General features: G+C 72.9%; 102 protein-coding genes, 1 pseudogene and 2 riboswitches (1 of these 105 only partly in view). Of the genes and pseudogenes, 46 read left to right on the top strand and 57 right to left on the bottom strand.

From position 1 onward, the window contains the following. Positions 1-184 precede the first annotated feature (184 nt). On the top strand, positions 185-1,066 hold the full coding sequence (locus EIO00_RS04425; RefSeq protein WP_140175605.1) for a TauD/TfdA dioxygenase family protein: 882 nt from the start codon (positions 185-187) through the stop codon (positions 1,064-1,066). 78 nt (positions 1,067-1,144) lie between these two features. Here the strand turns inward: EIO00_RS04425 and EIO00_RS04420 are convergent, their stop codons facing one another. Next, positions 1,145-13,216, bottom strand: coding sequence for a non-ribosomal peptide synthetase (locus tag EIO00_RS04420; protein ID WP_140175604.1), 12,072 nt, complete (start codon positions 13,214-13,216; stop codon positions 1,145-1,147). Between the two features lie 158 nt (positions 13,217-13,374). Between EIO00_RS04420 and EIO00_RS04415 the strand changes: the two genes are divergently transcribed. Together EIO00_RS04415 and EIO00_RS04410 are read left to right on the top strand one after the other, a co-directional pair. Further along, the gene (locus tag EIO00_RS04415) at positions 13,375-14,676 is read left to right on the top strand and encodes a salicylate synthase (protein WP_175596125.1); all 1,302 of its coding nucleotides are present in this window, start codon (positions 13,375-13,377) and stop codon (positions 14,674-14,676) included. A 255-nt stretch (positions 14,677-14,931) separates the two neighbouring features. Next, positions 14,932-15,225 (top strand): hypothetical protein, encoded by a 294-nt coding sequence (locus EIO00_RS04410; RefSeq protein WP_140175602.1) that lies wholly within the window; start codon positions 14,932-14,934, stop codon positions 15,223-15,225. 146 nt (positions 15,226-15,371) lie between these two features. Here EIO00_RS04410 and EIO00_RS04405 read toward each other — a convergent pair whose 3' ends face one another. Together EIO00_RS04405 and EIO00_RS04400 are read right to left on the bottom strand one after the other, a co-directional pair. Then, positions 15,372-16,112, bottom strand: a complete 741-nt coding sequence (locus EIO00_RS04405) for a YqeB family protein (protein ID WP_140175601.1) — start codon at positions 16,110-16,112, stop codon at positions 15,372-15,374. 420 nt (positions 16,113-16,532) lie between these two features. After that, complete coding sequence (locus tag EIO00_RS04400) at positions 16,533-17,426, bottom strand: aldo/keto reductase (protein ID WP_140175600.1); 894 nt, start codon at positions 17,424-17,426, stop codon at positions 16,533-16,535. 103 nt (positions 17,427-17,529) lie between these two features. On the opposite strand from EIO00_RS04400, the pseudogene EIO00_RS04395 reads away from it, so the two are divergent. Beyond that, a pseudogene (locus EIO00_RS04395) lies at positions 17,530-18,419 on the top strand (helix-turn-helix domain-containing protein). Between the two features lie 446 nt (positions 18,420-18,865). Here EIO00_RS04395 and EIO00_RS04390 read toward each other — a convergent pair. After that, positions 18,866-19,105 (bottom strand): hypothetical protein, encoded by a 240-nt coding sequence (locus tag EIO00_RS04390; RefSeq protein WP_140175599.1) that lies wholly within the window; start codon positions 19,103-19,105, stop codon positions 18,866-18,868. Further along, positions 19,102-19,524, bottom strand: coding sequence for a hypothetical protein (locus tag EIO00_RS04385; protein WP_140175598.1), 423 nt, complete (start codon positions 19,522-19,524; stop codon positions 19,102-19,104). Before EIO00_RS04385 ends, EIO00_RS04390 begins: the two co-directional genes overlap by 4 nt. Before the next feature lie 200 nt (positions 19,525-19,724). Here EIO00_RS04385 and EIO00_RS04380 point away from each other — a divergent pair, with 200 nt between their 5' ends. Next, entirely contained in the window at positions 19,725-20,720 is a 996-nt protein-coding gene (locus EIO00_RS04380) for a helix-turn-helix domain-containing protein (RefSeq protein WP_140175597.1), read from the top strand. Positions 20,721-20,951: 231 nt separating this feature from the next. Here EIO00_RS04380 and EIO00_RS04375 read toward each other — a convergent pair whose 3' ends face one another. Together EIO00_RS04375 and panD are read right to left on the bottom strand one after the other, a co-directional pair. Beyond that, a complete protein-coding gene (locus EIO00_RS04375; RefSeq protein ID WP_140175596.1) occupies positions 20,952-22,523 on the bottom strand; it encodes a (2,3-dihydroxybenzoyl)adenylate synthase in 1,572 nt (523 codons plus the stop codon). Positions 22,524-22,526: 3 nt separating this feature from the next. Then, entirely contained in the window at positions 22,527-22,934 is a 408-nt protein-coding gene (gene panD / locus EIO00_RS04370) for an aspartate 1-decarboxylase (RefSeq protein WP_140175595.1), read from the bottom strand. A 74-nt stretch (positions 22,935-23,008) separates the two neighbouring features. Between panD and entS the strand changes: the two genes are divergently transcribed. Then, a complete protein-coding gene (entS, locus tag EIO00_RS04365; protein WP_140175594.1) occupies positions 23,009-24,247 on the top strand; it encodes an enterobactin transporter EntS in 1,239 nt (412 codons plus the stop codon). Positions 24,248-24,368: 121 nt separating this feature from the next. Here the strand turns inward: entS and EIO00_RS04360 are convergent, their stop codons facing one another. From EIO00_RS04360 to EIO00_RS04340, 5 genes are all read right to left on the bottom strand, one after another. After that, on the bottom strand, positions 24,369-25,046 hold the full coding sequence (locus EIO00_RS04360) for a DNA alkylation repair protein (RefSeq protein ID WP_140175593.1): 678 nt from the start codon (positions 25,044-25,046) through the stop codon (positions 24,369-24,371). A gap of 106 nt (positions 25,047-25,152) precedes the next feature. Beyond that, the gene (locus EIO00_RS04355) at positions 25,153-28,539 is read right to left on the bottom strand and encodes a non-ribosomal peptide synthetase (RefSeq protein WP_140175592.1); all 3,387 of its coding nucleotides are present in this window, start codon (positions 28,537-28,539) and stop codon (positions 25,153-25,155) included. A gap of 38 nt (positions 28,540-28,577) precedes the next feature. Further along, positions 28,578-29,381, bottom strand: a complete 804-nt coding sequence (locus tag EIO00_RS04350; RefSeq protein WP_140175591.1) for an ABC transporter ATP-binding protein — start codon at positions 29,379-29,381, stop codon at positions 28,578-28,580. Further along, positions 29,378-30,403, bottom strand: a complete 1,026-nt coding sequence (locus tag EIO00_RS04345) for a FecCD family ABC transporter permease (protein ID WP_140175590.1) — start codon at positions 30,401-30,403, stop codon at positions 29,378-29,380. The genes EIO00_RS04350 and EIO00_RS04345 overlap by 4 nt, the downstream gene beginning before the upstream one ends. Next, on the bottom strand, positions 30,400-31,449 hold the full coding sequence (locus EIO00_RS04340; RefSeq protein WP_140175589.1) for a FecCD family ABC transporter permease: 1,050 nt from the start codon (positions 31,447-31,449) through the stop codon (positions 30,400-30,402). The genes EIO00_RS04345 and EIO00_RS04340 overlap by 4 nt, the downstream gene beginning before the upstream one ends. Before the next feature lie 162 nt (positions 31,450-31,611). Here EIO00_RS04340 and EIO00_RS04335 point away from each other — a divergent pair, with 162 nt between their 5' ends. Beyond that, on the top strand, positions 31,612-32,424 hold the full coding sequence (locus EIO00_RS04335) for a protein kinase family protein (RefSeq protein WP_140175588.1): 813 nt from the start codon (positions 31,612-31,614) through the stop codon (positions 32,422-32,424). Positions 32,425-32,455: 31 nt separating this feature from the next. Here the strand turns inward: EIO00_RS04335 and EIO00_RS04330 are convergent, their stop codons facing one another. Both EIO00_RS04330 and EIO00_RS04325 read right to left on the bottom strand, forming a co-directional pair. Continuing rightward, entirely contained in the window at positions 32,456-33,031 is a 576-nt protein-coding gene (locus EIO00_RS04330; protein ID WP_140175587.1) for a hypothetical protein, read from the bottom strand. A 1,345-nt stretch (positions 33,032-34,376) separates the two neighbouring features. After that, positions 34,377-34,805, bottom strand: a complete 429-nt coding sequence (locus tag EIO00_RS04325; RefSeq protein WP_140175586.1) for a DUF2000 domain-containing protein — start codon at positions 34,803-34,805, stop codon at positions 34,377-34,379. A 436-nt stretch (positions 34,806-35,241) separates the two neighbouring features. On the opposite strand from EIO00_RS04325, the gene EIO00_RS04320 reads away from it, so the two are divergent. Next, positions 35,242-36,081: a helix-turn-helix transcriptional regulator gene (locus EIO00_RS04320; protein ID WP_140175585.1), complete on the top strand. Its 840-nt coding sequence runs from the start codon at positions 35,242-35,244 to the stop codon at positions 36,079-36,081. A 161-nt stretch (positions 36,082-36,242) separates the two neighbouring features. Here the strand turns inward: EIO00_RS04320 and EIO00_RS25510 are convergent, their stop codons facing one another. Next, a complete protein-coding gene (locus tag EIO00_RS25510) occupies positions 36,243-36,539 on the bottom strand; it encodes a GNAT family N-acetyltransferase (RefSeq protein ID WP_277752847.1) in 297 nt (98 codons plus the stop codon). After that, positions 36,509-36,697, top strand: a riboswitch (cobalamin riboswitch). It overlaps the preceding gene by 31 nt. 134 nt (positions 36,698-36,831) lie before the next feature. Here EIO00_RS25510 and EIO00_RS04310 point away from each other — a divergent pair. The 3 genes from EIO00_RS04310 (at position 36,832) to EIO00_RS04300 (ending at position 40,210) form a co-directional block, all read left to right on the top strand. Further along, entirely contained in the window at positions 36,832-38,025 is a 1,194-nt protein-coding gene (locus EIO00_RS04310) for an ABC transporter substrate-binding protein (RefSeq protein WP_175596124.1), read from the top strand. Between the two features lie 158 nt (positions 38,026-38,183). After that, positions 38,184-39,206 (top strand): iron ABC transporter permease, encoded by a 1,023-nt coding sequence (locus EIO00_RS04305; RefSeq protein WP_140175582.1) that lies wholly within the window; start codon positions 38,184-38,186, stop codon positions 39,204-39,206. Continuing rightward, positions 39,203-40,210, top strand: coding sequence for an ABC transporter ATP-binding protein (locus tag EIO00_RS04300; RefSeq protein ID WP_175596122.1), 1,008 nt, complete (start codon positions 39,203-39,205; stop codon positions 40,208-40,210). The genes EIO00_RS04305 and EIO00_RS04300 overlap by 4 nt, the downstream gene beginning before the upstream one ends. 128 nt (positions 40,211-40,338) lie before the next feature. On the opposite strand, the gene EIO00_RS04295 is transcribed toward EIO00_RS04300, so the two are convergent. The 7 genes from EIO00_RS04295 to pdhA all read right to left on the bottom strand — a co-directional run bounded on the left by EIO00_RS04295 (position 40,339) and on the right by pdhA (position 47,864). Further along, positions 40,339-40,866, bottom strand: a complete 528-nt coding sequence (locus tag EIO00_RS04295; RefSeq protein WP_140175581.1) for a DinB family protein — start codon at positions 40,864-40,866, stop codon at positions 40,339-40,341. Positions 40,867-41,051: 185 nt separating this feature from the next. Then, a complete protein-coding gene (locus tag EIO00_RS04290; protein WP_140175580.1) occupies positions 41,052-41,543 on the bottom strand; it encodes a hypothetical protein in 492 nt (163 codons plus the stop codon). Between the two features lie 74 nt (positions 41,544-41,617). Continuing rightward, positions 41,618-41,830, bottom strand: coding sequence for a YbdD/YjiX family protein (locus EIO00_RS04285; RefSeq protein WP_241661103.1), 213 nt, complete (start codon positions 41,828-41,830; stop codon positions 41,618-41,620). Then, entirely contained in the window at positions 41,827-43,977 is a 2,151-nt protein-coding gene (locus EIO00_RS04280; RefSeq protein ID WP_140175579.1) for a carbon starvation CstA family protein, read from the bottom strand. Before EIO00_RS04280 ends, EIO00_RS04285 begins: the two co-directional genes overlap by 4 nt. Positions 43,978-44,326: 349 nt before the next feature. Continuing rightward, complete coding sequence (locus tag EIO00_RS04275; RefSeq protein WP_175596121.1) at positions 44,327-45,730, bottom strand: dihydrolipoamide acetyltransferase family protein; 1,404 nt, start codon at positions 45,728-45,730, stop codon at positions 44,327-44,329. Continuing rightward, the gene (locus tag EIO00_RS04270) at positions 45,730-46,710 is read right to left on the bottom strand and encodes an alpha-ketoacid dehydrogenase subunit beta (protein ID WP_140175577.1); all 981 of its coding nucleotides are present in this window, start codon (positions 46,708-46,710) and stop codon (positions 45,730-45,732) included. The genes EIO00_RS04275 and EIO00_RS04270 overlap by 1 nt, the downstream gene beginning before the upstream one ends. Beyond that, positions 46,707-47,864, bottom strand: a complete 1,158-nt coding sequence (gene pdhA / locus EIO00_RS04265; RefSeq protein ID WP_140175576.1) for a pyruvate dehydrogenase (acetyl-transferring) E1 component subunit alpha — start codon at positions 47,862-47,864, stop codon at positions 46,707-46,709. The genes EIO00_RS04270 and pdhA overlap by 4 nt, the downstream gene beginning before the upstream one ends. 259 nt (positions 47,865-48,123) lie before the next feature. Here pdhA and EIO00_RS04260 point away from each other — a divergent pair, with 259 nt between their 5' ends. After that, positions 48,124-49,572: an aldehyde dehydrogenase family protein gene (locus EIO00_RS04260; protein WP_140175575.1), complete on the top strand. Its 1,449-nt coding sequence runs from the start codon at positions 48,124-48,126 to the stop codon at positions 49,570-49,572. A 168-nt stretch (positions 49,573-49,740) separates the two neighbouring features. Here the strand turns inward: EIO00_RS04260 and EIO00_RS04255 are convergent, their stop codons facing one another. The 6 genes from EIO00_RS04255 to EIO00_RS04230 all read right to left on the bottom strand — a co-directional run bounded on the left by EIO00_RS04255 (position 49,741) and on the right by EIO00_RS04230 (position 56,148). Then, positions 49,741-50,937, bottom strand: coding sequence for a lipase family protein (locus EIO00_RS04255; protein ID WP_140175574.1), 1,197 nt, complete (start codon positions 50,935-50,937; stop codon positions 49,741-49,743). A gap of 223 nt (positions 50,938-51,160) precedes the next feature. Then, entirely contained in the window at positions 51,161-51,778 is a 618-nt protein-coding gene (locus EIO00_RS04250) for a TetR/AcrR family transcriptional regulator (RefSeq protein WP_161602644.1), read from the bottom strand. Next, positions 51,765-52,727: a hypothetical protein gene (locus EIO00_RS24085; RefSeq protein ID WP_161602643.1), complete on the bottom strand. Its 963-nt coding sequence runs from the start codon at positions 52,725-52,727 to the stop codon at positions 51,765-51,767. The genes EIO00_RS04250 and EIO00_RS24085 overlap by 14 nt, the downstream gene beginning before the upstream one ends. 377 nt (positions 52,728-53,104) lie before the next feature. Further along, positions 53,105-53,644: a carboxymuconolactone decarboxylase family protein gene (locus EIO00_RS04240; RefSeq protein ID WP_140175572.1), complete on the bottom strand. Its 540-nt coding sequence runs from the start codon at positions 53,642-53,644 to the stop codon at positions 53,105-53,107. Further along, positions 53,641-54,504: an SDR family NAD(P)-dependent oxidoreductase gene (locus EIO00_RS04235; protein ID WP_140175571.1), complete on the bottom strand. Its 864-nt coding sequence runs from the start codon at positions 54,502-54,504 to the stop codon at positions 53,641-53,643. The genes EIO00_RS04240 and EIO00_RS04235 overlap by 4 nt, the downstream gene beginning before the upstream one ends. 24 nt (positions 54,505-54,528) lie before the next feature. Beyond that, positions 54,529-56,148 carry a hypothetical protein gene (locus EIO00_RS04230; protein ID WP_140175570.1) on the bottom strand — a complete coding sequence of 540 codons (1,620 nt, stop codon included), beginning with the start codon at positions 56,146-56,148 and terminating at the stop codon, positions 54,529-54,531. A 158-nt stretch (positions 56,149-56,306) separates the two neighbouring features. Between EIO00_RS04230 and purS the strand changes: the two genes are divergently transcribed. The 12 genes from purS to EIO00_RS04170 all read left to right on the top strand — a co-directional run bounded on the left by purS (position 56,307) and on the right by EIO00_RS04170 (position 66,434). Then, complete coding sequence (purS, locus tag EIO00_RS04225) at positions 56,307-56,555, top strand: phosphoribosylformylglycinamidine synthase subunit PurS (RefSeq protein ID WP_140175569.1); 249 nt, start codon at positions 56,307-56,309, stop codon at positions 56,553-56,555. A 166-nt stretch (positions 56,556-56,721) separates the two neighbouring features. After that, positions 56,722-57,162, top strand: coding sequence for an ATP-binding protein (locus EIO00_RS04220; RefSeq protein ID WP_140175568.1), 441 nt, complete (start codon positions 56,722-56,724; stop codon positions 57,160-57,162). A gap of 84 nt (positions 57,163-57,246) precedes the next feature. Beyond that, positions 57,247-57,939 carry a phosphoribosylformylglycinamidine synthase subunit PurQ gene (gene purQ, locus EIO00_RS04215; protein ID WP_140175567.1) on the top strand — a complete coding sequence of 231 codons (693 nt, stop codon included), beginning with the start codon at positions 57,247-57,249 and terminating at the stop codon, positions 57,937-57,939. A gap of 895 nt (positions 57,940-58,834) precedes the next feature. Then, complete coding sequence (gene purL / locus EIO00_RS04210) at positions 58,835-61,087, top strand: phosphoribosylformylglycinamidine synthase subunit PurL (RefSeq protein WP_422100024.1); 2,253 nt, start codon at positions 58,835-58,837, stop codon at positions 61,085-61,087. A 214-nt stretch (positions 61,088-61,301) separates the two neighbouring features. After that, entirely contained in the window at positions 61,302-61,613 is a 312-nt protein-coding gene (locus EIO00_RS04205; protein WP_140175566.1) for a hypothetical protein, read from the top strand. Between the two features lie 29 nt (positions 61,614-61,642). Then, positions 61,643-62,533 (top strand): sigma-70 family RNA polymerase sigma factor, encoded by an 891-nt coding sequence (locus EIO00_RS04200; RefSeq protein WP_140175565.1) that lies wholly within the window; start codon positions 61,643-61,645, stop codon positions 62,531-62,533. Positions 62,534-62,540: 7 nt separating this feature from the next. Beyond that, positions 62,541-62,891, top strand: a complete 351-nt coding sequence (locus EIO00_RS04195) for a DoxX family protein (RefSeq protein ID WP_140175564.1) — start codon at positions 62,541-62,543, stop codon at positions 62,889-62,891. A 909-nt stretch (positions 62,892-63,800) separates the two neighbouring features. Then, a complete protein-coding gene (locus EIO00_RS04190) occupies positions 63,801-64,640 on the top strand; it encodes a hypothetical protein (RefSeq protein WP_140175563.1) in 840 nt (279 codons plus the stop codon). Between the two features lie 27 nt (positions 64,641-64,667). Further along, a complete protein-coding gene (locus EIO00_RS04185; protein WP_140175562.1) occupies positions 64,668-64,994 on the top strand; it encodes a hypothetical protein in 327 nt (108 codons plus the stop codon). Between the two features lie 3 nt (positions 64,995-64,997). Beyond that, the gene (locus tag EIO00_RS04180; protein ID WP_140175561.1) at positions 64,998-65,495 is read left to right on the top strand and encodes a WXG100-like domain-containing protein; all 498 of its coding nucleotides are present in this window, start codon (positions 64,998-65,000) and stop codon (positions 65,493-65,495) included. 37 nt (positions 65,496-65,532) lie between these two features. Further along, entirely contained in the window at positions 65,533-65,988 is a 456-nt protein-coding gene (locus EIO00_RS04175) for an EndoU domain-containing protein (protein ID WP_140175560.1), read from the top strand. 11 nt (positions 65,989-65,999) lie between these two features. Further along, entirely contained in the window at positions 66,000-66,434 is a 435-nt protein-coding gene (locus EIO00_RS04170) for a hypothetical protein (RefSeq protein WP_140175559.1), read from the top strand. A gap of 366 nt (positions 66,435-66,800) precedes the next feature. Here the strand turns inward: EIO00_RS04170 and EIO00_RS04165 are convergent, their stop codons facing one another. Both EIO00_RS04165 and EIO00_RS24725 read right to left on the bottom strand, forming a co-directional pair. Further along, positions 66,801-67,751 (bottom strand): VldE C-terminal domain-containing protein, encoded by a 951-nt coding sequence (locus EIO00_RS04165; RefSeq protein ID WP_140175558.1) that lies wholly within the window; start codon positions 67,749-67,751, stop codon positions 66,801-66,803. A gap of 3 nt (positions 67,752-67,754) precedes the next feature. Then, positions 67,755-67,911: riboswitch (cyclic di-AMP (ydaO/yuaA leader) on the bottom strand. Positions 67,912-68,118: 207 nt separating this feature from the next. Beyond that, positions 68,119-69,822, bottom strand: coding sequence for a serine/threonine-protein kinase (locus EIO00_RS24725; protein WP_206664026.1), 1,704 nt, complete (start codon positions 69,820-69,822; stop codon positions 68,119-68,121). Positions 69,823-69,974: 152 nt separating this feature from the next. On the opposite strand from EIO00_RS24725, the gene EIO00_RS04155 reads away from it, so the two are divergent. After that, complete coding sequence (locus EIO00_RS04155) at positions 69,975-70,418, top strand: sterol carrier family protein (RefSeq protein WP_140175557.1); 444 nt, start codon at positions 69,975-69,977, stop codon at positions 70,416-70,418. A 182-nt stretch (positions 70,419-70,600) separates the two neighbouring features. On the opposite strand, the gene EIO00_RS04150 is transcribed toward EIO00_RS04155, so the two are convergent. Then, positions 70,601-70,981 (bottom strand): DUF4190 domain-containing protein, encoded by a 381-nt coding sequence (locus EIO00_RS04150; RefSeq protein WP_140175556.1) that lies wholly within the window; start codon positions 70,979-70,981, stop codon positions 70,601-70,603. A 202-nt stretch (positions 70,982-71,183) separates the two neighbouring features. On the opposite strand from EIO00_RS04150, the gene purF reads away from it, so the two are divergent. The 3 genes from purF (at position 71,184) to EIO00_RS04135 (ending at position 74,487) form a co-directional block, all read left to right on the top strand. Next, complete coding sequence (gene purF, locus EIO00_RS04145) at positions 71,184-72,671, top strand: amidophosphoribosyltransferase (protein WP_140175555.1); 1,488 nt, start codon at positions 71,184-71,186, stop codon at positions 72,669-72,671. Beyond that, complete coding sequence (gene purM / locus EIO00_RS04140) at positions 72,668-73,690, top strand: phosphoribosylformylglycinamidine cyclo-ligase (RefSeq protein WP_140175554.1); 1,023 nt, start codon at positions 72,668-72,670, stop codon at positions 73,688-73,690. The genes purF and purM overlap by 4 nt, the downstream gene beginning before the upstream one ends. Before the next feature lie 122 nt (positions 73,691-73,812). Next, entirely contained in the window at positions 73,813-74,487 is a 675-nt protein-coding gene (locus tag EIO00_RS04135; RefSeq protein WP_140175553.1) for a SanA/YdcF family protein, read from the top strand. 84 nt (positions 74,488-74,571) lie between these two features. On the opposite strand, the gene EIO00_RS04130 is transcribed toward EIO00_RS04135, so the two are convergent. Next, positions 74,572-74,808 carry a DUF3073 domain-containing protein gene (locus EIO00_RS04130; protein WP_140175552.1) on the bottom strand — a complete coding sequence of 79 codons (237 nt, stop codon included), beginning with the start codon at positions 74,806-74,808 and terminating at the stop codon, positions 74,572-74,574. Between the two features lie 457 nt (positions 74,809-75,265). Next, positions 75,266-76,348 (bottom strand): Glu/Leu/Phe/Val family dehydrogenase, encoded by a 1,083-nt coding sequence (locus tag EIO00_RS04125; RefSeq protein WP_140175551.1) that lies wholly within the window; start codon positions 76,346-76,348, stop codon positions 75,266-75,268. 124 nt (positions 76,349-76,472) lie between these two features. Between EIO00_RS04125 and EIO00_RS04120 the strand changes: the two genes are divergently transcribed. Then, complete coding sequence (locus EIO00_RS04120) at positions 76,473-77,432, top strand: DUF8083 family protein (RefSeq protein ID WP_140175550.1); 960 nt, start codon at positions 76,473-76,475, stop codon at positions 77,430-77,432. Positions 77,433-77,669: 237 nt separating this feature from the next. Next, positions 77,670-77,873, top strand: coding sequence for a developmental transcriptional regulator BldC (bldC, locus tag EIO00_RS04115; RefSeq protein WP_012850682.1), 204 nt, complete (start codon positions 77,670-77,672; stop codon positions 77,871-77,873). 358 nt (positions 77,874-78,231) lie between these two features. Here bldC and EIO00_RS04110 read toward each other — a convergent pair whose 3' ends face one another. Beyond that, on the bottom strand, positions 78,232-78,924 hold the full coding sequence (locus EIO00_RS04110) for a TetR/AcrR family transcriptional regulator (protein ID WP_241661102.1): 693 nt from the start codon (positions 78,922-78,924) through the stop codon (positions 78,232-78,234). A 345-nt stretch (positions 78,925-79,269) separates the two neighbouring features. On the opposite strand from EIO00_RS04110, the gene EIO00_RS04105 reads away from it, so the two are divergent. The 4 genes from EIO00_RS04105 (at position 79,270) to EIO00_RS04090 (ending at position 83,315) form a co-directional block, all read left to right on the top strand. Next, positions 79,270-80,340, top strand: coding sequence for a LacI family DNA-binding transcriptional regulator (locus EIO00_RS04105; RefSeq protein WP_241661101.1), 1,071 nt, complete (start codon positions 79,270-79,272; stop codon positions 80,338-80,340). 185 nt (positions 80,341-80,525) lie between these two features. Next, entirely contained in the window at positions 80,526-80,771 is a 246-nt protein-coding gene (locus EIO00_RS04100; RefSeq protein WP_140175549.1) for a hypothetical protein, read from the top strand. Between the two features lie 135 nt (positions 80,772-80,906). After that, positions 80,907-81,746, top strand: coding sequence for an N-acetylmuramoyl-L-alanine amidase (locus tag EIO00_RS04095; RefSeq protein WP_338325904.1), 840 nt, complete (start codon positions 80,907-80,909; stop codon positions 81,744-81,746). An 87-nt stretch (positions 81,747-81,833) separates the two neighbouring features. Beyond that, positions 81,834-83,315 (top strand): DUF7059 domain-containing protein, encoded by a 1,482-nt coding sequence (locus tag EIO00_RS04090; RefSeq protein WP_140175547.1) that lies wholly within the window; start codon positions 81,834-81,836, stop codon positions 83,313-83,315. On the opposite strand, the gene EIO00_RS04085 is transcribed toward EIO00_RS04090, so the two are convergent. Then, entirely contained in the window at positions 83,312-84,394 is a 1,083-nt protein-coding gene (locus EIO00_RS04085; protein ID WP_140175546.1) for a quinone-dependent dihydroorotate dehydrogenase, read from the bottom strand. The genes EIO00_RS04090 and EIO00_RS04085 overlap by 4 nt on opposite strands. A gap of 163 nt (positions 84,395-84,557) precedes the next feature. Here EIO00_RS04085 and EIO00_RS04080 point away from each other — a divergent pair, with 163 nt between their 5' ends. Together EIO00_RS04080 and EIO00_RS04075 are read left to right on the top strand one after the other, a co-directional pair. After that, entirely contained in the window at positions 84,558-85,718 is a 1,161-nt protein-coding gene (locus EIO00_RS04080) for a hypothetical protein (RefSeq protein WP_140175545.1), read from the top strand. A 101-nt stretch (positions 85,719-85,819) separates the two neighbouring features. Further along, positions 85,820-86,701 carry a DMT family transporter gene (locus EIO00_RS04075; RefSeq protein ID WP_140175544.1) on the top strand — a complete coding sequence of 294 codons (882 nt, stop codon included), beginning with the start codon at positions 85,820-85,822 and terminating at the stop codon, positions 86,699-86,701. 165 nt (positions 86,702-86,866) lie between these two features. On the opposite strand, the gene EIO00_RS04070 is transcribed toward EIO00_RS04075, so the two are convergent. The 3 genes from EIO00_RS04070 to EIO00_RS04060 form a co-directional block, all read right to left on the bottom strand. After that, entirely contained in the window at positions 86,867-87,976 is a 1,110-nt protein-coding gene (locus tag EIO00_RS04070; protein ID WP_175596119.1) for an NAD(P)/FAD-dependent oxidoreductase, read from the bottom strand. Positions 87,977-88,071: 95 nt separating this feature from the next. Beyond that, positions 88,072-88,761 carry an IclR family transcriptional regulator gene (locus tag EIO00_RS04065; RefSeq protein ID WP_140175543.1) on the bottom strand — a complete coding sequence of 230 codons (690 nt, stop codon included), beginning with the start codon at positions 88,759-88,761 and terminating at the stop codon, positions 88,072-88,074. 76 nt (positions 88,762-88,837) lie between these two features. Further along, complete coding sequence (locus tag EIO00_RS04060) at positions 88,838-90,088, bottom strand: alpha/beta fold hydrolase (protein WP_338325903.1); 1,251 nt, start codon at positions 90,086-90,088, stop codon at positions 88,838-88,840. A 690-nt stretch (positions 90,089-90,778) separates the two neighbouring features. On the opposite strand from EIO00_RS04060, the gene EIO00_RS04055 reads away from it, so the two are divergent. The 6 genes from EIO00_RS04055 (at position 90,779) to EIO00_RS04030 (ending at position 96,413) form a co-directional block, all read left to right on the top strand. Further along, complete coding sequence (locus EIO00_RS04055; RefSeq protein WP_140175542.1) at positions 90,779-91,129, top strand: YciI family protein; 351 nt, start codon at positions 90,779-90,781, stop codon at positions 91,127-91,129. 115 nt (positions 91,130-91,244) lie between these two features. Next, positions 91,245-92,528 (top strand): RNA polymerase sigma factor, encoded by a 1,284-nt coding sequence (locus EIO00_RS04050; RefSeq protein WP_241661099.1) that lies wholly within the window; start codon positions 91,245-91,247, stop codon positions 92,526-92,528. Between the two features lie 99 nt (positions 92,529-92,627). After that, a complete protein-coding gene (locus EIO00_RS04045) occupies positions 92,628-93,041 on the top strand; it encodes a DoxX family protein (RefSeq protein WP_140175540.1) in 414 nt (137 codons plus the stop codon). Positions 93,042-93,169: 128 nt separating this feature from the next. Continuing rightward, complete coding sequence (locus tag EIO00_RS04040; protein ID WP_140175539.1) at positions 93,170-94,582, top strand: MFS transporter; 1,413 nt, start codon at positions 93,170-93,172, stop codon at positions 94,580-94,582. A 78-nt stretch (positions 94,583-94,660) separates the two neighbouring features. Further along, positions 94,661-95,110: a winged helix-turn-helix transcriptional regulator gene (locus tag EIO00_RS04035; RefSeq protein ID WP_140175538.1), complete on the top strand. Its 450-nt coding sequence runs from the start codon at positions 94,661-94,663 to the stop codon at positions 95,108-95,110. A gap of 334 nt (positions 95,111-95,444) precedes the next feature. Further along, positions 95,445-96,413 carry a trypsin-like serine peptidase gene (locus tag EIO00_RS04030; protein WP_140175537.1) on the top strand — a complete coding sequence of 323 codons (969 nt, stop codon included), beginning with the start codon at positions 95,445-95,447 and terminating at the stop codon, positions 96,411-96,413. A 92-nt stretch (positions 96,414-96,505) separates the two neighbouring features. Here EIO00_RS04030 and EIO00_RS04025 read toward each other — a convergent pair whose 3' ends face one another. Both EIO00_RS04025 and EIO00_RS04020 read right to left on the bottom strand, forming a co-directional pair. After that, positions 96,506-96,694, bottom strand: a complete 189-nt coding sequence (locus tag EIO00_RS04025) for a DUF397 domain-containing protein (RefSeq protein WP_140175536.1) — start codon at positions 96,692-96,694, stop codon at positions 96,506-96,508. Further along, the gene (locus EIO00_RS04020; RefSeq protein ID WP_140175535.1) at positions 96,695-97,540 is read right to left on the bottom strand and encodes a helix-turn-helix domain-containing protein; all 846 of its coding nucleotides are present in this window, start codon (positions 97,538-97,540) and stop codon (positions 96,695-96,697) included. It lies immediately after the preceding gene. A 250-nt stretch (positions 97,541-97,790) separates the two neighbouring features. Between EIO00_RS04020 and EIO00_RS04015 the strand changes: the two genes are divergently transcribed. Both EIO00_RS04015 and EIO00_RS04010 read left to right on the top strand, forming a co-directional pair. Then, the gene (locus EIO00_RS04015) at positions 97,791-98,339 is read left to right on the top strand and encodes a hypothetical protein (protein WP_161602642.1); all 549 of its coding nucleotides are present in this window, start codon (positions 97,791-97,793) and stop codon (positions 98,337-98,339) included. Beyond that, positions 98,336-98,599, top strand: coding sequence for a hypothetical protein (locus EIO00_RS04010; RefSeq protein ID WP_140175533.1), 264 nt, complete (start codon positions 98,336-98,338; stop codon positions 98,597-98,599). Before EIO00_RS04015 ends, EIO00_RS04010 begins: the two co-directional genes overlap by 4 nt. 211 nt (positions 98,600-98,810) lie before the next feature. Here the strand turns inward: EIO00_RS04010 and EIO00_RS04005 are convergent, their stop codons facing one another. From EIO00_RS04005 to EIO00_RS03955, 11 genes are all read right to left on the bottom strand, one after another. Beyond that, positions 98,811-100,643 carry an acyl-CoA dehydrogenase gene (locus EIO00_RS04005; RefSeq protein WP_140175532.1) on the bottom strand — a complete coding sequence of 611 codons (1,833 nt, stop codon included), beginning with the start codon at positions 100,641-100,643 and terminating at the stop codon, positions 98,811-98,813. Positions 100,644-100,824: 181 nt separating this feature from the next. Further along, positions 100,825-101,196, bottom strand: coding sequence for a gas vesicle protein K (locus EIO00_RS04000; RefSeq protein WP_241661098.1), 372 nt, complete (start codon positions 101,194-101,196; stop codon positions 100,825-100,827). Further along, the gene (locus EIO00_RS24990; protein ID WP_241661097.1) at positions 101,189-101,512 is read right to left on the bottom strand and encodes a gas vesicle protein; all 324 of its coding nucleotides are present in this window, start codon (positions 101,510-101,512) and stop codon (positions 101,189-101,191) included. Before EIO00_RS24990 ends, EIO00_RS04000 begins: the two co-directional genes overlap by 8 nt. Before the next feature lie 64 nt (positions 101,513-101,576). After that, the gene (locus EIO00_RS03990) at positions 101,577-102,386 is read right to left on the bottom strand and encodes a GvpL/GvpF family gas vesicle protein (protein ID WP_140175531.1); all 810 of its coding nucleotides are present in this window, start codon (positions 102,384-102,386) and stop codon (positions 101,577-101,579) included. Further along, the gene (locus EIO00_RS03985) at positions 102,379-102,807 is read right to left on the bottom strand and encodes a gas vesicle protein (RefSeq protein WP_140175530.1); all 429 of its coding nucleotides are present in this window, start codon (positions 102,805-102,807) and stop codon (positions 102,379-102,381) included. The genes EIO00_RS03990 and EIO00_RS03985 overlap by 8 nt, the downstream gene beginning before the upstream one ends. Then, entirely contained in the window at positions 102,804-103,133 is a 330-nt protein-coding gene (gene gvpO, locus EIO00_RS03980; RefSeq protein WP_140175529.1) for a gas vesicle protein GvpO, read from the bottom strand. Before gvpO ends, EIO00_RS03985 begins: the two co-directional genes overlap by 4 nt. A 28-nt stretch (positions 103,134-103,161) precedes the next feature. Beyond that, entirely contained in the window at positions 103,162-103,404 is a 243-nt protein-coding gene (locus tag EIO00_RS03975) for a gas vesicle protein GvpG (RefSeq protein ID WP_140175528.1), read from the bottom strand. A gap of 13 nt (positions 103,405-103,417) precedes the next feature. After that, the gene (locus EIO00_RS03970) at positions 103,418-104,185 is read right to left on the bottom strand and encodes a GvpL/GvpF family gas vesicle protein (protein WP_140175527.1); all 768 of its coding nucleotides are present in this window, start codon (positions 104,183-104,185) and stop codon (positions 103,418-103,420) included. Position 104,186: 1 nt separating this feature from the next. After that, positions 104,187-104,663: a gas vesicle protein GvpJ gene (gene gvpJ / locus EIO00_RS25980; RefSeq protein WP_140175526.1), complete on the bottom strand. Its 477-nt coding sequence runs from the start codon at positions 104,661-104,663 to the stop codon at positions 104,187-104,189. Beyond that, positions 104,660-106,114, bottom strand: a complete 1,455-nt coding sequence (locus EIO00_RS03960) for an SRPBCC family protein (protein WP_206664025.1) — start codon at positions 106,112-106,114, stop codon at positions 104,660-104,662. The genes gvpJ and EIO00_RS03960 overlap by 4 nt, the downstream gene beginning before the upstream one ends. After that, positions 106,111-106,734, bottom strand: coding sequence for a hypothetical protein (locus EIO00_RS03955; protein ID WP_140175525.1), 624 nt, complete (start codon positions 106,732-106,734; stop codon positions 106,111-106,113). The genes EIO00_RS03960 and EIO00_RS03955 overlap by 4 nt, the downstream gene beginning before the upstream one ends. 501 nt (positions 106,735-107,235) lie before the next feature. Here EIO00_RS03955 and EIO00_RS03950 point away from each other — a divergent pair. Continuing rightward, on the top strand, positions 107,236-108,024 hold the full coding sequence (locus EIO00_RS03950; protein ID WP_140175524.1) for a sporulation protein: 789 nt from the start codon (positions 107,236-107,238) through the stop codon (positions 108,022-108,024). A 258-nt stretch (positions 108,025-108,282) separates the two neighbouring features. Beyond that, entirely contained in the window at positions 108,283-109,053 is a 771-nt protein-coding gene (locus tag EIO00_RS03945) for an SDR family oxidoreductase (RefSeq protein WP_140175523.1), read from the top strand. Positions 109,054-109,071: 18 nt separating this feature from the next. Here the strand turns inward: EIO00_RS03945 and EIO00_RS03940 are convergent, their stop codons facing one another. The 6 genes from EIO00_RS03940 to EIO00_RS03915 form a co-directional block, all read right to left on the bottom strand. Next, a complete protein-coding gene (locus EIO00_RS03940; protein WP_140175522.1) occupies positions 109,072-109,638 on the bottom strand; it encodes a rhomboid family intramembrane serine protease in 567 nt (188 codons plus the stop codon). 175 nt (positions 109,639-109,813) lie between these two features. Further along, the gene (locus tag EIO00_RS03935; RefSeq protein ID WP_140175521.1) at positions 109,814-110,770 is read right to left on the bottom strand and encodes a hypothetical protein; all 957 of its coding nucleotides are present in this window, start codon (positions 110,768-110,770) and stop codon (positions 109,814-109,816) included. Next, a complete protein-coding gene (locus tag EIO00_RS03930; protein WP_140175520.1) occupies positions 110,767-112,908 on the bottom strand; it encodes a PP2C family serine/threonine-protein phosphatase in 2,142 nt (713 codons plus the stop codon). The genes EIO00_RS03935 and EIO00_RS03930 overlap by 4 nt, the downstream gene beginning before the upstream one ends. Positions 112,909-112,948: 40 nt before the next feature. Further along, on the bottom strand, positions 112,949-113,617 hold the full coding sequence (locus EIO00_RS03925) for a vWA domain-containing protein (RefSeq protein WP_140175519.1): 669 nt from the start codon (positions 113,615-113,617) through the stop codon (positions 112,949-112,951). A gap of 9 nt (positions 113,618-113,626) precedes the next feature. Continuing rightward, positions 113,627-114,103 (bottom strand): hypothetical protein, encoded by a 477-nt coding sequence (locus EIO00_RS03920; protein WP_140175518.1) that lies wholly within the window; start codon positions 114,101-114,103, stop codon positions 113,627-113,629. Further along, positions 114,091-114,304: the 3' end of a hypothetical protein gene (locus tag EIO00_RS03915; RefSeq protein WP_140175517.1), read on the bottom strand. 1,118 nt of this gene lie beyond the right edge of the window; only the last 214 of its 1,332 coding nucleotides appear in the window; its start codon lies beyond the right edge, outside the window — the gene reads right to left on this strand; it ends in the stop codon at positions 114,091-114,093. Before EIO00_RS03915 ends, EIO00_RS03920 begins: the two co-directional genes overlap by 13 nt.

Here is a 114,304-nt window from a genome sequence, read left to right as displayed (position 1 = left end):
CCCCGCTGAGCGGCCGGTCGGCCGGATCCCCGCGTCCGGGCGCCGGCTCGGGGCGACGCCCGGACGCATCCCGCCGCTCCCGCGGCCGCACGAGACCGCCGTGCCCGGCCCCGAGGGCGGCCCGGCCCACGCCGCCCGACGGTGCCGCCGCGTTTCCCACATCCCACCGCGAAGGAGGCATGCCATGTCCGAGTTCCGGCAGGTCGGCGGCCGGATCGGCGCCGAGATCAAGGGCGTCGACCCCAACGAGCTGCCGCTGGAGGAGATCAACGAGGCCCTGCTGACCCATAAGGCGCTGATCTTCCGCGGCGCGAACCTCGACGAGGAGGGCCAGCTCCGCTTCGCCCGTCGGTTCGGCGCGCTGACCAAGGCGCACCCCACCGTCCCCTCGGTGGAGGGGCGGCCGGAGATCCTGCCGGTGGACCGCGCCGAGGGCATCCGCGCCAACGTCTGGCACACCGACGTCACGTTCGTGCGCACCCCGCCGAAGCTGAGCACGCTGCGCGCGCTGGTCGTCCCGCCGTACGGCGGCAACACCCTCATCGCCAACGCCGCGGCCGCCTACCGGGACCTGCCCGAGCAGCTCCGGGAGTTCGCCGACCGGCTGTGGGCGATCCACACCAACGCCTACGACTACGCGCTGCCCCGCACCAACACCCAGGAGGCGATCGAGTACCGCAGGACCTTCACCTCCCGCCGCTACCAGACCGCCCACCCGGTGGTCCGCGTGCACCCGGAGTCGGGCGAGCGGGGCCTGTTCATCGGCGGCTTCGCCCAGAAGATCGTCGGTCTGTCGGCCTCGGAGTCCCGCGACATCCTGCGCATCCTCCAGGCGTACGTGACCCGCCCGGAGAACATCCTCCGCGTCCAGTGGAACCCGGGCGACCTGGTGCTGTTCGACAACCGCATCACCCAGCACTACGCCCCCGACGACTACGGCGACCTGCCCCGGGTCCTCCACCGCGTCACGGTCGCCGGCGACGTGCCCGTCGGGGTGACCGGCGAGACCAGCTACATCGTCGAAGGCGACGACGCCGCCCACTACACCCCCGTCCAGGCGGCCTGATCCCGCCGCGCGCGGGTCCCCGGCCGCCCACGTCGCCGGGGACCCGCGCGCACGGGCGCGGGGCCGTCCCCGCACGGGTCACGCCAGGGCGGCGAGCAGCCCGGAGACCGTGGGGGCGGTCATCAAGGTGGCGATCTTGACGTTCTCCAGGCCGGGCTCCCGGCGGAGGCGGCGGACGAGCTTCATCGCCAGCAGCGAGTGGCCGCCCAGGTCGAAGAAGTCCTCCTCCGGCCCCACGGTCTCCACCCCGAGCACCTCGGCGAAGATCCGGCACAGCACCGCCTCGCGGTCCTCGTCGCGGCGGGCGGCGGCGGCCGTCTCCGGGCCGGTGACGCTGCGGGCGGTCAGCGCCGCGGGCAGCGCGCCGACCGGGGCGTCGGGGTCGGCGGCGGCCTTGCCGAGCAGGTCGAGCAGGGAGTCGGCCATGGTCTCGGCCGTCGACTCCTCGAACAGGTCGGCCGAGTAGTCCAGGATCAGCCGCAGCCCGCCGCCGGAGGTCTCGCGGAAGATGAAGTCCAGGTCGAACTTCGCCGCCCCCGGCCCGAACAGCGCCTCCCGCTGCTCCAGGCCGGGGAAGCGGACCTCGCCCACGTCCTGGTTCTCATATCCGACCATGACCTGGAACAGCGGGTTCCGGCCGGGCACCCGCCGCGGACGCAGCGCCTCCACCAGGGCCTCGAACGGCAGGTCCTGGTTGGCCAGCCCGGCCAGGTCGGCCTCGCGGATCCGCGACACCAGCTCGGCGAACGACGGGTCGCCGGACACGTCGGCGCGCAGCACCAGCGTGTTGACGAAGAACCCGACCAGCGACCCGGCCGCCTCCTCGGTGCGTCCGGCCACCGGGCTGCCCAGCGGGATGTCCTCGCCCGCGCCCATCCGGTGCAGCAGCGCGGCCACGGCCGCCTGCCCCACCATGAACATGCTCGCCCCGCGGGAGCGCGCGACCCTCCGCATCGCCGCCACCAGGGACGGCGGCAGGTCGCGGACGACGGTGCCGCCGCGCTGCCCGACCGTGGCCGGGCGCGGCCGGTCCACCGGGAGCGGGATCTCCTCGGGGATGCCCTCCAGCGCCTGCGCCCAGTAGGCGAGCTGCCGGGCGTGCAGGCTGCCCGGGTCGAGCGGGTCGCCCAGCAGCTCCCGCTGCCAGAGGGTGTAGTCGGCGTACTGGACGGGCGGCGGCTCCCACGCCGGGGCCCGGCCCTCCAGCCGCGCCGCATACGCCTGCGCCACGTCCCGGGCGAACGGGCCGAAGGACCACTCGTCGAACGCGATGTGGTGGAACACCGCCATCAGCAGGTGCTCGCGTTCCCCGGTCGGGAACACCGCGACCCGCAGCGGGATGTCCCGCGCCAGGTCGAACGGCCGGGCGATGAACTCCTCCGGCGTGCAGTCGGCGACCTCCAGCGGCGGACGGACCCGCCCGGCCGGCAGGATCCGCTGGTAGGGGGTGCCGTCGTGCTCGACGAAGAGCGTCCGCAGGGTCTCGTGCCGGTCGATCACGTCCCAGATCGCCTGCTCCAGCGCCTTCCTGTCCAGGTCGCCGCGCAGGCGGACGGCCAGCGGCAGGTGGTAGGCCTGCCGGGGGCCGGAGTCCTCGCGCAGCAGCTGGTCCAGCAGCCACAGCCGCCGCTGCGCGAACGACAGCGGGATGCGTTCGGGCCGCTCGCGGGGGGTGAGCGGGGGCCGCTGCTCGGGGGCGGCGCGGCCGTGCACGCGGGCGGCCAGCTCGGCGACGGTCGGCGCCTCGAACAGATCCCGGATCGCCAGCTCGCAGCGCAGCACCGAGCGGGCCCGGCCGACCAGCCGGGTGGCCAGCAGGGAGTGCCCGCCCAGGTCGAAGAAGTCGTCGTCGATGCCGACCTCGGAGGCCTCCAGCACCTCGGCGAACAGCGAGCACAGCACCCGCTCCACCGGGGTGCGGGGGGCCTGGCCCGAGCCGCGCGGCCCGCCGCCGGAGGCGTCCGGTCTCGGCAGCGCCCGCCGGTCCAGTTTGCCGTTCACCGTCAGCGGCAGGGCGTCCAGCGTCATGATCACGCCGGGCACCATGTAGCCGGGCAGCTTGGCCTTCAGCCCCTCCCGCACCCGGGCCGCCAGGGCGCCGTGGTCGCGGGCCGCCGCCGGGTTGTTGGCGCAGGTCCTGCCGGGCACGGCCGGCGGGTGGGCGGGGCCGCCGCCGAACACCGCGTCGTAGCAGCCGACCCGCTCGGACGGGGTGAGCACGACGGAGGGGTCCAGCTCGTGCAGGGTCTCGGGTTCGACGCCCTGCGGCGGCGCGGTCAGCAGCGCCCGCGCCCGCTCCGCCGGCGCCCCCTCCTCCAGCGCCCGCAGCGCCGCGATCTCGCCCGACAGCCGCGGGTCGGGGATCCCCTGCACCCGGAACCGTCCGGGCAGCCGCGACTTCACATCCTCCAGCCCGGCCCACTCCACGACCGGTACGTCCCGGGGCGTCTCCGCGGAGGAGGGGGCGTCACCGCCGCCCGCCGCCGGGGCGTCGGGGTCGGGCTTGTGGAGGATCACGTCGTAGCGGTGGCGGGTCAGCTCGTTGTGGCGGACGCCGCGCTTGATGCGGATCTCCAGCCGGCCCGGCAGGTCCAGGGAGGCGAAGAACGCCGGGTCGAGGAGGAGCTCCTTCTCCATCCGGACGGCGCGGTCCACCGCGGCCAGGTCGCCGTCGCCGCCGCGGTGGAGGTGGATCGCGGCGTGGAAGGCCCGGGCGGTGCGCAGGTCGCGGACGTCGCCGATGAAGAGGCGCCCGCCGGGGACCAGCAGGTCCCACGCCTTGCCGAGCACGTCGGCCAGGTAGTCGGCGGTGGGGAAGTACTGCACCACCGAGTTGATCACGATGGTGTCGAAGAACCCCTCCGGCAGGCCGGAGACGTCGTGCGCCGGCCGGCACCGCAGCGTGACGGGCCAGGCCGGGTCCACGTCCCCGCGGAGCTTGTCGATCACCGGGGCCGCGAAGTCGGTGGCCCAGTAGCTCTCCACCCGGGGCGCGATCCTCGACAGCAGCAGTCCGGTGCCGCAGCCGATCTCCAGCACCCGGCGCGGCCCGAGGGCCAGGATGCGCTCGACGGTGGTCCGGCGCCACTCCCGCATGTCCTCCAGCGGGATCGGCGCGCCGTCGTAGCTGCTGGTCCAGCCGGCGAACTCCTCGACGCGGACGGCGGTGCCGACCTCGGTGTACTCGTCGTCGTAGATCTGCCGCCACTCCTCCAGCTGCTCGTCCTCGGCCCCCGGCCGCACCGACCCGTCCGGGACGATGTAGCCGACCAGCCGCTTGACGCCCGGCACGTCGGTGTCGGCGGCGACGACCGCGGCCTGCCCGACCCCCGGTTCGGCGGCCAGCGCCGCCTCGACCTCCTCCAGTTCGACCCGGTAGCCGCGGATCTTGACCTGGTCGTCGGTGCGGCCGAGGAAGTCGATGTTGCCGTCCGGCCGCACCCGCACCAGGTCGCCGGTCCGGTACATCCGCCCGCCGTCGGCGGAGAACGGGTCGGCGACGAAGCGCTCCGCCGTCAGGTCGGGCCGGCCCAGGTAGCCGCGGGCCAGCCCGGCCCCGGCGATGTAGAGCTCGCCGGGGGTGCCCGGCGGGACGGGCCGCAGCCAGGGGTCGAGCACGTAGGCGCGGGTGTTCCAGATCGGCTTGCCGACCGTGGGGGTGTCGCTGTCGGCGGTGCCGCCGCCGAGGGTGTTGATGGTGTACTCGGTGGGGCCGTAGAGGTTGTAGCCGAGCACCCCGTCGGCCTGCGCCAGCCGCTCCCACACCGCCACCGGGACGGCCTCACCGCCCAGCAGCACCAGCGGGGGCCGGTGCTCCCCGTCCAGCAGCCCCTCCTCCAGCAGGTGCTGGGCGTAGGTGGGGGTCACGTTGATCACGTCGATCCGGTGCTCGTGCAGGTAGGCGGTGAGCGCCTCGGCGTCGCGCCGCAGCTCCTCGTCGCAGACGTGCACCTCGTGGCCCTCGATGAGCCACAGCAGCTCCTCCCACGACATGTCGAAGGAGAACGACACCGTGTGCGCGATCCTCAGCCGCCGCCCGGCCGCCGACACCACCGGGTCGAAGATGTTGGCCCGGTGGTTGTACTGCATGTTCGTCAGCCCCCGGTAGGGGGTGATGACGCCCTTGGGCCGTCCGGTGGAGCCGGAGGTGTAGATCACGTACGCGGGGCGGTCCAGCCGGCCGGGCGCGCCGCGTTCGAAGCCGGGGAGCTCGGCGTCGGTGAGGTCGTCGTCCGGCAGCGCCGCCAGCCGCTCAGCCACCTGCGGGTCGTCCAGGGCGATGAGCACGGCGTCGCCGGTCAGCCGTTCGGCGATGGAGCGGTGGGAGACCAGCACGGACGGGGCGGCGTCGGCCAGCATGTAGTTCAGCCGGTCCACCGGGTAGTCCAGCTCCAGCGGCAGGTAGGCGGCGCCGGTGCGCAGCACCGCGAACAGCGCGACCACCATCTCCGCCGAGCGGGGCAGCGCCAGCGCCACGACCTTCTCCGGTCCGGCGCCGTGCTCCTTCAGCAGCCGGGCCAGCCGGTTGATCCGGGCGTTCAGCTCGGCGTAGGTCAGCCGCACGTCCGGCTGGGAGACCAGCGCGATCCGGTCGGGGATCCGGCGCGCCCGGTCGGCCAGGAGCTCGGCGATGGTCAGGTCGGGGACGTGGTGCTCGGCCGCCTTCCAGTCGGCGCGCATCCGCTCGTGCTCCTCGGGCAGCAGCGGGTCGAGCCGGTGGCAGGGGGTGTCGGGGGCGTCGGCGATGGCGGCGAGGATCCGCACGTACCGGTCGGTGAGCCGCCGCGCCTCGGCCTCGGTGAACGCGTCCCCCCGGTACATCACCCGCAGCCGGGTGCCGGGCTCGGCGACCATGGTGATCGGGTAGTGGGTGGCGTCGCGGATCTGGCGGCCGAGCACCCGCACCTCGCCGTCCGGCCCGAACGCCCGGTCGACCGGCATCCCGGGGAAGTTCTGGAAGACGAACAGGGTGTCGAACATGGTGCCGAGCCCGGTCGCCTGCTGGATGTCGGTGAGCGCCACGTGCTGGTGGTCGAACAGCTCCGACTGGGCGCTCTGCACCCGTTCCAGCACCGCGGTCAGCGGGTCGGCGGGCCCGGCCTGCACGCGCGCCGGGACGGTGTTGAACAGCAGGCCGACGATGGACTCCACCCCGTCCACGTCCGGGTGCCGGCCCGACACCGACACGCCGAACACCACGTCGTCCCGGCCGGTCACCGCCATCAGCAGCAGCCCCCACGCCGCCTGGTAGACGGTGCCGAGGGTGAGGCCGCGCTCGCGGGAGAGCGCCTCCAGCCGCTCCACCAGCTCCTTTGGCAGCTCCCGGTGGAGCTCGCCGGCGACGGCCGGGTCGGCGGGCTTGTCGAGCAGTTCGGGCTTGAGCAGCGCCGGGCTGTCGAAGCCCGCCAGCGCCCGCCGCCAGGCCGCCAGCGCCTCGGCGCGGTCGCGGCCGGTCACCCAGTCCAGGTAGGCGCGGAACGGGGCGACCGGGCGGGCGTGCTCGGCGTCGGGGTCGGTGTAGAACTCCAGCAGCGAGGTGACCAGCAGCCCGCCGGACCAGCCGTCCAGCAGGATCAGCTCCGAGGTCAGCACCAGTCGGTGGTCGTGTTCGCCGAGCGTGGCCAGGCCGAACCGGATCAGCGGGGGCTCATCGGGGGAGAACGGCCGCGCCCGCTGGGCCTCGATGAACTCCTCCAGCCCCTCTTCCCCGTCGACCTCGGCGTGGGTCCACGGCACCTCGAAGTCCCGGGGGATGTACTGGACGGCGCGCGTCCCGTCGGTGCGGAACCCGGCGCGCAGGTTGGGGAACTTCTCCAGCACGTGCCGCGCCGCCGCGGCCATCCGGTCGGGGTCCACCGGCCCGGCGAGCGCGACGACGGCCTGCTGCACGTAGATGTCGCGGCCCTCGCCCGCCATCATCAGGTGGAACAGCAGCCCTTCCTGCAGCGGCGAGAGCGGCAGCTCGGCCTCCGCGCCCGAGGCGACCTCCGCGGGTGCACCGTCCCCGGCGGCCTCCGCCGCGGGCGCCGGTTCGGGCGCACGGGCGGGCTCGGCGTCCGGCCCGGCCTGCGCGCCGGCGGCGGCCCGGGCGAGGGCGGCGACGGTGCGCAGGCGGAAGACGTCGCGGACGGTGAAGGCCAGCCCGGCGCGGCGGGCGCGGGCGACCAGGAGGGCGGCGCCGATGCTGTCGCCGCCGATCCGGAAGAAGTCCTCCTCGGCTCCGACGTCGTCGCGTCCCACGATCGCCCCGACCAGCGCGGCCAGGGTGCGTTCGGCGTCGGTGCGCGGGGGGCGGCCGACGGCGGCGGGGCGGCCGGGCTCGGGCAGGGCGCGCCGGTCCACCTTGCCGTTGGGGTTGAGCGGCAGCTCCTCCAGCGCCACCAGCTCGGACGGGACGAGGTAGTCCGGCAGCAGCTCCCGCAGCCTGCCCTGGAGGGCCTGCGGGTCGGCGTCGCCGGTGACGTAGCCGACCAGCCGCGACCCGTGGGCGGCGACGGCGGCCCGCCGGACGCCGGGCTGGGCGGCCAGCACCGCCTCGATCTCGCCCGGCTCGATCCGGAACCCGCGGATCTTGATCTGGTCGTCGACCCGGCCGAGGAACTCCAGGCCTCCGTCGCGGCGCCGCCGCACCCGGTCGCCGGTCCGGTACATGCGGGAGCCGGGCGGCCCGAACGGGTTGGCGACGAACCGTTCGGCGGTCTTGGCGGGGTCGCCGAGGTAGCCGCGGGCCAGCCCGTCGCCGGCCAGGTACAGCTCGCCGACCTCGACCTGGCGCAGGGCGGAGTCCAGCACGTAGGCGGTGGTGTTGGCGATCGGGCGCAGCGGCCCGGCGCCGTCGGCGACGAGGCTGTCGCCCGCCGCCTCCGAGCACCCGTACAGGTTGATCAGCCGGGCGGGGACCCGCTCGGCCAGGGCGGCGGGCAGCGCCTCGCCGCTGCTGATCCAGGTGGTCACCGAGCGCAGGTCCCCGGCCTCCAGCAGCGCCGCCAGCAGGCTCGGCACCACGGTCACGGTGCCGATCCCTCGCCGGTCGATCAGCTCGGCCAGCGCCACCGCGTCGGTCGCGGCGGCGTCGTCGGCGATCACCACCGTGTCCCCGGCCAGCAGCCCGCCGAGCAGCTCGGTGGTGCCGTCGATGAACGCCGGGGAGCTCTTCGCCGCCCGCACGCCCGGCCCGGTCAGGTCCAGCCCCCAGGCCAGCCGGTTGGCGAGCGCCCGCTGGGTCCCCACGACCGCCTTGGGGACGCCGGTGGACCCCGAGGTGAAGATCACGTACGCGGGGTGGTCGGGGTGCGGGTCGACGGGGGTGCGCGGCGGCGCGTCGGCCGGCGGCTCGTCCCGTCCCAGCACCAGCAGCGGCTCGGCGACGGAGAGCATGTGGTCGATCCGCGCCCGCGGGTAGGTCACGTCGATCGGCAGGTAGGCCGCGCCGGTCTTGATGACGGCGAGCAGCGCCACCGCGAAGTCCACCGACCGCGGCATCGCGATCGCCACGATGCGTTCGGGTCCGGCTCCGGCCGCCGCCAGCCGGTCCGCCAGCGCCTCGGCGCGGGCGTCCAGCTCGGCGTAGGTCAGCGTGACCTCGCCGTCGGCGCCGGGGCCGATGACGGCGGGGGCGTCGGGGGCGCGGGCGACCTGTTCGGCGAACAGCCCGGCCACGGTGCGTCCGCCGAAGTCGCGGGCGGTGTCGGGGTGCTCGGGGGCGGGCAGCAGGGCCGACAGGGGCCGGTCGGGGTCCTCCGCGGCCCGGGCGAGCAGCTCGCCGATCCGGTCCAGGAAGGCGGTGACGGTCTCCGGCTCGTACAGGTCCTCGGCGTAGGCGGCGAACCCTTCGATCTCGGTGTCGCCCTCGGCGAAGTAGACGTCCAGGTCGAACTTCACTCCGCCGGTGGCGGGGAGGAACGGCTCGACCCGCACGCCGGGCAGGGACAGGCGCACGTCGTCCAGCCGCTGGTGGACGATCATGACCTGGAACAGCGGGCTGCGGGCCAGCGACCGTTCGGGCGCCAGATGCTCCACGACCTGCTCGAACGGCACGTCGGCGTGGGCGAACGCGGCCAGGTCGGTGCGGCGTACCCGCTCCAGCAGCTCGGTGAAGGTGGGGTCGCCGGACAGGTCGGTGCGCAGCACCAGCAGATTGACGAACAACCCGACCAGGTCCGCGAGGTCCTCGTCGGGGCGTCCGGCGATCGGGGAGCCCACCGCCACGTCGTCGCCCGCGCCGGCCTGCTGGAGCGCCGCCGCGGTCGCCGCGTGCAGCACCATGAACACGCTGGTGCCGCTGCGCCGGGCCAGCTCGCGCACCCCCTCCAGCGGCAGGCGGAACCGCACCAGGCCGCCCCGGTGGGTCGCCTCGGCCGGGCGGGGGCGGTCCGGCGGGAGGGTGGTCTCCTCCGGCAGGCCGGCCAGCGCCTGCGCCCAGTGGCCGAGCTGGTCGCGGTGGTCCTGCTCGGCGTGCCAGACCGTGTAGTCGGCGTACTGGACCGGCAGCGGCTCCCAGTCCGGCGCCCGTCCCCGGCTCCGCGCCCGGTAGGCGCGGGAGAGGTCGGCCAGCATGGGGGTGAAGGACCATTCGTCGGCGGCGGCGTGGTGCCACAGCAGCACCAGCGTCCAGTCCTCCTCGCCCCGGCGCAGCAGGGCGGCCCGCACCGGCAGGTCGCGCCCCAGATCGAAGACGTGCCGGGCGGCGGCGTCCTCGGCGCGGGCGGCCTCCTCGGCGGGCAGGCCGCGCACGTCCACCACGTCGAAGACGACCTCGCAGACGGCCTGGTCCGGCGGGAGGATCCGCTGCACCGGCAGCCCGTCGGGGCCCTCCACCAGCAGGGTCCGCAGCGCCTCGTGCCGGGCGACCACGTCGCCGAACGCCGCCCGCAGCGCCTCGGGGTCCACCGGGCCGTGCAGCCGCAGCCCCAGCGGCAGCGCGTAGGAGGCCGACGGGCCGCGCAGCCGCTCCTCCAGCCACAGTCCGCGCTGGGCGGCGGAGGCGGGCACGACCTCGGGCCGGGTCGCCTCCCGCACCCGGCGGCGGGCGCCGTCGACCAGCCGCGGCGCCAGCGTCGCCACGGTGGGCGCCTCGAACACGTCCGCGATGGTGAGGTCGGCGCCCAACGCGGCGCGGATCCGCCCGGCGAGCTTGGTGGCCAGCAGCGAGTGCCCGCCGAGCGCGAAGAAGTCGTCGTCGATGCCGACCTCCTCCAGCCCCAGCGTCTCGGCGAACAGCTCGCACAACGCCGCCTCCCGGGGGGTGCGCGGGGCCCGGCCGGAGACCTGCACGTCGGGGGCGGGCAGCGCGGCCCGGTCGAGCTTGCCGTTGACGGTGCGGGGCAGCTCCTCCAGCACGACCAGGGCGCTCGGCACCATGTACTCGGGCAGCCGCCGCGCCGCCGCCTCCCGCACCGCCTCCGGGTCCACCCCGTCGGGTCCGGGCACCAGGTAGCCGACCAGCCGCTTGTCGCCGGGCCGGTCCTCGCGGACGATCACGGCGGCCTGGGCGACGCCGGGCTGGGCGGCGAGCACGGCCTGAACCTCGGCGGGCTCGATGCGGAAGCCGCGGATCTTGACCTGGTCGTCGGTGCGGCCCAGGTACTCCAGCGTGCCCTCGCGGGTCCAGCGGGCCAGGTCGCCGGTCCGGTACATGCGGGAGCCGGGCGGGCCGAACGGGTCGGCGACGAACCGTTCGGCGGTCAGCTCGGGCCGCCCGAGGTAGCCGCGGGCGAGCTGCTCGCCCGCCAGGTACAGCTCGCCGGGCACGCCGGGCGGCACCGGCCGCAGCCGGGGGTCGAGCACGTAGGCGCGGGTGTTCCAGAACGGCCGGCCGATCCCGGAGGAGGGCAGTTCGGCGGAGGTCGCCCAGACGGTGGCCTCGGTGGGGCCGTAGACGTTGACGGCCTGCGCCGCGACCTCGGTGAGGGTGTCGGCCAGCGCGGCGGGCAGGGCCTCGCCGCCGACCAGCACCCGCAGCCCGCGCAACGCCTCGGGGTCGAGGGCGCCCAGCAGCGACGGGGTGCCCTGCACGATCGTGGCGTCCTTCAGCAGCCGGGCCAGCGCGGCCGGGTCGCGCACCTCCCGCCGGGAGGCCAGCACCACGGTGGCCCCGCTGATCAGCGGCACGTACAGCTCCAGCGCGGCGATGTCGAAGGCGATGGTGGTGACCGCCACCAGCCGGTCGCCGACGCCCAGCGCGAGCTCCTCGCGCTGCATGAGCAGGAAGTTCGTCAGCGCCCGGTGCGGGATCGCCACGCCCTTGGGCCGGCCGGTGGAGCCGGAGGTGTAGATCACGTACGCCAGGTCCTCGCCGGTCACCGGGTGGGACAGGCCCGGCGCGGGCGTCTGGTCGCCGAGCACCAGCACCTGGGCGTCCTCGGGCGCCGCGTGCCGGGTCTCGGGGGTGACGATCGTGCACAGCGGCCCGGCGTCGGCCAGCATGGAGGCGATCCGGTCGGGCGGGTGCTCGATGTCCAGCGGCAGGTAGGCGGCCCCGGACTTGAGCACCGCCAGCACCGACACCACCAGGTCGGGGGTGCGGGGCAGCGCCAGCGCCACGACCTCGCCGGGCCCGGCGCCGCGCGCCCGCAGCAGCGCCGCCAGCCCAGAGGCGCGCCGGTCCAGCTCCTCGTAGGTGAGGGAGCCGGCGGCGCTCTCGACCGCGATCGCCTCCGGGGTCCGCGCCACCTGCTCCTCGAACAGCTCGACCACCGTGGTGGGCCGGACGGGGTGGTCGGTGGCGTTCCAGGAGGCGATGCGCTCCAGCTCGGTCGCGTCCATCAGCTCCAGGTCGCCGATGCGGCGGTCGGGCTCGGCGACCGCGCACCGCAGCAGGTTCTCCAGGTGGCCGAGCAGCGCGTCGATGCGCTCGTCGGTGAACAGCTCCCGCCGGAAGGTGGCCTCGACCACCATGCCCTGCGGGCGGACGAACGCCTCCAGCGACAGGTCGTAGTGGGTGGTCCCGTTGTGGATGTGGGTCCAGGAGGAGGTGACGCCCGGCAGGTCCAGCTCGCCGATCTCCTGGGCCAGGAACAGCAGCATGGTGTCGAAGAACGGCGAGCGTCCCCGCCGCCGGGCGGGCCGCAGCTCCTCGATGAGCCTGTCGTAGGGGAGCGCCTGGTGGGCGAACGCCTCGGTGCAGGTCCGCCGCACCCGCTCCAGCAGCTCGGTGAAGGTGGGGTCGTCGGACAGGTCGGTGCGCAGCACCAGGGTGTTGCCGAAGTTGCCGACCAGCCGCTGGATCTCGGCGTGCTCGCGGTTCATCACGGCCGAGCCGACGGGGACGTCCGTGGCCCCGGTGTAGCGGTGCAGCAGGGCGGCGTAGGCGGCCAGCATCACCATGAAGGGGGTGGCGTTCTCGCGGGCCGCGAGCCGCTTCATGCCCTCGGTGACGGCGTCGTCGAACCGCCGCGCCCGGCGTCCGCCGCGTTCGGAGACGACGGCGCCGCGGGGGCGGTCGGTGGGCAGGTCCAGCGGGGCGGGCGGCGGGTCGAGCCGCTCGCGCCAGTAGGCCAGGTCCTCCTCGGGCACGGGCCGGCGCTGCTCCCAGGCCGCGTAGTCGGCGTACTGGATCGGCGGCTCCGGCAGCGGGTCCTCCTCGCCGGCGAGCGCCGCCCGGTACAGCGTCGACAGGTCCTTCGACAGCGAGCCCCAGGTCATGCCGTCCCAGGCGATGTGGTGGACGACCAGCACCAGTCCGTGCTCGCGGTCGGAGAGGCGCAGCAGCTCCAGCCGGATGGAGCGTTCGGTGCGCAGGTCGAACGGCCGGGCGGCGAGCCGCGCCGCCCGCGCCTCGGCCTCCTCGGCCGGGCAGTCGCGGACGGGCAGTTCGAGGGAGTCGTCCTCGTGCACGATCTGCACGGGCCCGTCGGGGCCGTCGGCGTAGGTGGTGCGCAGCACGGCGTGGCGGCGGATCAGGCCGCGCAGCGCGGTGCGGAGGGCGTCGACGTCCAGCTCACCGGTCATCCGGATGAGCAGGCAGACGTTGTAGGCGGGGCTGTCGGGGAACGAGGTGTGGTGCAGCCACATGCTGCGCTGGGCGTAGGAAAGCGGTGCCGGCCCGTCGGTCGTCCGGGGCGTGATCCGCGAGGCGTCCGGGCCGAGGCCGCGCTGGGCCATCAGCCGCCGCATCAGTTCCCGTCGCCGTGCCGCCGTCTGCTCCTGCACGCTCAACTCTTTCGGTCCTGGCCCGCTGCGGGCGCCTGATCGGACAACGCTTGGTTAGGTTAGCCTTGCCTATGAAAATGACACAAGGTTAGCCTTACCTAAGTTGATCGGAGCCGTCCGATCCGGCAGAGGATTGGGTTGAGGTCGTGTCCTTCGGTGTGCGCACGGATGAAATCCGCACTCGACTGGCGGTCGAGATCGCGTCCGACCCCCTGCGGGCGATCGCCGGGTTGGCGGGGTCTGGCCTGTTCACCGACTACGTCGTCTACGAACGCCCCGGGACCTGGGTGTTCGCCGGCGACGTGCGCGGCGAGGTGATCTTGGAGCCCGACGCGATCCGCACCCGCTGGGCCGACGACCGCACCGCCCGCCCGTGGACCGGCCGGCCCGCCGCCGCGCTGCAGGACGCCTTCGCCCGCATCCCCTGGCCCGCCTGGAACGCCTACGGCTGGGTGGCGTTCGAGTTCACCCGCCCTCAGGCCGCGGCCCCCGGCCAGCGGCTGGCGCACCTGATCGTCCCGCGCGTCGAGGTCCGGATCGCCGACGGCCACGCCATCGTCACCGGCGCCGCCCCGGACGAGGCCGAACGGATCACCCGGCTCCTGGAGGAGACGACCCCCCGCCCGGCGCCCGAGCCGACCCCGGTGGACGTGCGGGTCGACTGCGACTACCGGGACCGCGTCGCCAAGGCCCTGGAGGAGATCGGCGCGGGCCTGTATCAGAAGGTCATCGTCTCCCGGCACCTTCCGCTCGACTTCCCCGTCGACGTGCCGGGCACGTTCCTGGCCGGCCGGGCCGCCAACACCCCCGCCCGCTCGTTCCTGCTGGACCTGGACGGCTTCCAGGTCGCCGGGTTCAGCCCGGAGGTGGTCGCCCAGGTCTCCGCCGACGGCACGGTGATGACCCAGCCGCTGGCCGGCACCCGCGCCTTCGGGCTCGGCGCGGACGCCGACCGGGACCGGCGCCGCGAACTGGTCAACGACCCCAAGGAGATCTTCGAGCACGCCGTGTCGGTGCGCACCTCCCAGGAGGAGCTGTACCGGGTCTGCGACCCCGACACCGTGCAGGTCACCGGCTTCATGACCGTCAAGGAGCGCGGCAGCGTCCAGCACCTGGGCTCCAGCGTCCACGGCCGGCTCGCCCCGGGCCGCTCCCCCTGGGACGCCTTCGAGGCGCTCTTCCCCGCCGTTACCGCCTCCGGCATCCCCAAGCCCGAGGCCGTCGAGGCCATCACCCGCCTGGACGAGCCCCGCGGCCTGTACTCCGGCGCCGTGCTGTCCCTCTCCCACGACGGCGCCCTGGACGCCGCCCTGGTGCTGCGCGCCCTCTACCAGCGGGACGGCCGGGCCTGGCTGCGCGCGGGCGCGGGCATCGTCACCGGCTCCACGCCCGACCGCGAGTACGAGGAGACCTGCGAGAAGCTCTCCAGCGTGGCGCCCTACGTCGTCCCGCTGCGCTGACCTTCTTCCTCCTTCGCCCGCCCCGCGGCGCGCCGCGGAGCGGGCGTTCTTCCATGCCCGCCTTCCGTGCCCGCTTCCCTGTCCACTTCCATGTCCGCCGCCCGTTCTCAAGACCGCGTCAGGCGATTCTCACCCCTATTTTCACGATGAGTCGCTTTCCGTGCACCCAAAGTAAGGGTTTCCCCGGATGTCCCCCCGAACACCCCCAAGACAGCATGGAGCCGTCCGATCGCTCTCAGTGACGAAAGGAGCTCCATGAACGATCGCCGTTCCGCACGCCGCCTCCGGCGGATCGCGGTCGCCGGCCTGATCGGCGCCGCCGCCCTGGTCACCGTCGCGCCCACCGCCGCCGCCACCACGGCGAGCGCGCAGGCCACCGCCCAGCCCGCCGCGCAGGCGGCCGCGCCGGCGATGCGGTACATCGACTGGTACTTCACCTACGCCCGCTGCCAGCAGGCCGGCGTGGACGGCAAGCAGGCGGGCAGGTGGTCCCGGTGGAAGTGCATCCCCAGCTCCTGGAACACCCACTGGGAGCTGTGGGCGGCGTGATCGGGCGACCGCCGCCGTCCTGAACCCGCCGGTGGGATCCGACGGCTCGCCGCAGAGGACCTCCCGAGGGCCCCGCCCGTGACCACCGGCGCCATCGCACCCGCGGCCCCTGCGGATCGCGTCCGCAGGGGCCGCGGGCCCGTCGCTCACCGGCCCGGCCCCTCCACCGGCGGCGGGGCGGGGCGCCAGAACTGGCGCTTCTTGCGGTCCTCCCGGACCACGACGCCCAGGCGGGCCAGCTCCTCGCGCAGCTGCGCCGCCTCCTCCCCGTCCCCGCTCTCCAACGCCTGGGCACGGGCGCGCAGCAGCGCGTTCGCCCCCGCCGGCAGACCGTCCATGTCGGGCACCCAGCGCCGGTACCGGTCCCGGTACGGGTCCCCGCCGGAGGACCACGGGTAGCCGTGCGCCTTGAACGCCCCGGCCAGCCGTTCGGCGTCCGGCAGGTCGGCGCTCTCCCGGACGGAGTACACCACCGCCTCCCGGCCCTGCCGGTCCAGCAGCACCAGCCGCCCCTCGTCCGCGAACACCGCCTGGACGGCCGCCCGCGGCATCGACCGCTCCGCGCCGGCGCGGATGCACACGACCCGGTCGTCGGAGACGACCACGGTCACGTACTCGCGCTCGGCCAGGAAGGCCAGCGCCAGGCCGGCCGCCGCGCCCACCCCCAGGCAGCCCAGCGCGGCGGGCACATCGGGCAGGGAGTCCACCAGCGCGAACGGGCCGCGCATCGGCACCCAGCGCAGCGCGACCACCCATCCGGCCACCAGCCACACCAGCCCGCCCAGCGCCGCCCCGGCGAGCGGGAACCCGCCCCACACCAGCAGACGCTCCCATCCGGGACGCCCCACCACGGTCGTCCGGCCGACGGGGACACGCTCAGCAGCCATGGCTCTTCCCGCAGCTCATGCCCCCACCCTGGCCGCGCCCGCACCGCCGCCGCAGCCGCCGATAGGCCATCCCTCCGCTACCAAAGTCGCCGCCGCCATCGCCCTTCGGCGACGCCGAGGGCACCCGGCGGCACCGTGCGGAGCGGGCCTCCCGGTGGCACCGCGCCCGCAACGGAGGAGGCGAGAGGGCCAAGAGGCCACCGGGAGCGAGCGGAGGTCCGGTCTCCGCAGGTCGCGGACTTCCCCCTGCGACGGCGTCTTGTGAAGACGCCTTGTGAAGCGGCTCGGCGGGACGTCGCACCGGGGCGGGCGCCGGCCTCCCCCGTGCCCCCTGCGGGGTCTGCGGGGCCCCACCGTGTCCGGCCCATCTCGCGGCCCGCCCTGAAAGACCGGGATAGAAGACCGGGCTAGGAAGCCGGGCTAGAAGGCCGGGGCGCCCAGGTGGCGGACGTTCTCCAGAGCGGCCAGGTCCTCCCCGTCCAAGGTGATGCGGCCGGCGGCCAGGTCCTCCTCAAGGCGGGCGAGCGAGCTCGTGCCGGGGATCGGCAGCATGCGCTCATAGCGGGCCAGCAGCCAGGCCAGGGCGATCTGAGAGGCCGAGGCGTTGTGCTTGATCGCCACTGACGCGATCACCGGCTCGTTCGCGAGGGCCCGCGGGCCGCCGGTGAACGCCGAACCGAGCGGATAGTAGGGGACGTAGGCGATGCCGTGCTCACGGCACAGCCGGAGGACCGGCTCGTCCTCGCGGTTCCCGATGCCGTAGGCGTTCTGCACCGCGGCGATCGGGGTGATGTCCAAAGCTTCATCGACGTCCTCGACCGAGGCCGCGGACAGGCCGATAAGGCCGACCTTGCCCTCATCGCGCAGTTCGGTGAGGGTGCCGAGCCGATCGGCGAGCGGCACGGGGTCCGGCCCGTCGCCCCCGACCCCCAGCCGCAGGTACACCAGGTCGATCCGATCGAGCCGCAGGGTGCGCAGGTCCTGCTCGAGGGTCGCCCGAATCTGCTCGGGGCGGGAGGCGCGGACCCAGGCGCCCGTCTCGTCGCGGGCGCCACCGACCTTCGTGGCGATGAGGAGGTTGTCCGGGTAGGGGCGCAGCGTCTCGGCGATGAGCTCGTTGACCACATCGGGGCCGTAGACCTGCGCCGTGTCGATGTGGTCGACACCGAGCTCGACGGCACGGCGCAGGACGGCACGGGCCGCGTCCGGGTCCTTGGGCGGTCCGAACACTCCCGGGCCGGCGAGCTGCATCGCGCCGAACCCGACCCGCCGTACGGCCTTGTCACCCAGGGAAGCGGTCTGAATCGTTGCCATGGTTCGACTGTCAGGCCGGCACACCGCCCTCGACCAGAGGCGGCGGGATCCCGGGACGCACAGACCCACCCTCATCGGCGCGCCCGGCGCATACCGTTGAACCATGGCCAAGAACGGCGAGCTGCGAGAGTTCCTGCGCACCCGGCGGGCGCGGCTCAGGCCCGAGGATGTGGGCATCCAGACCAGCGGCCGGCGCCGCGTCCCGGGGCTGCGGCGCGAGGAAGTCGCGATGCTGGCCGGGGTGAGCCTGGACTACTACACGCGTCTTGAGCAGGGCCGCCGGAACCTACAGCCGTCCGACCAGGTGCTCGACGCGATCGCCCGCGCGTTGCGGCTGGCCGAGGCCGAACGGCGGTACCTGCACAACCTCGTCCGCTCGACGGTCGCCTCGTCCGAGCCCGCCGAGCCGCGGCTGCCTCCGCTGGATGCGAGCACCCGGTTGATGCTCGGCAACCTCGGCGTTCCCGCGATCGTCGTCGATGTGCGCGGCGACGTCCATGCGATGAACCGGCTGGGTCGCGCGCTGTTGCCGGGCCTGGAACCGGGGGCGAATCATGCGCGCTGGCTGTTCCTGGAACCCCGACGCGGGACCTGCTGGTCGACTGGGAGATGAACGCACGGGTGAGCGTCGGCGTCCTGCGCAAGGCCACGGCCCGCTATCCACGTGACACGCGGCTGCACACGCTGATCGGCGAGCTGTCCGTCGCCAGCCCCGAGTTCCGCACCTGGTGGGCCGAGCACGAGGTCGATACGCGGTGCCGGGGTCCCAAGCGGTTCCGTCATCCTGTCGTCGGCGAACTCACCTTGCATGTCGAGGCGTTGCAGTTCCAGGACGGGGAGCGCTGGCTGTACGTCTACTCGGCGGAACCCGCTTCTCCCTCCGCGGAGGCGCTCGGTCTCCTCGGCACGTGGGCCGCGACCGAGGACGCGGCTTTGGAGCAGCGCCCCGTCGTCTCCCAACCGGCCGGTTCAGGACGGCGAGCGGCGCAGTGAGGAGCATCAGCGGACATAAGCCCGCTCCGTTCGCCTATGAACGTCCCGCTCGGTCTGCGGCCGGGCAAGGCGCCTTCACCGGGTCCGGCTCGGGATCAGCTCTGCGAGCAATACGGGCACGGCCCCTCTACAGCTGCACGTCGAGCACGGCTCGGACCGATTCTGTGCGCCCATGCTTTGCTCCCTCAGCTCCATCGTGATGGCCGCGTGGCGGACCGTCCAGAGTCAGGCGACGGCCGCCGCAAGCTCATGAGTACGCCCCGCCTGGTCTACGGACCAGGCGGGGCGCCCCGGTAGCGGCGTCCCGCCGCGCCATTGAGGACGCCGCACCAGGAGGGGCGGGCGCGCCGATCTCCCCTCCTACCCGCGCACGGGGGCACCGGCGCGCCCCGCTGGTGGGCGGCGACGCAGGGGTCGACTTGGCGCCGCCGCCCCGTCTATCGGGCCTATCGGGCGCCGAGCTGCAACCGCAATCGCGCCGCCGCGGTGAACTTCACCCGGCCGCCCGCACGCTCGATGCGTTCGACCTCCGCCCAGGTGTGGATGGCGCACCAGCGGAAACGGTCCGGCGTCTGGGTCACGGCGTCGATCGGCCGGTCGCCGTGGATCGCCGCATCGCATACCGTGCGGAGCGGCGCCGCATCGATCACGTAGACGTTGCCGCTCGCACGGTCGCCGCCGCTCACCGCCCGAGCCATTGCCGGACTCGGTCGTAGCGGGTCGGCGTGCGGGTGGAGCGCGCGGCGGCGCGGACCGTACGGGGGACCGGTCGCGCCGCCGCGCCGTACCCGCCCGGCCGGGGCGCGCCGCTCGGCCGGCGCGGGCGGGTGGCCTGGTGCTGGTGCCGGTAGTGGTCGGCGAGCATCGCGGCGAGCTCGGCGGCGCTGGACGCGCGCAACAGCGTGTTGTCGTCGGCGGGCGCGGCGTACCACGATCCGTCGTTCGCGCACCACGGCGCGGCGCCGGGGTAGAGCCTGCACAGCTCGGAGAGCTCACGCGATCGCTCGGCGATGATCCGGGCGCGCTCGGCCTGCTCGGCGGGGACGGGCCATGCCGGCGGCGGCGCCGTTACGGTTTGGCGCCCAGGGGCGGCTATCGTCTGCATCAACCACGACCTCCGTTCGTGGCCAGGCCCCGGGGTCCCCGCTGTTCGCCCAGCGGGCCGGGGCCGTCCTTTGTGCCGTGCGGCACACTTTCAAGCCCAGACCAGCGCACCGGCGGCTACCTTGGAAGTGTTGTCCTGTTGTCTTCACGGCAGCGGCAACACCCGACAACAGGTCAACCCGGGGCGAAACGGGTGAGGCGATGACCTTCGGTGAGAAGCTGCGCGCGCTGATGGCCGACCGCGAGATCGGCGTTCGGGAACTGGCCCGGCTGGTGCCCTACGATCCGGGCAACCTGTCGAAGGTCGTCAACGATCGAAAGAACCCCTCCGCCAAGTTGGCGGAACGGCTCGACGAGATCCTGAACGCGAACGGTGAGCTGATCGCGCTACGGCCGGTACCACCACCCCGGCAACTGATGAACGGGAACCTCACGCCGGATGACGCCGAACGGATCGGCTCTGCGCTCGCGCGTCCATCCCGACTCGACCGCGGCGTCGTGAATTCGCTCGCAACCGTCCTAGCGGGACAACGACGCCTCGAGGATGCCATCGGACCGGGCGGGCTACTTGTCCCGGTCGCAGGGCAGTTGAGCGCCATCACATCCATGCTCAAAGAGGCATCCGGGCCGCATCATCGCCCGCTCGGCCGGCTCGTCGCCGAATGGACCACGTACACCGGATGGCTGTACGCCGCCCTCCGCCAAGATGAGAAAGCCCTCACTCTGTTCGGTCGCGCTGAGGACCTGGCCGACGAGTTCGAAGACGGCACCATCGCAGCACTCGCAACGAGCTTCCGCGGGTACGTAGCTCGGCAACAGCGCCGCCCCTGCGCAGTTGTGCGCGCCTCTATGGCCGCCCTGGCTACGCCGGGAGGCCATCCGATCCAACAGACCTTTGACCTGCTCCAAGCCGCCCAGGGCTACGCAGCGCTTGGGGAGACGGAGCAAGCCCGGAAGTTGCTCGACCAGGCCGCGGACCGAGCGGCAGACCGAATCGAGCCGCCGCCGCCCGTCTACTGGTATTCCGAGCCGTTCTTTCAGCTCAACATCGGCATCGTGCATAAGGAGATCGGAGAATACGGCGATGCCGCCGAACTGTTGCGCGCCGGCCTGGACGGGATGCCGGCTGATCAGCGCGACTCCGAATGGCTCGACGAATACCGGGATGCGCTTACGGAAGCGCAGGAACGCAGCTAGCAGGCGACCCCCGGCGATGGTGCCCGCCGGGGGTCGTTGCGCGTCTATCGGGCTACGGTGCTGTCCATAGTCACCAATACACCTGGTCGGCGACGTCCCACAGGATGACCAGTGCCGCCGCGGTCGCGCACCAGGCGGACACCCGCGCGCCGCGCCGCAGGCCGTCAACCGCCCAGTCGCGCGCCGTACGGTCGGGGCGCGTCGGCCCCGACCAGGCGACCAGGCGCCGGACTAGGCGCCGCCGAGCATCGCAGCGAGCATTGTTTTTGAAACCTTGCCGACGGGGGTGCGGGGGAAGGAGTCGACCACTTCGATGCGGTCGGGCCACTTGTAGTCGGCCACTCCGCGGTCGCGCAGGAAGTCCTTCACCTCCCGCAGGGTGGGCGGGGTGCCACGGGCGACGAGGAACGCGCAGGTGCGTTCGCCCATGACCGGGTCGGGCACGCCGACGACGGCCGCGTCGTGGACGGCGGGGTGGGCGAGCAGGTGGCCCTCCAGCTCCTCGGCGGCGATCTTCTCGCCGCCCCGGTTGATCTGGTCCTTGGCGCGGCCCTCGACCACCAGGTGACCGGACGGCAGCCGCCGGACCAGGTCGCCGGTCCGGTAGAAGCCGTCGGGGGTGAAGGACCGGGCGTTGTGCTCGGGCGCCCGGTAGTAGCCGCGCAGCGTGTAGGGGCCGCGGGTGAGCAGTTCGCCGACCTCGCCCTCGGGGACGGGCTCGCCGGTCTCGGGGTCTGCGATGCGGATCTCGTCGGCCGGGGACAGGGGGCGGCCCTGGGTGGTCTCGACCAGCTCGGGCGGGTCGTCCAGGCGGGTGTAGTTGAGCAGGCCCTCCGCCATGCCGAAGACCTGCTGGAGCTTGCAGCCGAGGACCTCGGGGATCTTGGCGGCCGGTTCGGCGGCCAGTTTGGCGCCGCCGACCTGGAGCAGCCGCAGGGACGACAGGTCCTCCCCCGACCAGGTGGCCGCGTCCAGCCACAGCAGGGCGATCGGGGGGACGACGGCGCAGTGGGTGACGCGTTCGCGTTCGATCAGGCCGAACGCCTCGTCGGGGGCGCCGGAGGAGGCGAGCACGACGGTGCCGCCGACGGAGAAGGTGCCGAGCACGCCGGGGCAGGCGAGCGCGAAGTTGTGCGCGACCGGCAGCACCACCAGGTAGACCATGTCGGCGGACCAGCCGCAGACCTCGGCGCTGGCCTCGAGGTTGTAGACGTAGTCGCGATGGGTCCGGGGGATCAGCTTGGGCAGGCCGGTGGTGCCGCCCGACAGCAGGAACACGCCCACGTCGGCGGGGTCGGGCTTCTCGTGCGGCACGGGGTCGGCGTCCAGGGACGCCAGCGGGGTGAACTCGGCGGCGTCGCCGTCGACGATCACGTGCTCGACGTTCAGCGAGCGGGCCAGTTCCCGGTAGTCGAAGCCGCCGTGCCGGTCGGCGATCACATAGGCCCTGGCCTGCGACAGCTCGCACAGGTAGCCGATCTCGCTGTGCCGGTGGGCGGGCAGCGCCAGCACCGGTGCCGCGCCCAGCCGCACCAGCGCCAGGAAGACCACGATGAACGAAGGGGTGTTGGGGAGCTGCACGACCACCCGATCGCCGCGCCGGATGCCCAGCCGGTGGAATCCGGCGGCGGTCCGTTCCGCCCTCCGGTCCAGTTCGGCGTAGGTGAGCCGCCGGTCGCCGGCGATCAGGGCGACCTTGTCGGGGTCGCCGCGCAGCACGTCGCCGAGGAGCCGGTCGCTCCAGTAGCCCTCGGCGATGTAACGGGAGACGAACTCCTCAGGCCAGGGAGTGAAGCCTTCCATCGCTCACCGCCCCGCGAGCTGGGCCTCGGCGCCGGGGACGGGCTCGGCCGGGTCGCCGCCGAGCGCCACGATGCGGTTGGCGCCGTCCACGTGCACCACGCGGGGGCGGTGGGAACGGAGCTCCTCCTCGTCGAGGGCGGCGTAGGAGATGATGATCACCAGGTCGCCGGGGTGCACCAGCCGGGCCGCGGCGCCGTTGACGCCGATCACTCCGCTGCCGGCCTCGCCGGCGATGGCGTAGGTGACCAGCCGCGCCCCGTTGGTGATGTCGACGAGGTGCACCTGCTCGCCCTCGACGATGTCGGCGGCGGCCATCAGGTCCGCGTCGATCGTCAGCGAGCCCACGTAGTGCAGGTCCGCTTGGGTGACGGTGGCGCGGTGGATCTTTCCGTTCATCAGGATGCGACGCACGGTCCGCCTCTCCCTGGATCAAGGCTAGTAAGGCTAGGCTAACCTTAGCTACTCGCCCGCCTGAGGAGAACCCCGTGCCCCGACTGGCCATGGACATCAGCCCGCTCCGGGACAGCCGCCCGTTCCGGAACGTCTTCATCGCCCGCACGGTCTCGGTGATCGGCATCGGGATGCTGATGGTGGCGCTGCCGATCCAGGTCCATGAGCTGACCCGCTCCACGCTGCACGTGGGGGCGGTGTCGGCGTCCGGCGGGTTCGCGCTGCTGGCGGGCTTCCTGTGGGGCGGGGTGCTGGCCGACCGGCACGACCGACGACGGCTGATGCTGCGCGCCCGCACCGCCGCCGGCGTCGGGTTCGTGCTGCTGACGCTGAACGCCTTCCTGCCCTCTCCCTCGCTGGCCGCCCTGTACGCGCTGGCCGCCTGGGACGGTCTGGCCACCGGCGTCAGCGTCACCGCGCTGCTGGCCGCCACGCCCGCCCTGGTCGGCTCCGACAAGCTGGTGGCGGCGGGGGCGTTGAACGCACTGACCGTGCGGCTGGGCTCGATGCTGTCCCCGGCGGTCGGCGGGCTGACGGTGTCGGCGTTCGGGGTCGGGTGGAACTACGCCGCCGCCGCGATCGGCACCCTCGGCACGCTGCCGCTGCTGCTGGGCCTGCCGGAGCTGAAGCCCGCCGTCCAGGCGCCCGAGAACCCGCTCAAGGCGATCGGCTCCGGGCTGCGGTTCGTGGTCGGGCATCGGGTGGTGGGCGCGCTGATGCTGCTGGGCGCGCTGTTCATGATCGCCGGCGGGATCCCGGTGCTGATGCCCGCGTTCGCCGCCGAGCAGCTCGGCGGCGGCCCCGCCACGGTCGGCCTGCTGTACGCGGCGCCCGCCTGCGGCGCGGTGCTGGCCTCGGTCACCAGCGGCTGGACCGCCACGCTGCGCGCCCCCGGCCGCGCCCTGCTGATCGCCTCCGTCGCCGGCTTCGCCGCCCTGGCCTGCCTGGGCCTGGCCCGCCATCCCGCCGTGGCCGTGGCGATCCTCTTCGGCTACGGCTTCGTCGCCTCCATCGAGGAGATCCTCCGCTACGGCCTCATCCAGACCCACACCCCCGACGGCTATCTGGGCCGCGTCAACTCCCTGTGGTCGGCCCAGGAGACCGGCGGCGAGGCGGTGGGCTCGCTGGGCGCCGGAGTCCTGGGCCGCCATCTGGCCCCCGGCGACGCCATCGTCTGCTACGGGGCGGTCAGCGCCGCCCTGGCCCTCGTGTTGGCCCTCGCCCTCACCGCGCTGCGCGGCGCCACCCTCAAGCCCAGCCCCGAGGCCGGCTGACCGGCCCCTCCGCGGCCGGCGGACCGCCCCGCGCAGCCCGGCGCGCATGCGGCCGGGCCCCCGCCGGCCCCTCCCGATGCCGGCGGGCCGCCCCGGCGGGACGGGGGGACGACGGGGCCCGTCAGCGGAGGTTCCTCAGGGCCTCGCGGACCGACAGCGGGGAGAGCGCGTCCTCCTCGGCGGCGACGAAGGCGCGGACGGCGTCCGGGGCGACCTCGGCGTACCGGCGGAGCGCCCAGCCGACGGCCTTGCGGACGAAGAAGTCCTCCCGCCCCGCGCACATCCGGCAGTGCCGGAAGAGGCGTTCGGGGTCGGTGGCCTCCTTGTAGGTGAGCTGGTGCAGCAGGGCGGCGCGGTTCAGCCACGGGTCCGGGCCCGCCGCCCACTCGTCCGTCACCGCGGCCACGGCGGGTTCACGGCGCGCCAGCGCGCCGACGACACGGGTCGCCAGCGGATCGACGGTGTCCCACCACGACCTGGCGGTGAGCAGCTCCCGCAGCGTCGCCGCGAAGCCCGCCGAGGGGACCGCCGCACACCGGATCAGCACGTCGCAGGCGAAGTACTGGAACTCCCGCTCCGGCAGCGCCCAGCAGCTCCGGGCGAGCGCGCACAGCTCGGCCTCGGCGGGGCTGGGCAGGCCGGCCAGCACCCGGCGGGTCAGGGCGCGCCGCCGCGGCGTCGCGATGCCCAGGAACGGGAACCGGCCCCGCATGTAGGCGGCCATCGGTGCGGCCCGGTCCGGGTCGGCGTGGGCGCGGAACGTCTCCTCGACCCGACGCATCACCTCAGCGACGTCCATCCCCTCATCATGGCGGCCGCCGTGGGCGGGGCGCGCCCGGAGGGCGGGGCGCGCCCCGCCGGTCCTCGAGGCGGTGCGGGAAGGCCGCCGCGGCCGGCGGGCGGCGTCAGGCGGTGCCGGACAGGCGGGCCTCGACCTCCTCGTCGCTCATCTCGGCGACGGTGAGGTAGATCTCGGCGACGGCCTCCAGCCGGCCGGGCTCGGCGTCGAGCTCGGCGAACCGCTGGGCGATGCGGGCCACGGTGCGCTGGGTGAAGACGACCCGGACCGGCAGCGCGGTGGTGTCCAGGGCCTCGCGGAGGCGGGCGATGACGTTCGTGGCCAGCACCGAGTCGCCGCCCAGGGCGAAGAAGTCGTCGTCGGCGCCGACCCGCTCCACGTTCAGCACCTCGCCGATGACACGGGCGATGACCTTCTCCAGCGCGGTGCGGGGCTCGACGTGGGCGGCGCCCTCGCCGGCCTCGGCCGCGACCAGGGCGGCGAGGGCCTTGCGGTCGACCTTGCCGTTGGCGGTGAGCGGCAGGGACTCCACCGGGACCAGCAGCGCGGGGATCATGTGCGGGGGCAGCTGCCCGGCCGCGTGCTCCCGCAGCGCCTCGACGTCCGCCTCGGCGCCGTCGGCGGGGACCACCACGGCGGCCAACGAGGAGCCGGCGACCAGGGCGACGGCGCGGCTCACCGCGGGGTGGGACTCCAGGGCGGCCTCGATCTCGCCCAGCTCGATGCGGAACCCGCGGATCTTGACCTGGTGGTCGCGGCGGCCGAGGAACTCCAGCGTCCCGTCCGGCCGATAGCGCGCCATGTCGCCGGTCCGGTACCAGCGGACGCCCTCGTGGACGACGAAGCGGTCGGCGGTGCGCTCGGGGTCGCCGCAGTAGCCGTTCGCCACGCCGTGCCCGCCGATCCACAGCTCGCCGGGCACCCAGTCGGGACGGTCGCGGCCCAGTTCGTCCACCACCCGGCAGGCGACCCCGCGCAGCGGCACCCCGTAGGGGACGGCCCGCCAGTCCTCGGGGACCTCGCCGGTCACCTCCTGCACGGTGGAGTGGATGGCGGTCTCGGTGGTGCCGCCGAGCGCCACGAACCGGCAGCCGGGGGCGCGCTCGGCCAGCAGGCCGGGCAGGTGGGTGCCGACCCAGTCGCCGCCCAGCAGCACCAGCCGCAGGCCGGAGACGTCCCCGCCGGCGTGCAGCAGCATCTCCAGCACCGACGGGACGCAGTTGAGCACGGTCACCGACCGGCGGTGCACCAGCTCGGCCCAGCGGGCGGCGTCCTTGCGCTCCTCCTCCAGCGGCAGCGCCACCGCGCCGCCGGCCGTCCACAGCGCGAACATGTCGAACACCGACAGGTCGAAGTCCAGCGCCGAGACGCCCAGCGACACGTCGCCGCTCCCCAGCGAGAACCGCTCGACCAGGTCGCCGATGGTGTTCATGGCCGCCCGGTGGGAGACCTCCACGCCCTTGGGCTCCCCGGTGGAGCCGGAGGTGAACAGCACGTAGGCGACCTGGTCGGGGGCCGCGGCCACCGGCTCGGGCAGCGGCTGGGCCTCCGCGAGCGCCCAGGCCAGCACCGAGGGGGTGAGCGCGGCCTTGATCTGCGCGGTCTCGGCGATCTTGCCGCGGCGGGCGGGGGGCTGCTCGACGCCGATCGGCACATAGGCGGCGCCCGCCGCCAGCACGCCCAGCGCCGCGACCGCCTGGTCCGGGCCCTTGGGCAGCTCGATCGACACCCGGTCGCCGGGGCGCACCCCCTGGGCGGACAGGTGACCGGCGACGCGCAGGGCGCGGTCGGCCAGCTCGCCGTAGGTCAGCGCGCCCTCCTCGCCCCACAGCACGGCGGGGGCGTCGGGGGTGCGGCGGGCGTGGTCGAAGAACCCCTCGATCAGCGTCCGGGCCGGCGGGGGCTCGGAGGCGTTCAGCCGCCGCCGGACCTCCAGCTGCTCGGGGGAGGCCTGGATGCGCAGCGGCCGGCTCCAGTCGGCGTCGGGCGCGCCCAGGCGGGTGACGGCGTCGGTGTAGGCGGCGAACATGGCGTCCGCCACCCCGTCGGGGAACGCCGGGTCGCGCACGTCCCAGTTCAGCAGCAGCCCGCCGGAGACCTCGGTGACCTGGGCGTCCAGCAGCACCTGCGGGCCCTGGGAGATGATCCAGGCGGGCTCGCCGAACAGCTCGCGCACCCGGTCGCCGAACAGCTCGCCCAGATTGAGCGCGCTGGTGTAGACGATCGGGGCCAGCACCTGCTCGCCCTGGCGGCGGGACAGGTCGCGCAGCACCTCCAGGCCGGAGTAGTCGCTGTGGGTGCCGGCGGTGTGCAGCGCGGACTGGACCTGGCGGGCGCGTTCGACGAACGGCAGCTCGCGGGTCAGGTCGATCTCCAGCAGGATCGAGCCGGTGAAGTCGCCGACCAGCAGGTCCACGTCCGGGTGCACCGGCTGGCGGTGGAACAGCGGCAGGTTCAGCAGGAAGCGCGGGGTGGCCGACCAGGCGCCGATCACCTCGGCGAAGATCGCGGCCAGCGCCATCGCGGGGGTGACGCCCTCGCGGTGGGCGCGGGCGATGAGGTTCTTCTTGCCCTCGGGGGAGAGCCAGTGGTGCTTGCGGACGACCCGGTCGCCGGGGCGGGGGACGACCGGCAGCTCGGGCGCGCCGGGCAGGTCGTCCAGACGTTCGGCCCACCAGGCGCGGTCGCGTTCGCGGGCCTCGGCGCGCGGGTCGGCGGCCAGGTAGCGGGCGTAGCTGTAGCGGATCGGCGGCAGGGTCTCGCCGGCGTACAGGGCGGCGAGGTCGGCCAGCATGGTGCGGTAGCTCATCGCGTCGGCGGCGACCATGTCGACGTCCAGGTGCAGCCGGCAGGCGCCGGACGGCAGCAGGCTCAGCCGCAGGTCGAACACCCGGCCGTCCTCGATCGGCAGCCGCTGCATCGACATCTCGCGGCGGATCCGCTCCAGCTCGGCGTCGGGGTCGGCGGCCGAGCGCAGGTCGTTCACCGTGATCGCCGGGCCGGGGCGTTCGGGGAGGATGCGCTGGGTGCCGTCGTCGTTCACCGCCACCCGCAGCATGGGGTGGCGGTCGACCAGGGCGCGGACGGCCCGCTCCAGCCGGCCGGGGTCGACGGCGCGGCCGTCCAGCTCCACGTACAGGTGGGCGGCGACCGAGCCGAGGGACTGCTCGCCGTCCCGGCCGATCCAGTAGGCGTGCTGCATCAGGGCCAGGGGGAACGGGCCGTCGGGCTCGGGGGCGGCCTCGGCGTCGTCCTCGGGCTCGGGGGCGGGTTCGATGGCGCCGCGCTCGGCCAGCAGCTCCCACCACTGCGCCAGGGTGGGCCGTTCGGCCAGCTCGGCGAAGGTCACCTCGATGCCGCGCTTGCGCAGCCGCCCGGTCAGGCTCATCAGCCGGATCGAGTCCATGCCCAGCTCGATGAGGTTGTCGTGCGGGTCGACCTGTTCCCCGAGCACCTGGGTCAGCGACTCGTGCAGTTCTTCCCTGGTCAGCACAGAACGCTCCTTGCGAACTTAGGTAAGGCTAACCTAATTCAGAGCATTCCGGCCGTCAACGCCTTCCGCCGGTCCGCCGGCACCACCAGCGGAGTCCCCGTCTCCGGGCAGTCGATGATCCGGCAGGGCAGCCCGAACACCCGCTCCACCAGCTCCGCGGTGACGATGTCCGAGGGACGCCCCTGCGCGACGATCTCGCCCCCGCGCATGGCGATCAGATGAGTCGCATACCGGCAGGCGTGGTTGAGGTCGTGCAGCACCGCCACCAGCGTGCGGCCCTCCTCGTGCAGCCGCGAGCACAGGTCCAGCACCTCGATCTGGTGCGCGATGTCCAAGAACGTCGTCGGCTCGTCCAGCAGCATGATCGGGGTCTCCTGGGCCAGCACCAGCGCCAGCCACACCCGCTGCCGCTGCCCGCCCGACAGCTCGTCCACCACCCGGTCGGCCAGCTCCGTCACCCCGACCGCCTCCATCGCGGCCGCCACCGCCCGCTCGTCCTCCCTGGACCACTGGCGCAGCAGCCGCTGATAGGGGTAACGCCCCCGCGCCACCAGATCCGCCACCGTGATCCCGTCCGGGGTGACCGGCTGCTGCGGCAGCAGCCCCACCCGCCGCGCCACCTGCTTGGCCGGCTGCCCCAAGATCGGCTCCCCGTCCAGGAACACCGCCCCCTCCCGGGGCTTGAGCAGCCGCGCCAGCGCCCGCAGCAGCGTCGACTTGCCGCACCCGTTCGGCCCCACGATCACCGTGAACGACCCGTCCGGGACCTCCACCCCGAGCCCCTCGGCGACCACCCGCTGCTCGTACGCCAACGTCAGGTCACGAGCCACAAGCCTGTTCACGTGGTCCCCTTTCGTCCGGTGGCGGCCAGAAGCCAGACCAGATAAAGGCCGCCGAGAGCCCCGGTGACGACGCCCACCGGAACGGCGACCGGCAGCTTGAGGGAGATCAGATCGCCGACGCTCAGCAGGGCGGCGCCCATCAGTCCCGCCGACATCAGATGCGGGCCGGTGCGGCGGGTCAGCCGCCGGGCCAGCTGCGGCGCGACCAGCGCGACGAACGGCACCGGCCCCACCGCCGTCGCGGAGACCGCGGTCAGCCCCACCCCCACGGCCACCAGCACCGCACGGGAACGCTGCACCGGCACCCCCAGCGCCTGGGCGGCGTCGTCGCCGAGCTCGCCCATCGTGAGCCGGCGCCCATAGGCCAGCGCCAGCGGGACGAGCACGGCCAGCGCCCACCCCAGCGGCGCCGCGTGCTCCCAGCCCCGGTTGTTGAGGCTGCCGGTCAGCCAGAACGCCGCCTCATAGGCCTCGCGCAGCTCAGCCCGCGTGATCAGATAGCTGTTGGCGGCCTCCAGCATGGCCGCCGCCCCCACGCCGATGAGCACCAGCCGGTGGCCGCTCACCCCGCCGCCCCGATACGACAGCGCGTACACCGCCGCGGCCGTGCCCACCGCCCCGGCCACCGACCCGGCGGCGATCGCGAGCGTGCCGCCCCCGAAGACCAGGATCTGCAGCAGCGCCCCGGTCGACGCCCCGGTGGTGAAGCCGATCAGGTCCGGGCTGCCCAGCGGATTGCGGGACATGCTCTGGAAGATCGCCCCGCTGATGCCCAGCGCCAGCCCCGCCAGCAGCCCCACCGCCGCGCGCGGCAGCCGCAGCTCGGTGACGATGAACGTGGTGGCCTGGTCGCCCTGCCCCACCAGCGCCCGCACCACCTCGGGCGCCGAGATCGGGAAGTCCCCGGTGCCGACCACGAACACCGCCGCCGCCAGGCCCACCGCCAGCAGCCCGACGCCCACCGCGGCGGCCCGCGGCTCCCACCGCACCGACAACGCCCCGGCGCGCACCACCCGGCTCACTGCTTCGGCGCCTTCCCTCGACGGACCATCCAGATGAACACCGGCGCCCCCACGAACGCGGTCACGATGCCGGTCTCCAGCTCACCGGGCCTGGCCACCACCCGCCCGGCGATGTCCGCGGCCAGCAGCAGCACCGGCGCCAGCAGCAGCGAGTACGGCAGCACCCAGCGCTGATCCGGCCCGACCAGCGAACGCACCATGAACGGCACCGCCAGCCCCAGGAACCAGATCGGCCCCGCCGCCGCCGTCGCCGACCCGCACAGCACCACGATCGCCAGCGCCCCCAGCGCACGCGTCCGGGCCGGGCTCACCCCCAGCGCCCGACCCGCGTCCTCCCCCAGCGCCAGCGCGTTCAACGGCCGGGCCAGCAGCAGCCCCAGCACGGCGCCGGCCAGCATGAACGGCCCGAGCTGCGCGACCACCTCCAGGTCCCGGCTCGCCAGCGACCCCACCTGCCAGAACCGGAACCCGTCGAAGGTGCGCGGATCCAGCAGCATCACCCCGGCGGTCAGCGCGCTGAACACCGCGTTCAGCGCCGCCCCCGCCAGCACCAACCGCCCCGGCGTGGCCCCGGCCCGCCCATAGGAGCCGACCGCGTACACCAGCACCGCCGCCCCGGCCGCCCCGGCGAACGCCGCCCACACGTACACCAGCGAGGTCCGGGTGTCGAGGAACGCGATGACCAGCACCACCGCGAACGCCGCGCCGCCGTTCACGCCCAGCAGCCCCGGCTCGGCCAGCGGATTGCGGGTCAGCGCCTGCATCAGCGCCCCCGCCAGCCCCAGGGACGCGCCGACCACGACCCCCAGCAGCGTGCGCGGCACCCGCAGATCCTGGACGATCAGCGCCTCCCGCGACCCGTCCGGGTGCAGCAGCCCGTCCACCACCCGGCCCAGCGGGATGTTCTCGGCCCCGATCGCCAGGCTCGCCGCCATGGCCGCCACGAGCGCACCGGCCAGGATCAGCAGCCCTCCGGCCCGCCCGAGCGCGGCCGCCGCGCGGACGGGCTCCTTGCGCACGGGGGCTTCGCGCACGGGAGTCGACACGGATTTAGGCTAGCCTAAGCTAAACGCGCCGATAAACGGCCTTCCTGCTGCTTCCTGCCCGCTCTTGCCTGTTCGCGCCGCGGGCACGGTCATGCGCGGGCCCCGCGAGCGGCCGGGCGCTAGGCTGCCGCACGGCTTCCACGCGACTCCAGGGAGACCGCCGTGCGCAGCGACCGGACCGACCTGCCCGAGGACCTGCGAGACCGGATCGAGGCCCGCACCGGCCCGATCGACGCCGTCACCCCGGCGCCCGCGGGCAACCACGCCGACATCGCCGCCACCCTGCACACCGCAGGCGGCCGGATCTTCGTCAAGGCCGCCCGCAAGCTCCCAGACCGCGACGGGCCCGAGGTGACGTCCCTGCGCCGCGAGGCGGCCGTCAACCCGCATGTGGCCGGGCTCGCCCCCCGGCTGCGGTGGCGGATCGAGACCGAGGGCTGGCTCGCCCTGGGGTTCGAGCACGTGGAGGGCCGGCCGGCGGACTTCTCCCCCGACTCCCCCGACCTGGCCGCCTTGGCCGACACGATCCATGCGCTCCAGGCCGTGCCCTGCCCCGATGCGGTCCGCCTGACCGTGGAGCGGCGCTGGCGGCGGGAGCTGGAGGACACCGCGCCCGTGGTCGGGGACACGCTGCTGCACACCGACCTCAACGAGGACAACGTCATCATCGCCTCAGGCGGCCGCGCGTACGTGGTGGACTGGGCGTTCGCCTCCCGCGGAGCCGCGTGGGTGGAGCCGGCGCTGGTCGTCCCCTGGCTGATCAGGGCGGGTCACTCGCCGCGGGCCGCCGAGGAGTGGGTCGCGCAGTTCCCCTCCTGGGCGGAGGTGGACCCGGACTATCTCACCCGATGGGCGATGACCCACGCGGAGGTGTGGCGCAAGCGCAGCGAGACCGACCCGGCCGGATGGGTCGCCCTCTACGCGGGGTTGTTCCAACACTGGGCCGACCACCGGTCGAAGGCACGGCGCCGGTGACGGAGCGCCCCGGCGACCGGCCGGGCACAGATCACCGAGCCTCGGCCTCCAGCTTCTCGGCGACAGAGAACGCAACCCTCCGAGCATTCTCCTTGAAATTTGGATCCAGCCCATCAGGATTGTTCCTGATCAATTCAATCCGAACGTCGACATTCCCGTACTGAAGAAGAATGGTGCCAGATTGATGCCAGTACCGATCTCGATCCTTTTCCACATAAAAAAGGCACCCCTCATCCCCTACGCCAAAAAGAGGGGAGCATTCACCCTCCTTCGCCGACACCCTCCAGCAAAAATCGCCAAAGGGCTCATCCTTGGAATCAACTTTTTTCGGAAACCATAGCACGTTTATCGATATGGAATAATTTCCATCCGCGCCAGCAAAATCGCATCCACTTTTCTTTACGAAAAGATCTATATTTTCAGCCTCCCCCGGCGTGTCTCCCCCGGTCAACTGCCGCCGCAGGTCATCACTCAGCAGCTCACAGGCTTGGGGAATGCGCGAGAAGCGCAACGCATCTTCATTTCCTATCGGAGAACACGAATTGAGCGTGAGAGCAGTCGACGAGAACACGACAACCGAGAACGCCAATTTCTTAGAAATCATCATTCCTCTCAGAAACGTAAAGCCACCGGCCAGACATCCAGGCCAAACGTATCGCCAATGCGGAAAGCGTCTGCCGAGAGGCGCCTTTCACCTGAACGTTCGCCCAATATCTGATCGACCGGCCGAACAAGCGCATGGAGAGGAAATGCTCTCCACCGCATGACGCACATCAGGTCCGCAGAGGAGTTCCCTGGTCATGGCCTCACCCGCCCGCAAACACTCTGCACAGCCCTCGCCATCTGACGAGACCTCGCCCCAACGACCGACAACGACCGATGACAGCAAAGATCACCTTAGGTAAGGTAGCTCATCAAAATTCACAGAGCGACTAGAAGGTGACTGTGCGCTACATGACGATCCGCCATGTCAGGACGGATCCACGCAGGTCAAAGACCTTTCTCCAGAGGAACCACCCGTCTGGAGCATGCGGATGGCCACATCAGGACCCGCGGTCACCACCGCAGACCGTTGAGCCGGCCGAGAGCCGTCCGGCAGAATGATCGACTCCTTGGCGACTTCCAGGTCTGTGTCGCCGAACGCCCTTCCCGCCGCAGCGCCCCTGCGGACATCCCCCAACGCCCCAACGAGACCGCCCGGCACCACGAACCCTCGGACCGTGAGGCCGCGAAGCACGGACCTCATCCGGTTCTCCCTCACGACACACAGCCAGTCGGCTCACACGACCGACGTCCCGCTCCACCGCAGCCATCGCAAGCCGACATCCAACAGAGGCCGAATCGCTCCGGTGGACGCCACGGCCACGCATACCGCCCGCACGCCTCACAGATGCGGCTCCCCATCGGTGCGCGAATCATCGCTTGTGCTGCACATCGCCCTCCTCGCGCCGGGAAGTCCGTCTGCCTCCCCGGGCTCGGGCACGGCGTCGCCGAACAATCGCCACCGCAGCTCATCGTCCGACAACTCACAGGCGTGAGGAGGCGCGAGAGGGGCGGCGGACCGTCGTTCCCCATCAGGGAGCACGCCCCGAGCACGAGAGCGGCCACCGTGAGAACAACGGCGATGAACCCACGCGTTCTTGCTCGGGGGCGCACACCATCGCCCGAGGACGCCGCCCCGTCCCTCGAGCGGCGGGATCCGAGGGGGCGTCGCGCCCGGTCATGGCGGCGGTCCGGCGACGCCCGCGCACGGCGCCGTACTCCGTGCGGGCGTGCGGCGGCCCTGCCCGGCCCGTTCCGGCGTCCGCCCCGCAGCCCGCACCGACGCCCATACCGCTGCCCGTACCGGCGCCCACCCCGCCGTCCACGCCGTCCCTGCCAGTGTCCGCACCGCCGGACACACCGCCGGACGCGCCGGCACCCACGCCGCCGGTCGATCGCCGGGAGCCTCGTCAGGGGTGCAGCGACACCCCTTTGACGATCTTGTCCACCGTCCGCCGCTCCGCACGGAGGGCGAGCCCGACCAAGTTGAGCTTGTCGGCCTCCACGCAGCTCACGGCGGCCCTGTTGTCCTCGTCGTTGTTCGTGGCGAACAGCTCCTCGGTGTACACGGTCATCGCGACCCCGCGGCTCAGCGCCCGCTCATGGACCCGCTTCAGCTTCTCCGCATCCGCCGCGAACACCAGCACCGGTTGCCCGAACATCGGCAGGTACTCGTTCCCCGTGGCGTCGCGATAGTTCTCGCCCACGACGCCTTCGACGGTGGCCGCGATTCCGCTGACGGTGAAGGCGGTGACGTTCAGCTTCTGCCACACCGCCAGGTCCTCGCGCACCACCACCGCGATCTTGGTGTCCCCGACTTTGGGAGCCGCCTGTGACATATTGATGGCACCTTTCATCGTGTACCGACGCCGAAACCGGCGCCGGACCGTCATGCGCTTCTCGTTCGGATCCGCTTGTCCGTTCGGGGTCGGCGCTCCTCCCTGCAGAGGCCGCCACCGCACCATGGCCGGCCGAACATCACCGGCCCGCCGAGCCCGAAGCGGAGCAGGGCCGCCACCCGATATGCGGGACGACGTCGGCCACGGCCTTGGAGACGGTGTAGCGCTGCCCATGAGGGCCGTGCCGAGCGCCAGGGCGGCGTAGGCGGAGCGCTGCCGACTGCCGAGCGTCACCTCGTCCTCTCCTCCGCCGTCGAACGTCGCCGGATCGTCACCGGCCGACGGATGACTCCCGGCGGGCGGCCCGGCGGCCCGCCGATGATCCGCGTCTCGATGCTGCTGGTTCTCGGCGGCGCCGGTCTTGTACGTTCTTTGCATGGCGGGAGGCGGAAGGGACCCGCGGATCGTCGCCTGGCGCCCCAGAGTCCACGGGATCAGAGAGGTCTTCCACGCCCGGTTCGCCGCGCACGCCTATCCCGCCCACACCCATGAGGCGTGGACGCTGCTGATCGTCGATTCCGGCGCCGTGGAGTTCGCGCTGGCCCACGGCCGGCACGTCGCCGACCGGGCCGGCACGGTGATCCTGCCGCCGGCGGTCTCCCACGACGGGCGCGCGGCCACCTCCGCGGGTTTCGGCAAGCGCGTGCTGTACCTCGATCCCGAGCTGGTCCCCGAGCGCCTGATCGGTGCGGCGGTGGACGGTCCCGTCCTGCGCGACGGGCGTCTGCGCCGGTGGGTGCACGAGCTGCACGAGGCGCTGCGCCGGCCCGGCGACGAGTTCGAGGCCGAGTCCCGGCTGGCCGTCGTCGGCCACCGGCTGCGGTCCCATCTGGCGACGGGCGCTCCCCCGCCGGAGGAGCGAGGGGCCGCCCGGCTCGCCCATGACCTGCGCGACCTGCTCGACGCCCGGGTCCAGGGCGGGGTGTCGCTCCGGGAGGCGGCCCAGGTCCTGCACGCCCACCCCGCCCACCTGGTCAGGTGTTTCACGCAGACGTTCGGCCTTCCGCCGCACCGCTATCTGACCGGCCGTCGCATCGACCGGGCCCGGCGGCTGCTGATCGAGGGACGGCATCCCGCCGAGGTCGCGACCGAGGTCGGCTTCTACGACCAGGCGCACATGACCCGGCATTTCCGGCGCCATTTCGGCGTGCCGCCGGCCCGGTACGCGGCGACCGCGCGGCGCCTCCGGCAGTCCGGCAGTGCTGAGAAGAGCTGAGGGGGACCGAGGCCGGGAGCGGATCGCCCGCCCTCTCCCGCCTCGCAGGGGGTCCGCTTCCCTCCCCGCCCGACGGCGGGTTCTGCAGACGGGGTTTCCGCGGAGGGCGTCGCCGCATGCGACGAGGCGGGGTCGACTCGCCCCACGCGTCTCCCCGCCGCTCAGGTGGTGTAGCGGAGCAGAGGACCGAGCCTGCCCTGGACGGTGGCGAAGCGGCGCAGGCCGAGACCGGTCGCGACGGCGATCGAGGCCCGGTTGGTCTCGTCGATCTCGGCGATGACGCGGGGGCACCCCAAGGTCTCCAGGGCATGGGTGAGAACGGCCCGGGCGGCCGGGCCGCGCCGCCGCTCCGCTCGGCAGCCCTGCGGCGGAGAGGGCCGCGGGTCATGGGTTCTCCCCGGCCCGCCGCCAGGGGATGTGCAGGGTGGAACGTCACGTGTGCGAAGATTGCCGTGCAAAGGCGGCAGCGGACGAGGAAGCCGGTGCGAATCCGGCGCGGTCCCGCCACTGTGATCGGCGAGCGAATCCCCAGCGACGCCACTGCCCGGGGCTCCGGGTGGGAAGGCGGGGAGGAGCGTCGACCCGAGAGCCAGGAGACTCGCGCGGCCGCCTCCTTAGCACGATGGGGCGGATCTCCCCACGGCAAGGAACGGCGCCGTGCCGTGTCCCGCGCGGGTGGATCCGTCCCTCCGCCCGCCGTGGGCGCCGTCGAGGAACGGCGGTCACGGCCCGTTCTCGGGAGAGACATCGGTGTCGAAGAGCAAGGCACGGCTCCTGGCCGGACTGCTGCTGGTGCTGCCGCTGGCCGGATGCGGCGGCGACGAGACGCGGCAGGCGGCGGCGAGCAGCGAATGCGTCCGCGAGTACGACGCGAGCAAGGACTACTTCCCGGTCAAGCAGACGATCCGGCACGCCACCAACTTCACCCTCCGCTACGCCAAGAACTACCAGGTCGTCACGGTCAAGCAGCCCTCACCGGGGGCGGCGCCGCACAAGTACGTGCTGGTGCGCTGCGGGACGCCGGCGCCCGCGCTGGAGGGCGAGCTCAAGGGCGCGACCGTGGTGCAGACCCCGGTGCGCACGCTGTTCTCCGGCTCGACGACGCACCTGCCGTTCATCACCGAGCTGGGCGTGCTGGACCGGCTGAAGGGCGTCGCCGTCACCGGGCTGATCACCTCGCCGCAGGTCCGCGCGCAGGTGCAGGCGGGAAAGATCGTCGAGTACGCCGACATCACCGGCGAGCAGATCGACACCGAGAAGGTGATCGGCGCCCGCCCGGACGTGCTGATGACCGACGGCCGGGACAACCCCGCCTACGGGCCGCTGCAGCGGGCCGGGATCGCCATCGTCGCCAACGCCGAGTGGCAGGAGACCAGCCCGCTGGGCCGGGCCGAGTGGATCAAGTTCGTGGCCGCGCTGACCGGCACCGAGGCCAAGGCCACCGAGGCGTTCGACACGATCGACATCGCCTATCGGAAGCTGCTCGGCAAGGCGAAGACCGCCGAGCCGGTGACGGTGCTGCCGGGCCAGATGTTCCAGGGGCAGTGGGCGATCCCCAACGGGGAGAGCTTCATGGCCCGGCTGATCGCGGACGCGGGCGGCACCTACGCCTGGGCCGACACCAAGGGCACCGGCAGCACGAACTACGACCTGGAGACGGTGCTGGCCAAGGCCCGGGACGCCGAGGTCTGGCTGCCGCAGATCAACGACTGGAAGACCCTGGAGGACGTGCGCAAGGCCGACCCGCGGTACGCGGAGTTCGCCGCGTTCAAGTCCGGCAAGGTCTGGCCCGCCAACAAGGCGATCAGTCCCAGCGGGGGCAACGACCTGTATGAGCGCGGTGTCGTCCGCCCCGACCTGATCCTGGCCGACCTGATCGCCATCCTGCACCCGGAGCTGATGCCGGGGCACACGTTCACCTTCTACCAGCAGCTCACCAGGTGACCGACTCCCGCGATCCCGCCGTCCCGTCCGCCGCCGCGCCCCCCGGGTCCGCCGACCGGCCCGGCGTCGCGCGGCGGACGGACGGTGCGCGGCGGCCGGACGGTGCGGACTCCCCCGTCGTGCGGCCGGGCAGGAGTCCGGCCGCACGACGGGGGGTCGTGCTGGGGCTGCTGGGCGCGGCCGTGGCGGTCGGGTTCGTGCTGGCGGTGGCGCTGGGGTCGACGGTGATCCCCCTCGACCGGGCGATCCCGGCGCTGCTGCGGGCCGACGGGGCCGACCCCGGGGCCGAGGTGATCATCTGGACGGTGCGGCTGCCGCGGGCGGTGACCGCCGTGCTGGCCGGGGCGGCGCTGGCGGTGGCGGGGGTGCAGATGCAGACGCTGTTCCGCAACCCGCTGGCCGAGCCCTACATCCTGGGGGTCAGCTCCGGGGCGAGCCTGGGGGTGGCGTTGGCGGTGACCGGCTGGGCTGGTCCGGCCGGGACGCTCACCTCGCAGATCGCCGGGCCGGGGCGGGCCGGGCTGGTGGTGGCGGCGTCGGCGGGCGCGGCTGCGGTGCTCATGCTGGTGCTGGCGCTGTCGCGACGGGTCCGCTCGGTCGCGACGATCCTGATCATCGGGGTGATGGTGGGGTCTGCCACCTCCTCGCTGATCACGCTGCTGCTGGCCTACTCCGACGGGCAGCGCGCCCAGCAGTACCTCACCTGGAGCCTGGGCAGCTACGCCGGCACGACCTGGGAGGATCTGGCGGTGTTCGCCTCGGTCTGCGGGGCGGCGCTGCTGGCGGCGCTGAGCGGGGTCAAGCCGTTGAACGCCCTGCTGCTGGGGGAGAACTACGCCCGCACCATGGGCGTGCACGTGCGCCGCACCCGCACGATGACGCTGCTGACGGCGTCGGTGCTGGCCGGCGCGGTCACCGCCTACTGCGGCCCGGTCGCCTTCCTGGGGCTGGCCGTCCCGCACATGGCCAAGCTGCTGCTGGGCACCGCCGACCATCGGATCCTGATGCCCGCCGCGGTGCTGCTGGGCGCCGCCGTCTCCCTGGCCTGCTGCATCGCCACCCAGGCCCCCGGGAGCGGCATGCTGTTGCCGCTGAACGCGGTGACGACCGTGCTGGGCGCCCCCGTGGTCATCGCCGTGCTGCTGCGCAGCCGCGCCGCCCGGGCCGGGTGGACGGGATGAGCGGCATGCTGACCCTGCAAGGGCTGGCGGTCGGCTACCCGGGGCGGCGCGGGCGCCGGGCGCGGCGCGTGCTGGAGGGGGTGAACGCCCAGGCGCGGGCCGGGGACCTGACGGTGCTGATCGGGCCGAACGGGGCGGGCAAGTCGACGCTGCTGCGGACGCTGTCGGGGCTGCAGCCGCCGCTGGCGGGAGAGGTGCTGCTGGACGGGACGTCGCTGCTGGCGATCGGCCCGGCGGAGCTGGCCCGGCGGGTGGCCGTGGTGCTGACCGAGCGGGACGTTCCGGCGTTGCTGACCGGGCGGGAGCTGGTGGCGCTGGGGCGGCACCCGCACACCGGCTTCACCGGGCGGCTCACCGCCGCCGACCACGCCGTCGTCGACTGGGCGCTGGCCGCCGTGGACGCGGTCCATCTGGCGGACCGTCCGGTCACCGAGCTGTCGGACGGGGAGCGGCAGCGGATCCTCACCGCCCGCGCCCTCGCCCAGGAGCCGTCGGTGATCCTGCTGGACGAGCCCACCGCGTTCCTGGACGCCCCCTCCCGGGTCGCGTTGATGGGGCTGCTGCGGCGGCTGGCGCGGGAACGCTCCCTGGTGGTGGTGATCTCCACCCACGATCTGGAGCTGGCGCTGCGCATCGCCGACCGGGTCTGGCTGCTCACCCGCGACGGGGAGCTGCACCGCGGCACCCCCGAGGAGCTGACCTTGAACGGGGCGATCTCCGCCTCCTTCGACAGCGCGGAGCTGACCTTCGAGGCGGCCTCGGGCGTGTTCGTCCTGCACGGCGCCGACTGCGGCACCGCCCGCATCACCGCCGAGGGGGTCCACCGGCCGCTGCTGGAACGCGCCCTGTCCCGCGCCGGGTGGCGTCCGTCCGCCGACGGCCCCGCCGACCTCACCGTGACCTGGACCGGCGAGGTCTATCAGGTCACCCGCGACGGCGTCTCCCACCGGTTCGACACGCTGGCCGGCCTCACCGACTGGGCCCGGCGGGAGGCCTCCCGCTGACGTCCGCGCCCCGGCCCGGGTCGACGGCGGGCCGGGAGGCTCGGCGCACCGCGCGCGGGGGTCGCCGCGCGGGGGTCGCCGCGCCGCCGCCCGCCCCGCGACCGGTTCCGCGGGGCGGGCGGCGGCGCTCACTGGCCGGTGCGGCCGTCGATGCGTTCCCGCAGCAGGTCGGCGTGGCCGTTGTGGCGGGCGTACTCCTGGATCATGGAGTGGTAGACCCACCGGAGGTTCATGTGGGTCTTGCGGCGCGGGTCGAAGTAGACCTCCTCCAGGGAACGTTCGGCGACGGTCTGCCGGACGATCCCGAGCTCCCGCAGGTAGGCGGCGTAGTCGGCTTCGGCGTCGGCGTCGTCCACGTCGAACTCGGCGTCGAGGTCGTCGTCGCTGCAGTACAGGTAGCCCACCCGCTCCCCGGCGAACCTGGTGCGGAACCAGTCGCGCTCCACCTCGGCCATGTGGCGGACGAGCCCCAGCAGGGACAGGTTCGACGGTTCGACGGGCCGCAGTTTGAGCTGTTCGGCGGTGAGCCCTTCGCACTTCCACAGCAGCGTCTGCCGGTGATGCTCCAGCCAGGCGTCCAGCAGCGTCCGCTCGCTCCCCGTCGACGCGTCGAGGAAGCCGAGCGTGCGCGTGATCTTCGGGGCGGTCCACACCATGCTTCATGGTGTGCGGGCGCGACCCGGACGCGAAAGCGTTTTTCGGGGCGGGGGGAGGCGCCCCGGCCTCGTGCAGGTGGTCGGCTCGCTCGATCGGCGATCTCGACGACGGCGGCCCGCCCCGTCCGAGGGCGAACGGCGGTGACGCAGCGACCGGCGACGACGGAACCCCCCTCAGGGGGACGTCACTCGGCGATCTCGACGGTGGCCGGTCCGTCCGGGGTCCGGCGGATGTCGAAGTACCACTGGCGGCCCGGCGGGGCGGGCGGGTGGACGCCCCGGACGATCTCGACCACCGCGTCGGCGAACTCCACCACCGGCGCCGTCTCGATCGGCTCGTCGCCGCGCCAGATGACCGGGAGGTCGTCGAGCACGATCCATCGGGCGGCCTCCTGCGGCGTCACCGTACCGCGCTCGGCCAGCCGCCGCCGCGCCCGCGCCACCAGCTCGACGAACTCCTCCTCGTGCCCGCCGGCCCACTCCTCCAGCGGCACGTACAGGTCGCCGAGGGCGGCGTGCTCGCGCAGCCGCGGCAGCAGCTCGGTCGTCCAGTCCGGCCGCTCCTTCGGCGGCAGGTCCTCCACGACGCCGATCATCTCGGCCCACAGCAGCGCCTGGCACACGTCGTGCACCCAGAACTCGAATCCGCGGAAGCCGCCGGCGACGGTCTTGCTCACCGCACCAGCCTCTCAGGCCGGCCGGCGGCGGGACCGGGCCGGACCCGGCGGGGAGGGTCCGGCCCGGGGCCCGCTCAGCAGCAGGTGCTGCGGGGATCGGTGTCCCGCGCGTCGATGTGGCGGCGCCAGAACTCGCGTTCGGACATCACCGGCTCGCCGGGATGGTGGCGGCGGCGATGCTCGAGGTAGATCTCGTAGGCGCGTTCGCCGGAGAACTCGCGGAACAGGCGCCAGGCGTTGCGGAAGCGGGTCCGCAACGTCTCGGTCAGGACCGAGGCACGGGTCACGATGGGGCTCCCGCCGCCTCGTGCTCCTTCGTCTCGCGTTCCTTCATGATGCGGCGCTCCTCGGCGGTGGCGATGAGGCCGGACGGCGCCCACAGCTTGGACTCCACGTACGGGTCCTCGTGGGTGGGCAGGGTGCCGCCCGAGCGCAGCGCCTTGATCCAGACCCGGGCGGCGTCCACCAGGATCACCACGACCAGGATGGCGAAGAGGGCGGCCAGGACGCCGTCGACGGTGGTGTTGAAGACCACCTGCTCCATCTGCTCGGGGGTCTTGGCGGTGCCGAGCGAGGTCTTGCCCGCCTCCAGGGCGTTCTGGAACTGCTCGCGCTGGGCGAAGAAGCCGACCGCCGGGTCGCTGGAGAACACCTTCTGCCAGGAGGCGGTCAGGGTGACCACCGCGTCCCAGGCCAGCGGGACGAGGGTGACCCACGCCCACTTCGCCCGGCCGGACTTGATCAGCAGGGTGGTGCAGACCGCCAGGGCGATCGCCGCGAGCAGCTGGTTGGCGATGCCGAACAGCGGGAACAGCTGGTTGATCCCGCCGAGCGGGTCGCGCACGCCGGCCCACAGGAAGTAGCCCCAGGCCCCGACGATGATCGCGCTGGAGACGTAGATGCCGGGCTTCCAGCTCACGTCGCCGGCCTTCTTCCACACGTTCCCGACCGTGTCCTGCAGCATGAACCGCCCGACCCGGGTGCCGGCGTCCACCGTGGTCAGGATGAACAGCGCCTCGAACATGATCGCGAAGTGGTACCAGAAGGCCTGGAAGGCGTCCCCGCCGAAGATGTCGGACAGGATGTAGCTGATCCCCACGGCCAGGGTGGGCGCGCCGCCGCTGCGGCCGACCAGGGTCTCCTCCTCGACGGCCCGGGCCGCCTCGGCGAGCTGGTCGGGGGTGATGGTGAAGCCGATCTGGGCGACCGCCGCCGACGCCGACTCCAGGGTGTCGCCGAGCACGGTGCCCGGCATGTTCATCGCGAAGTACAGGCCCGGGTCGATGATGCAGGCCGCCACCAGGGCCATGACCGCCACGAACGACTCGGTCAGCATGCCGCCGTAGCCGATCACCCGGACCTGGGACTCCTTCATGATCATCTTGGGCGTGGTACCGGAGGACACCAGGGCGTGGAAGCCCGACAGCGCGCCGCAGGCGATGATGATGAACACGAAGGGGAACAGCGAACCGGCGAACACCGGGCCCTGGCCGTTGAAGGCGAAGTCGGTGAACGCCTCGGTCTGCAGCGTCGGCCAGGCCAGCAGGATCGACACCGCCAGCAGCACGACCACGCCGACCTTCATGAAGGCGCTCAGGTAGTCGCGCGGCGCCAGCAGCATCCACACCGGCAGCACCGAGGCCACGAACCCGTAGATCACCAGCGAGACGACCAGCGCCTCACCGGACAGGGTGAAGGTGTCGGCCAGGCCGGACTCGGCCACCCAGCCGCCGCCGACGATCGCCAGCAGCAGCAGCGCGACGCCGATCACGGAGGTCTCCACCACCCGTCCGGGCCGCAGGTAGCGCAGGTAGAAGCCCATGAACAGGGCGATCGGGATGGTCATCGCGATGGAGAAGGTCCCCCACGGGGAGCCCTTGAGCGCGTTGACCACCACCAGCGCCAGCACCGCCAGCAGGATGATCATGATGGCCAGCACCGCGATCAGCGCGGCCGCGCCGCCGACCGGGCCGATCTCCTCCCGGGCCATCTGGCCCAGGCTGCGCCCGCTGCGGCGCATGGAGAAGAACAGCACCACCATGTCCTGGACGGCGCCGGCGAAGATCACCCCGACGATGATCCAGATGGTGCCGGGCAGATAGCCCATCTGCGCCGCCAGCACCGGCCCGACCAGCGGGCCCGCTCCGGCGATGGCGGCGAAGTGGTGGCCGAACAGCACGCGGCGGTCGGTGGGGTGGTAGTCGACGCCGTTGTCGAGCCGTTCGGCGGGGGTGGCGCGGGTGTCGTCCACCTTGAGCACCCGGTAGGCGATGAACCGGGCGTAGAAGCGATAGGCGATGGCGTAGGAGGCGACGGCCGCGAACACCAGCCAGGCCGCGGAGACCTCCTCTCCGCGGATCAGTGCGATGATCGCCCAGGCGATCGCGCCGAGCACGCTGACCGCTCCCCAGATGAGGAGTTGTCGAGGGGTCATCCGGCGACGCGGGGGAGCGGTCGCCGGGGTGGTCGACGTTGACACGGTGTCCTCCCGGGAGAGTGACCTTCCGGTCACTTGGAGTGGATAACGGATTCTTTCTCTGATACCACCCCAAAGCACGCATGGCTACTGCGAAAGTCGACAAACTCAGTTTTCGCTAGATCCCGACCGCTCCGGCGCACGCTTCACCGGCCCGCGCCAGGGCCGGCCCGCCGGGGCGGACCGGCTCGTTCCCCGCCCCGGTGCGACGGCGGGCGGGCGACGACGCGCCCCGAAAACGTCGGGTCCGCCCGCCGGACGGCGGACGGACCCGACACCAGAACGGTGAGAGGATCGAACCGAGAGCTCAGCTCCAGGCCAGCAGCCGGAGCGGATTCTCCAGCATGGCGCCGACGTCGCGGAGGACCGCCGAGCCCAGCTCGCCGTCCACGATGCGGTGGTCGAACGACAGGGCCAGCGTGGTCACCTTGCGGATCGCCAGCTCGCCCTCATGGACCCACGGCATGTCCCTGATCTGACCGACCGCCAGGATCGCCGACTCGCCCGGGGTGAGGATCGGCGTGCCGCCGTCCACCCCGAACACCCCGATGTTGGTGATGGTGATCGTGCCGTTCGCCATGTCCGCGGGCTGGGTGCGCCCGGCCCGGGCGGTCTCCACCAGCTCGCCCAGCGCCGCCGCCAGCTCGGGCAGGGTGAGCCGGTCGGCGTTCTTGACGTTGGGCACCAGCAGCCCGCGCGGGGTGGCGACGGCGATGCCGAGATTGACGTAGTGCTTGACCACGATCTCGTCGCCGGCCCCGTTCCCGTCGACCCAGGAGGAGTTGATCATCGGGTGCCGGCGCACCGCCGTCAGCAGCGCCTTGGCCACCAGCAGCAGCGGGGAGACCTTGACCTCGGCGAACTCCGGCAGCTCCCGCAGCCGCTGCACCGTCTCCATCATCTCGGTGACGTCCACCTGCAGGAACTCGGTCACCTGCGGCGCGGTGAACGCCGACCGCACCATCGCCGCGGCCGTGCTCTTGCGCACCCCCTTGACCGGGATCCGCTCCTCCCGCGTCCCGGCGGCCTCGCCGGGAGCGGACGCGGCCTCCCGCGGCGGCGCAGCCGGGGCCGCCGGAGCGGCGGCGGACGGGGCCGGCCGCGACGGCGCGGCCGCACCGGCCCGCTCCCGGGCGGCGCGGTGCACATCGTCCCGGGTGATGGTGCCGTGCGGTCCGGTGCCCTCGACCGTGGCCAGGTCCACCCCCAGGTCGCGGGCCAGCTTGCGGACCGGGGGCTTGGCCAGCGCCCGCGCCGCCGTCCCGGAGGGCCTGCTCGGCGGGGCCGCGGGACGGCGCTTGCGGGGACGACGGCGGGTCGAGCCCGGCTTGACCCCGTAACCCACCAGGACCGGCTGACGCTCGGGCTCGCCCGAGCCGGCCTCCTCGGGAGAGGAGGCCGCCGCCTCCTGCGGCGCCTCGGCCCGGGCGGCCTGCGGGGCCTCCTCGGCGGCCGGGGACGCCCCGCCCGAGGTGTCCACGGTGATGATCGGCGTCCCGACGTCGACCGTCTGGCCCTCCTCGACCAGCAGGCCGGTCACCACCCCCTCGTACGGGCAGGGCAGCTCCACCACGGCCTTGGCGGTCTCGATCTCCACGATGATCTGGTTGATCTCGACCCGGTCGCCGGGCTGCACGTGCCAGCGGACGATCTCCGCCTCGGTCAGCCCCTCCCCCACGTCGGGGAGCTTGAACTCCATGACCCCGGCCATCACCACTCCATCACCCGGTCGACGGCGTCCAGCACCCGGTCCAGGTCGGGCAGGTAGTGCTCCTCCAGCCGGTTCGCCGGGTACGGCGTGGAGAACCCGCCGACCCGCAGCACCGGGGCCTCCAGGTGGTAGAAGCACTTCTCACTGATGCGGGCCGCCAGCTCTGCCCCGTATCCGGAGAACACCGGGGCCTCGTGCACCACCACGCACCGCCCCGTGCGGCGCACCGACTCCAGCACGGTGTCGATGTCCAGCGGGTTGAGCGACCGCAGGTCGATGACCTCCAGCGAACGGTCCTCCTCCAGCGCGGCCGACGCCGCCTCCAGGCAGGTCTTCACCATCGGCCCGTAGGCCAGCACGGTCACGTCCGAGCCGGGGTTGACCACCCGCGCCCGATCCAGCGGCAGCCACTCGCCCGACCGGTCCACCGGGGCCTTGTCCCAGTAACGCCGCTTGGGCTCGAAGAAGATGACCGGGTCGTCGCAGCGCACCGACTGCTGGATCATCGCGTACGCGTCGGCCGGGTTGGAGCACGCCACCACGCGCAGCCCGGCGGTGTGGGTGAAGTACACCTCCGGCGACTCGCTGTGGTGCTCGACCGCCCCGATGCCGCCGCCGCAGGGGATGCGGATGACGACCGGCAGCTTGATCGCGCCCTGGGAGCGCAGCCGCATCTTGGCGAGCTGGGTGATGATCTGGTCGGCGGCCGGGAACACGAACCCGTCGAACTGGATCTCCACGATCGGCCGGTAGCCGCGCAGCGCCAGCCCGATCGCCGTGCCCACGATGCCGGACTCGGCCAGCGGGGTGTCGATGACCCGGTCCTCGCCGAAGTCCTTCTGCAGCCCGTCGGTCACCCGGAAGACGCCGCCGAGCTTGCCGACGTCCTCGCCCATCACCAGGACCTTGGGGTCGTCCTCCAAGGCTCGGCGCAGTCCCTCGTTGAGCGCCTTGCCCAGCGTCAGAACGTCGGTGCTCACGACCCGCTCCCTTCGGTCTCGAACGACTCCAGGTAGGCCGCGAACTGCGCCTGCTCCTCGCTGATCAGCGCGTGCGGCTCGGCGTAGATGTCCTGGAAGATCGCCATCGGTTCGGGATCGGGCAGCTCCAGGCAGCGGCGGCGCAGATCGGCCGCGTACTGCTTGGCCTCGGCGTCGATCTCGTCGAAGAACTCGGTGTCGGCCAGGTCGTTGCGGACCAGGTAGGCCTTGACCCGCTCGATGGGGTCCTTGAGCTTCCAGGCCTCCAGCTCCGCTTCCAGCCGGTAGCGGGTCGGGTCGTCGGTGGTGGTGTGGGCGCCCATCCGGTAGGTGAACGCCTCGATCAGCATCGGCCCCTGGCCGCTGCGGGCGGCCTCCAGCGCCTTGCGGGTCACCGCCAGGCAGGCGAACACGTCGTTGCCGTCCACCCGCAGCCCCGGGAAGCCGAAGCCCTGCGCCCGCCGGTAGAGCGGGATGCGGCTCTGCTTCTCCAGCGGCTCGGAGATGGCCCACTGGTTGTTCTGGCAGAAGAACACGATCGGGGCGTTGAACACCGAGGCGAACACGAACGACTCGTTCACATCGCCCTGGGAGGTCGCGCCGTCGCCGAAGTAGGCGATCGTGGCGGCGGCCTTGTCGGTCCCCAGCACCCCGTCCCGCTGGACGCCCATGGCGTAACCGGTGGCGTGCAGGGTCTGGCTGCCGATGACCACGGTGTAGAGGTGGAAGTTGTGCTCGGCGGGGTCCCATCCGCAGTTGGACAGCCCGCGGAACATCGCCAGCACCTTCAGCGGGTCCAGGCCCCGCGTCCAGGCCACCCCGTGCTCCCGGTAGGTGGGGAACACCATGTCGCGCTCGCCCAGGGCCCGCCCGGAACCGATCTGGGCGGCCTCCTGGCCCAGCAGCGAGGCCCACAGGCCCAGCTCGCCCTGCCGGGTCAGCGCGACGGCCTCCATGTCGAACCGGCGCACCATCACCAGGTCCCGGTAGAGGCCGCGGACCTCGTCGGGGGTCAGGTCGAGGGGATAGTCGGGGTGCTCCACCCGCTCGCCCTCGGGCGTGAGCAGCTGGATGAGTTCCGGCGAGGCCTCGGGGGTGCCGGAGGCGTCGTCGGCGCCGGTTGACGGCGCGCCACGCGCGGAGTCGATGGTCACGTCTCACTCCTCGTCCAGGGCCGGCGCACGGGGTCACCGCGTCCGGCCGACGTCAGAGCCCGCTCCCCGGGGGTTGGGGGATGGGGTCTCACAGCCCATCGTGTCAGATCTCACACCGTGGAGCGCAAGACCCCCTTCGCCTGGATCAGTACCCGCCCTGCGGGCATAACCATGCGGCCCCGGGGCAGAGGCTCCCGCGTCCGTCGAGGCGCTCGACGCACACCCACAGGCACACCGACTCACGAGGGAGGGGCGGACGATGGACCCCGACGAGCCCCGTTTCGGCATCCCCGGCATGCTGATCAACGGAGAGTGGATCCCCGCCGGTGAGCACGGCCGGGCGGAGGTGCGCGCCCCCTACGACGGCTCCCTGGTCGCGCGGGTCCCCGTGGCCGGCCCGCGCGACGTGGACCGCGCGGTGCGGGCCGCCGCCGAGGCGCTGCGCCGCGACGACTTCCCCCGGGCGGACCGGGTGCGGGTGCTGGAGCAGACCGCCGCCGCGCTGCACGAGCGCCGGGACCACTTCGCCCGGGCGATCGCGCTGGAGGCCGCCAAACCGCTGAAGACGGCGCGGGTGGAGGCGTCCCGCGCGGTGGAGACGTTCGCGTTCGCGGCGGCGGAGGCCCGCAGGTTCGCCGGCGAGATGATCGCGCTGGAGGCCACCCCGCCGGGGGCCGGCAAGACCGGTTTCACGCTGCGGGTGCCGGTGGGGGTGGTGGCGGCGATCTCGCCGTTCAACTTCCCGCTCAACCTGGTGGCGCACAAGGTCGCCCCGGCGATCGCGGCGGGCTGCCCGGTGGTGCTCAAGCCCGCCTCGCAGACCCCGGTGTCGGCGATCCTGCTGGCGGAGCTGCTGAACGGGCTGGGCGTGCCGTCCGGATGGATCAACGTGGTCACCGGCGGCGGGGGCACCGTGGGCGATGCGCTGGTCGCGCACGAGGACGTCGCCTACATCACGTTCACCGGGTCGGCCGAGGTCGGCTGGGGGCTGGCGGCCAGGGCGGCGCGCAAGAAGGTCCGGCTGGAGCTGGGCTCCGCCTCGCCGCTCATCGTGGACTCCCCGTCGGACTGGCGGACCGCCGCGTCGAAGACGGCGGTGGCGGGGTTCGCGCACGCGGGCCAGTCGTGCATCTCGACGCAGCGGATCTACCTGCACCATGACATCGCCGACGACTTCCTCGAGGAGCTGCTGCCGCGGGTGGAGGACCTGCGGCTGGGCGATCCGATGGACGAGCACACCGACGTGTCGTGCCTGATCACCCGGGACGACACCGCCCGGATGCGGGAATGGGTGGACGAGGCGGTCGCGGCGGGGGCCAAGCTCCTCACCGGCGGGGAGGCCGCCCGCAACGGGATCTTCCGGCCGACCGTGCTGGAGGGGGCGCCGCCGCACACGCGGGTGCAGTGCGAGGAGGTGTTCGGCCCGATCGTGACCGTCACCCGGTACGCGGACTTCGACGAGGCCCTGCGCCTGGCCGACGACTCCCGGTACGGGCTGCAGGCGGGGGTGTTCACCGCCGACCTGGGCAAGGCGCTCAAGGCCGCCAAGACCCTGCACTTCGGAGGCGTGCTCATCAACGAGGTGCCGACCGCCCGGGCCGACCAGCAGCCCTACGGCGGGGTGCGCGACTCGGGCAACACCCGGGAGGGGCCGGCGTACGCGATCCAGGAGATGACCGAGGCCCTGCTGGTCACCCTCCAGGCCTGAGGCGGCGGACCGGCGGCGGGGTCCGCCGACGGCCGGGCGCCCGCCGCGACGCCGGCGGCGGGGCGGACACGCGCCGGCGGGGCGGGCCGCGGTGCGCGGCCCGCCCCGCCGGGGGTGGTCGGTCACCCGCTCACGACGGCCGTCGCGGGTGAGCGCTCCTCGAGGCGGTCAGCAGTTGCCGGAGACCGGCTTGCCGGCGAACCGGTCCGCCAGGAAGGAGGTGGCCTGCGGCAGGTAGGTCACCATGCCCGTCACGTGGGTGCCGATGGGGTCGGGCCGCCAGGTGACGTTGGCGCCCAGCCGGCACCAGTCCTGACGCAGGGTGGCCGCCTGGCCGTAGGGGATGATGTTGTCGATCCGGCCCTGGTACTGCAGCACCGGGACGCTGGGGCGGATCGAGCCGAGCTTGTGCTCGTTCAGCCGGTTCCGCCAGGCCTCGGTGTTGAGCGGGTTGGTCGTCACATAGTCGTCGATGTCGTCGAACGCGGTGTCGATCAGGGTGACGACGCCGTCGATGCTGGTCAGGCACACGTCCTGGGCCCGCTGCAGCAGCTGGCGGCCCCGGTCGTTGAGGTAGCCCTCCAGGTTCAGCTCCGGGTAGGCGGCGTCGAACCCGACGGCGGCCATGAACGCGAACGCCACCGCCATGTTGCCGTCCAGGTGGTCGGCGACGGCGATCAGGTCGGCGGGAACGCCTCCGGTCGCCGCGCCCTTGAGGTTGAGCTCGGGGGCGTAGGAGTCGGCCAGCTGCGCGGCCCAGCCGACGGAGGTGCCGCCCTGGGAGTAGCCCATCAGGCCCACCGGGGTCTGCGCGTTCAGGCCGGCGGCCTCCAGCTTCAGCGCGGCGCGGGCCATGTCGAGCACGGCGTGGCCCTGGGCGCGGCCGACCTCATAGGTGTGCATGCCGGGGGTGCCCAGGCCCTGCATGTCGGTGATCGCGACGGCCCAGCCCTGGTTCAGGGCGTTGGCGATGAACAGGCCCTCGTAGTCGGTGCCCTGGGACAGGGTGTAGGAGGGGGCGCAGGAGTCGCCGAGCCCGCGGGTGCCGACCCCGTAGGAGACCAGGGGGCGGCTGCCCTGTCCGGTCCACTTCTTGGTGGGCACCAGCACGGTGCCGGTCACCGCGATCGGCTCCCCGGTGGCCGAGGTGGACTGGTACATCACCTGCCAGGACTTGACGCCCGGGTAGGGGAGCTTGGTGATCGGCGCGAGGGTGAAGACCGACTGCCGGGAGCGGATGATGTCGCCCGGCTGTCCGTTCAGCGATGAGGGGGGCGTGTAGAAGGGGTCCTTGCCGGGGGCGGTGGCGGCCGCCGCCTGCGTGGGCGCGGCGGTGATGGACGCCGCCGCCAGCACCGCGCCCATGCAGGTGACCAGGAACGCGCGCGCTCTTCTCCGGATGCGTGATCGGGAACCGCCGGTGTGTCGACCGCTCGCCATGAAGTACGCCTTTCGTTTCCTCGAGGTGCCGGCCGTTGAGCCACCAGCGACCGTAAAAAACTGTTTACGCGCGTACTACAGGCGAGTGTGAGCGTTTTCACATTCGACTTATTGGACCAAGTGACAAAACCCGGAGGGCGGGGCGGGGTCAGCCCTCCGGGGTCTGCGGCCCGGTGTAGCGGAGGATCCGGGCGATCAGTTCCTTGGCCACCGCGACCTCCGCGGCGCGGTCCCGGTCCGGCTCGGCGTATCCGCGGGTGTGGAAGCCGTCGGTGATGATCACGACCCAGCGGGCGGCCTCCTCCGGCGCGAGCCCCGGATCGGCCAGCCCTTCATCCCGCATCCGCTCGACGAGGGCGGCGATCCCCTCGAACAGCCGCCGGTCGCTCTCGGCGACCAGCCGGGCCAGCTCGGGGTCCCGATGCGCCTGCGCCAGGACCTCCACGATCAGCCCCGGCATCAGCGGATGCGCGGCCTCGGCGGCGATCCGGTCCACCACCCGCATCAGCGCCGCCCACGGGTCCGGGTCGGCCAGCGCGGCCTTGAGCGCGGCGTCCCACTCCTCCCGGTCCAGCTCGAACATCGCGTAGAAGATCGCCTGCTTGGACGGGAAGTAGTGGAACAGGTTGCCGGAGCTCATCCCGGCGGCCCGGCAGATCTCCGCGGTGGTCGTCTTGGCCAGTCCCTTGGTCGCGAACAGCGTCGTGGCGGCCTCGATGATCTGCCGCCGTCGCTGCCGGTGCTTTTCGGGGTCAACGGTGCGCATCGGGTCGGTCGTCGTCTCCTGTAGAGCGGGTTGCCCCACCATCCTGGCCGGTCACCGCCGGTGCCGGCGTCATATGGCGCCCCGGCTCGCCGATCGCGTCCCGATCCGCGTCCCGATCCGCGGGCCCGGCGTCCCGCTTCGCCCGGGCCTCCCGCTTGGTCCGTCTCCTGACCTCCTCGACCGCCACCCCGACGGCGATGAGGATCGGGACCCAGTACTTGGCGGTCCGCAGGATCGCCTGCGCCCAGCCCGGCAGCGACACGTCCGGCGGCTCCGGCAGGTCGACGTCCGGCCAGGGGATCGACGGCAGATCCACCTTCGGCAGCGGGAGGGCGGGCAGACCGACGTCGGGGATCAACCGGAAGATCCACTCGACGATCCGGTCGAGCAGCACCCCGAAGAACACCGCGATGCCCAGCAGTCCGGCGGCGGACTTGGCCGTGGCCGCCGCCACGTGCCGTGACGCCCACAGCCGGGGGTGCCGGTGCTCGAACGCCCACAACCGGCCCGCGAGCGTCCCCGGCGGCGGCTCGAACCGGTGCCGTTCGGCCGTCGCGGCCCCCACCAGCTCGGCCAGTCCCTCCGGCAGGTCCTCCGGGCCCTCCGGCGCAGAGCCCGGGGGCCCGCCGTCCCGGTCCTTGCCGTCCCCGTCGTCGTCCCGGCCGCCGGCGGTCCTGGGCACCAGGAGGAACGCCTGAAGGAGCCGGCCCGGCACGGCGACGGCCAGCACCGTCGGCGGCCCGATCTCTTCCGTGTCCTCCTCCGCGCTCTCCTCGGCCGGCCGCGGCAACGGCAGCGTCACCCGGCCGAGGCCCGTCTTCTCGGCGATCCGTCGGCCGTCGCGGTAGAGGGTCACCGCGGTGCGCACCCCCGCCCGCCGGGCGGCCAGCTCGAGCACTCCCCCGTTCCAGATGAGCCGGTGACGGTCCGACCCGTTCCCCGTGTCCATGACCTCATTATTAGACCGAGTACTCGGTTTATACAACGGCCGATCCGAGGGCGGGGGCATCTGCGCAGGAACAGAGGGGATCCGCCGTACGGAGGAAGACCGGCCACCGGATGCGCACGGGCCGGTCATGGACCGCGCGGCCGCACACCCACCGCACACCGGCCGCGCATCGACCACGCGGCCGGCCGCGCACCGGCCGCGCACCGGCGGCGCACAGATCGCGCACACGTCGCGCACAGGTCGCGCACAGGTCGCGCACAGGTCGCGTGCGGGTCCGCGCACAGATCGCGCCGGGCGGGTCCCGAGCACGCCCGGAGTCCGCCCGGCGCACCCTCAGGGCACGGGTCAGGGCGCGGCGGGGAGCGCGCCCCGGCCGGTCAGCGGCGGACGTCGGGCTGGATCCGCAGCGCGGCGATGACGGTGGCCAGCATCTCGTAGTGGGCCGCCAGCATGCAGAACTCAATGCATTCGGGCTCGGTGAGATGCCGCCGCAGCTCCGCCCAGACCTCCTCGCCGAGGTCCCGGTCGCGGTGCAGCGCGTCGACGGCGGCCAGCAGGGCGCGCTGGCGGGGCGTCCACCCCTCGGCGTCCGGGCCGCGCCGGACCCGCTCGATGTCGGCGGGCCGCAGCCCGACCCGGCGGGCCAGCCGCACATGGTGCTCCCACTCGTAGCGGGAGTCCCGCAGATGCGCGACCCGCAGGATGACCAGCTCGCCGTCCCGGCGCGGCAGCCGGCCGCCCGGCATCAGCCGGCCGGCGAACCACAGCCACCCGTGGAACAGGCCGCGCCGCCGCCCGAGCGTCAGGAACAGGTTCGGCGGATGCGCGGTCCGCATCACCCATCCGGCGGCGTGCGCGAACAGCCAGGTGAACACCCCCACCTCGCGCAGCCGGCCGGGCCGGACCCGGGGTTTCATCGCGCGTCGCCGGGCTGCTCGGTGGTCAACGTCACCCGCTCCCCTCGTGCGACCTCCAGAGCCTCCCGCAACCGCCGCTGCACCAGCCGGTCCATCACCGGCTGGATCGCCGCCCGCAGCGGCAGCGCCGCCCCCACCCACCAGGGGGCGACGATCCGCGGCGAACGCCAGGCGATCCCACGTTCCAACGCGTCGATCCCGACCTTCAGCGGGGTGACCCCGGTGATCGCCGGGCCCCCGCCCAGCAGCACGGACGCCGCCTGCGTGCCGAACCCGCGCCGCGTCATGTCGGTGTCCAGCTCGGCGAAGTAGGCCACGCCGACGCGCGCCCCGTACGGCCGCAGCTCGGCCCGCAGCGTGTTGCCCATCGCCTCGACGGCCGCCTTGGAGGCGCTGTAGGCGCCCAGCAGCGGCACCTGCACCGCCGCCGCCAGCGAGGCCACCGCCAGCGCGTACCCGCGCCGATGCGCCACATGGGGCCCGGCCGCGCGCAGCGTGTGATAAGCGCCCAGGACGTTCACCCGAAGCGTGCGCTCCATCACCGCCGGATCTCCCCCGATCATGGGGAGCTGCGCCGCGACCCCGGCGTTGGCGACCACCACGTCCAGTCCGCCGAGCGCGTCCACCGCGCCGGCCACCGTCGCCTCCACCCGGTCGCGCTCGGTCACGTCGCACTCCCACCAGGGGGCGTCCCCGCAGCGGGCCGCCGTCTCGGCGAGCCGCTCGGGCTCCAGTCCCGCCAACGCGACCCGCGCACCGCGCTCGTGCAGCCGCTCGGCCAGGGCGGCGCCGATCCCCCGCGCGGCCCCGGTGATCAGCACCCGTCGTCCCGCCAGTGAAGGCATGCGCCGCTTCGCCATGGCCCGAAAAGCTAACACGCCGCTCTAGCTGCGCGACAGCGCCCGCGTCGCCCCTTCCGTGACGGTCAATCCCAGGATCAGCCCCGCGATGGAGATGAAGTTGGCGATCCACTGGTAGACGCCCTGCGGGCTGAAGTACTGCTCCTGCCCCAGCGACCCGATCGGCAGCAGCAGGTCCAGCGTGTAGAAGAACGCGTTGAACGAGGGGTTCTGCTCGGCCTCCAGCTGCGGCGGCTGATGCAGGCCGAACACGACCGTCCCGAACGCCAGCAGCCCCGCCAGCCAGCTCGCCGCCCGGAACGGGCGGTACCCGTACCCGACCAGGATGTCCTGCGCCCAGCCCACCACCTTGCGCGGCAGGCTCTGGGTCTTGCGCCGGTCCCGGGCCTTGGCCAGCAGCACGGTGCGGCTCTCGGCGTCCAGGCCCAGCGCGCGATAGGTCTGCGCCAGCCGCTCATAGGGCTGGGGCTGATAGCCGTCGGTGTCGCGGCGGATCCACCCCAGCCGCGCCTTGGCGTCCAGCGGCGGATCCAGCGTCTCATACGACAGGCCGTCGAGCTGGTAGCGGACCGCCCAGGTCGCCGGGTCGTCGCGCAGCACGTTGATCTTGGCGAACGACAGGTCACAGATGCCGTTGATCCGCTCGGCGGGCCGCAGCAGGACCTCCTCGGCCTGCAGCCGCTGCAGGCTCAACGCCACCCCGCGCTCGTTGGTCAGTCGTGCGCCGCGCAGGCTGAGCTGGCCGGAGACGCGCGCCCCGGCGAAGCTCACCTCCCCCATGGCGGTGAACCCGTCCGAGCAGTACACGTCGGTCTCCACCGACAGGTCGTCGGCGTTCAGCGCGGTCCGCTCCGGATGCGACAGCTGCGCGCCGACCAGCGACAGGTAGCCGCCGACCTTCGCCCCGCGCAGCCGCACCTCCCCGTTCGCGGAGAACCCGCCGTCACAGAACACGTTGGCCGCCACGTTCAGCCGGCTGGCGTACAGCGCGGCGCCGGAGGGGTTGTGCAGCGTGGCCTGCCGGAAGATCAGCTGCCCGCCCACCGTCGCCCCGGGCAGCCGCACCTCCCCGTGCGCGGTGAAGCCCTTGTCGCAGTAGACGTTGGCGTCCACGGTGAGCCGGTCGCCCAGCAGCGCATCGCCCTGCGGGTTGATCAGCTGCACCCCGGACATGTTGAGGATGCCGCTGATGTGGGCGCCGTCCAGCCACAGCCCGCCGGCGATGCTGCTGCCCTCCAGCCACAGGTGCCCGTCGATGCGGGCGCCGGACGCCACCAGGCCGGGCAGCTGACAGCCCATCAGGTGGACGCTGTTCATGGCGGCCCAGTACAGGTGCGGGGCCTCGTCGAAGTAGCAGCCGTTCAACGACAGCGGCACCGTCACCTCGGCGTGCCCCAGGTTCAACGCCCCGATGATGCGCGCCCCGGACAGCTGGACCGCGGCGACCTGACCGGGGGCGGCCTCGACCTGGCCGAGCAGCAGGGCCAGCAGCACCTCGGCGCGGATCATCCGCTCCGGCCCCCACCGGTCCCCGTAGGCGGGGCTGTCCAGCATCGGATCGCCGGTACCGAGATCGACGGACTTGCCCGCCGCGAACGCCTCCCACAGGGCGCGCTCAGGCGGAGTGAGCTCCTCGACGTTCATCGGCGACTCCAAAGACGGGGGGTCACGGCCGAATGTATAGCGCTCCACACCGACAACAGCAGTCACAAGGCCGGCAGGGCGTGCACGGCCTGAGGTGAGCCGTACCGTACGCTTGGGCCGCGGTACGGACAGCACGTCATCATCTGAGGGGGGCGGCCGTGGCACGCGTCGCAGTCGACGTCATGCTCAAGCCGGAGATCCTGGATCCGCAAGGACAGGCCATCGCCCGCAAACTGCCGCAGATGGGGTTCACCGGCGTCACGGGCGTGCGCCAGGGCAAGCGTTTCGAGCTGGAGCTCGACGGCCCGGCCGACGAGGCCGCTCTGGAGCAGGTCCGCAAGATCGCCGAAACCCTGCTGGCGAACCCGGTCATCGAGAACTTCCACGTGCAGGTCGTGGACGAATGAACAACGGATCACGCCCGTGACGGTGAATTGACAAAGAGTAACCGGTTTCCCCCACGCCGGCGCCGACAGTTCACCGAAAGTCCCGTGGGCACGGCGGTTACACGTCACAAGGCGGGGGAAGTTCTCCCAGGTCGAAGATCTCACAGCAAAGAGGTGGCCGGTGAACATGAAGTTCTCGCTCGCGCTCCCGCGCGAGTCGCTGAGCGTCCGGGTGCTTCGCCGGGTGCTCGGCGACGCGCTGCGCGGACTGGGCGTGTCCGAGGACTGCATCGGGGACATCCTGGTCGCCACCTCCGAGGCCTGCACCAATGTGATCCAGCACTCGCAGACTCCGCTGGACTATGAGGTCTGGGCCCGGGTCGAGAACGGGATGTGCGTGCTCGCCGTCTCCGACCACGGCCGCGGCCTGACCCACACGCCCGCCGAGTGCGACGAGTCCGCCGAATCCGGCCGAGGCATCAAGATCATGCACGCGCTGGTGGACGACGTGACGTTCGACACCAGCCCCGGACGGGGCACCACCGTCCTCCTCAGCAAGCGTCTGACCTGGAAGGACGAGTCTCCGATGCGTCGCCTCGCGGGAGACCTCGCACACAGCGCCAGGTAGATTGGGCCCTGCGAGGGCACGACACGCCGGTGGCCGCCGGTGCCCGCACCGCACCCGTTACTCGGCTCCGGAGGATCCGCAACCATGAACGCTGCCCGGGTGGGGGTCATCACCTTCCCTGGCTCCCTCGACGATCGCGATGCCGCCCGCGCCGTCCGGCTGGCGGGCGCCGAGCCCGTGTCGCTGTGGCACGCCGACCACGACCTGCAGGGAGTGGACGCGGTGATCCTGCCGGGCGGGTTCTCCTACGGCGATTACCTGCGCGCCGGGGCGCTGTCCCGGTTCGCGCCGATCATGGACGAACTGATCCCGGCCGCCCGCGCCGGGCTTCCGGTGCTGGGCATCTGCAACGGCTTCCAGGTGCTGTGCGAGGCGCACCTGCTGCCGGGCGCGCTGCTGCCCAACGCCGGCCTGCACTTCGTGTGCCGCGACCAGCGGCTGCGCATCGACAACGCCGACACCGTCTGGACCGGCGAATACTCCGAAGGGCAAGAGATCGTCGTCCCGGTCAAGAACCGCGACGGCCGCTACACGGCCGACCCCGACACGCTGGAGGAGCTGGAGTCCACCGGCCGCGTCGTCGCCCGCTACCTGGACCTGAACCCCAACGGCTCGCTCAACGACATCGCCGGCATCTGCAACGAGGCCGGCAACGTGGTCGGCCTCATGCCGCACCCCGAGCACGCCGTGGAGTCCCTGACCGGTCCGTCCACCGACGGACTCGGCTTTTTCACCTCGATCGTCAAGGCCGGTCTGGGCCAGGTGGGCGTCGGCTGAGCGCGCCCGCCCCTCCCATTCCACGGCCCGAGGCGAACGGAGAGAACCCATGACCGAGCGCACCCCCGACAACGGCGGAGTGTCGGGCGATCCGTCCGACGGCCCCACCGCGGAGTGGTTCGCGGAACTGGCCGCAGACGACCCCGAACACGACCCGTTCGCCCGCCCGGCGGACTCCGCACCCGCCGAGCCTCCGGCCGCGGACACCCCTGGGGAGCCCTCCGACACCGACGAGCACCCGCCGGCGGCCCCTCCGGTCATCACCGGCTCCGACATCCCCGCCCCGCAGGAGGGCGGCCCCGCCACCGGCCCGCAGCCGCCGGTGTCCGACGAGCCGTTCGCGGCCCCCGGCGGACCCGCCCCGGCGCAGGAGCCCGTGAGCGAGCGTCCGGCCGTGCCCGACGCCGGACCCGGCACCGGCCCGCAGCCGCCCGTCGAGGCCGGCGCGCCCGCGCCCGACGCCGGACCCGCGACCGGCCCGCAGCCGCCCGTCGCCGCAGAGCCGCCCGCCGGCCCCGGCGTCCCACCGGGCGGACCCGCCCCGGCGCAGGAGGACGGACCCGGCACCGGGCCGCAGCCTCCGGTGTCCGGTGAGCCGTTCGCGGCCGCCGGCGGTCCCGGCACGGGACCCCAGCCCGCGGTCGGAGGCGAGCACCCGGAGCGGCCCGAGGCCGGTGCGACCGGGACCGGACCGCAGCCCGTGCCCGGAGAGCACCCCGACCTGGCGGCGCTCGTCGCGCTCGGCCGGTCTGAAGACGAAGGCGGCACGCCGCCGACGGGGACGCCCGTCCCCGGCGAGGGCGCAGAGCCCCCGGCCCGGGAGGACGGCTCGTTCGCCGGCGCGCCGGTGGCGCCCCACCCGCACGACGCCGAGGGCGAACGCGCACCCGGCGTGGTGGTCGAGTCGATGCCGGTGGACACGGTGGCCGTGGCGGAACGGACGCCCGACCAGCGGCAGCCGTACGTCGAGCTGGGCATGAACGAGGAGGAGTACCGGCGGGTCCGCCAGATCCTCGGACGCCGGCCCACCTCGGCGGAACTGGCGATCTACTCGGTCATGTGGAGCGAGCACTGCTCCTACAAGAGCAGCAAGGTCCACCTGCGCCAGTTCGCGGAGAAGGCGCCCCAGAGCGAGGCGCTGCTGGTCGGCATGGGCGAGAACGCCGGAGTGGTCGACGTGGGCCGCGGCCTGGCGGTGACGTTCAAGGTCGAATCCCACAACCACCCCTCCTATGTGGAGCCCTACCAGGGCGCGGCGACCGGGGTGGGCGGCATCGTCCGCGACATCCTGTCGATGGGGGCGCGGCCGATCGCGGTGATGGACTCGCTGCGGTTCGGTCCCGCCGACGCCCCCGACACCCAGCGGGTGCTGCCCGGCGTGGTGGCCGGCATCAGCGGCTACGGCAACTCCCTCGGGCTGCCCAACATCGGCGGGGAGACCGTCTTCGATCCCTGCTACGAGAAGAACCCGCTGGTCAACGCGTTGTGCATCGGGGTGATGCGGCACGAGGACATCAAGCGTGCGCACGCCCCCGGCCCCGGCAACAAGGTGATCCTGTTCGGCGCCGCCACCGGGCCGGACGGGATCGGCGGCGCCTCGGTGCTGGCGTCGGCGACCTTCGACGAGGAGTCGCAGGCCAAGCGGCCCAGCGTCCAGGTCGGCGACCCGTTCATGGAGAAGCTGCTCATCGAGTGCTGCATGGAGCTGTACCGCGAGGACCTCGTGGTCGGCATCCAGGACCTCGGGGCGGCGGGCGTCTCCTGCGCGACGACGGAGCTGGCGGCGGCCGGCGCCGGCGGGATGCACATCGTGCTGGACGCGGTGCCGCTGCGCGACCCCACCCTGCGGCCCGAAGAGATCCTGATGAGCGAGTCGCAGGAACGCATGATGGCGGTGGTGGAGCCCGCCAAGGTCGACCGGTTCCTGGAGATCTGCGCCAAGTGGGAGATCCCCGCGACGGTGATCGGCGAGGTCACCGACACCGGGCGGCTGGTGATGACCTGGCGGGGCGAGGTGATCGTGGACATCCCGCCGGGCACCGCCGCCGACGAGGGCCCGGTGTACGAGCGGCCGCAGGAGCCGCCCGCGGACCTGGCGGCGCTGCAGGCCGACACCCCCGGCCGGCTGGCCCGTCCCGCCAACGCCGAGGACCTGCGCAACACGGTGCTGTGGCTGGCGGCCTCCCCCAACCTGTCCGCCAAGACGTGGGTGACCTCCCAGTACGACCGGTACGTGCTGGGGAACACGGTGCTGGCGATGCCCGAGGACGCCGGGGTGCTGCGGCTGGACGAGGAGTCCGGCCTGGGCGTGGCCGTGTCGCTGGACGGCAACGGCCGCTACACCCGCCTGGACCCGTACTCGGGCGCCCAGCTCGCGCTGTCGGAGGCGTACCGGAACGTCGCCATGACCGGGGCGCGTCCGCTGGCGGTCACCAACTGCCTCAACTTCGGCTCCCCCGAGGACCCGGGGGTGATGTGGCAGTTCGCCCAGGCCACCCGGGGCTTGGCGGACGCCTGCCAGGCGCTGGGCGTGCCGGTCACCGGCGGCAACGTCAGCTTCTACAACCAGACCGACGACAAGCCGATCAACCCGACCCCCGTGGTGGGCGTGCTGGGCGTGCACGACGACGTCCGGCGCCGGGTGACCATCGGCTTCCCCGCCGAAGGTCACAGGGTGGTGCTGCTCGGCGAGACCCGTGAGGAGTTCGGCGGGTCGGAGTGGGCGCACGTGGTGTACGGGCACCTGGGCGGGCTGCCGCCGCTGGTGGACCTGGCCGCCGAGCGGGCGCTGGCCGCGGTGATGGTGTCCGCCGCGCACGAGGGCCTGCTGTCGGGCGCGCACGACCTGTCCGACGGCGGTCTGTCGCAGGCGCTGGTGGAGTCCTGCCTGCGCGGCGGGCTGGGCGTGCGGGTGACCCTGCCCGGCGACCCGTTCGTGGCGCTGTTCAGCGAGTCGGTGGCGCGCGCGGTGGTCGCGGTGCGGCCGGGCTCGGAGGCCCGCCTCGCCCAGCTCTGCGAGGCCGCCGGCGTCCCGGCCACCCAGATCGGCGTGGTCGGCGGCGACTCCTTCACCGTCGAGGGCCTGTTCTCCATCCCGCTGCACGAGCTGCGCGAGGCCCATGAGCGGCTGCTGCCCAGCTACGCCTGACGCCTGACGAACGCGTGCGCGCGGCCCCGCGCAGGCGACGGATCGCCTGCGCGGGGCCGCCGCATGTCGGGCGACGACCTGATCACGGCGCCGCCGGGTCCGTCGCATGACGGCGACCGGATGGACCGTGCGCCCCGGGCGGCCGGCGGGGTCACCTTCTGCGCCGCCGGTGCGTCTGGTGGGCGGACGAACCGCAGACGGCAGGAGGAGACGGATGGGCGTGCAGCGGGTGATCGAGTTCGAGACGGTCTCGGCCGAGGGGGCCGCCCGGGTCGAACGGGCGCTGGCCGCCGCCTTCGACGCGCTGGCCGAAGAGCGGCCGGACGGTGTGCGGCCGGCGTACTGGCGGGTGCCGGGCGGTCGTCGTTTCCTCGCGCTGATCGAGCTGGCGGAGGAGGACCGCAACCCGCTGATGGACCTCGAGGCCACCCGGCGGCTGCCCGGGATCATCGCCGAGTGCGTCGAGGGCGGGTATCCCCGCCCCCAGGTCGTGGAACGCGTCGGGGACCACGGCTTCGGACTGTGACCGACGGGACCGGCGGAAGGGGGCTCTGGATGGGCGGCGCCGGGGACCGGGCGGAGGCCTTCGCACGGGAGCGGCCGCACCTGCTCGCCGTGGCGTTCCGCATCCTCGGGTCGGAGGCCGACGCCCAGGACGTCGTGCAGGAGGCCTGGACCAGATACGTCCGCGCCGACGGCGCCGGCATCCGCAACGTGCAGGCATGGCTGACCACCGTGGTGACCCGGCTGTGCCTGGACCTGCTCCGCCGGTCGCGTGAGCTTCCGCGGCGGCCGGAGGATCTGCCCGCGGCCGCCGGGGGCGGCGGCGACGACCCGCAGGAGGTCGCGCTCCTCGCCGGTGAACTGACCGAGGCCGTCACGGTCGTGCTGGAGGAGCTGACCCCTCCGCAGCGGGTCGCGTTCATCCTGCACGACGTCTTCGGCATGCCCTTCGAGGAGATCGCCCGCATCCTGGGCACCACCCCGGGGGCGGCCAAGAAGCTGGGCAGCCGCGCCCGGGGGCGGCTGCGCCGGGCCGCCGAGCCCCGGGCGTGGCCGGAAGCCGACCCGCGCGAGGCCCGCCGGGTGGTGAGCGCCTTCCTGAAGGCCGCCCGGGAGGGCGATCTCGACGGTCTCGTCGCGGTCCTCCACCCCGAGGTGACCAGGACGGCCGATCCGCAGGCCCTTCCCGCGGGCGCCCCGCAGCGGGTGCGGGGAGTGCGGGCCGTGGTCGCCGAGACCCGCGCGCTCCGGGAGAACGCCCGGCGGGCACGCCTGGTCACCGTCGACGGACGTCCGGGAATCGCGATCTGGTCGGATCGGCGAGTGCGCACCGCACTGATCTTCCGCATCGCCGGGGGCCGCATCACCCACTACGACGTCGTCGCCGACCCTCACCGCCTGGCCCGTCTGCGCATCGAGGAGAGCCCGCATGTCGAGGAGTGAGGGCACCATGACCGCCGCATACATCGCCGTCACCGTGATCACGATCGTGGCCAACGCCGCGATCGCCGTCGCCGATCTGGCCAAGGCCCGCTTCGTCATGGCCAACTCGGCCGAAGTGGGGGTGCCGCCCCGGTCCCTGCCGCTCCTGGCCGCCCTCAAGGCCGCCGGCGCCGCCGGGCTGGCCCTCGGCCTGCTCGGCTTCGACCTCATCGCCGTCGCCGCGGCGACCGGACTTGCGGCCTTCTTCATCGGCGCTGTCTTCGTTCACATCCGGGCCCGCGTCTTCCACAACATCGCGTTCCCGGCCGCCTATCTCGCCCTGGCCGTCGCCTCCCTGGTGCTCGCCGTCGTGCATTGAGGTCTCCCGGCGGGCCCTCCGGTCGCGCGGGCCGTGGTCGCGTGCCGACGGGCGCCGGTGCTCATCCGCCGATGCCGGCGGATGAGCACCGGTCCTCGGCGAGAAACGTCCTCTGCACAAAAAAGTGCAGGTCATGGACTCGGGCGGGCAAGACGTCGATTCCTTCGCCCGGGCCGACGCGCCCCACGGCCTGCGCGACGCCCCGCGTCACGACTCCGTCATCGGTGCCGTCAGAGAACCAGGGCGGCATTTCCCCCGTCTCATGAAACGGGTCCCAGCTCGAAAGCCGGGCAAGGCGCCGTTTCGCGCAGTGAGCCGCCGACGGCCGGACCGCGTAGACGACGAGTGGACGGGAGTGCCGAGCATGTCATCTCGGAGGATCGACGCCAAGCCGCTGAACCGCCGGTCACGGCACGGCACGACCGTCCTGCCGGGGGTTCGGCATCCGTTGCGGGCCTGCGGCTCGCCTCCGAGACGGCCGGGACGCCCCCTTCGCCCCCGCCTGCACGCTTCATTTCGCTGAGAAGTCCTCATCCCAAAGCCGTTTCGGACGGGCGGGACGTCTCTCGCTCTCTGACCTCTTCGTTCCCGTCCGGCGGAAAAGCTCCGGGCGAACGCGCCTCCCCGGACGCCTTGACGCGACTCCGCACGGTCACTCCGTGACCGCTCCAGGTCACCGAATGTCCCAGCCGACAAGTCTTCAGATGCCGATCGACCAGCACGGAGACGTTCTGATCAGGCGATGCGGCGCGCCGATCCCGCCGCCCCCGGGAAATCACCCGCCCGCTGAGGCGATCGGACGTCCACCGGCCGCACCGGCGTTATCAGTTCTCCGTGAAAAACATGAATTTCCGCTTGGACGAAGCTTGAATGCGAGGACTCATGCGAGCGGATGACTCGTATCAGGACATGAGCGCGGCCGAGATCCGACAGCGGATCAGAGAGCTGCGGGAGCGATTGGCGCAAGCGAGCGCGGCGTCTTGGCCGAAGCCGGAGAACCCCTCCGCCGAGGACACGGCCGGATACGCCGAGGCGGCCGACGGGCAGGTGCGCGTGGAGGCGGCCGGAGGACGGCTCACGGCCGTCCGGCTCGACGGCCGGGTGATGCGGATGTCGGCCCGGGAGCTGGGCGAGCTGCTGACCGAGACCTGCAACAGGGCGCTGGAGCGCACGGCCGCCGCGACGACGTCCGCACAGGAGGCGCCGCCCGTCGACTTCTCCGCGCTGGCCGAGCAGCTCCAGCAGGTGCACGGCGAAGGGCTGCGCCAGATGGCGCGGATGATGCAGGGCCTGCACGAGGCCGCCCAGGTGATCAGGCAGCGCGCCGTCGTTCCCGGTGACATCGGCGGGACCAGCGCCTTGGAACACCTGCTCGAAGACACCGTGCGCGGCGTGGAGGCGTTCCGCCGCTCCACGGAGCGGACCGACGAGACGGCAGAGGCCGAGCAGTCGGTGGGCCATGGGCTGAACGACCTGATCCGGGTGACGGCCGAATCGGCGCGACGGCTCGGCGAGATCGCCATCGACGAGCAGGCGATGCGGCGCTCCTCGCATGAGATCGCAGAGGAGACCGTGCGCGCGGCGAACCAGGCCCTCGAGGCGGCGCGGGAGGCGTCCTCCGGGCCGATGCGGCAGGCCAAGGCGGACCTGGAGGCCACGGCGGCGCGGCTGCAGGAGGCGAGCATCGAGCAGCTGGGCGCGCTGACCGATTCGCTCAAGCGATTCATGCACGGAATCGACCGTCCCTAAGGCAGGGATCCACAGGAAGAAGAGGTCATGGGAAAGCAGCTCAAAGTAGATTCCGGCCAGATCCGGCGAAGCGCCAACGGAATGCAGGGATCGGCCGCCCAACTGCGCAGCAAGCTGCAGGCATTCCAGGCCAAGATGGCCGCATACGGCGAGCCGTGGGGCCATGATGACATCGGATTCGCCATCGGCACGATCTACACGGCGGCATCGGAACTGGCGTTCGAATGCTACGCCAGCCAGATCGACGGCATAGACGAGATGGCCGAAGGCGCCATCGTGATGGCGAACAACTACCAGAAGTCCGAAGACCTCAGCGAGATCGAGGTCAATCGGGTCCGCGACATCTTGGGCTGATCGATGGGTCTGCAACTCCCCGGAGAACTGATCTCCCTGCTCGGCATGCTCGGCTACACCTGGCCGGAGGCCGACGAAGAAAAGTTGTTCCAGATGGGCAGGGACTGGCTGGATTTCGCCGCCGAATTCGGTGCCCCCGTGCAGGACGCCGACGGCCATGCCGGCCTGGTGTGGTCGGCGAACGAGGGCGATGCCATCAAGGCCTTCCAGCAGGCCTGGCAGGAGCCCGAGGCGCCGGTCCCGGCGCTCCAGGACGGTCAGGTCGCGGCGAACATCATGGGCGCCGGACTGATGATATGCGGGATGATCGTCCTGGCCTTGAAGATCACGGTGATCATTCAGCTGGTCTGGCTGGCCGTTCAGATCGCCATGGCCATCGCCGAGGCCCCGGTCACCTTCGGGGCGTCATTGGCGCAGATCCCCATCGTCAAGATGATCACCGGCATGCTGATCGACCTGGCGATCAACATGGCGCTGGAGGCGATCCTCGGTGGCTCCTAAGCGACCTCGGGGGGCGGCACGTGCTGCGGTCAAGCAGATGGGGCTGCTCAAGCCGATAGAAAAATGGCTGCTCCGACGCGTCGAGAAGTACAAGTATCAGCACATCTTCCTGGGCAACGTCAACCCCAAAAAGAAGAAAGGGACGGGGTTCCATCACCGCTATCAAGGGAAGAACCCGCCCACCGCACGAGTGGCCCGCGACTCCAACGGAAATGAGGAAATAAAGAAGATCAACTCAAACGGCGTCTACAAGGCCAAGGTGGAAGTGCGAGGCGAGGACGGCAAATGGTATCCGAAAGCCGGTCTGTCAAGCTTCTTCCCTGACCACTGGACACCCAAAGAAGTTAACGATGCCATTAGACACGCCTTCAAGAACTCGCGACCGGACCCCACACATCCAAACAAGTGGATAGGACAGTATAATGGAGTGGATATTGTAGGATTTTACACCCAAAACCGGAAGGACTGGGTCAGCGCCTGGCCATTGCTGTAAAGGAGGAAGCAATGTCCGTATTCGGAGAATTCTACTGGGATGAGCATCAAGGGAGGAGATATCCGGCCGGACGTCCACGCGAGGAGCGGTTCCTCAATCTGGCTCTCTTGGTGACCACCGACATCTACACCGACCACTCCAGTGCCCTGGAGGCCCTGCAGCTGGTCGAGGAGGCCCGCGCGGGCAGGGACGACCTCCCCGAGTGGCTGGGCGACTCGACCTCCGCCTACTTCCGCCCGAGCGGAGTGACCATCACCGACCTCGGACCCGACCCCCAGACCCAGCACTACACCCTGGACGAAGTGCACGAGACCCTCGTCCAGTACTGGGTGTTCCTCTGCCCCACCGCCGAGGAACGCCGCGCCTCCCTCCAGGAATGGGCCGACTTCTACGCCAAGAATGATCCCAATCCTCGACACCCCTGCCTGGACCACCTGCCCCTGTGAGCGGCCGGCCTCCATCGGTCGCCGCCGGCCCACCGGCCTGAGGCCGATCCGCCGCATCATGCTCCGGGCGGCTCCAACGGCCGGCCCGTCGGCCCGTGGCACCGGGTGGTCGACACCCGTGCCGCGGGTCGACGGGCGTGCGGTGCGCGAGGGACGACGTCCTCGGCGACGTTCGGCGGGGCGTCAGTCGGGGAGCGCCGCGCCCACTGAGCGCGCCCAGCCCGCCGGGCGCGAACGCATCACGGCGTCAGAAGGGACGAGCCGCGGCCCGGGCCGGGCCGCACGTCCGCGACCGTTCGCATGTCCGTGGCCCTGCCGACGCCGGAAGAGACGGGCCACGGCCCGGATCCAAGGCCCCGTCCCGGCTCAGAACACCGAGATGTGCACGTGGTCGAAGTGGTTCTGGGTGATGGAGCCGCGGTCGGACATGAGCTTCCAGCCGGGGCTGCGCAGGTCGTAGATGCGCTGCTTCCAGATGATGTACTTGATCCCCAACCGTGAGGCGTTGTTGATGGCGTACTGGGCGACCGCGTCCCCGTGGGCCAGGCGCTCCGCCGAGGGCATCCGTCCCGCGGTGCTCTCCATGAAGTCGCAGGCGCGGCCGGAGCCGTGGTCCAGCGGGTCGCCCGGACGGGTGCAGCCGATCATGGGGAAGGGCCCCAGCTCGGCCTCGATCTCGTTCTTGACCGTGATCATGCGGGGGGTCATGCCGCCCGCGCCGACCAGCGGAGACTCCGGCTTGTACTTCTTCAGCAGCTGCTTGACCCGCTCGCGCTGCTTGGAGATCTCCGCGATGTCGTTCTCCAGCTTCTTGACCTTGGCCTCGGCCTCTTTGCGGGCCTGGTCCTGCCGGCTGATGAGGGCGGAGATCTCGCGGACCTTGGCGGCCTTCTGCTCCGAGAGGTGACGGGCCAGCGAGGCGTTGCTGAGCACCCGGTTGGGGTCGTCGCTGGCGAGGATCTGCACCGTGATGTCGACGCCGTTGTTCTTGTACTGGGCGGCCGCCAGCTCGGCCACCACCTGCCGCGCCTCCTCCAGGTCCTTGCCGAGGACCTGGGCCTTCTTCAGCGCGTTGGCGGCGTCGCGCCGGGCGTCGCGCAACTGCTCGAGATTGCCCCCGTACTCCTTCTCGAGCTTGAGCATCTCCCGGGTGAGCTGGCGGAACTTGGCCGCGCCCCCCGGCTCCGCGGCCATCGCCCCCGGCGAGGTGGAGGATGTCAGCAGGAATGCCCCGGCCGCCGCGGCGAGCGTCAGGACCGCACGCCGGAATCCGCGCCGCGGCACACGGCCGCCACGAGTGGAGTCAGGGGTCTCCACGTGCTCTCCTCTCTTGTTCGCCTACCGGGTTAGCTGACGGGTTCGGACCGGGAGGTTCGGCCCTGTCGCGGCCGGACGGGCCGTGAGTTCACCCCGGATCTGCGTTGGGTCCCCGGTTCCCGCGGCGGGCTGGCACCGCGGGATTAGGCAGGCGGCGTCTGCACGATACGCCGAGAGCCGGACGCCACGGGCGCACGGCCGGTGAGCGAACCGTACGACACCGAAGTGCACTTCGCCAAGATTAAACCCCTTGCACGGCGTCGATCACTATGGTCCCGTTGACCGCTTATCGACCTGTGCCCTCACCTGTAACCGGATCGTCTCAGGTGAGAACGCTCACACCCTGTTCCGTGGTGCCGTCAGTCTCTCACTCTCGGCTCAGTTCCGCCCGGTAGCTGAGCGTGGTGCCGGCCCGGGCCCAGGTGTACTCCAGGTGGCCGTTCGGCTTACGGGTCACGACCACCTCTCCGGGGGTGACGGTCTTGCAGGGCGGCTGGGGCCGGAGCGTCATCTCCAGACGGCTGGTGGTGCCGCGGGTCAGGGTGAGGGTGCACTGGCAGCCGCGCGGATAGACGGCCCGCGCGACGGTCTGGCCCGTCTGGAAGCTGACCCGGATCGGGAACGACGCTCCGCGCTGCTCGTTGATCGCGGTGCCGCTCCAGGTGCCGGCGAACGCCTCGGGGATGCTGCTGACCGGCTGGTTGTCGGCGGCCGGCTGGGGGGAGGCGGAGGCCATGCCGGTCGGGTTGGAGTTGCGCAGCTGGGGCCACAGCACCAAGGCGATGATCACGACCCCCGCCAGCACCCCCACGGCCAGTGAGATCAGCACGCCCAGCGGCCGGTTGGCGCCGCCGCGCCGGGGCGGCTGAACGGTCGGCGAAGGGGTCGGGGAGTAGGCCGGTTCGGCGGGGGCCGGCTGCTGCCAGGGGATCAGCGGCGGCCGTCCCGCCCGGTCCTCCGCCCCGGCGCCTTCACCGGGGGAGGGCGGCGGCGCGCCCAGCACGGCCGTCTCCCCCGCCGGAGAAGGCGGAGGAGACGACGGGGGCGGGGAGGGCGGAGACGAGGGGGACTGAGGCGGGGACGGGCGGGCCGCCGCATACGGCGGGCCGGCGGCGGGCGGGACGGGCTTGTCCGCGGCGGGGGGCAGGGGCGCCGGAGCCGGCCGCGGAGAACGCTCGGCGACCAGCGGACGGGCCTCGGCGACCAGCGAACGGGCCTCGGTGACCAGCTGCTCGGGCACCGTGGAGGCGGCCGGGCTCTCCTGTCCCAGCAGGCGGTCCAGCAGCTGCCGGGCGGTCGGGCGGCGGGCGGGGTCCTTGGCCATCGCGTCCCGCACGATGCCGCGCAGCGGTTCCGGCAGCGGCGAGTAGTCCGGCTCCTCGTAGAGGATCCGCCGGATCACCGCCTGCACCGTGTCGTTGCCGAACGGCATCTGCCCCGACGCGGCGAACAGCATCGTCGCGCCCCAGGCGAACACGTCGGCGGCCGGTCCCACCTCGGCGGTCCCGCTGAGCTGTTCGGGCGCCATGTAGGCGGGGGTGCCGGGAACCCCGCCGGCCAGGGTCAGCCCGCTGAGGTCCATGGCCCGGGCGATGCCGAAGTCGATCACCCGGGGGCCGTCGCTGCCGAGCAGCACGTTGGCGGGCTTGAAGTCGCGGTGCACCACTCCGGCCCGGTGGATGGCGGTCAGCGCGGTGGCGGTCCCGATCGCCAGCCGCTCCAGCGCGCTGCCGCCGCGCGGGCCGTCGGCGGCGACCAGCTCCTGGAGGGAGGGGCCTTCGACGTACTCGCTGACGATGTAGGGGCGGTCTCCGGCCACGTCGGCGTCCAGCACCGCCGCGGTGCAGAACGTGGCGACCTGCTTGGCCACCTCCAGTTCGCGGATGAAGCGGGAGCGCGCCAGCGGGTCCTCGCTCAAGGTGGCGTGCAAGAGCTTGATCGCCACCTGCTCGCCGCCGGGGCCACGGCCCAACAGGACCACGCCCTGCCCGCCTTCGCCGAGCCGGCCGACGACCTGGTACTTGCCGAGCCGGTCGGGGTCAGTGGGTTCCAGCGGCCGGGCCTGGGGCATCGGCAACCTCCGTGCGTTCCTTCGGCCACGCCGCGCCGCGCGGGCGTGTGCTGCCTCGCTGGCCACGGTGCCAGCGACCGTCCCTTTTTACCGCCTGACGGACGGTTCACGGGTGCCCAGCATGTCAGGAGATGCCGGTACGGTCGGTGCCGATGGCTCGCGTACCGCTCACCCGACTCGTGTTGAACGAACAGCTCGCCGCGCTGGGCAGGCCCCCCTACCAGGGGCCCGATGAGCCCGCGGCGCTGCGTCTGGCCGCCCTCGACGCCGTGCTGGCCGCCCTGGACGCCGGGGTCGAGCCGAAACGTCCCCTGCTGCGGGCGGCCGTCCGCGTCACCTTGGACCGTCTCGCCGAGTCCGCCCCGGGCCGTGCGGTGGAGGTGCGGGTCCCGCCGTTCGCCGCCGTCCAGTGCCTGGAGGGTCCCCGGCACACGCGCGGAACCCCGCCGAACGTGGTGGAGATGGACGCGGTGACCTGGCTCGAGCTGGCGAGCGGCCGGATCTCCTGGGCGGAGGCGATCGGCGCCCGCCGGGTCAGCGCCAGCGGTCCCCGCGCCGACCTGTCGGCGCTCGTCCCCCTCTCCCTTCCGTGGTGATCCCCGTCCCCCCTCGCCGGCGGTGAGCCCCGCGCCCTCCGTCCGCGGTCCCGCCCGCGGCCCTCTCCCGGAGGGTCCTCCGCCTCCTCCTCGCCGGCGGCGGCCTGCGAAGCCTCTCCGCGCGCGTTCCTCACGCGCGCCTCTCCGCGCCGCCGCGGGCGGCGGCCTCGACGGGGCGTCCGTCAGGGGATCGCATCGGGGGTCGCGCCGCTTCGGGCGAACGGGAACTCGCGCTCCACGCAGCGCTGCCGGTCGGCGTCGGTGGGGTAACGCTCCGGGTCCGCGCATTCGGCGGCCTGGCTGAGCAGCCAGAACACCCCCGCCGCGCCCACCGCCAGGGTCACCAGGCACGAGACGATCCCGGCCAGGGCCGTGCCCCGGCCGGCGTTCCGGGACGCCGCCACGAACCCCAGCACCAGCCCGACCAGCGCCAGCACCATCCCCAGCCCGCACAGCAGCAGCGCCGGAAGGCCGATCAGGCCCAGCACGAGCGACGCCGTGGCCATGCCACTGCGCTGCTCCCGCACGGGAGTGTGGTGGAGCCGGTAGCCGGGCACGGTCATGCGGAACCTCCAGAGGGGAGCTGTGACGCGCGCGTGTGTGGGACCAGGTTCCCGGCCGCGGCCCCGATGACTCCGCTCCGATAGGCAAAGGTCACCGCCAGGCTCGGCAAACAGCGGTTCGGCGGGTCGCGTCCCGCCGGCCGATGCGTCATCGTGGCTGCCCCCGCCAGAGCAGCCGAATCGGGCATCTAGACTGGCCAGCGTGTCTCATGGTGACGGGCGACTGAGCCACGACCTCGATCCCACCGACCGCGCTCCCCAGGACGCCTGCGGCGTCTTCGGAATCTGGGTCCCCTCCGACGAGGCGACCCGAACGGAGGTGAGCAAGCTCACCTACTACGGGCTGTACGCCCTTCAGCACCGGGGCCAGGAGTCCGCCGGCATCGCGGTCAGCGACGGCTCGCGCATCGTCGTCTTCAAGGACATGGGCCTGGTCGCCCAGGTCTTCGACGAGTCGGTGCTGAACACGCTGCAGGGCCACATCTCGATCGGGCACTGCCGCTACTCCACCACCGGCTCCCCCATCTGGGAGAACGCCCAGCCGACGTTCCGGTCCACCAAGGCCGGCGGACTGGCCCTCGCGCACAACGGCAACCTGATCAACACCCCGGAGCTGGCGGCGAAGCTGGAGGAGGAGGAGCTGACCGGGACCTCCGACACCGAGGTGCTGACCGCCCTGCTGGCCGGGCACGGAGGCGGGGCGTTCGCCGCCGCCCGGGAGATCCTGCCGGCGGTGCGCGGGGCGTACTCGCTGGTCTTCATGGACGAGCGCACCCTGTACGCGGCGCGCGACCCGCAGGGCATCCGGCCGCTGGTGCTGGGCCGGCTGCCGATCGCCGGGCACGCCGGGCACGGCGGTCAGCTCCGCCAGGGGTGGGCGGTGGCCTCGGAGACCGCGGCGCTGGACATCGTGGGCGCCCAGTTCGTCCGGGAGATCGAGCCCGGCGAGCTGCTGGCCATCGACGAGGACGGGCTGCACGTCCAGCGGTTCGCCGAGCCGCGGCCGCGGGGCTGCCTGTTCGAGTACGTGTACCTGGCCCGGCCCGACACCACCATCGCCGGGCGCAACGTGCAGGCCGCCCGGGTCGAGGTGGGGCGGCTGCTGGCGCGTGAGCATCCGGCCGAGGCCGACATGGTCATCCCCACCCCCGAGTCGGGCACCCCGGCCGCCATCGGCTACGCCACCGAGTCCGGCATCCCCTACGGCCAGGGCCTGGTGAAGAACTCCTATGTGGGCCGGACGTTCATCCAGCCGTCGCAGACCATCCGCCAGCGCGGCATCCGGCTCAAGCTCAACCCGCTGCGCGAGGCGATCAAGGGCAAGCGGCTGGTGGTGGTGGACGACTCGATCGTGCGCGGCAACACCCAGCGCGCCATCGTGTCCATGCTCCGCGAGGCCGGGGCCGCCGAGGTGCACGTGCGCATCTCCAGCCCGCCGGTGGCCTGGCCGTGCTTCTACGGCATCGACTTCGCCACCCGCGCCGAGCTGATCGCCGGGAACCTGAACGTGGAGGAGATCCGCGCCTCGCTGGGCGCCGACTCGCTCGGCTTCATCTCCCTGGAGGCGTTGATCTCCGCGACCCGCATCCCCAAGGACCGGCTGTGCCGGGCCTGCTTCGACGGCGAGTACCCCATTCCCGTCCAGGAGGATTCGCGCGGCAAGTACCTCCTCGAGGGGGCCCACAAGTGACGTCCTACGAAGAGGCCGGGGTCGACATCGCCGCCGGCGAGCGCGCGGTCGAGCTGATGAAGGCGCGGGTCGCCAAGGCCCGCCGTCCGGAGGTGGTCGACGACGCCAGCGGTTTCGCCGGGCTGTTCGACGCCTCGGCGCTGCTGCGGTACCGCCGTCCGCTGCTGGCGACCTCCACCGACGGGGTGGGCACCAAGGTGGATCTGGCCCGCCGGCTGGGCGTCTATGACACCGTCGGCCACGACCTGGTCGGCATGGTGGTGGACGACCTGGTGGTGTGCGGGGCCGAGCCGCTGTTCATGACCGACTACATCGCCTGCGGCAAGGTGGTCCCCGAGCGGATCGCCGACATCGTGGGCGGCATCGCCGAGGCCTGCGCCCTGGCGGGCTGTGCGCTGGTGGGCGGGGAGACCGCCGAGCACCCCGGTCTGCTGGAGCCCGACGAGTTCGACGTGGCGGGCGCCGCCACCGGGGTCGTCGAGGCCGATGAGACGCTGGGCCCGCACCGGGTGCGTCCCGGCGACGCCGTCGTGGCCATGGCCTCCTCCGGCATCCACTCCAACGGCTATTCGCTGGTCCGTCACGTGCTGCGCATCAGCGGGCTGAGCCTGGACTCCCGTCCCGCCGAGCTGGAGCGCACCCTGGGCGAGGAGCTGCTGACCCCCACCCGCATCTACGCCCGGGACTGCCTGGCCCTGGCCCGGGCCGGCGGCGTCCGCGCGTTCGCCCACATCACCGGCGGCGGTCTGGCGGCCAATCTGGCCCGTTCCCTCCCGCCCGAGGTCGATGCCCGGCTGGACCGCTCCTCGTGGACCCCGCCGCCGATCTTCACCCTGCTGCAGGAGCACGGCGACATCCCTCAGCCGGAGATGGACAAGACCTTCAACCTCGGGGTCGGCATGGTCGCCATCGTCGCCCCCGAGGCCGCCGACGCCGCGGTGCGGCTGCTGACCTCGCGCCGGGTGCCCGCCTGGATCCTCGGGGAGATCACCGAGGGCAGCGGGGTCTGTCACCTGTAGGGCGTCGTCCCGCCCCTCCCGGTCCCCGGTCGTCGCGGGCGGGGCCTCGCGCAGGGGCGGGGTCGTCTGGAACGCCCGGCGGTCAACTGCCGGGCGGGGACGGACGTCGAACGGATGTGATCATGAAGCGGTTGCGTGGACTCTGGCGGCCCGAGTGGCTGGGGCCGGGCGCCGTGGCCGTGGGACTGGCCGGGTATGCGGGACTGCTGCCCAGCGTGTGGATGAAGGCCGCGACGGCGCCGTACCGGATGGACGCGGCCCAGGTGCGACCGGCCCCGGTGGCGATCGTGCTGGGCGCGGGGATCTGGGGCGATCGGCCGTCGCCGTTCCTGGCGGGCAGGCTGGATGTGGCGCTGCGGCTGTACCGGGAGGGCAAGGTCAAGGTCATCCTCGTCTCGGGGGACAACAGCCGGCGCGAGTACGACGAGCCCACGGTGATGTGGCGGTACCTGGTGGAGCGGGGCGTGCCCGGCGAGAAGGTGGTGCGCGACTACGCGGGATTCGACACCTGGGATTCGTGCGTGCGGGCCAAGCGGATCTTCGGCGTGGACCGGGCGATCGTGGTCAGCCAAGTGTTCCATCTGCCGCGGGCGGTGGCGCTGTGCCGTGCGGCGGGCGTGCGGGCCGTCGGCGTGGGTCACGACAGCATGCGCACCCAGGCCGCCACCACCGGATACGGCTACCTGAGGGAGGGACTGGCCTCGTTCAAAGCGCTGGTCGACGTCGCCCGCAAGCCTCGGCCGCGGTTCCTCGGCCCACAGGAGCCCGGCGTACGGAACGCGCTGCAGGGCCCGTGACGGGGGACGACACCCCGGTGTGACAACGCCACTGCCCTACCGAGGCAGGGCAGTGGCGAAGTCACACCTCACGCGAGAGACTGCTCAGCGGCCCGGCTGATCGTCCTCGTCGTCGGTGTCGGCATAATCCGCGTACTTCTTGATGAGGTCGTCGTAGGAGTCGTCGTAGGAGTCGCTATAGGAGTCGTTGTAGGAGTCGTGGCGCTTCGACGACGGGACTCCCAGTTCCTCCTTCAGGCGGTCGAGATCCGTGCCACCGGTGTTGTACTTCAACCGGCGGGCAACCTTTACCTGCTTGGCCTTGGCTCGGCCGCGCCCCATGGCTCGACCCCCTCGATAGTCAGGACCTTTGCGTCCCATCTACGCTCGCGTACGCCACACGCATCGGCTCGACCTCAGCCGTGCGTCAGCACGGATACCACCGTACCCGTTTTGCGCCCGGCTCGGTACGTGCTCCAACGGCATGGCCCGCTCGCTGCGGCGACTCCCAGTGTATCCGGTGATTGCAGATGCACTCACCTGGGTTATGCCCACCCTCCTCCCACCCAAAGGAAACCGTCTTCTCACACTCCGGTGACATGGCGAGCGGCGACGGAGGGCCAAGACCCGCGGAACGTCCGGGCGCGCGGGCGCCCGGGGCCGGAGAGCCGGCCCGCCCGGGGACGGCGGAACGGGCCGGCATCGATGCGACGGCGCCCGGCGGGCGGGGAGCGCCCCCGTGCGGCGGCGGACTCCTACCGCCGGACGCGCCGCCGGATGTCGTGTCCGGACGGACGCCTCACAGCCAGATGCCGCGGAGCCGGCCCACGGCGGCCATGCGGCGCTCGGCCAGCCGGTCGGCGGCCACGGCGGGCGGCACGCCCTCCTCGGCGGCCAGGGCGAAGATCCGGCGGGTGGTGTCGAAGATCTTGGTGGCCTTGGCCTTGGCGCGTTCGAAGTCGAAGCCGGCGATCTCGTCGGCGACCTGGATCACCCCGCCAGCGTTGACCACGTAGTCCGGGGCGTACAGGATCCCGCGGTCGGCCAGCTGCTTCTCGACGCCGGGGTGGGCCAGCTGGTTGTTGGCGGCGCCGCAGACGATCTTGGCGCGCAGCGTCTGGACGGTGTCGTCGTTCAGCGACCCGCCGAGCGCGCACGGCGCGTAGACGTCCAGGTCGGCCCGCACCAGCGCGTCGGCGTCGTCCACCACCTCGACCTCGGGGCGGCGGGCGCGGACCCGTTCGACGGCGGCCTCGCTCACGTCGCAGATCACCACCTCGGCCCCGTCGTCGAGCAGGTGCTCCACCAGACGGTGCCCGACCTTGCCGACGCCCTCGACGCCGACGCGGCGACCGCGCAGCGTGGGGGCGCCCCACAGGTTCTCGGCGGCGGCGCGCATGCCCTGGTAGACGCCGTAGGCGGTGAGCACCGAGGAGTCGCCCGCGCCGCCGTTGGCCTCGGTGCGCCCGGTGACGAACCTGGTCTCGCGGGCGATGACGTCCATGTCCTCGCTGTAGGTGCCGACGTCGCAGGCGGTGTAGTAGCGCCCGTTCAGCGACTGCACGAACCGCCCGTAAGCGCGCAGCAGCTCCTCGGACTTGTCGGCGTCCGGGTCGCCGATGATGACGGCCTTGCCGCCGCCGAGGTCCAGCCCGGCCAGCGCGTTCTTGTACGCCATGGCCTTGGACAGGTTGAGCACGTCGGCGAGCGCCTCGTCCTCGGACTCGTAGGGGTAGAAGCGGGTGCCGCCCAGCGAGGGACCGAGCGCGGTGGAGTAGATCGCGATGATCGCGCGCAGGCCGCTGGTCTCGTCCTGACAGAAGACGACCTGCTCGTGGGAGGATCCGGTGCCCTTGTGGGGCGCCCCGAAGACATTGGTCACGGTGGTGACTCCTTTCTGCCTCGGGTTCAGCGTAGGACGATCGGAGCCGGAGGGAACCCCCGACCCCGCAGGTGACACGCCCAAGATCCCTGCGTCGGAGGCGGCGGCGTGTCACGATGCGCACGTGTTGCCCTACGCCGCCTACCTGAGGGTCTACGAGCCGGTCATCGCCTTCCCCGAGCCGCTGCGGTCGGTGTGGACGGCGTACGCCGAGTCCAGCGCGCGCCCCGAGCGGTCCCGGGCGCTGGCCGCCGAGCACGAGGAGGCGGTGCGGCGGCTGGCGTCGGCCGTCCCGGTGGTGGCCCCGCACGCCGAGAGCCGGCACGCGTACGTGCGGCGGGCGGGCGGGATGACGTTCGTGTGCCCGTGGGAGACCCGGCTGCGGTCCTGGCTGGCGTTCGCCCGGCTGCAGGGGGAGGGGATGCCGGCGGGGCTGGCGGGCGCCCTGGTGCCCGCGACCGAGGCGCGCCGGGTGGCGGAGGAGTTCGAACGCTGGAAGGCGGGCGGACGGACGCTGCGCCCGCACATCCGCTCCAGCACCTGGCACGTCCCACCGGCCTGGTTCACGCTGTTCGACCCGGGCGAGCGGCGCCTGTCGCTGGGAGGGGACCGGACCGCCGCGGCGGACGCGGCGGACGAGCCGAGGGGGCCGCGCGGGCCGGCGGGGACGTGGATCGCCGGGGCGGGCGCGGGGAGCCCGGAGGGCGGCGGGGGCAACGGCCCCACGACGGCGCCTCCGACCCGTACCCTCGTCTATGTCACGACCATGCGCGACGCCCGCGGCCGGCTGGCGCGGGCACGGCGGGTGGCGGCCGCCGGGCCGGAGGACGGGCCGACGGCGGGCGAGCTGGCCGACCTGGACGGCTGGCTGGCCGAGTTCCATCCGCTGGCGCTGGTGGAGCTCGACTACGGCGGCCTGGTGTGCCTGATCGACGACGACCGGCTGCGGGCCGACGAGTCGGTGCGCGAGACGGCCGTGGCGCTGGCCGCCCTGGAGCGGGGTGAGATGGAACTCACCATCGCGATGTATCAGCGGCTGCGGGCCCGCTGGCGGGCCGTCCAGGCCCTCGAGTCCGCGAACTGACCAAAATTCCTAAATCCACGGGCGATGCGACCATACGTGTCGCTAGAATCACGCAGCGTGATGCAGTCACCACGAACACACAGTTGCCGCCAGGGACTTGATTGTGGCGCTCTGTGGTGGCAAGGTTACACCTTGTGATGTCATAGTGGCCCTTTCGGGCCATAGGGGACATCGGTGACCGCGCGAGATCACAACATCGCAGGATCGTGATCGGTCCACGGAGGAGAGGCCGCAAACATGTCAGCACGTACGCCAGAGGCCGAGCCCCTGTTGACGCCTGCCGAGGTGGCGACGATGTTCCGCGTCGACCCCAAGACCGTCACCCGGTGGGCGAAGGCGGGCAAGTTGACCTCCATCCGCACGCTGGGAGGCCACCGTCGCTACCGCGAGGCCGAGGTGCGCGCCCTGCTGGCGGGGATCCCGCAGCAGCGTTCGGAGTAATCCGCTCCGGACCCTCCCTCCGTCAGGGGAGGGCGCACCGCAGGACAACACCGAATGTCGGATCGGGCGCCTGGTCGGGGGGGCGGCTAGGAGACCGCTGAACTCCACGGCACGCCGGCCGTGAGCCGTCAGCGATCCCCTGGACGACGGCTCGGCCGCCGACATCGACGTCGGCGGCCGGGAGACACGGCCCGGCGCCCGGCACCGCCCCGCCCGTGTCCGCACGGTTCGCCGCGTGGACACGGGCGGGGCTCTGCATGTCCACCGGTCCACCGGCGCCCGCGGATCGCGCGTCCGCCACCGGTGATCATCACCGGGGCGACGCCTTCGTCGCGTCGGCCGCCCGCGGGGGCGAAGGTCAGCTCAGCTCCTCCTCGGTGAGGCGGTCGAACAGCTCGGCGATCCTGGCGTCGTGCCGGCCGGCGGTGCGCAGCAGCACCACGATCTGGTCGACCAGGAGCCGCTCCAGCTCCTTGCGGTCCATGTCGCGGTGCTCCAGCCAGTCCATGGCGGCGGTCTCCACGCACGCCATCCACGAACGCAGCGTGACCCGCAGCACCGGTCCCGGCTCGGGGGCGTCCAGCGCGAGGAGGATCCGGTCCAGCAGCAGGTTGCGGATCCCGTTGACGATCTCCCCGACCTCGCCGGTGCGGTCGGCGGGCCCGCCGCGCAGCAGGGCGCCGTACCCGGAGGCGTGGCTCTCCACGAAGTCGAAATAACGCGACAGCGACACCCGCAGCCGCTCCACCGGCCGCCCCTCGGCAGGAGGTTCGAGCAGGTCGGTGAGCTGGGCCGCGGCACTGCGCAAGGCCGCCACGTACAGCTCTTGCTTGCCCCCGAAGTAGTGGTAGACCAGCGCTCGCGACGCGCCCGCGGCGGCCGCGACATCGTCGATGGACACCTCGTCGGGAGGCCGGGTGCTGAACAGGCCGAGCGCGGCGGCGATCAGTTCCTCGCGCCGCTCATCGACGCTGAGCCTGCGCCTGCCCCGCTGCCTACGCCGTCCAGGCGCAGGGGCGGCGGCGCGTTCATTGGTCACTTGAACGTCCACCGATCCGTCCACTGTCGCTGGGAGGGCGGCGCCGGCCCGTCGATGTTCCCGACATCGGCCGCCGCCCCGGGTCACCCTGCGCAGGGTAGTCGAGGAGCGCCCGGTCCGAGCCCGGCCGTGGCCACGCTCACCCGATTGTCCAAAAAAGTTGTGATGTGAGACATCACATGCCCCAACCCCCCTTTGACGGCAGTCCGTTACTCGTTGTTGCGACCATTTGGAACCTTTCCGTTGCATCATGGGCTTCTCCTCATCCGAGGATTAAGGTCCCGTGCCAGGTCGCCGTTGATCAGGTGGCGGGGTTGAAAGACGGCAGGTCCTGCAAGGCCCCCCGACAGGAGTGCCATGTCAGCTCGTGAAGGTGTTCCCCCCGCCGGAGCCGACCAGAGCGGGGAGTCCCCGCCGCGCCCGGCCGCCCCCAAACGGGCCAAACCCACGATCCGCAACGTCGCCGAACGCGCCGGTGTGTCCAAGTCCCTGGTCTCGCTGGTGATGCGCGGTTCTCCGCATGTGAGCGAACGACGCCGCCAGGCCGTGCTCAAGGCCGCCCGGGAGCTGGGGTATCGGCCCAACGCGGTGGCCCGCAGCCTGGTCGAGGGCCGCACCCGGCTGATCGGCGCGATCGTGGCCGATCTGCACAACCCGTTCTTCGCCGAGTTCCTCGACGGCCTGCAGGAGAGCCTGCACGGCGAGGGCCTGCGAATGCTGGTCGGCAGCGGACGCTGGGATCCGCTGTTCGAGGCCGAGGCGGTCGAGGCGTTCCTGGAGATGCGGGTGGACGGGCTGGTGCTGCTCAGCGTGGTGCCCGACTCGCTGCAGGAGGCCGCCGCCAACGTCCCGGTGGTGGTCGTCGGCGAACGCGACGTGGACGGCGTGGACATCGTGGTCGACGACGACGAGCTGGGCGCCAGCCTGGCGGTCGACCATCTGGTCCGACTGGGGCATCGCCGCATCGCCCACATCGAGGGCGCGCCCTCCACCACCGCCCGCTACCGGCGATCCGGCTATGAGAACGCGATGCGCAAGCACGACCTGGCCGAGCAGATCACGGTCGAGCCCGGCGACTTCACCGAGGAGGGCGGCTACCGGGCGGCCCGCACCCTGCTGTCGCGTCCGGACCGGCCGACCGCGATCTTCGCCCCGAACGACCTGGTCGCCACCGGCGTGCTGTCGGCGGCCGACGAGCTGGGGCTGAAGGTGCCCGAGGACGTGTCGGTCGTGGGCTATGACAACACGCATCTGGCCGCGATCCGGCACATCTCGCTGACCAGCGTGGACCAGCCCCGCCGCGACATGGGCCGGATCGCCGCCGAGATGCTGCGCGCCCGGATCGAGGACCCCTCCCGTCCGCCCCGGCAGAACCTGGTCGTCCCGCACCTGGTGGTGCGCTCCACCACCGGTCCGGCACCCTCTTGAGATCCGGCGGCCCGGCCTTCCGAGGCCCGATGCCCCGGACCGCCGCCGGTTCCCGGTAAGAGGTCGGTCAAGGCTCGCGCAACCGAGGGTCGCGCCGCCGTCCCCCGGTGGTTAATGGGGTGGCGCCGTCCCCGCCGGGGACACGCCGGGCGGGGACGAACCTGCTCAGTGAGGGGGGAGGATCCGTGCGTGATCCGGAGCTGGTGTCGTGCGCCCAGCGCGCCGCACGCGAACTGGAACGCGCCTGGTCGCGGTGGCGGCTCGCGCGCGGCCTGACCGACGACGGCCATGAGTCGGTGGCCAGCTATGTGGCCCACTCCATCGACCATCCCTGGGGCCGGCCGCGGGTGGTGCTGGGCCTGGACGCGGAGGAGGCGCACGCGCTCGCGGCGCTGCTCGGCCGGATCGAGGACGGCTCCGGGGCGGAGTAGCGCACCTGCGGGCATGACTTTTGCCACACTGGCTCGGTGGTCTCGTCCCGGAGACGCCCGTGCGGGCCGGTTGACGTATGCGAACGCGCGGGCAGACTGGCAGCGTCGATGACGAATCCGTCTCGGGGGGTAATCGTGGGCATCCGGCGATGCAGGTCGGCGGCGGTGGTGCTGGCCTTGGGCGTCGCGGCGCTCACCGCGTGCGACGGCGGTGACGGCGGCGTCGAGGACTCCCGCTCCTCCCGCGCCGTTCCCCCGCCCACGGCCGCCACGCAGGACGGCGGCTCCCCCCGGGCGACGGAGGGCGCGCCGGGGCTGCGCGGCAAGACCATCGTGATCGACCCCGGCCACAACGGCGGCAACGCCCGCAACCCGCGCGCCATCAACCGGCAGGTGGACGTCGGGAACGGCAAGAAGGCCTGCGACACCACCGGCACCTCCACCAACGCCGGCTACCCCGAGCACGCCTTCGCCTGGGACGTGGCGTTCCGGCTGCGCGAGATCCTGGCCGAGCGGGGCGCCCGGGTGGTGCTCACCCGCTCCGACGACAAGGGCGTCGGGCCGTGCGTCGACCGCCGCGCCGAGATCGGCAACCGGGAGAAGGCCGACGCGGCCATCTCGATCCACGCCGACGGGGCGGGTCCCGGTCAGCACGGCTTCCACGTCATCGAGCCCGCCCTGATCCGCGGGGTCAACAACGCCACGGTGGTCGAGGAGTCGCACCGGCTGGCGCTGGCCGTCCGGGACGCGTTCGCCAAGGGCACCGGCCTGCCGTACTCCAACTATCGCGGCGGCGGGGACGCCATCGACCGCCGCGACGACCTCGGCGGCCTCAACCTGTCCAAGGTGCCGAAGGTCTTCATCGAGTGCGGCAACATGCGGAACTCCGGCGACGCCGGCAAGCTCTCCAACGCCGCGTTCCGCAAGCGCATCGCCCAGTCCCTCGCCCAGGGCCTGCAGAACTACCTGTCCTGACCCCCGTTCCGCCCGCGACCGGCCCGCCGCGCAGGCGGGCTCGCCGTTGCGGGCGCGAGAGCGTCCCGCCGCGGGCAGGATGGGCGGGTGAGCGTTTCCGACGAGGTGTTGACCGGGGTCCGAGCGGCCCTGGAGCGGGCGGAGTACACGGTCGCCCGGGTGCGGGCGCTGCTGGGGCCGGTGGCCGGCGGCGCGCTGGCCCGGGAGGAGATCGTTCCGGCGTTGCGGGCGACGACGGGCGGGAGCCCGCTGGAGGTCTTCGTCCGGCTGCTGTGGTTGCAGGTGCCGGTGGCGGCCACGGCGGTGCCGGAGGAGTTCTTCGCCGCCGGGCTGGCGGAGCGGGTCGGGGAACGGGCCCGGCCGCTGCTGCGCGTGCAACCGGTCGAGGGGGTGGACGGGCGGCACCTGGGGTACGCGGTGTCGGATCTGGCGGTGCGGCCGGGGTCGAAGCGGACGCCGCGGCCCGACCATGTGGTGGGGTCGGGCGGGGCCTCGGCGGGCCTGGCGCAACTGGTTGTCCACAGGCCTGTGGACAACGCCCTCGATCTCGGCACGGGCTGTGGAGTGCAGGTGCTGCACCTGGCGGACCGGGCCCGGAGCATCACCGCCACGGACCTGAACCCGCGGGCGCTGCAGCTGGCCCGGATGAGCTTCGCGCTGTCCGGGGTGGAGGGGGTGAAGCTGCTCCACGGGTCGCTGTTCGAGCCGGTCGCGGACCGGCGGTTCGACCTGATCGTCTCCAACCCGCCGTTCGTGATCTCCCCCGGAGAGGGGCTGACCTACCGGGAGTCGGGACTGCCCGGCGACGAGGTGTGCCGGCGGCTGGTGGCCGGCGCGCCGCAGCGGCTGACCGAGGGCGGCTGGTGCCAGATGCTGGCGAATTGGCTGCTCATCGAGGGTGAACCGTGGCAGGAGCGGCTCGCCGGATGGGTGCCGGCGGGGTGCGACGCCTGGATCGTCCAGCGCGATGTGCAGGACCCCGCCGAGTACGTCGAGCTGTGGCTGCGGGACTCCTGCGAGGCCGGCACCGCCGAGTACACGACGCGATACGACGCCTGGCTGGACTGCCTCGAACGGTGGGGGGCGACGGGGATCGGGTTCGGCTGGATCACCCTGCGCAACAGCGGCGCCGCCGACCCCGTCGTGCGGGTGGAGGAGATCCGGCACCCGGTGGAGCAGCCGGTCGGCGCGTATGTGGAACGGGTGCTCGACGGACTGGTCGCCGGATCGAAGTTTTCCACAGCCTGTCCACAGGGCTTGCGGACGGCTGTGGACATCGCGCAGGAGCAGATCGGCCCGCCCGGGGCCGAGGATCCCGAGCGGATCGTGCTCCGCCAGCGCGGCGGGCTGCGCCGGGCCGCCGCGGTCGGCACCGTCGAGGCCGCGCTCGCCGGAGTGTGCGACGGCGCGCTGCCGCTGCCGCCGCTGCTGGACGCCATCGCCCAGCTCCTGGACCTGTCGCCGGAGCAGGTCCGGGCGCACGCCGACGCGGTGCTGCCCGAGCTGATCGCGGACGGCTTCTTCGAGGTGACCGGCGAGGCGGCCGGCGAGGAAACCGGCCGCGCCTAGCCGCGCGGGCCGATGGCGTCCTGGACGGCGGCGTACGCGCTCCCCCGCAGCCGGCGCGCCAGGTCGCGGTGGACCCGGTGCGCCCACAACGGACCGCCGTAGATCATGCCCGTGTAGGCCTGCACCAGGGTGGCCCCGGCGCGGAGCCGCTCCCACACGTCGTCGGCGTTCTCCACGCCGCCGACCGAGATCAGCACCAGCCGGTCGCCGACCCGGGCCCGCAGCCGCCGCAGCACCTGCATCGACCGCTCCTTCAGCGGCGCGCCGGACAGGCCGCCGGTCTGCGCGGTCAGCTCGGGGGCGCTGCGCAGGCCCTGCCGGGCGATGGTGGTGTTGGTCGCGATGACGCCGTCCAGCCCCAGCTCCAGGGCCAGGTCGGCGACCGCGTCGATGTCCTCGTCGGCCAGATCCGGGGCGATCTTGACCAGCAGCGGCACCCGCCGGTCGGGGCTCGCTTCGTCGGCGGCCTCGCGGACGGCCGTCAGCAGCGGACGGAGCCGCTCCACCGCCTGCAGGTCGCGCAGCCCGGGGGTGTTGGGCGAGCTGACGTTCACCACCAGGTAGTCGGCGTGCGGGGCCAGCCGGCGGGCGCTGGTCACGTAGTCGGCGATCGCCTCCTCCTCGGGCACCGCCTTGGTCTTGCCGATGTTCGCGCCCACGATCACATCGGACCGCCGGCCGCGCAGCCGCCGCGCCGCCGCCTCCGACCCCTGGTTGTTGAAGCCCATCCGGTTGATCACCGCCCGGTCGGCGGGCAGCCGGAACAGCCGCGGCCTGGGGTTGCCCGGCTGGGCGCGCCCGGTGACGGTGCCGATCTCCACATGGGAGAACCCGAACGCCCCCAGCGCCCGGTACGCCTCGGCGTCCTTGTCGAACCCGGCGGCCAGTCCCAGCGGACCGGGGAACTCCAGCCCCAGCGCCCGGACCCGCAACGCCGGATCACGCGGCGCCAGCATCCGCCGCAGCAGCCCGGTCAGCCCGGGCACCGCTTGCATCCAGCGCAGCAGCCGCAGCGTGACGCGGTGCACGGTCTCGGCGGGGATCCGGGCGATGACCATGGAGAAGAGCAGCGCGTACATCGGCGTCGATTCTGTCAGGCCCGCCCGGCGCGGGCCCACCCGCCCGCCGACGCCGTCCCCCGGTCGGGGGCCGCGGTCGCCTCGCCGTCGAGCGGTGAACCGCCCCGGGCCGCCCGCCGTCCGATCACCGCACGCGCCGACGGAGGAACGGGGGAGGGACGTGATGGACGTGGACGCCGGTCCGGTGCCGCCGCCGGAGACGCTGTGGACGGAGACGGCGATCCGGGCCGTGGTCTGCGTGGGGCTGGGCAGCCTGCGGAACACCTTCACCGTGACCGGAGAAGGAGTCGGCCTTCGCGACCACTACCGGGACATCTGGTGGGAGCTGAGCTGGGTCGAGGGCGGCGACCGGGCGGTGTTCTACGGCAACGTCCCGAGCGCCTGGCTCGCCGGGGCCGTCGCGTCGGCGGATCCGCTGGCGGGCGGCCCCGGCTGGTTGCCGTGGGAGAGGCTGACCGCCCTGCAGCGCGATCTCGGCCTCTCGTTCGTCTACTGGTGGGACGGGTCCCGCTGGGGCCACGCCCCCTATCCGGACCGCCCGGAAACGACGACCGCGCACGGGGGAGGCGCCCATGCGCTGGACCGTTGCGATGGGCTTCCCCCGGCGCGGGTGGACCTCGACACGGGCGACGCCCGCGCCGCATACGACGCGTTGCGGGAGGCGGCGCATCGGCGGCAGGTGACCGAGTCGCTGCTCGAGGCGGTGCTGCCCCGGCTGAGCCTCGACCCCAGGAACGGCGAGCCCGACCCGAGGGCGGCCCTGCAGGTCGCCGCCTGGACGGGGCTTGCCCCGGGCTCAGGCCGGCCCCGCCTCCCCGCGGGAGCGGGCGAGCCCGCGGGCCGTCGGCCGCCGATCGCCGCGCCGGAGCGGGTCAGCCGGGCGATCGTCATGGCCTCGCGCAGCGCACCGGAGCTCACGCGTCCCGAGCACCCCGAGCCCGACACGGTGGTGCGGTGGATGGTCGGTCGCGGATCGATCGGCCTGGTGACGGGCTTCGGGGGCGACGGGCTGATGTTCTCACTCCACGGCCGCTGGGAGAGCATGCGGCCGTCCACGCCGGAGGCGGAGATCATCGATGCATGGCGGGAGGCCGAAGGCGACCCTCGGACGGGCCGCTGGCTGCATGCCCTCATCGCGTTCGAGCGCTCACCGGACCCGGACGTCCTCCGCGCCTATGACACCGTGCCGGTCTGGTGGACCGGCCCTTCCCCGGGCGAGAGGGCGCTGAGGGCGATCCAGGAGGAGTTCATGGGACGCGACCCCGCCTGGCGCCCGGAGTGGACGCCGCTGCTGGGGGAGGTCCTCGACGCCGGCCTGCTGTGACCTGCCCGCGGGCCGGCGGGAACGGTCGCCACCGGGACTCGGGGATTTCCTTGTCCGAAAACCGCTGGTCGGTGCGGATCGGCCGCCCCTAGCGTTGTCGGGTGACCTCGCAGGCGACCTCCGGGAAGACCGCGGCGCTGGCCGCGGTGGCGATCACCATCGTGGCGTGGGCCTCGGCGTTCGTGGCGATCCGCTGGGTCGGCCGCAGCTATGAGCCCGGGACGCTGGCGCTCGGGCGGCTGCTGGTCGGCGCGCTCGCGCTCGGCGGCATGGTGGCGGCCCGCCGCGCCTGGGTGACGCCCACCCGCCGGGAGTGGGCGCTGCTCGCGCTGTGCGGGGTGGCCTGGTTCGCCGTCTACAACGTGGCGTTGAACGCCGCCGAGCGGCAGGTGGACGCCGGGACCACGGCCATGCTGGTGAACATCGGGCCGATCCTGATCGCGGTGTTCGCCGGGCTGCTGCTGGGCGAGGGCTTCCCCCGCTGGCTGCTGGCGGGGCTGGCGGTGGCGTTCACCGGCGCGGTGCTGATCGGGCTGGGGACCTCCTCCGGCGAGGGCGACGCCTCGGTGGCGGGCGTGCTGCTGTGCCTGGTCGCCGCCGTCACCTACGCCGTCGGGGTGCTCAGCCAAAAGCCCGTGCTGGCCCGGCTGCCGGCCCTCCAGGTGACCTGGCTGGCCTGCGTGATCGGCGCCGTCGCCTGCCTGCCGTACGCGCCGGCGCTCCTGACCGACCTCCGCGACGCCCCGGCGGGCGCCACCGCCGGGCTGGCCTATCTGGGGCTGGTGCCGACCGCGCTGGCGTTCAGCACCTGGGCGTACGCGCTGGCCCGGATGGACGCCGGGCGGCTGGGCGTCTCGACGTACCTGGTGCCGCCGGTGACCATCGTGCTGGCCGCGGCGCTGCTCGGGGAGTTCCCCCGGCCGCTGGCCCTGCTGGGCGGGGCGCTCTGCCTGACCGGGGTGGCGCTGTCCCGCCGCAGGTGACCCGCGGGACGACCGGCAAAGGTCCCGCGGGCGGTCCTCGAGCACTCCTCGGACGGGCCTCGGACGATCGCAGCCGGTCCACGGACGGCCGCCGAGGATCCGCAGGCGACCCGAAAGGTCGTGCGGGGGCCGGTCGCCCCCGCACGACGCCTCCGTCCTCTCCGGTCAGGAGACCGGGATGGTCGGGTGGCGCTGGAAGAGGGCCACGGTGCGGATGACCGTGTCCTTGTAGCGGGCGGCGAGCCGGCCGGTCAGCACGGCCTTGCGCGGGCTGTCGTCGGCGTGGACGAACTGGATGAGCCCGTCCTTGCGGCCCAGGCTGATGCACTGCTGGTAGTAGCCGAACTTCAGCGGCCTGGGCTCCTTGCCGGCCAGCCGGGCGGCGATAGCCCTCGCGGCCGCCTGCGCGGTCGGCAGGCCGCTGGCGCAGGCCATCCGGAGCTCCTGACCGCTGGACCCCCTGGCCGCCGCCGCATCACCGATCCCGTACACCTCCGGGTGCGACGTGGAACGCAGCGTGTCGTCCACGACCATGCGGCCGTCGGCCTTCACCGCGAACCCGGCCTGCCGGGCCAGGTCCGGCACCCGGAACCCGGTCGACCACACCACGGTGTCGGCGCGGACGAGGCCGCCGTCCTCCAGCACCAGCCCGTCCGGGCCGACCTTGGCGACCCGCACGCGATCCCGGACGTCGATGCCCAGCCGGTCGAACGTCCGGTGCAGGTGGGCGCGGCCCTTCTCCGACAGCGTCGCGCCGAACTCGCCGCCGGTGACCATCTCGACCTTCATCCCCGGGTACGTCTCGGCGATCTCGGTGGCCACTTCGAGACCGGTCAGCCCGCCTCCGACGACGGCGACCGTCTCGGCGCCGTCGCGGAGCCGGTCCCGCAGCCGCTGCGCACCGTCGAGATCGGCGACGGTGTGGGCGTGCTCGGCCGCCCCCGGCACCGTGTCCAGGTCGGCCCGGCTGCCCAGGGCGTAGACGAGCAGGTCGTAGTGCAGGTCGGACTGCGCCCCGGCCAGCCGCACCGTCCGGGCGTCGGCGTCGATCCCGACGACCCGGTCCACCACCAGCGACACGTCGGTGCCCTTCAGCAGGTCCCGCAGCGACCGGTCCCGCAGGCGTTGCCCCGCCGCGAGCTGATGCAGCAGCACCCGCTCCACGAACCGGTCCCGCTCGTTGACCAACGTCACCCGGGCGTCGTCGGTCCACCGGTCGATGAGCTTGGCCGCGGCGAGCCCCGCGTAGCCGCCGCCGAGAACCACGATGTGCATATCGCGCTCCCTTCGTCCTCACCCCCGAGGACGGAGGAGGCCGCCGATGTGTGACATCCGGTCGGAGCGGGAGGGGCGCGCCGGGCACAGGCCGGTCACAGCAGGCGGGCGATGCGGTCGGCGGCGGCCAGCACGCGGGGGGCGATGACGGTCTCGTCCTGCTCGCCGATGGTCACGATGCCGACGCTGGCCTCGGCGGGACGGCCGTCGACGCGGATGGGGGCGGCCAGTCCCCACGCCCCGGCCTGCAGCTCCCCGAAGGTGACCGAGTAGCCGACGCGGCGGGCCGAGGCGACGGCCCGGCGTTCACCGGGCCGGGGCGGGCGGCCGATCAGGATGGCGATGCCGGAGGCGCCCCGGTCGACGGGATGCCGGTTGCCCGCCCGGTAGGCGACGTGGATGGTGGAGCCGCGCGGCTCCACGACGGTGAGGACCACCGCCTCGTCCTCGGTGTCGAGCACGGTGATGAACGCGGTGGCGTGGCAGTGGTCGGCCAGGTCCTGCAGTTCGGCCGCGGCGGCCTGCCGCAGCCGGTGCAGGACGGCCGCGTTCAGCTCCACGATGCCCAGGCCCAGGGAGTAGGTGTTGCCGTCGCGGGCCACCAGCCGATGCCGCCCCAGTGCGGTCAGATGCCGGGTGACGGCGTTGCGGTGCAGCCCGGAGGCGCGCGAGAGCTGGCTGACGGTGAGCCCGTCGGGGTGTTCGCGCAGGATCTCCAGCAGGCGCAGTCCGGCGTCGATGGTCTTGGACCCGGCCCGCGCCGGGGGGTGGTCGGTCATCGTCATGGGGCATCACCGATCCCGCGGGCCGTCGCCGGACGACGCGCGGCCGCCCGGGCGCCGGTCCGCTCCCGTGCGCCGGTCATCGCAGGAAACCCTCGATGTGGGAGATCAGGGCCAGCGGGGTCTCTTCGACGGCGTAGTGGCCGGCGTCGGCCAGCACCGTCAGCTCAGCGTTGGGGTACCACTCCAGCCAGGTCCGCCGCATGACGTCGGGGGACAGCGCAGGGTCGTGGGCCCCGGCGATGATCAGGGCCGGGGTGGGGTTGCCGATGACCTCCCGGTGGTAGTCGGTGCGCGCCCAGGCGTCCAGGTAGGCGCGGAACGCGGCCGGGTCGCTGTTGCCGACCGAGGCGGCGACCATCCGGTCCAGCCAGCGGGACGGCATCCGGCTGCCGGTGGTGAAGTCGATGATGGCGCGGCGGTCGGCGGGCCGGGCGGCGGCGCCGGCGAACAGCGCCCAGCTCTCCTCGTCGAACGGCACTCCGCAGGCGGGCACCGGGGAGATGCCCACCAGTTTGCGCACGCGGCCGGGGGCGTCCAGCATGACCCGCTGCATGACCGTCCCGCCCATCGAGTGGCCGATCAGGGAGAAGGTGTCCCAGCCGAGCTTGTCGGCGAGGGCGATCACGTCTCCGGCGATCTCCGCCAGGGTGTAGTCGCCGGTGAGGTCGCGGGCGTCGCCGTACCCCCGGTAGTCGGGGAACGCGTAGGTGAAGGCGTCGCCGTCCAGGTAGGGGTGGAGCCCGCGCCACTGGGTGCGGTCGCCGAACCAGCCGTGCAATGCGATCACCCGGTGGGGCCCGGTTCCGTGGACGTCGTGGGGCAGGGCGACGGACATGGGGGATTCTCCTTCGTCCGGGCTTTCGGGGGATGCGGGGGGTGCGCTCGCGCAGGGAAGGCTGAACCAGACGTGCTTGCCGCGCCCGTCGGGACGGCGGACGGCGCCCCATCGGGCGGCCTGGGCGTCCACCAGGAACAGGCCGCGTCCGCTCTCGGCCGCCCGGTCGGGCACGCGCATCGTCGGCAGGGCGGGGTCGGGGTCGTGCACCTCGACGCGGACGCCCTCGCCGTCCGCGATCATCCGGATCGCCAGTGCGCGTCGGCCGCGTTCGGCCGGAATGGCGTGCATGATCGCATTGGTGACCAATTCGCTGGTGAGTTCTCCCAGCAGGGCGGCGGCCTCATCGCCTGAGTCCGGATTCCACCGGCGGAATGTCCGCTCCACCCACCGCCGGGCAATGGCGGGAGCGCGCAACGAATCGGGAAGCCGCCGGTCTGCGACAGGTCGTTGCCGCGCGGGAGCGGTGGTCACGTCGGGTCCGCCTAACATCCGGCCATGCCCGAATAGTGGGCATGACGATCAAAATGTGGGCATCATCGATGATGATTCGACCGCCGCCGCCGCGCTGTCAACAGAAATGACGAAATCACCTCGCCCGTTCGACAATGTCGTCCGATCCGTCCCGGACGTACGGAAATAGCCGTTGTCGAGAACACGATCAGGCGGTTGAAGCATCCGCCGACGCGGGAGAGGCGGGGCGCGGTCGCGATCCGCGCGGCCGAGGACGCGCCGCCCCGCCCGGCCGGCCCCTCCGGAGGCCGGCGATCCGGGGCCCGCCGGCCCGAGACGGGCCGCCCGCCCGTCGTCTCCTTGCGGCCGACGCCGGCAGGCCCGCGCGCGGGCCGGGTCCCCGCCTCCCCGGCCGCGCTCCGGACGATCCCGCAGAGGTCTCGCTCCGCTCCCCGATCCCGCCTGCCCGATCCGGCCCCGCCGCCGGCGCACCGTCCGGTGCCCTGGACGCACGGCCCGCCCTCGCCCCGCCTCCCCCGCGCCGCAGCCGGCCGCGGGTCCGTGCTCGACGCACCGGCGCACAGGCCGCCGACCTGGGCGAACGCATCTCGAAGAAATTCCTGGAGAAAAATCCGGCCGTCATGTCGATCGGGCGGCCCGCCGTTCGACGCGTCAGCGAGAGGCCGGTGGAACGGACCCGCCGGCACCGCCGTGACAAGGAGACAGACGATGCGATTCCTGATGATGACGACCGACGACGGCTCGCCCCAGGAGCCGCCCAGCGAGCGGCTGGAGGCCGAGATGGGCGCGTTCATCGCCGAGATGAGCAAGGCCGGCGTGCTGCTGGCCACCGGCGGGCTGGAGCCCGGCGGCACCTACATCACCGCCAAGGACGGCAAGATCACCGTGACCGACGGCCCCTTCAGCGAGTCCAAGGAGACGGTGGTCGGCTTCGCGCTGGTCGAGGTCCGCAGCCGGGAGGAGGCCATCGAGCTGTCCAAGCGGTTCTGGCAGATCGTCGGCGACGGCCGCGGCGTCATCAAGCAGGTCTTCGGCCCGGAGGACCTCCCCGGTCAGTGACCCCTCCTCGTCCCGCGGAGGGTGAGGGGCACCGTGCCGTCCGCCGCGTCCTCCCCGGAGGGCGCGGCGGACGATCGGTTGCCCGACCGTCCCCGACGATGCTGTGATCGGATCCGTGACGCAGCCGGAGCGGGAGCCGTCCAGCGTTCACCGCACCATCGACGCGGTCTGGCGGCTGGAGTCGCCGCGGATCATCGCGGCCGTGGCGCGGCTGGTCAACGATCTCGGGCTGGCCGAGGAGCTGGCGCAGGACGCGCTGGTCGCCGCGCTGGAGCAGTGGCCCGGCTCCGGGGTGCCCGACAACCCCGGAGCCTGGCTGATGGTCGTCGCCAAGCGCCGGGCCGTCGACCTGATCCGCCGAGAGCGGCGGCTGGAACGCAAGATCGCCGAACTCGGCCATGAGCTGGAGACCGAGGGCGACGACGCCGACCTGGAGACCGCCCTGGATCCGGAGCGGATCGAAGACGACCTGCTGAGGCTGGTGTTCACCGCCTGCCATCCGGTGCTGTCCACCCCGGCCCGGGTCGCGCTGACCCTGCGGACGCTCGGCGGGCTGACCACCGACGAGATCGCACGGGCCTTCCTGACGTCCGAGTCGACCGTCGCGCAGCGGATCGTCCGGGCCAAGCGGACCCTGGCGCAGGCGGGGGTGCCGTTCGAGGTGCCCGCCGGCCCGGAGCGCGCCGCCCGGCTGGCGTCCGTGCTGGAGGTCATCTACCTGATCTTCAACGAGGGCTACGCCGCCACGGCCGGGGACGAGTGGATCCGCGCCGACCTGTGCCGGGAGGCCCTGCGGCTGGGCCGGGTGCTGGCCGAACTGGCGCCCGAGGAGGCGGAGGTGCACGGTCTGGTGGCGCTGATGGAGATCCAGGCCTCCCGCATGCGCGCCCGGACCGGCCCGTCCGGTGAGCCCGTCCCGCTGCTGGAGCAGGACCGCGGCCGGTGGGACCGGCTGCTGATCCACCGCGGCTTCGCCTCGCTGCTGCGCGCCCGGGCCCTCGGCGGCCCGCCCGGCCCCTACGTCCTGCAGGCCGCCATCGCCGCCTGCCACGCTCAGGCCGCCACCGCCGAGGACACCGACTGGGTGCAGATCGTCGGCCTGTACGAACTGCTGGCCCGCACCGCCCCGTCCCCGGTCGTGGAGTTGAACCGGGCGGTCGCCGTGGGCATGGCCTTCGGTCCCGAACGCGGACTGGCGATCGTCGACGCCCTGGTCGATGAGCCGTCCCTGAAGAACTACCACCTGCTGCCGAGCGTGCGGGGCGACCTGCTGGCCCGGCTGGGCCGCACCGCCGAGGCCGCCGCCGAGTTCACGCGGGCCGCGGCGCTGACCCGCAACGCCCCCGAGCGCCGGCTGCTGCACAGACGGGCCGCCGAGCTGGCCGAACGCCCCGGCTAGGGCTTCCGCGAAAAAATCCGGGCGGGTGTCGATCTGAGCGTCCCCGGGACGACGCATGGACGAAACCGCACTCGACGTCGTCCCGAAAGGACCTCGGACATGACCGCCCAGACCCTCTCCACCGCCCCGGTCCGCTCCGCCCGCCGCCGTGTGCTGTGGGTCCTGCAGATCCTCATCGCCGCCTTCCTGCTCATCGGCTCGGCGATGCCGAAGTTCTTCGGCGAGCAGTACGCCGTGGAGACCTTCGAGGCGATCGGCTGGGGCCAGTGGTTCCGCTACCTCACCGGCGCCGTCGAGGCCGCCGGGGCCGTCGCCCTGGTCATCCCCCGCCTGTCGGGGCCGGCCGCCATCGGGCTGATCGGTCTGATGATCGGCGCCGTCCTCACCCAGATCCTGGTGCTGGTCCCCGCGTTCGCCCTGTTCCCCGCCGCCCTGGCCGTGATCTTCGCCCTGGTCGCCCACGACCGCCGCGCCGAGACCCGCGCCCTGCTGCGCTCTCTGCTGCGCCGCTGACCCGTCCTCCCGCGGGCGGCCCGGGACCGGTCCCGGGCCGCCCCCCGCAGTAGAGGGTTGTTTTTTCCAACTGACAATGTCACAGTGATCGGCATTGAGTTGGATTTTCCTACTTACCTGGAGGGGTCGTGACCCGTCCCGACACCCGTACCGGCGCCGCCCCCGGGGCCGGGCCGCCCGCGGCGCGGCTGGGCCCGGTCTTCACGGTGGTGGCCGCCGGGGTGGCGATGTCCAACCTCGACACCTTCATCGTCAACGTGGCCCTGCCCGAGATCGGCGAGGACCTGTCCGGCTCCTCGCTGTCGGCGCTGTCGTGGGTGCTCAACGCCTACGCCGTGGTCTTCGCCGCGCTGCTGGTGCCGCTGGGCGACCTGGCCGACCGGGCGGGCGCCCGGCGCGCCTACCTGCTGGGGACCGCGATCTTCACCGTGGCCTCGGCGCTGTGCGCGCTGGCGCCGTCGGTGTGGGCGCTGGTCGCCGCCCGGATCGCGCAGGCGGCCGGGGCGGCCATGCTGACGCCCGCCTCACTGGGCCTGCTGCTGGCCGCCGCCCCGCCGGAGCGGCGGACCGCGGCGGTCCGGGGGTGGACGGCCATCAGCGGGCTGGCCGCCGCGCTCGGCCCGGTCGCCGGCGGCCTGCTGTGCCAGGTCGACTGGCGCTGGGCGTTCCTGATCAACCTGCCCGTGGGCGTCGCCGCGGTGGTCGCCGGGCTCCGCGTCCTGCCCCGCACCCCGGCGGCGCGCGATGCGCGGCACCACGATCTGGCGGGCGCGGGCGTTCTGACGATCGCCGTCGCCGCGCTCGCCCTGGGGCTGGTGCGCGGCGAGGAGTGGGGCTGGTCCTCGGCGAAGGTGATCGGCTGCCTGGTCGCGGCGGTCCTGCTGGCCGCGGTGTTCGCGATCCGGTCGGCCCGCCACCCCGATCCCATCGTGCCGCCGGCGCTGCTGCGGGTGCCGGCCTTCGGCTCCGCGACGCTGGCCAACGTGCTGTTCGCGGTGGCCTTCGCCGCGATGCTGCTGTCGGCGGTGCTGTGGTGCCAGGAGATGTGGCGGTGGTCGCCGCTGCGCACCGGGCTGGCGATCGCGCCCGGCCCGTTGATGGTGCCCGCGCTGGCGGTCGGCGCCGGGTCGATCGTGCGGCGGGTGGGTCCGGCCCCGGTCGCCGCCGCCGGCTGCGCCCTGTTCGCGGCCGGGATCGGCTGGTGGGCGGTCGCCCTGCGGCCGGACGGCGGTTATCTGACCGGGCTGCTGCCCGGCATGCTGCTGACCGGCGTCGGCGTCGGCCTCACCCTGCCCACTCTGATCAGCGCCGCGGTCGCCGCGCTGCCGCCGCGAAGCTTCGCCACCGGCTCGGCGGTGGTCACCATGGCCCGCCAGGTCGGCATGGTGCTGGGCGTCGCGATGCTGGTCGCCGCCCTGGGCTCGCCCGAGGGGACGGAGGAGGCGCACGCCGCCTTCGACGGCGGCTGGCTGCTGACCCTGGGGGCGACGGCGGCGGCCGGAGCGGTCGCATCGTTCATCCGGCGCGGACAGGCGGCCTGACGGGGGCGGGGTCGCCCCGGCCGCGCCGACGCGGCCGGGGCGACCTCTTGAGTTGGAGAACCCGACTAATCTGTGGTCATGCCCAAGGACGTCAGTCCTCGTCCGTGCTCCATCGCCGACACCCTGGAGCTGGTCGGCGAGCGCTGGACGTTGCTGGCCGTCCGGGAGCTCTTCCACGGCGTGCACCGGTTCGACGGCATCGTCCGCAACACCGGCGCGCCCCGCGACATCCTCACCAACCGGCTGCGCAAACTGGAGGCGGCCGGCATCCTGCGCCGCGAACGCTACAGCGACCGCCCGCCGCGCTACGAGTACCACCTCACCTCCGCCGGCCGCGAGCTCGGCGACGTGCTGCTCGCCCTGATGAAGTGGGGCGACCGGCACCTCAACCCCGACGACCCGCCGGTGCGCTGGCAGCACTCCTGCGGCCGCGTCCTCGACCCGGTCGTCACCTGCGCGCACTGCGGACGGCCCGCCCGGCAGGGCGCCCACTCCCCCAGCGGCCGGGGAGCCCGCACCGACCGGTGAGCCCTCTCCGACCTCCCCGGCCGTGACGACGACGGGGCGACACCCGGCCGCGACGGGCGGAACGGGCCGCCTGCGCACGGTCCGCGACGACGACGCCCACTGCGACCGCGGCCCGATCCGACGCGCCGCCGGAAAACCGGCCCTGACCATCGCCGTCGGGGACACCGCCCGTCACGAGCCGGCGTTGACGAGCACGCCCTTACACAAAAGCCCACATCATTCAAGGGCACATTTTCTGTGACATAACACACCTCTATCTACAGATCGCACTATGGACGACAAAAGGGGCAAAGGGTAGTTTCCGGGCCAGGTTTCCCTCCAGAAAGAGGTGACCATGGCATCGACTCCCCGCAGGCGCGCCCTCCTCGCCCTGAGCGCCGCCGCCCTGGCCGCTCCGCTGCTGGCCCAGGCCCCCGCCCACGCCCGACCCGTCGCCGCCCCCGACCCCGTCGCCCGCGCCCAGGCCACCAGCGCCGCCCTCGAGCAGAAGGTGAGGGCGTTCTGGACGCGCGAGCGGATGCTCTCGGCCACCCCGATGGAACGGCTGCTGAACCCCACGTCCGCCCAGCGCCGCACGCTCAGCCGGGCCCAGGGACCCGGCCTGGTCGCCCCGCTGGCGTTCCCGTACGGCGGCGGCACCTGGACCGGCGGCGGCCAGGTGGTCCGCACCACCGGGCGGGTGTTCTTCACCTACCAGGGCCGCACCGCCTCCTGCTCGGGCAGCGCGGTGATCAGCCAGAACAGAAGCACCGTCATCACCGCGGGCCACTGCGTCAAGCTGGACGGGGCCTGGCACACCAACTGGGTGTTCGTGCCGGGCTACGACAACGGCAACGCCCCCTACGGCACGTGGACCGCCCGGCAGACGCTGGCCACCGCGCAGTGGGCGGCCTCGGAGAACATCACCTACGACGTGGGCGCCGCCGTGCTCAACCCGCTGAACGGCCAGTACCTCACCGATGTCGTGGGCGGCCAGGCGATCGGGTTCAACCAGTCGCGGACGCAGCCGATGTACGCGTTCGGCTACCCGGCCGCGGCCCCCTACGACGGCTCCACGCTGACCTACTGCAGCGGCACGACCTCCTCCAGCCTGCTGTACGGGTCGATCGGCCTGGTGTGCGACATGACCGGCGGCTCCAGCGGCGGCCCGTGGTTCAGCGGCTTCGACGAGTCCACCGGCACCGGCACGCTCAACTCGGTCAACAGCTACCGGCTGAACTTCCCGCTGCTCGACCGCTACATGTACGGCCCCTACTTCGGTTCCGAGGCCCAGGCCCTCTACCAGCAGGCGCAAACCGCCTGATCCTCGCCACCCCCAGGGACCGGCGCGGTGTGCGCCGGTCCCTTGTTCTCACCGGCCGGAGGCGGCCGAGGCCGCATGCGAGGCCGGCGAGATCAGCCCCGCCGAGCCGCCGCCAGCAGAGCGACCAGCCCGGCACGCGTCACACGAAGAACGGGCCCCTCAGGATCCTTCGAATCACGAACACCGACGACCCCACCGAGATCGGCCAGCTCGACGCAGTCGTCACCGCCGCCGCTGGAGTAGCTGGACTTGCGCCACTGCGAGCGGGGAGCCTTGCTCATTCACATCTCCTTCGCGATGGTGCGGATGAGACCCGCCGAGTCCTTCTCATCGAGGGCGGCATCGGCGACCCGTTCAAACATCACCGTACAAGCTCGCACCTCGGTGACGTTCTCTTCATATCTCCCACCTGCGACCGTTTCCATGTAGGCGACAGACAAGTCGACCAACGAGTCGAACTCGAACAGCACGAGACCACCGGTCCCGATCGACGGATAGTGACCCCGTTCGATCGGCACGACCCTCAACGAGATGTTCGGACGTTCGACGGCAGCCAACAAGGTGCGCAACTGCGCACGCATCACGTCACGGCCGCCGACAGGGCGGCGAAGCACTTCTTCGGCGAGCACGCACTCCAGCCGGGGCGGATTCTCGCGGGCGAGCATCGTACGACGGGTCATACGAGCCTGGACCCGCCGATCGATCTCTTCAGTCGGCAGGTCGGGAAAGTGCCCGCGGATGAGCGTCCGAGCGTAGTCCTCCGTCTGGAGCAGCCCGGGCACAAGCTGAGGCTGCCATGTACGAATGCGGGAAGCGGCGTACTCCAGCTCGGCGTAGGAGCCGGCCAGCACGTCCGAGAAGGAGGTCCACCAGCCTCGCTGCCGAACGTCACGGGCGAGCTTCAGCAACGCCAGCCGTAGCGGCTCCGCCGGACCGTAGGCGTCGAGGATGCGCTCGACATCACTGACGGAGGGAAGCTGGCTGGCCGTCTCGATCTTGACCAGTTTGGGACGTGACCAGCCGAGCAGCCCGGCCGCCTGCTCGGGGTTGAGGCCAGCCGCCTCGCGCAGCCTGCGCAGCTCACTGGCGAGCTTACGTTGCCGGGCGGTTGGTCCTTGCTTCGTCATGCCGGGATGCTCCCATGCATCGCCTCAACCAAAGGTAACCATTCCGCTACAGAAACCATACCTGTTTCGAACTAGTTCTTGCGCAGCGGAACTAGTTCCGACATGGTGAAGGGCAGACGCACCGATCCTCCTGCCCCGAGGACCGTTCATGGTGCGCCTGCCCCTACACAGCAACCGGTCCCGGCGGCGTTGGCGCGCCGTGAGTCCGGGACCCGAGCCAGAACGGAGGTCTGGCTTGTCCAGCATCGTAATGCCACCCGCGTGGCCGCTCCCCCGAACCGCTGAGCCCGAGCAGATCGAGTTCCAGCTCGACTGGCTGCGCACCGAGTATCCGCACGCGGGCTGCTGGTACGCCGAAAAGTGCGGCACCTGGATGGCGGCTCCCGCCGGCGCGACCCGGCTCATCGAGGCCTCCACCGCCGTGGCGCTGGCCGCCCGGCTGGCCGAGCACTATCACCGCTGCTCCGAGCGCCCGCAGTCCTCCGCCGTTCCCCGCCCGGCACGACGCAGCACCTTGATCCGCGCCGGTGAGCTCAGCATGTCCGTGCCGCAAGGATCGACGCTCCACGGGGACAGAAGGAAAGCGCCGGGGCGACACATCCTGAACGGACACGGGAACGCGGCACGGCTGACACAGGCCCCGGCGTCCGGCACCGTCTCGCCCGACGTTCCGCTCTCCGCCCCACCGCCGGAACCGGCCACGAGCGCACGGCGATCCCGTGATCGACGCACCGTCCTGGGAGCGTTCTGGAGCGGGATGCGGCATCGGCTGGGGCTCGCCGTGGGAGCCGCCGCATGATGGCCACGGACGACGAACGTCACCGCGCTCTTCACACGCTCGCCGCCGCTCTTCGCGGACAGGGCTATCACGTCACCGTCCACCGGTGGCATCTGGTCGCCGAGAGCTCCGAGGGCCGCAGCGCCGAGGTCTGGGTGCAGGGACGTCCTTGCGACAACGGGCGGTTGTGGTTCACCGGTCCCGGCGGCATGCCCCTCTGCGAAGCCGAGCAGACGGCGAACGCCGTGGCGGCGGTCAAGGGCGCACTGTGCCGGGAGTAGACGGCCGCATCCGGCGCAGGGCTCCGCGGGCATGCGAAACGGCCCCCGCCGTTGTGCGGCGGGGGCCGTCATCGACCCGTCCGCGGGAGACGGACGCCAACGGCGGACTCTGGGGAGACGGTGGTCCCAGGGTCCGCAGACCGGCCGGAGGGCCGTCGGCGTCGCCGCGGCCCTCCGGCCGCCCTCTGCAAGAGGGGGTCTTGGGGACCGGTCAGAAGGCCGCTTCGGGCAGCTCCATGAGGTCCAGGGTGGTGCTCTCGGCGGCCGCGCGGTCGGCGGCGAGGCGCGGCAGCACGTTGGCGCAGAAGAACTGGGCCGCGGCGACCTTGCCGGTGTAGAAGTCGCGGTCGGCGTCGGAGACCTCGCCGGCCAGCTTGGTCAGGGCGACCTCGGCCTGGCGGCACAGCAGCCAGCCGACCACCAGGTCGCCGAGGGCCAGCAGCAGGCGGGTGGTGTTGAGTCCGACCTTGTAGATCTCCTTGGGGTTCTCCATCGAGGAGAGCGCCCACCCGACCATGGTGTTGACGATGGCCTCGACGTTCTCCAGGGCCTGGCCGAGCAGCGCCCGCTCGTTCTTGAGCCGGCCGTTGCCCGCCTCGGCGGCCACGAACTCCTTGATCTCGCCGGCGAGGTGCTTGAGGGCCTCGCCGTTGTCCCGCAGGATCTTGCGGAAGAACAGGTCCTGGCCCTGGATGGCGGTGGTGCCCTCGTAGAGGGTGTCGATCTTGGAGTCCCGGACGTACTGCTCGATCGGGTAGTCCTGCAGGAAGCCCGAGCCGCCGAGGGTCTGCAGGGACTCCGAGCCCAGCAGCGCGTAGGCCCGCTCGGAGCCGAAGCCCTTGACGATCGGCAGCAGCAGGTCGTTCATCTTGTCGGCCAGCTTGTCCTCGCGGCCCTCGAACTGCGCGATCCGCACCTGGTCCTGGAAGGTGGCGGTGTAGAGGACCAGCGCCCGCATGCCCTCGGCGTAGGCCTTCTGGGTCATCAGGCTGCGCCGGACGTCGGGGTGGTGGGTGATGGTGACCCGCGGCGCCGTCTTGTCGGTCATCTGGGTCATGTCGGCGCCCTGCACCCGCTGCTTGGCGTACTCCAGCGCGTTGAGGTAGCCGGTGGAGAGGGTGGCGATGGCCTTGGTGCCGACCATCATGCGGGCGTACTCGATGATGAGGAACATCTGCTTGATGCCCTCGTGCACGTCGCCGACCAGGTAGCCGATCGCCGGGTGCTTCTCGCCGAAGGTGAGCTCGCAGGTCGTGGAGACCTTGATGCCCATCTTCTTCTCGAGGTTGGTGACGTAGACGCCGTTGCGCTCGCCCAGCTCGCCGGTCTCCAGGTCGACCAGGTACTTGGGCACCAGGAACATCGACAGGCCCTTGGTCCCGGGGCCGGCGCCCTCGGGGCGCGCCAGCACCAGGTGGAAGATGTTCTCGGACATGTCGTGCTCGGCCGAGGTGATGAAGCGCTTGACGCCCTCGATGTGCCAGGTGCCGTCCGGCTGCTGGATCGCCTTGGTGCGGCCGGCGCCCACGTCGGAGCCGGCGTCCGGCTCGGTCAGCACCATGGTGGCGCCCCACTTGCGCTCCAGCGCCAGCTCGGCGAAGCGCTTCTGCTCGGGGGTGCCGATCTGCCACAGGATGTGGGCGAAGCCGGGGCCGGAGGAGAACATGTAGATCGGCGGGTTGGCGCCCAGGATCTCCTCGGCCACCGCCCAGACGAGGGACCGCGGGGCACCGGTGCCGCCCAGCTCGGGGGGCAGGTCCAGGCGGTACCACTCGGCGTCCATGTACGCCTGGTAGCTCTTCTTGAAGCCCTCCGGCATGGTGACCGCGCCGGTCTCCGGGTCGAACGTGGGCGGGTTGCGGTCGCCCTCTTCGAAGGAGTCAGCGATCACGCCGGTCGCCAGCCGGTCGACCTCCTCCAGGATGCTGCGGACGGTCTCCTCGTCCAGGTCCGCGTACGGCCCCTTGCCGAGCAGCTCCTGACGGTTGAACACCTCGAAGAGGTTGAACTCCAAGTCACGGAGGTTGCTCTTGTAGTGCCCCATGGATACCTCGCCAGGTCCGGTGTGTGGGCCGGCGGCCGGCCAACTACCAGTCAGTAACTGACCTCATGCTACCCGCTGGTAACCAGGACACAAGCCACCAATCGAACCCGGTTCAGCGCAGGTCGCCTCACCTGCAAGGAAGCGAAAAGTCCTGTTTCGGGGAGTGTGCGGGGATCGCGGGTCAGTCCCGCGGCGGCAACAAGGTGCCCAGCGGACCCAGATCGAGATTGAGGTCACTCGGAGACAGGCCGAACCGCTCGCACAGCTCCTCCATGGCCTCCTCCAGCCGCATCAGGGTCGTGCCGATCGCCTCGACCTGCTCGTCGGTCAGATCGCCCCGCTCGAACCGGCGGATGCACTGCCGCTCCACCAGCTGGCGGACCAGCTCGACCACGGTGAGCACCAGCCGGGTCAGATCACGCTGGACGTTCTCCGGATCGGTCTCGATGCGCCGGCCCCCGACCCGCGGCGCATCCCGCTCCGCCGGAGCGGCGCGGCCCACCCGCACGCCGTCCCGGCACCGGACGTCGTCGTCGCGCGGCGGCTCAGGCACGGCCGATCGGCTCCCCGTCCTCGCCCACCGAGGCGATCAGCACCCGCAGCGAGATCCGCACCAGATCGACGTCGGCGATGGACAGCGTCAGATCCCCCTGCACCACGACCCCGCCGGCCAGCAGCCGGTCCAGCAGATCGACCAGCGTCGCCCGCTCGGCGGTCATCCGCCCCCCGACCGGCGGGTCGTCGTCGTAGGCGTATCCGGCCGGCGGCGCCGACCGCCCCGGCGCGTACTCCGACGAGTACCCCGATGAGGGGTTCGATGAGCAGTCCGCGGAGCGTTCGACGTGCGCCGCGGCGCGTTCGACCGTCATGGTCCCCACATCCGTCGTGGCGGGTCGCGGAGCGCCGCCCCGCCGTTCATCGCTCGCCCGGCCGTCACCACGGCCCCTCCGCATCCGGTCCGCCGGACTCCACGGCGGTGAAGGAGTAGGGGGCCCAGGGGCCGGTGAGCTCGACCTCGATCCGCGGGGCGGTCAAGGCTCCGGCGGCGGCGGCGAACTCCCCGCCCCTCTCCTCGTCGACCAGATAGGCGGCGTTGAGCACCATCCACTCGCTGCGGCCGGACAGCTGGGGATCCTGGGGTCGGTGCATCCGCCGGGCCACCGCGAGGGCCGACAGCGTCCGGTCGACGTGCTCGGCGTGCGCCGCCGCCCGCCGCCAGGCCTCCTCACGGGTGCGCAGCCCGGTGCGGCGGCGTTCCAGATAGGCCGCCCCGGAGCGGCCGCCCGCCGCGGTCGTCGCGGGCCGGGAACGGGCGGGAGCCGCGGCGGCCTGCGGATCGGCGTAGACCTTGACCCCCCACTCCTGCCGCCCGGTCACCATGTCGAGCGTCTCGGCGAACGCCGCACCGCCCCGTTCCAGCAGGTCGTGCACCTGCGCATCGCCCCGGTAGACGGTCACCAGCCGCACCGGCGCGGTGGTGGCGCGCCGGGCCACGGCGTCGACCACGCGGTGATGGGCGCGGGCGGCGGCCTCCAGCCAGCCCAGGTCCTCCAGGTTGCGCCGCAGCGTCTCCTCGCCGAACTCCGCCAGCGGCACCGTGCCGACGACGCCGACCAGGCCCTCATGCGTCACCGTCCGCACGGGCTCCCCGGCGACCCCGGTCAGGCCCTCCGTCAGGCCCTCCGCCGAGCCCTCCCCGGGGCCCTTGGCGATGGCGTACAGGTAGGTGCCGGTCTCAGTCACGGTCCCTCCGATCGGCCCGGCGCCCGGGGGCCGGCTCCCCTTCCTGCTCCCCCTCCGGCTCCTGTCGCGGGGCCCGGAGCTCCCGCCGGGACGGTTCCCCCTCCTCCAGGGCCTCCAGCCGGGTGCGCAGCCGCCGGTTCTCCTCCTCCAGCTCGCGCTGCCGTCCGCTCAGCCAGGGGTCGTGCTCCCACCAGTCGATCCCCAGCTCCTTGGCCGTCTCCACGGACACGATCAGCAGCCGCAGCTTGATGGTCAGCAGCTCGATGTCGAGCAGGTTCACCCGGATGTCGCCCGCGATGACGATGCCCTTGTCGAGCACCCGCTCCAGGATGTCGCCGAGATTGGCGGGCTGGCGGTCGGCGCGGCCGCCGCCGTAGGAGGAGACGATGGACCCTTGCTGCGGCGGTCGGCCCGGCATCATCGCTCCTCCCCTGAGGGACCCCTGCCGCGCCGGTAGCGCTGCGTCCTGCGATACGCCACCAGCGCGCCGTCGGTGTCCAGCTCGATCTCATAGATCGCCAGCACGTCGGAGGAGGACGGGACATGGCGGTCCTCCAGCGTCTCCACCTCGACGACCCAGCCGTCCTCGACCGGCTCCACCGAGACGACCCCCTCAGGGGTCTTGGCGATGACGTCGGCGACCTGCCGCACGGCGGCCTTGGCGGCCTCCACCACCGACAGGTCCGCGTTCCGCGCCGCCTCCTCGTGCTCTTCGCGCCCGCCGGTGCGGGCCTCCTCGGTGCGCACATCTCCCCCGATCAGTGCGTTCGCGGTGTCAGCGAGGCGAGGCGGGCGGCTCGCCGAGCGCCTCGGCGAGGATCTCCTGCATCGCCCGTTCCTCCTCCTCGGCGGAGATCCGGCCGGCCGCACGGGCCTGCTCCAGCTCCTCCAGCCGGGCGCGGATCGCCGACGGATGGCCGGTCTCCCGTTCGGCCTCCTCCTGCAGGATCTCTGCGATCTTGAGCACTCCCTGGAGGGGCAGGAACGGCAGCCTCCAGGGCAGCGACAGCAGGTTCATCCGCTTCCCCTCCTCATCCCGGCGTCACGACGAAGTCCCAGGGCGCGAGCGGGCCCAGCAGCCGCAGCTCGACGCGATCCGCCCAGGCGCGGACGGCCGTCGCCGCCGCCTCCTCCAGCTCCGGACGCCGCGCGTCCTCCACCAGGAGGGCGACGTGCACGGCGTCCAGATGGTGAGTGGGATCCCGCACCGCGCTCGCGACGCAGCAGGGGGACAGCTCCCGGACCAGCCGCTCGGTGACGGCCCGCCGCCGGGCCTCGATCTCCCGGTGGATCAGCTCGCCGAGCCGCACCCGGTCCCGGTGGGTCTCCGTCTCCGGCCGGCCGTGGATCCGCTCGCGCAGCCGGGCCGCCTCGGCGTTCTCCCGGACCACCTCGCCCAGCACCGTGCGCTCGTCGAAGCGGCCCTTGAGCACGTACTCCACCCGGCCCTCCAGGTTCGCCAACGCCTCGGCGAACCCCTGCCGGTTGGGCGCCAGCAGATCCTCTGCCACCGCCTGCGCGGTCGTCATGACCGCGCCGAACCGCAACGGCAGCACGGGCGCGTCGACGGCGGCGTCGTCCAGCAGCCGCTGGTGGGCCAGCAGATCGTCGGGGCGGCCGAGCCGGGTGCCCGGGTCGATCTCGCTGACCAGGGCGGCGACGTCGCCGTGCCGGACGACCTGCACCCGGCGGCCGTCCACGCCGCGCACGTCGGCGGCGGTCTCCACGTCCGCGGGAACGATGCCGTACACGTACCAGGCGGAGTCCGTCCGGCCCGTCTCCCGCTGATCGGTCGTCATCTCAGTCCTTCCGGGGCCGGTCCGGTGCGGGGCGGCGCCCGCGGCGGGGAACGGCCTCGGCCTCCTCGCGGGGGCCCGCCTCGTGGGCCGCGTCGGGAACGGATCCGGCCTTCTCGCCGGAGGCGGCCTCGTCGTCGGCCTCGGCGTCGACCGGGGCAGCCTGCAGGGCCCGCCGGTCGGAGTCCTCCGCCTCGCCCGAGCGTTCGCCGGGCAGCGGTCCGCCCACCAGGTCGCCCACGCCGGGTTTCTCGTGCTCGGTGAGGTCCAGCCGGTCGGTCGCCTCCGCGAACTGCAGATAGGTCTCCACGCTCGCCACGACGACGCGGGCGTCCACCGTCAGCAGCTGGATGCCGAGCAGGGAGACGCTGACATAGGCGTCGATCACCAGGCCCTTGTCGAGGATGGTGTCGATGACGTCGGCGAGCCCGCCGGCGGACGACCCGCCGCCTCCGCCCGCGGGTTGGACGGCCGTGGTCATTGCTCGGTCCTTCTTCCTCGGCGGGTGCGCCGCTCATCGGAGGACGCGGCCGGCTGCGCGCCGCGCCGGACGACCGGACGCCGCGCCCTGCGGGGCTTCGGCTCGGGCTCCTCGCGGGCGGGGCGGGAGGGACGCTCCGCGGGCTCGCCCTCCTCCGGCTCGGGCCCCTCGGGGGCCGTCTCGCCGGCGGCTTCGGGCTCGCCGGTCTCCTCGACCGGTTCGGGCCCGTCTTCACCGTCCTCCTCGTCGGCCTCCTCGTCGACGGCCTCCGGTTCGCCTTCGTCGGCCTCCTCGTCGACGGGCTCGGACGCGCCTTCGCCGGTCTCCTCTTCGGCGACCCCGGCCTCCCCGTCGACGTCCGAAGGCCGGTGTTCTTCGGCCTCCTCCTCGACGGCCTCGGGCTCCTCCCGGTCTTCTGCGCGGCCTTCCTCACGCAGCGCGGTCTCGTGATCCTTGACCACCTCGCCGTCGCGGATCTCGCCCCGCCAGCCCTCGGTCTCCTCCGGGTGCAGGAGCGTCCTGGTCATCACATGCCGCTGGAAGTGCTTGAGCTCCAGCCTCGCCCGTCGGCCCTGGGCCCGCCACAGATTGCCGGTGCGCTCGAAGAAGCCCTGCGGGTGGTACTCCAGCACCACGACGATGCGGGTCAGCTCGGGGCCCAGCTCGTGGAAGGTCACCGCGCCGTCGACATAGCCCTTGGGACCTTTGGAGCGCCAGACGATGTGCCGGTCGGGGATCTGCTCGACGATCGTGGACTCCCACTCTCGATGGGACCAGAAGACCTGCGCCTTCCAGGTGAGCCGCTCGTCGTCGCCCTGCTCGACGCTCTCGACCTTCTTGGTGAAGTTCGGCCACTGCTGGAACGAGGTCCACTGGTCGTAGGCCAGCCGGACCGGGACGCCGACGTCGACGGTCTCGACGATGTTGGTGACCTTGAGCTTGCCGCCCTTGCCCTTGCCGCGTCCGGTCACCGCCTTGAGCGCGCCGCCGACCGCGCCCTGCACCGCGCCGCCGAGCGCGCCCTTGACCACGCCGCCGTCGTCCTCGGCGCGGTCGTCGCCCGTGGCGCCGCCGGCCACGGTGCTTTTCAGCGTGCCGCCGAGCGCGCCCAGCCCGGAGCCGAGCAGCGACCGCATCCGGGAGCCCTTCCCGTCACCGGTCTTGCCCCCGGCTCCGGTCAGGGCGGCCAGCAGTCCCGGCCCGCCGCCCTTCGCGGCGTAGTCGGTCAGCCGGTCCGTCGCGTCGTCGATCTTGCCGATCACCGAGTCCAACGCCCGCGTCCCCAGCGCGCCGACCAGATCCTGCAGTTCCGTCACCAGCCGGTCGGTGGGCAGCTCGTCGGCGAATCGACCGACCGGCGTCTTGCGGGCGGTCCGCTGTGCGGACTCGGTGCCCTGCTGCGCGGAGTCGGCGGCCCGTCGCGCGGAGCCGGTGAGGGTCTTGTGCGTCATTCCGCTCGCCTCCGTGTCCGGCTGCCTGCGACGCGCCCGGCCAGACCGCCGGTCCGGCGTCCCCGGACCGGCCGATCGGTCACCAGCTCCGCCGCGTCCTCGGCGGCGTCCTCGACCGTGCCGCGACGCCGGCGCAACGGGCGGGTCCCGGCGTCGCGGGCCGCCGAAGCCTCCTCCGCGGGCCCCTCCTCGCGGTCCCGCTCCTTCGCGGCGTCCCGCCGGTCCCCGCGGGCCCGCCGCGGTCCCTCCGCGCGGGGCTCCTCGTCGCGGGGCTCTTCATCGGGGGGCCCGTCCGCGCCCTCCTCGGGTTCGGTCTCGGCGAGCAGCAGGTCGGTCCGCTCGTGCAGGCGGTCGTTCAGGTCCTCGAGCCGGCTGCTGAGCGCGGCCATGGCGGCGGCGCGGCCGGCCTCGGTCAGCCGGCCCCAGGCGGTCTGGGCGAGCTCCTTGGTCTCCGGCGAGGATCCCAGCATCCGGGCGCCCTGGGCGGTCAGCTCCTTGGCGTTCCCGGGCAGTTTGCGGGACGCCCCGACGCCGGCGAGGGCCAACGCCCAGCGCAGCTTGCGGGTCCGCCCCAGGAGGTAGCCGGCGCCCACGGCGATGATCAACTGTGCCTTGTTCACGATCCCCCCTCGCGGCGCGGACGCACGGTGCGGATCGATCGCCGTCCTCCACGGCGTTCAAGGTCACAGAGGATGCGCGGGGGATCCGGATGTGTCCGTGTCGATACCCTTACGGACCAATATGTCCGTGATATCCACAAGCAGGGGCGCTCTACCCGAATCGCCGGTCAGGAAACCGTCGTCCCAGGCCAAAAGAGGGACAAGCGGCGACGACCGGCCGCCAGCGAGGGAGGCCGGTCCCCGCCGGCGGCCCGCCCACGGACCGCTCACCGGCGACCGGGCCGGACCGGCGCTCCCGGGCGCGCCGGCGCATCCGTGACGCTCTCGTCACCGCCCGTCTCTTTCGAGAGCGCACCCGGTGCGCCACGATGTGGACTTCCAGCGGGTGAGCCGCGAGACCCGCGGGAACGCGCGGATCGTCCCGTGCGCCTAACAGACGTACGACTTCGAGCGGCGACCGAGCACGGGAGGTCGGCGCAACGACCTCAGGAGGGTGATCACGTGGTCTTCAAAAAGCTGTTGAAGGCGCTGGGCGTCGGAGGACCGTCCGTCGAGACCGTGCTGCACAACCCCAACACCCGGCCCGGTGAGACCATCACCGGCGAGGTGCACATCATGGGGGGCGAGCACGACTCCGACATCAAGTACCTGTCGGTCGCGCTCAAGAGCCGTGTCGAGGTCGAGTCCGGCGACAGCGAGTACACGACCGACATGGAGTACGCCAAGGTCCGGCTCACCGAGAACTTCATGCTGCCGAAGGGCGCCCGGCACACCCTGCCCTTCAGCATGCAGATCCCCTGGGAGGCGCCGCTCACCCACATGTACGGCCACCCGCTGCACGGCACCACCGTCGGCGTGGCCACCGAGCTGGAGGTCGCCCGTGCGGTCGACGCCACCGACCTCGACCCGATCGCGGTGCACCCGCTGCCCGCGCAGGAGCGCATCCTGGCGGCGTTCGGCAACATCGGCTTCCAGTTCCGCAGCGCCGACTGCGAGCGCGGCCGGATCTGGGGCGTGAACCAGCAGCTGCCCTTCTACCAGGAGATCGAGTTCTACCCGCCGCCGCGGTACATCAACGGCATCAAGGAGCTGGAGGTCACCTTCGTCGCCGGCCCCAGCTCCATGGAGGTGGTGCTGGAGCTGTCCAAGCGCCGCGGTCTGCTGACCGAGGGCCACGACGCGTTCGCCAGCTTCACCGTGGACTACGCCACCTGCGCGAACGTCGACTGGGAGCAGCAGATCACCCAGTACCTGGACCAGGCCGCACGCCGCAGGGGCCTGTTCTTCTGAGCCTCGCCTTTCGAGCCCTTTCGTTCCGTCGACGCCGCCGCGGACATCCCCGAGAGGTCGCGGCGGCGTCGCGCGTTCCGGTGTCGGTCCGATGCCGGGCGTTCCGGTGCGATGCGCCCGGCATCGGGCTCGCGGCCGGGCGTCCGTCCGCCCTCGGAGCCGGTCATCGGGGCCGGCCGCCCCGGGGCGCGGGCGCCCGCGCCGGAATCGGCCCGTCGGGGCCCGCCCGATGCCGGATGATCGGCGACAATGGCGGACATGGGGACGTACCTGATCACCGGGGCGACGGGCGGCATCGGTGCGGCGCTGGCGGAGATGCTGGCCGACCAGGGACACGATCTGGTGCTGGTGGGGCGCTCGCCGGAGCGGCTGGCCGAGGTCGCCTCGGCGCTGCGCAGCGGCGCGCACGCCCGCACCCAGGTCCTCGTCCGCGGCGACGCCGGCGCCCCGCAGCCGGTGGCCGGGCAGCGCGGCACCGTGCAGACCGTGGTGCTGGACCTGTCCGAGCCGCGCCGGCTGGAGGCCGCGCTGGCCGCCGCCCGTCTGCCCGACCGGCTGGACGGGGTCGTGCACAGCGCGGGCGTGGTCGATCTGGGGACGGTCGCCGAGCTCACCGCCGACCAGTGGATCGAGCAGCTCATGGTCAACCTGGTGTCCGCCGCCGAGCTGACCCGGCTGCTGCTGCCCGCACTGCGCGCCGCCGAGGGGCATGTGGTCTTCGTCAACTCCGGCTCCGGGTTGCGCGCCAACCCCGGCTGGTCCGCGTACGCGGCCGCCAAGCACGGTCTGCGGGCGCTGGCGGACTCGCTGCGCGCCGAGGAGCCCGCACTGCGGGTGACCAGCGTCTACCCGGGCCGCACCGCCACCGAGATGCAGCGCAAGGTGCGGACCCAGGAGGGCCGCCCCTACGACCCGGACGAGTTCGCCGATCCCGCCACGGTGGCGCGGGTGATCGTGGGGGCGCTGCAGACGCCGCGCGACGCCGCCGTCACGGACGTGTCGGTGCGTCCCGCCCGGCGCGGCTCCTGATCGCGGCCCCCGAGGCTCCTAGTACAGCTCCGGGCGGCGGCGCAGCACGAAGGAGGCGTACACCCCGCCGATCAGCCCGAACAGGTGGCCCTGCCAGGAGATCATGGTGTCGGTCGGGATGATCCCGTAGATCAGCCCGCCGTAGACCAGCACGACGCCCAGCGCGATCACCAGGTCCAGCAGGCTGCGCTCGAACACCCCGCGGCCCAGCAGATAGCCGAAGAACCCGAAGATCAGGATGCTGCTGCCCAGGGTGTCCACGGTCGGGGACCCGGTGAACCACACCCCCAGCCCGCCGACCACGATGATGATCAGGCTGGCCAGCAGGAACCGCCCGATCCCGCGCGCCGCCGCGAGGAACCCCAGCACCAGGAACGGCATGGTGTTGGCCAGCAGATGCTCGAATCCTCCGTGCAGGAACGGCGCGGTGAAGATCTCCGGCAGCTCGTAGGGGTCCCAGGCGCGAATGCCGTACTGGTCCAGCGCCCCGCCCAGCGCGTAGTCGAAAACCTCCAGCACCCACATTCCCGCGGTCACCGCGCCGATCAGCAGGGCCGCCGAGACCGCCCTGGTCGCGTGCGTCATCAGCCCTTCCGACCGACCCCGTCGCTGCGGAACCACGGGATAACCCATCTCGCCGCCTCCGTCAGACCTCCCTGGGCAATGGCGTCGCCATGACAACGCCGCACCACCGCAAATGGTGCCCGACATATCCGATCTCACACCGTATGCCCATGTCTGCGGGAATGGCCTGATGCGGTCATCGTCGGTCGGGCGGTCGCAGCCGAATGGTCGGCCGTCGTATCGGCCCTCCGCCGAGGGGGGCCTTGGGCAGATCGGGCGGGGTGCGCACGGGCGGCAGCGGAGGCAGCTCGATCGTCCCCCGCTCGTCCAGCGCCCTGACCCACTGGGCGGCGTCGGGCCTGAGCCCGCGCGGCCGGGCGGCCTCGGCGAACCTGGCGGCGACCTCCGCCTTCACCCGCTCGGGAAGCCCCGGCACGAACACCGGCTCCTCCCCCGGCCGCAGATCCGGGCTCTTGCACAGCACCCGGGTCACCAGCAGGGCGAGCTTGTAGCGGTCGGTGTCCAGATCGGGGCCGGTCGACGGCTGCTGCGGATCGGTCCAGTCGGGGGTCTGCGGCTGCGGCAGCACCGGCCGCTCGCCCACCCGCCGGATCGCGTCGCAGTCCAGCAGATAGACCGCCGGCGGCGACGGCGACCACAGCAGGTTCCGCATCGACACGTCCCCCACCACCAGCCGATGGGAGTGCAACAGCAGGAACAGCGACGCGGCCCGCCGGGCGATCTCCAGCCGCCCCGGCCCGTCCAGCGGGGTGATGTCCCCCCACAAGGGCTTGGGGTCGTACAGCAGATACTGCAGCTCCCGCAGCGCCGGCCCTTTGGCGCGCCGTCCCCAGAACGGCGCGGGCACCCTGGGCATGAGGAACCCCGTGACCCGGCCGCCGTCCACCACCCGGGCCAGCGGCCAGGCCGCCTGCGCCAGCAGCAGATCCCGCTCATGCGACGGCATCCCCCCGGGGACCCGCACCAGCCGGGCCAGGGCGTCCCCGTTCACCGTCGGGACCAGGTACTCCTTGTAGACGTAGTCCGCCCACGGCCCGCGCAGCTCGTGCACCGCCCCCTGCCCGCCCCGGCCGAGACTGTCCCCCACCTCCAGGTCGCCCAGCCGCAGGTCCGATCCGTCGAGCAGGCTCATCGGCGCCCCCACACGCACACGGCGGTGCGGTCGTCGCCATAGGACCTGGCCCGGAACCCGAGCTGCCAGCCGAACTCCAGCGCCGTCGGCGCCGGTCCGCTCCACCAGCGGGCCAGCCGGTCCTTCACCTCCGCGTTCCGCATGGGCCCGGTGAGCCCGTCGGTGCACAGCACCAAGACGTCGTCGGCGCCGACGGTCTCCACGGCGACCTGAACCCGACCGACGCCGGTGGGCAGCGCGGCGGTGACGAAGTCGGCGATCTCCCCCTCGTCGCGGGCGTCGTCGAACACCTCCCCGAACTCGCCCCGGCGCAGCAGATACGCCGTGCTGTCGCCGACCCGCACCACGAAGCACCGGCGCGGGGTCTGCGGCGAGGACGCACCGGTCAGCTCGACGGCGGCCGCGACCAGGGTGGTCGACAGGTCGGCGGGCCGCAGCCGCTCGCGTTCGGCCCGGTCGGTCATCGCCGCGGCGACCCGCTCGACGATCCGCCGCCCCAGCTCATCGGGGTCGCCCTCGACGAGCACCTCGTCGGCGTGCGCGGCGACCTGATCGCGAAGCAGCCGGCAGGCCCACGCCGCCCCCAGATGCGACAGTGGGCGGCTGCCGACCCCGTCGGCGACGGCCGCCACCAGCAGATCCGGCCGGCCCTCCCGGCGCACCGTCCACAGGCCCAGCGAGTCCTGCCGGGGCTTGCCGGTGTAGCGGTGGTCGTCGCCGCGCAACGAGGCCGCCCGGACCGCCAGCCCTTCGAACTCCGCCAGATCCAGCACGGTGTCCGGCACCGCCTGCTCCACCTGAGGCAGCCCGCGCGCCTCCCCGGCCCGGGGGTGCACCTTTCCGAACGTCACCGGCGCGGGGAAGGGCGTCTCGCTCTCCGGCGCGGGATCGTCCCGGTGCCGGGTGAGCTTGATCCTGGGCCGCTGGGGGCGGGTCCTCCGCCCGGCGGGCGGAGACGCGGCGTCCGTTGCCGGCTCCGCCTGCCGCGCGGACCGCTCGGCCCCGGTCCCGGTGTCGGGCGCGGCGTCGGCCCCGGTGTCCGCCGGGGCGTCGGCCGCGGCGTCGGCGGTGGCGCCGGAACGCTCGGGAGGCCGGGCCTCCTGCCGGTGCGACCCGCCCGCGGGCGGGGACTGCACCGCGCGCACCATCGCCTCCAGGTCGTCCTCCTGCTCGCCTTCCCGTCCGTCCGCATGTCCTCCTTCCCGCCCCTCATGCCGCGACCGGTCGCCGTCCGGCACATCCCCTATGGCGGGGTCCTGTGACCGGGGGCGGGGGCGGTCCTCGGCCTGCGCGGCCTGCGCGGGCTGCGCGGGCTGTGCGGGCTGCGCGGGCTGCGCGGGCTGCGCGTCCTGCGCGGGCTGCGCCGGGTGCGCGTCCGATGCGGACCGCTCCGGCCGTGCGGCTTCGCGGGCGCCGGCGGGCGGATCGATCCGCGTGGGGTCGGCCGGCGCCTCCGGCCGCCGGACGTCCTGCACCTGCCGGGAGGCGTCGGTCGGTCCGGCCCCGGGCGCGGTGCTCCCGGCGTCCTCCGCCGGCCGGACCTCAGTGGGCTGCGGTTGCGGATAGGGCTGGTAGCCGTGGTAGGCGACGGGGTTCCCGGCGGGCGGCCGAGGGCCGTCGGGACGTCCCCCGGGCGGAGGCGAGGCGTAGGCCTCCTCGGGGGGCGTCCACTGCACGGCGGGCTGAACGCCGTAGGGGGAGGGGTCGTAGGGCGGTGGTGCGGGGGCGTACCACTGCTGAGGCGCCCCGTGCGGATGCCCGGGCGGGGCCGCCGACGCGTCCTGCGGGTAGGCCGGGCCGGGCGGCGGGGCGGGCGGCCCGTACGGCTGCGGCGGGTACTGCCCCGGCGGCTGATGCCCCGATCGGGGCGCCGGTGAGGGGTGCTGCTCGCCCCAATGCGGAGGGGGCGTGCCGCCGGAACGGGACGGATGGACCGGCGTCCACTCGCCGGCGGGCTGAGACTGCGCGGGCGGCGTACCGGATCGAGGCGGTGGCGCCGCCGCATGCGGATCGGTGGCGTACTGCGGCCGATACCCCGCGGCGTCGCGGGGCGGCGGGGCGGCGGGCTCGTCGCGGCGGGGGTGTTCGGGCCGCTGCTCGGGCCGGTCCTCGGGGGTCGGGTCGTCGAATGCGCGCACGGCGTTCCCTCTCGGTCTGGGGTCGATCACCGGGCGGGGGTCACACCGGGTCGGCGGGGACGGTGGTGAAGCCGGGGACCTTGTCCGGCATGGCCAGGCTCATGCCGCCCCCGGCGTCGGCGGAGGTGCCGGAGTTGATCACCGACTGGATCAGGGACTGGGCGAACTCCTGCAAGGCCTGGGCGGGGCCCAGGGAGCCGTCGGCGAGGAAGCCGCGCACGGTGGCGACCTGCTGGATGGTGTCGACGTTCACCCCGCCGAAGCCGAACGCCAGGATGTTCGGCCGGGGCTTCCAGGAGGGGTCGGTGAGGCGCTGGTAGGCGCTCACCCAGTCGTCGTCGGTGGGCTGCCCGTCGGTGAGGAAGAACACCGCCGGCCGCAGCACCTGGTGGCCGGCCGCCTTGAGGGCGGCGACGTCCCTCTCGATCGTGTCGCGCAGCAGGGTGAACGCCGCGGTGTAGGAGGTGCTCCCCGAGGCCGCCATGGCGGGCATCGAGGTCACCTCGCTCAGGTCCGACAGCGGCAGCAGCACCTGCGCGGTGCTGGAGAAGCTGATCAGGCAGAACCGGGTCTTGTCGGCGACGACCGGGTTGCCGCCGATCTCCTGGTGGATCTCGGGCAGCGACTTGTTGATCGCGTCGATGGGGGCGCCGTCCATCGAGTAGGACTCGTCGCACACCAGGTAGAAGGGGAGGACCTGCTGGCTCATGGAAGTCTCCTAGTGGTCGTAGAAGAGGTAGATGTTCAGCAGCACCGCTCCGCCGGAGGCTCCGAGGAGCTGGAAGTCGCGGGTGGCGACGTCGCCGAAGAGCAGGTCGTCGGCGCGGGGCAGGAGCTTGTTGACGTCGTTGGCGAAGCTCTCGCCGCCGCTGTGCTGGGCGCCGAAGGTCAGCACGATGCCGGCGCGGCGGCCCGCCAGCCGGGGGCCTTGGGCGCGGATCGCCCGGCGGATCGCCTCGACCGCGGACTCCTCGCCGCGTGCGGCGGCGTCCGGGTCGACGTTCAGGCTGACCTGGACGTACCGGCGTTCCAAAGCGGGCGGCCGGCTGGGGGTCGGGGACGGCGTGGAGGAGGCGCGCGGACGCGGCGGCGGCTCCTGGGTGCCGAGCACCACGATGGAGAAGGCCAGCAGCAGGTCCGCCAGCAGCCAGCCGGCGAGGGCGATCGTCGGCAGCCGGGACCTCACCACGGCCACCGCTTCCGCCTGCCGGTCCGGGCGATCTGGTCGCTCAGCCCCTCCACCGCTGTGCGCAGCGCGGCCAGTTCGGCGGCGACCTGCCGGGCGTGTCCCTCCGGCAGCCCGGCGAGCAGCGCCCCGACCTCGGTGTTGAGCCGTTCGGCCGCCCCGGTGAGGTCGGCGGCGATCCGCGTCGAGGTGTCGGTCATGGTGCGCTCC

This window comes from Thermomonospora catenispora, from assembly GCF_006363815.1.
GTDB classification, from domain to species: Bacteria; Actinomycetota; Actinomycetes; order Streptosporangiales; family Streptosporangiaceae; genus Thermomonospora; species Thermomonospora catenispora.
The sequence above is the reverse complement of the archived record's forward strand: the minus strand, read 5'-3'. Positions and strand labels throughout refer to the sequence as shown.

Excerpts from the sequence above, each read along its gene's own strand:
- EIO00_RS04425 (WP_140175605.1), top strand. The coding sequence starts at position 185 with ATGTCCGAGTTCCGGCAGGTCGGCGGCCGGATCGGCGCCGAGATCAAG.
- EIO00_RS04410 (WP_140175602.1), top strand. The coding sequence starts at position 14,932 with ATGAACGATCGCCGTTCCGCACGCCGCCTCCGGCGGATCGCGGTCGCC.
- EIO00_RS04405 (WP_140175601.1), bottom strand. The coding sequence starts at position 16,112 with ATGGCTGCTGAGCGTGTCCCCGTCGGCCGGACGACCGTGGTGGGGCGT.
- EIO00_RS04400 (WP_140175600.1), bottom strand. The coding sequence starts at position 17,426 with ATGGCAACGATTCAGACCGCTTCCCTGGGTGACAAGGCCGTACGGCGG.
- EIO00_RS04385 (WP_140175598.1), bottom strand. The coding sequence starts at position 19,524 with ATGCAGACGATAGCCGCCCCTGGGCGCCAAACCGTAACGGCGCCGCCG.
- EIO00_RS04380 (WP_140175597.1), top strand. The coding sequence starts at position 19,725 with ATGACCTTCGGTGAGAAGCTGCGCGCGCTGATGGCCGACCGCGAGATC.
- EIO00_RS04375 (WP_140175596.1), bottom strand. The coding sequence starts at position 22,523 with ATGGAAGGCTTCACTCCCTGGCCTGAGGAGTTCGTCTCCCGTTACATC.
- EIO00_RS04360 (WP_140175593.1), bottom strand. The coding sequence starts at position 25,046 with ATGGACGTCGCTGAGGTGATGCGTCGGGTCGAGGAGACGTTCCGCGCC.
- EIO00_RS04330 (WP_140175587.1), bottom strand. The coding sequence starts at position 33,031 with ATGATGATTTCTAAGAAATTGGCGTTCTCGGTTGTCGTGTTCTCGTCG.
- EIO00_RS04325 (WP_140175586.1), bottom strand. The coding sequence starts at position 34,805 with ATGTCACAGGCGGCTCCCAAAGTCGGGGACACCAAGATCGCGGTGGTG.
- EIO00_RS04320 (WP_140175585.1), top strand. The coding sequence starts at position 35,242 with ATGGCGGGAGGCGGAAGGGACCCGCGGATCGTCGCCTGGCGCCCCAGA.
- EIO00_RS04300 (WP_175596122.1), top strand. The coding sequence starts at position 39,203 with ATGAGCGGCATGCTGACCCTGCAAGGGCTGGCGGTCGGCTACCCGGGG.
- EIO00_RS04295 (WP_140175581.1), bottom strand. The coding sequence starts at position 40,866 with ATGGTGTGGACCGCCCCGAAGATCACGCGCACGCTCGGCTTCCTCGAC.
- EIO00_RS04280 (WP_140175579.1), bottom strand. The coding sequence starts at position 43,977 with ATGACCCCTCGACAACTCCTCATCTGGGGAGCGGTCAGCGTGCTCGGC.
- EIO00_RS04275 (WP_175596121.1), bottom strand. The coding sequence starts at position 45,730 with ATGGCCGGGGTCATGGAGTTCAAGCTCCCCGACGTGGGGGAGGGGCTG.
- EIO00_RS04260 (WP_140175575.1), top strand. The coding sequence starts at position 48,124 with ATGGACCCCGACGAGCCCCGTTTCGGCATCCCCGGCATGCTGATCAAC.
- EIO00_RS04255 (WP_140175574.1), bottom strand. The coding sequence starts at position 50,937 with ATGGGCGCGGTGCTGGCGGCGGCGTCCATCACCGCCGCGCCCACGCAG.
- EIO00_RS04250 (WP_161602644.1), bottom strand. The coding sequence starts at position 51,778 with ATGCGCACCGTTGACCCCGAAAAGCACCGGCAGCGACGGCGGCAGATC.
- EIO00_RS24085 (WP_161602643.1), bottom strand. The coding sequence starts at position 52,727 with ATGGACACGGGGAACGGGTCGGACCGTCACCGGCTCATCTGGAACGGG.
- EIO00_RS04240 (WP_140175572.1), bottom strand. The coding sequence starts at position 53,644 with ATGAAACCCCGGGTCCGGCCCGGCCGGCTGCGCGAGGTGGGGGTGTTC.
- EIO00_RS04235 (WP_140175571.1), bottom strand. The coding sequence starts at position 54,504 with ATGGCGAAGCGGCGCATGCCTTCACTGGCGGGACGACGGGTGCTGATC.
- EIO00_RS04230 (WP_140175570.1), bottom strand. The coding sequence starts at position 56,148 with ATGAACGTCGAGGAGCTCACTCCGCCTGAGCGCGCCCTGTGGGAGGCG.
- EIO00_RS04220 (WP_140175568.1), top strand. The coding sequence starts at position 56,722 with ATGAAGTTCTCGCTCGCGCTCCCGCGCGAGTCGCTGAGCGTCCGGGTG.
- purQ (WP_140175567.1), top strand. The coding sequence starts at position 57,247 with ATGAACGCTGCCCGGGTGGGGGTCATCACCTTCCCTGGCTCCCTCGAC.
- EIO00_RS04205 (WP_140175566.1), top strand. The coding sequence starts at position 61,302 with ATGGGCGTGCAGCGGGTGATCGAGTTCGAGACGGTCTCGGCCGAGGGG.
- EIO00_RS04200 (WP_140175565.1), top strand. The coding sequence starts at position 61,643 with ATGGGCGGCGCCGGGGACCGGGCGGAGGCCTTCGCACGGGAGCGGCCG.
- EIO00_RS04195 (WP_140175564.1), top strand. The coding sequence starts at position 62,541 with ATGACCGCCGCATACATCGCCGTCACCGTGATCACGATCGTGGCCAAC.
- EIO00_RS04190 (WP_140175563.1), top strand. The coding sequence starts at position 63,801 with ATGAGCGCGGCCGAGATCCGACAGCGGATCAGAGAGCTGCGGGAGCGA.
- EIO00_RS04185 (WP_140175562.1), top strand. The coding sequence starts at position 64,668 with ATGGGAAAGCAGCTCAAAGTAGATTCCGGCCAGATCCGGCGAAGCGCC.
- EIO00_RS04180 (WP_140175561.1), top strand. The coding sequence starts at position 64,998 with ATGGGTCTGCAACTCCCCGGAGAACTGATCTCCCTGCTCGGCATGCTC.
- EIO00_RS04175 (WP_140175560.1), top strand. The coding sequence starts at position 65,533 with ATGGGGCTGCTCAAGCCGATAGAAAAATGGCTGCTCCGACGCGTCGAG.
- EIO00_RS04170 (WP_140175559.1), top strand. The coding sequence starts at position 66,000 with ATGTCCGTATTCGGAGAATTCTACTGGGATGAGCATCAAGGGAGGAGA.
- EIO00_RS24725 (WP_206664026.1), bottom strand. The coding sequence starts at position 69,822 with ATGCCCCAGGCCCGGCCGCTGGAACCCACTGACCCCGACCGGCTCGGC.
- EIO00_RS04155 (WP_140175557.1), top strand. The coding sequence starts at position 69,975 with ATGGCTCGCGTACCGCTCACCCGACTCGTGTTGAACGAACAGCTCGCC.
- EIO00_RS04150 (WP_140175556.1), bottom strand. The coding sequence starts at position 70,981 with ATGACCGTGCCCGGCTACCGGCTCCACCACACTCCCGTGCGGGAGCAG.
- EIO00_RS04135 (WP_140175553.1), top strand. The coding sequence starts at position 73,813 with ATGAAGCGGTTGCGTGGACTCTGGCGGCCCGAGTGGCTGGGGCCGGGC.
- EIO00_RS04130 (WP_140175552.1), bottom strand. The coding sequence starts at position 74,808 with ATGGGGCGCGGCCGAGCCAAGGCCAAGCAGGTAAAGGTTGCCCGCCGG.
- bldC (WP_012850682.1), top strand. The coding sequence starts at position 77,670 with ATGTCAGCACGTACGCCAGAGGCCGAGCCCCTGTTGACGCCTGCCGAG.
- EIO00_RS04105 (WP_241661101.1), top strand. The coding sequence starts at position 79,270 with ATGTCAGCTCGTGAAGGTGTTCCCCCCGCCGGAGCCGACCAGAGCGGG.
- EIO00_RS04085 (WP_140175546.1), bottom strand. The coding sequence starts at position 84,394 with ATGTACGCGCTGCTCTTCTCCATGGTCATCGCCCGGATCCCCGCCGAG.
- EIO00_RS04080 (WP_140175545.1), top strand. The coding sequence starts at position 84,558 with ATGGACGTGGACGCCGGTCCGGTGCCGCCGCCGGAGACGCTGTGGACG.
- EIO00_RS04070 (WP_175596119.1), bottom strand. The coding sequence starts at position 87,976 with ATGCACATCGTGGTTCTCGGCGGCGGCTACGCGGGGCTCGCCGCGGCC.
- EIO00_RS04065 (WP_140175543.1), bottom strand. The coding sequence starts at position 88,761 with ATGACGATGACCGACCACCCCCCGGCGCGGGCCGGGTCCAAGACCATC.
- EIO00_RS04060 (WP_338325903.1), bottom strand. The coding sequence starts at position 90,088 with ATGTTAGGCGGACCCGACGTGACCACCGCTCCCGCGCGGCAACGACCT.
- EIO00_RS04055 (WP_140175542.1), top strand. The coding sequence starts at position 90,779 with ATGCGATTCCTGATGATGACGACCGACGACGGCTCGCCCCAGGAGCCG.
- EIO00_RS04045 (WP_140175540.1), top strand. The coding sequence starts at position 92,628 with ATGACCGCCCAGACCCTCTCCACCGCCCCGGTCCGCTCCGCCCGCCGC.
- EIO00_RS04035 (WP_140175538.1), top strand. The coding sequence starts at position 94,661 with ATGCCCAAGGACGTCAGTCCTCGTCCGTGCTCCATCGCCGACACCCTG.
- EIO00_RS04030 (WP_140175537.1), top strand. The coding sequence starts at position 95,445 with ATGGCATCGACTCCCCGCAGGCGCGCCCTCCTCGCCCTGAGCGCCGCC.
- EIO00_RS04025 (WP_140175536.1), bottom strand. The coding sequence starts at position 96,694 with ATGAGCAAGGCTCCCCGCTCGCAGTGGCGCAAGTCCAGCTACTCCAGC.
- EIO00_RS04020 (WP_140175535.1), bottom strand. The coding sequence starts at position 97,540 with ATGACGAAGCAAGGACCAACCGCCCGGCAACGTAAGCTCGCCAGTGAG.
- EIO00_RS04015 (WP_161602642.1), top strand. The coding sequence starts at position 97,791 with ATGCCACCCGCGTGGCCGCTCCCCCGAACCGCTGAGCCCGAGCAGATC.
- EIO00_RS04010 (WP_140175533.1), top strand. The coding sequence starts at position 98,336 with ATGATGGCCACGGACGACGAACGTCACCGCGCTCTTCACACGCTCGCC.
- EIO00_RS04005 (WP_140175532.1), bottom strand. The coding sequence starts at position 100,643 with ATGGGGCACTACAAGAGCAACCTCCGTGACTTGGAGTTCAACCTCTTC.
- EIO00_RS24990 (WP_241661097.1), bottom strand. The coding sequence starts at position 101,512 with ATGACGGTCGAACGCGCCGCGGCGCACGTCGAACGCTCCGCGGACTGC.
- EIO00_RS03985 (WP_140175530.1), bottom strand. The coding sequence starts at position 102,807 with ATGATGCCGGGCCGACCGCCGCAGCAAGGGTCCATCGTCTCCTCCTAC.
- EIO00_RS03975 (WP_140175528.1), bottom strand. The coding sequence starts at position 103,404 with ATGAACCTGCTGTCGCTGCCCTGGAGGCTGCCGTTCCTGCCCCTCCAG.
- EIO00_RS03970 (WP_140175527.1), bottom strand. The coding sequence starts at position 104,185 with ATGACGACCGATCAGCGGGAGACGGGCCGGACGGACTCCGCCTGGTAC.
- gvpJ (WP_140175526.1), bottom strand. The coding sequence starts at position 104,663 with ATGACCACGGCCGTCCAACCCGCGGGCGGAGGCGGCGGGTCGTCCGCC.
- EIO00_RS03960 (WP_206664025.1), bottom strand. The coding sequence starts at position 106,114 with ATGACGCACAAGACCCTCACCGGCTCCGCGCGACGGGCCGCCGACTCC.
- EIO00_RS03945 (WP_140175523.1), top strand. The coding sequence starts at position 108,283 with ATGGGGACGTACCTGATCACCGGGGCGACGGGCGGCATCGGTGCGGCG.
- EIO00_RS03940 (WP_140175522.1), bottom strand. The coding sequence starts at position 109,638 with ATGACGCACGCGACCAGGGCGGTCTCGGCGGCCCTGCTGATCGGCGCG.
- EIO00_RS03935 (WP_140175521.1), bottom strand. The coding sequence starts at position 110,770 with ATGAGCCTGCTCGACGGATCGGACCTGCGGCTGGGCGACCTGGAGGTG.
- EIO00_RS03925 (WP_140175519.1), bottom strand. The coding sequence starts at position 113,617 with ATGAGCCAGCAGGTCCTCCCCTTCTACCTGGTGTGCGACGAGTCCTAC.